Consider the following 84,324-nt stretch of genomic DNA (forward strand, 5'->3'; position numbering starts at 1 on the left):
GCGGCCGTACCGTAGGTGCCGGCGTGGTATCTTCCATCATCGCTTAATGTGAAGGATATAGATAAATGGCAAACCAAAAAATCCGTATCCGCCTGAAAGCGTATGATTACAGTCTGATCGACCGTTCTGCCCAGGAAATTGTTGAAACTGCCAAACGCACCGGTGCCGTGGTAAAAGGCCCGATTCCGTTGCCGACCAAAATCGAGCGTTTCAACATTCTGCGGTCGCCTCACGTGAACAAAACTTCACGCGAACAGTTGGAAATCCGTACCCACCTGCGCCTGATGGATATCGTGGACTGGACAGACAAAACAACTGATGCTTTGATGAAACTCGACCTGCCCGCAGGTGTAGATGTGGAAATCAAAGTGCAGTAATTTAGGTTGTAAATCTGAAACAAAACCCCGCAAGGCTTGGCTTTGCGGGGTTTTTTTAACAGTTTTCAGACAACTGGGAAGAGTTCTTTGCAAAGGCCTCAGGCCGTCTGAAATGCTTTATGGTAAAACTACTAAGAACTGGTACAGCGTTTTGGCTGCCAGTCTTGTCGTCTTATATATCGGCACTGTCTGCAGCAGGTCGTCGCTTTCCCGGTACAGTTGGGTAATTGGGTGCAGTCTGGGTTTTCATACGGGTGGGGATGCATTTTATTCCGACAGCCGTTTGTTTTTTGAGGTGTATTTTTTCAGTGCAGCGGCTCACATCTTATTCAGACGGCCTTTTGTAATACGCCTATCCTCCTGCTTTACGCTGCCTGCCGTAATCCGCTGCAGCGGTAAACAGGGCGTCGGTTGAGGAGTTGAGTGCAGTTTCGGCGGAGTCCTGCACCACGCCGATGATAAAGCCCACCGCAACCACCTGCATGGCCACGTCGTTGGAAATACCGAACAGGCTGCATGCCAGCGGGATCAGCAGCAGTGAGCCGCCTGCTACACCTGATGCGCCTGCCGCACTCACCGTGGCCACCAGGCTAAGCAGCAGTGCAGTGGCGAAGTCGATCTGAATGCCTTTCGTGTAAGCGGCAGCCATAGACAGCACTGTGATGGTTATCGCCGCACCGGCCATGTTCATGGTAGCTCCCAGCGGAATCGAAATCGAATAAGTGTCCTCATGCAGGCCGAGTTTTTTAGCCAGCGCCATGTTCACGGGAATATTGGCTGCGGAAGAGCGGGTGAAAAAGGCGGTAACACCGCTTTCGCGCAGGCAGGTAAGTACCAGCGGGTAGGGATTTTGACGGATTTGCGTCCACACGATAAGCGGGTTGACCACCAGTGCGACAAACAGCATGCAGCCGAGCAGCACCGCCAACAGGCGGGTATAGCCGAGAAGTGCGTCAAACCCTGTTTCGGCAATGGTTGACGACACCAAGCCGAAAATGCCCAAAGGTGCGAAGCGGATCACCCATTTCACCACTTTCGACACCGCTTCGGCGAAATCAGCAACCATGGTGCGGGTGTTTTCCGATGCATTGCGCAGTGCAAAACCGAGTATAACCGCCCAAGCCAAAATGCCGATGTAGTTGGCATCGGCAATCGCCCCCACGGGGTTGGATACCAGATTCATTAACAGGGTTTTCATCACTTCCACAATACCTGAAGGAGGTGTGGTGCCTACATCGCCCGCGGTAACCAGTGCGATTTCGGTGGGGAACAAAAAACCGGCAACCACAGCACAAAACGCAGCTGAAAATGTGCCTACGGCATAAAGCAGGATAATCGGCCTGATATGTGCTTCACGGCCTTGCCGGTGCTGAGCGATGGCCGCTGTTACCAGTACGAACACCAGCACCGGTGCCACCGCTTTGAGCGCGCCCACAAACAAACTGCCCAACAGGCCGGCGGCCTGACCTGTCGAAGGCGACAGCCATGCCAGCACCATGCCCAAAACCAGCCCTACCACAATCTGCTTTACCAAGCTGATGCGGTTGACGGCATCTATCACGGGATTTCCGCTTGCCATGATTCGTCCTTTTATAAACGTTAAAAAAGGCTAATATTCTAAAATAAAACCCCTTCTCAAGCTATGCTTGCTAAAATACGGCACAAAAATCTATAAATATATTTATTTTGAAATAAAATTTCTAAATTTTGAAATTTTATCCGTTAAAACGGATGATTTTAAAACTGAAGCCGAATAAAACGGCAAGCTGCCCTTTTCTGCCTGCTGAAAACAGTCAATACGGTAATCAATTCAATTTTCAGGGTTATCCGGCAGCCACCCCTGCCGACAACAGCCGAAACAATGCTAAAATTGCCGCCAGATTGCCGTCTGTTTTCCAAACTGTGCAAACCCTATGAAAAAACACACCGCCTCCCTGCTGTTTTCCACCCTGTCGCTCGCCTGTATGCAGGCGTTTGCGGCCGAACCTGCGCCCGAAGATTATGTGCGGATTAAAAAAACCGAGAAAAAAACCGCCGGAGCAGACGACGAAAAGCTGCCGGTAAAATATCCGGTGGAAATCCGCACCGACGATAAAGAAGTGAAAGCCATGATCGAAGAATACCTGCCGCTGATTACCCAGCAGCAGGAAGAGGAGCTCGACGGCGAGCAGATGGGCTTTCTGGCTGAAGAAGCGCCCGGCGATGTGCAGACCATGCTTAAAACCAAAGGTTACTTCAAGAGCAAGGTAACAGTATCGCCGTCGGGTTATGGTTATGTGGTTGATGTCGCACCCGGACCGCGAACCAGAATCAACAATGTGGGCGTAGCCATCGTGGGCGATGTGATGCAAGATCCCGATTTGGCGCAGTATTACAAAAGCGCCATGGAAAATTGGTCGCTGCCTGTAGGCGGTTATTTCGATCAAAGCCGGTGGAGTAGCAGCAAAACCTCGGTGCTTTCTGCTGTTACGCGCAAAAAATACCCGCTGGCCAAGCTCTCGCAAACCCAGGCTACCATCAACCCCGACACCCACACCGCCGATTTGAACGTACTGGTAGAAAGCAACCGGCCCGTTTATTTCGGCGACATCCATATCAGCGGCACCAAACGCTATCCCGAAAGCGTAGTGCGCGGCATGGCGCAGTTTCAGCCCGGCTCCCCCTACGATTTGGACCAACTTCTCGACTACCAACAGGCGCTGGAGCAGGACAACCATTATTCGGGGGCATCGGTTCAGGCAGATTTCGACAATATGCAGGGCGACCGTGTGCCGGTGAGGGTGTCGGTTGAAGAAATGAAGCGGCACAAATTCGAGGCGGGCGTGCGTTATGACTCGGAATACGGTGTGGGCGGCCGTTTGGGCTACGATTACTACAATCTGTTCAACCGCGGCTACATCGGCTCGCTGGTGGCGGATGCCGACAGATACGAAACCACATTGGCCGCCGGTATCAGCCAGCCGCGAAAAAACAACGGCCATTATTTCACCAGCAATGTGGCCTACACCCGCTCCACTACCCAAAACCTCGAAAAACACGCCGTGAGCAGCGGCATCTGGCGTGTGCGCGACCGCAACAACATCGAGTCGCGCATCGGCTTGGAATTCCTCACCGAAAGCCGCCGCGTACCGGATACCGATTACGATTTGGGGCGCAGCCACGCCACCATGCTTACCGCCTCGTGGAAAAGGCAGGAAATCGAAACTGTTTTGCGTCCTGAAAACGGCTATTATCTCGACGGCAAAGTCGGCGCCACCTTGGGCTCGCTGCTTTCTTCCACCGCCATGGCACGTGCGCGGGCTGCCGCAGGTTATTATTTCACGCCCGAAAACAAGAAAATCGGCACGTTTATCGCACGCGGCCAAGTCGGTTACGTGTATGCCCGAGAAGACCAAGAAGTGCCTTCTTCGCTGCAGTTCCGCACCGGCGGGGCCACCTCGATACGCGGTTACGAACTTGACAGCATCGGCTTGGCCGGCCCCAATAATTCAGTGCTGCCCGAGCGCGCGCTGGCGGTAGCGAGCTTTGAATACCAATACCCGGTAAGCAAGAGCTTTTCCGCCGCCGTGTTCCACGATATGGGTGATGCCGCACTCAACTTCAAACAAATGTCGCTGAAACACGGCACAGGCGTAGGCGTACGCTGGTTCAGCCCTGTGGCGCCGTTTTCGTTCGACGTCGCCTACGGGCACCACGATAAAAAACTGCGCTGGCACATCAGCTTGGGCACCCGCTTCTAAAATGCACACCTTCACGCTTCAGGCCGTCTGAAAACATAATCCAAATCATGGAACACTAGGTTTTCAGACGGCCTTGCAACCGAAAAATGAAAACAGGTCATACGATATGAATTCACAACCCGACGCAACCGTCATCCCGCCCGATGCCGCGCCTGCACCGGACAGGGGGCCGTCTGAAAACAAGCCTGAAAAAAGCCTGTGGCGGCGGATGCTTTGGGCGTTTTTTCTGATTTTTCTGCTGCTGGTTGCCGCGGTTACAGGTGCAGCGGCATGGCTGGCCGGCACAGAATCGGGACTGCGTTACGGCCTGTATAAAATCCCCTCGTGGTTCGGTGTGAACATCAGCTCGAAAACCCTGCAAGGCACGTTGTGGAAAGGCTTTCACGGCGACGGCTGGCGCGTGGAAACCGAAGGTGCAGATGTGGATATCACCCGTTTGTCTTTCAGCTGGAACCCGCGCGAACTCGCACAAACCAAACTGCACATCAAACACCTGATTGCGGGCGACATTCAAATCGTTACCAAACCCGTGCCGCCGTCTGAAAAAAAACCGGCATCCGGCCTGCCCGAAAGCGTGAGCCTGCCTGTTGAAGCGGCGCTCGACAAACTCGAAACCGGAAAAATCAGCGTAGGCTCGCGCGCCGACCGCCAAACCGTTTACCTCAACCGTTTGAGCGCATCGTATGTTTACAACCACCAACTGCACAGCCTGAAACTGGCCGACCTGCAAACCCCGTGGAACACCGCATCGGGCAGCGCCACCCTCGGCGTGAAAAGCCCGTTTGCCCTCAACGCCGCCATTTACGGCCAAGGCGAACTCGACGGACGGGCCATCGACGCCCAAACCCGCCTGTGGGGCAGCCTGCGCGATATGGAAACCGACATCCGCATCGACGGCGACAATGTGCGCCTGCATGCCGAATCAGTGCTGCACCCGTTTGCCGCCAAACTCAACGACAAAATCAAACTGGTGCAGGTAAAAGGCTTCAATATCAACCCGCAGGCGTTTTTATCCACCCTCCCGGAGTCCCTGCTCGAATTCGACGCCACCGTGGTGCCCTCGTTTGAGAAAGGCCTCGCACTCGAAGGTTCCGTCGACTTGGCCAACCGTGCGCCCAAACCGGCCGATGCGGACGGCATACCCGTGCGCGAACTGGTAGGCAACTTCACCGTCAACGACAACGGCCTGATTAAAATCCAAGACACGTCCGCGAAGCTGATGCAGAAAGGCACCGTAAACCTCGCCGGCAACATCGACACCGCCAAACAGCAGCTTGCGCTGGCCGCCGCCCTGCGCAACATCAGCGCCGCCGATGCCGTACAGCAACAACTCGAGGGCAGCCTCAACGGCACCATCACCCTGAGCGGAGCCTTCAGCAATCTTGAAACCGGCTGGGATTTAAACACCGGCAACGCCCTTTCAGACGGCCTGATCCGAATGAACACAGATGCGGAAAACGGCCAGCAGACCATCTTGTTCAAACATGCCCGCATACGCCCCGTCAACGGCGGCGAAGTCAGCGCCGAAGGTTCGCTGGAGCTGTTTAAAAACCAGGCCCTGAAGCTGGCCGTTACCGGAAAAAACTTCAACCCCGCCAAACTCAACAAACAGTTTCCCGAAGGCAACGTGAACGGCACCGCCAACCTCAACGGCGAAATCACCAACCAAAAATACGGCGGCAAAATGCAGTTCGGCCCCAGCACCCTCTCCGGTGTGGCCTTGCGCGGCAGTGCCGACGTTTTATATGAGAAAGATCACCTTGCCCGTGCAACCGCCGACATTTTATTAGGCAGCAACAGCATCAAAACCAACGGCAGCTTCGGCAAAAAAGGCGACCGTTTGAACATCGACATCAACGCTCCCGACCTCGGCCGTTTCGGTTTCGGCATGGCGGGGCTGCTGACAGCCAAAGGCTATATTGCAGGCGATATTAAAAAACTCGAAGCCGATTTGGCCGGACAGGCCCGCAACCTGCGTGTGGCGGGGGCTGCACAGGCAGATTCGCTGGATTTCAAACTCAAAGGCTCGCCCGATTACAACCTGCCCGTAAAAATCGAGCTGAAAGGCAGCCGCATCCGTGTGGGCGGCAGCCAGCCCACCGTGATTGATGCAGTCAATTTGTTTGCCGACGGTACCGGACGCCGCCACCGTATACACGGAGGCAGCAGCCTTTCGTTCGACGGCAAGCCCTACAAACTCGAAATCGACGCCAACGGCGGGTTGGACGACAAACAGCAATGGAAAGGCACGCTCAGCGTGTTCGACATCAGCGGCGCCTTCAACCTCAAACTGCAAAACCGCATCAACCTTGAAGCAGGTGCGGAACGTGTAGCCATGACCGCCGCCCGCTGGAGCGCGATGGGCGGCAGCCTCAACCTTGAAAACTTCGTGTGGGACAAGAAAAACGGCATCACTACCAAAGGCCGTGCCGATAACCTCGAAATCGCACAACTGCACAATTTCTATACTCCGCCCGTGCAGCATAATCTGGTTCTGTCGGGCGACTGGGATTTGTCGTACAGCCAAAATGCCCGCGGCTACCTCAACATCCGCCGCCAAAGCGGCGACGTGGAACTGCCTTACCGGAAACAGATGCTCGGCCTGAGCGCGCTTTCGCTCAACACCCGCTTTCAAAACGGCCGTATCGACAGCACGCTCGACGGCGTAACCGGCTACGGCAAGCTCGACGGCAACCTGGTTGTCAGCCAGCAGTTCGGCAACGATATCAAACTCGCCCCCATCAGCGGCAAAATCAGCATCAGCGCGCCCAATCTCGAAACCTTCCGCAATTTCCTGCCCGTGGGCCAGAGCCTGCGCGGCAACCTGCTCGGCACAGCCACCATCGGCGGCCGCGTCGGCCAGCCGCAGTTTAACGGCACGCTCAACGGCAACGACCTTTATTACCGCAACCAAGAATTGGGCCTGATACTCGACAACGGCATTTTGCGTTCGCGCATACAGGGCCAGTCGTGGATTATCGACAATCTGCGCTTCCACCGCGGCGGCACCGTCGAACTCAAAGGTATAGTGGGGCTGAACAATGCCGAGCCAAACGTTAATGTGGATTTGGTGTTCAACAAATATAACGCACTCGACAAACCCAACCGCCGCCTCACCCTCAGCGGCAACGCCAAAATGCTCTACACCGAAACCGGCGGCGTTACCCTGAACGGTACGCTCAAGGCCGACTCCGGACACTTCGGCTTCCAAAAGTCGGCTATGCCGGTATTGGACGAAGACGTGGTCGTATTGGGCGAGCCCGAAAAACAGCCTGTTGCCTCCACCCCCGTCAACATGGATTTAACGCTTGATTTGAACAACAGCCTGCGTTTTAGCGGAGAAGGGTTAAACGTTACCTTGGGCGGCAGGCTCAGGCTGACTGCCAAGCCCGGCGAGACCGTGCAGGGTGTGGGCACGGTGAATGTGGTTAAAGGCCGCTACAAAGCCTACGGCCAGGATTTGGACATCACCAAAGGCCACATCTCGTTTGTCGGCCCCCTTTCCGATCCCAACCTCAATATCCGCGCCGAGCGCCGCCTCTCGCCCGTGGGCGCGGGGGTGGAAGTTTTGGGCAGCCTCAACAATCCGCGCATTTCGCTGGTGGCCGACGAAGCCATGAGCGAAAAAGACAAACTATCATGGTTGATTCTTAACCGTGCCAGCAGCGGCAGCGACGGCGACGAAGCCGCCCTTTCCGCCGCCGCCGGCGCGCTTCTGGCAGGCCGTGTCAACGACAAACTGGGCTTGGTCGACGATTTCGGCTTCACCAGCAAACGCAGCCGCAATGCCCAAACGGGCGAGCTGAATCCTGCCGAACAGGTGCTCACCGTGGGCAAACAGCTCACCAACGATCTGTATATGGGCTACGAATACGGCGTGGGCAGCGCCGAGCAGTCGGTCAAACTTGTTTACCAGCTCTCCCGCGCCGTGCAGGCTGTGGCCCGCGTCGGCAACGTATCGTGGGGCGGCGAGGTGAAATACAGCATACGTTTCGATTAAACAGCAGCCCGTTAAACCACAGGCCGTCTGAAAATGTTTCAGACGGCCTGATTCTTTAATAAACACCGAATACCGAGGCGGTTATATTTCCTGCACTGTTTCCGCTATCCTCTCGGCCATTCTGCGGCTGGCGCCGCGGTGTTTGCCCACAAATGCTTCGGCGCAGGCGGCGTAGCGGCCGCGCGTTTCTGCGTCGGCCAGCCATTGCGCCGTGGTGTATTGCCATTCTTGCGCACTGAACACCTGCTTGGCCGCGCCCGCTTCCACCGCACCACGGGCGGCGGCGGCAAAATTGTAGGTGGAAGGGCCGAACAGGGTCGGCACGCCGCAGGCCACGGGCTCGATCAGGTTCTGGCAGCCGGAGTCGACCAGGCTGCCGCCTACAAACGCCACATCGGCGGCCAGATAATAAGCCATCATTTCGCCCATGCTGTCGCCTATCCATACTTGGGTGTCGGCGGCAACTGCTTCATTATCGCTGCGTTTTTGGGCTTTAAATCCCAAGCGCACCGCCGTATCGTAGGCCGTCTGAAAACGTTCGGGGTGGCGCGGCACGATAACCAGCAGGGCGCTGCCGTGATAGGCGCGCCACGCCTGCAACAGCAGTTCGGCCTCGTCCGTGCCTTTGTGCTCGCGCGTGCTGGCGCACACCACCACCGGGCGGCTGCCGGTGCGGCTGCGGAAAAGCGATGCTAGTTCGTGCATATCGCCGGTGGGGGTGATATCGTATTTGGTGTTGCCGCAAACGTGCACGTTAGACGCGCCGATCAAATGCAGCCGTTCGGCATCGGCGGCGGTTTGCGCGTAGCAGCCGCGCAGGGTCTGCATGGCCGGTTCGACCAAACGGCGCACTTTCAAATAGCCGTTTTGCGATTTTTCCGACAGCCTTGCGTTGGCGAGGAACAGCGGCACGTTTTCTTCGGCGCAGCCGTGCATCAGGTTGGGCCAGATTTCGGTTTCCATCAGTATGCCGAAGAGGGGGCGGTGTTCCTGCAAAAACCGGCGCACCCATTCGGGTTTGTCGTAGGGCAGGTAGCGGCATTGCGCGTCGGGGTAAAGCGCTTCGGCGGCGGCGCGGCCGGTGGGGGTCATTTGGGTGAGCAGCAGCGGCGCATCGGGAAAATAGCCGCGCAGTTCGCGAATCAGCGGTTCGGCGGCGCGGGTTTCGCCCACCGATACGGCGTGAACCCAAACCGGCTGCTGCACGGGGTTTTGCTGCGTGCTGCCGAAACGTTCGCCCCAATATTCAAGGTAGGCTGGGGCGCGGGCTCCGCGCTTTTGCAGGTAGCGGCGGATGAAAAACGGTGCGATGTGCCAAAGCTGTGTGTAAAACCAACGTGTTGTGTCCATGAGTATTCCGCATAAAAACGTGGGTTTAATTGTAGCGGATTTGCAAGGGGCGGATAAGGGTGGCAGAAGCAGGGGGTCGGAGGGCCTGCCTACGGTATCCTCATGCCGTCTGAAAATGTTTTCAGACGGCCTTTTACTCGGTTTTACTTTTTGCCGTGAGGCTGGTGTGTTTGATAAAAATTTGTTTATTTTCAAAAAATTATATCGTTAAAATTAAAAATGCCCACCAGTGGCGGTGCTTGAATCCGGCAACGAAAAATACTATTCTGAAATTCGGGTTTTAGGGAGTGTAGTCAGAATGCTTGTGAAGCGGTTTTTTGAGGGAAAATCCGCAAATGCAAGGCAAAAAGCGCAGCAAGATTTGGACATCTTGCGAGCATTTTAGCTTCGCAAGTCCGCTACGCTACCTAACGCCGCAGATGCGGATTTTAACCAAAAATACCGCCGCAACGCTTTTTGACTGCACTCCCTAAGCCCGCTTTCAAAAAAACAGGAGAAATATCATGGCAAAAAATCTGAATGTGTTTGATCAAGAATATGGCCTGCTGATTAACGGCGAATGGACCAAAGGCAGCAAAGGCGAAACTATCGTTTCATACAACCCCGCCAACGGCGAGGCTTTGGCCAAGTTTGTAGATGCCTCAAACGAAGACGTTGACGCGGCCGTGGCTGCCGCACAGGAAGCTTTCAAAACCTGGCGCAAAACCACTGCCGCCGAGCGTGCCGCCATCCTCAACAAAATCGCCGACGTTATCGACGAAAACGCCGAACTGTTCGCCCTGCAGGAAACGCTGGATAACGGCAAACCCATACGCGAAACACGCGCCGCCGATATTCCGCTGGCTTCCGACCACTTCCGCTATTTCGCAAGTGTAATCCGCGGCGAAGAAGGCACCTGCAACCAGCTCGACGAAGAAGATTTGTCTATCGTATTGCGCGAGCCTATCGGCGTGGTCGGCCAGATTATCCCGTGGAACTTTCCCTTCCTGATGGCCGCCTGGAAAATCGCCCCCGCACTGGCGGCAGGCTGCACCATCGTTATCCACCCTTCTTCAAGCACTTCGCTGAGCCTGCTCTCGTTTGCCCAAAAAGTAAACCACCTGCTGCCCAAAGGCGTGCTGAACATCATTACCGGCAAAGGCTCGAAATCGGGCGAATATATGCTGCACCATAAAGGTTTCAACAAGCTGGCCTTCACCGGCTCCACCGAAGTCGGCCGCCATATCGGCATCGCCGCCGCCGAAATGCTGATTCCCGCCACGCTCGAATTGGGCGGCAAATCGGCCAATATTTTCTTTGACGATATGCCGTTCGACAAAGCCCTCGAAGGCGCGCAAAAAGGCATTTTGTTCAATCAGGGGCAAGTGTGCTGTGCCGGTTCGCGCATTTTCGTGCAGGAAGGCATCTACGATAAATTCGTTGCCGCCCTTGCCGAAGAATTTAAAAAAGTGAAAGTCGGCCTGCCGTGGGAAGACGACACCCAAATGGGCGCGCAGGTTAACGCCAACCAAGTGGAAACCATTCTGAAATATGTGAAAATCGGCGAACAGGAAGGCTGCCGTATCATCACCGGCGGCAAGAAAGTGGAAGGCGGTTTGGCCAAAGGCGAGTTTGTCGAGCCCACGCTGATTGCCGCCGACAGCAACAGTGCGCGCGTGTCGCAAGAAGAAATCTTCGGCCCCGTAGCCACCGTGATCAAATTCAAAACCGAGGAGGAAGTGGTAAAAATGGCCAATGAATCCGAATACGGCTTGGGCGGCGCGGTATGGAGCAAAGACATCAACCGCTGCCTGCGCGTATCGCGCGCGCTGGAAACCGGCCGCGTTTGGGTGAACTGCTACAACCGCCTGCCCGCAGGCGCACCGTTCGGCGGCTATAAAACCTCCGGCATCGGCCGCGAAACCCACAAAATGATGCTGGCAGCCTATACCCAGGTGAAAAACATCTATATCAGCACCCGCGAGGAACGTGAAGGCCTGTATTAAGCGGGGCACATTAAAGATTATGCCGTCTGAAAACGTTTTCAGACGGCATAATCTTTTTTTTCTTAAATCGGGCGGCTATATGTCCGCATCCGCCGCAGAAGGCTGCGTTCGGATTCAGGTGCTTTTTTCTTTTGTTTCTTCACCGCCGTGCCGTAATTCTTCATATACCGCCTGCTGTGCCAAAACCGAGCCTTCGGGTGCCTGGGAGGTTTCACCGTGCTCCCACGGGGCATTGTCGGGCACTTCTTCGATATGGATGGTTTTGAGCGAATAGTCGGGCTGGTAATACAAATCGTATTTTGCGGCTTTGATAATCGAGAGCATCATCATACTCATGATTACCAGCAGCGGCGCGCCGGCGAAGATAGAGGCCGTCTGAAGCGTGTCGAGCCCGCCGATAAACATCAGCGATGCGGGCAGGATACACAGGGTAAACGCCCAAAACAGCCTGTTCCAACGGTGCGGTTCGCCGTCTACCTCGTGCTGTACCACCGAGGCGAGAATATAGGAAATGCTGTCGAATGTGGTGGCTGTGAAAATAACGGCCAGCACCACAAAAACCCCCACGGCTATTTTTGCCATGGGCAGGGTGTTCAACACGGCGAAAATGGCGGCGGTGGCGCTTTGGTCTTTCAATACCGCAACCACATCAAGCGTTCCGCTTAACTGCAGATACATGCCGTAGTTGCCGAGAATAATGAAAAACACCGCACAACCCAGCGAGCCGTAAAACATTGACCCTATGGTCATCTGGCGGATGGTGCGCCCTTTGGAAATTTTGGCGATAAACAGGCCGATGGTGGGGGCGAATACCAGCCACCATGCCCAATAGAATATTGTCCAGTCTTTCGGGAAACCCGTGTTTTTAAAACCTTGCTGTTCGAAACTCCCGAAAGATTCGGTCCAAGTCATCATGGTGAGTATCTGGGTGAGCGAGCGCCCCAGGCTTTCCAGTCCCACATTAAGGATAAACACAGTGGGGCCTGCTGCCAGCACGAAAACCAGAAACGCGATAGCAAGGTAAAAATTGATGTTGGAAAGCATCTGGATGCCGCCGCGCAGGCCTTGATAGGCGCTATAGGCGAAAATCAGGGTGGTTACCAGCAAAACGCAAAGCTGCGTTGCGATGCTGTTTGAAATACCGAAAAGCTCAAACAAACCTTCGGCAATCATCGGTGAGGCCAAGCCCAGTGTGGTGGCGCCGCCACCTATCATGCCGAATATGAAAAACACGTCTATCAGCCGCCCCCAGTTGCTCTTGGTGAAATTTTCACCCAAAAGCGGCATCAGGCTCTGGCTTACCTTTAACACGGGCGAATTGCGCACATGGGCGAAATAAGCGATGGATACGGCGGGTACAAGGTAAATCGCCCAAGCAACAGGCCCCCAGTGAAACAGGCCGTACGTGCTTGCCCAGCGCACGGCGTCGGGCGATCCGGGTGTCAGGCCGAACGGCGGACCCTGCCAGTAATACACCCATTCGACAACACCCCAGTAAAGGATGCTGGCACCGATGCCGCCGCAAAACATCATCGCCGCCCATGATCCTGTTTTAAATTCAATTTCATCTTCCGGTTTGCCCAGTTTGATGTTGCCGATGTCGGAAAAAGAAATGTAAACGACAAAAATAAACGCCAAAACGCCGAAGGCCAGATAGCCCACGCCGAGTTTGTCGGTTACAAACGATTTGGTAAGCGCCACCCACTCGGCACCCTGCTGCGGAAATGCCACCAACGGTGCAGTAATGGCAAACAGGATTACCAATACGCCGAAAAACGTGAATTTGTCGATGCGGGTATCGGGCGTGCTGCCTTCCCCGTGCGGCTGAAAGTTTTTATCGGCGTCAAACATGCCTAAATGGCGGTAGGAAAGACGGTTCGGTGCGGGTTTGTAACGGAACTTGATACGCTTTGAATTATGATCGGACGGGTTGGGGTTGTGATTTTGAACAGACAATGTTGGCTCCTTGGTTTTGGTTATTTCGTGAGTGCAATGTCGGTTTCCTGCGCAAACTTCCCAAACATGAAAAAACCTGTTACGGCAACATGCTGCTTCATTTGCGTGCGGTGCCTTAAATCGTGCGGCGGCCGTTACGGGGAAGCGGTAAATATTGTTTTTTAATGTAACAAACAGCCTGCAAAAGAAGCAGTTGTATTATAGCATACATATATATCACTGATTATTAACAATAAAATATTAAACTGCTGCTTTTGGGTTTCATTGCGGGCTTGGGCTGTCTGAAACGGCGGGAAATCCTTGGTGCAGAAAACGCTTCCCGCATGAGGCACTGATAAAAACCATGTGAAGCATAAGGGCTTTCCCGCTTGCAGCAGCGCCCGATAATTAATAGTATCAACGGTTCGCCGTGTATGCCCGCGCATACCCGCCCCCATCAATCCCGATAAGGAGAACATAATGACCTATACCCTGCCCGAACTCGGTTATGCCTACGATGCATTGGAACCCCATTTCGACGAAATGACCATGAACATCCACCACAGCAAACACCATCAAGCATATGTGAACAACGCCAACGCCGCGTTGGAATCGCTGCCCGAATTCGCCGCACTCAGCCCCGAAGAGCTGGTGGCGCGGCTGAACGAGCTGCCCGCCGACAAGCAAACCGTATTGCGCAACAACGCCGGCGGCCACGTCAACCACACTTTCTTCTGGAAAAACCTGAAGAAAGGCACCGAATTGAAAGGCGCGCTGAAAGAAGCCATCGAACGCGATTTCGGTTCGGTTGATGCCTTTAAGGCCGAGTTCGAAAAGGCCGCAGCCGGCCGTTTCGGTTCAGGTTGGGCGTGGCTGGTGCTCGACGGCGGCAAATTGAAAGTGGTTTCTACCCCCAACCAAGACACCCCGCTGATGGGTGAAGCCGTTGCCGGCTGCAAAGGCTACCCGATTATCGGTTTGGACGTATGGGAACACGCCTATTATCTGAAGTTCCAAAACCGCCGCCCCGACTACATCAAAGAGTTCTGGAACGTGGTAAACTGGGACGAAGCCGCCAAACGTTTCGAATCCCAATAATCTGCCGTACGAACGATAAAGGCCGTCTGAAACTTTTTCAGACGGCCTTTAAACCAAAGGCAATCCTGCCGTGCAGCTGCACAAGAAAGTTCCTATTTACACAAATTTAGTTTATGATTTGAAAACTACGCAGCACTACAATGTGCGGTAAACCCAGAAGAAAAACCACTAAAAGGAACAACGAGATGTTAGAAGCCTATCGCAAAGCCGCCGCAGAGCGCGAAGCTCTGGGCATCCCCGCCCTCCCGCTTACTGCACAGCAAACCGCCGGTCTGGTGGAGCTGCTGAAAAACCCGCCTGCAGGCGAAGGAGAGTTTCTGGTAAACCTGCTCGCCAACCGCGTGCCGCCCGGCGTGGACGACGCATCCAAAGTGAAAGCCTCGTTCCTGGCCGCCGTTGCCGAAGGCAGCGCACAAAGCCCGCTGATATCGCCCGAATACGCCACCGAGCTTCTGGGCACCATGCTCGGCGGTTACAACATCCACCCGCTGATTGAGCTTCTCGACAACGACAAACTGGCGCCGATTGCCGCCGAAGGGTTGAAACACACCCTGCTGATGTTCGATTCTTTCCACGACGTGAAGGAAAAAGCCGACAAAGGCAACCCGCACGCCAAAGCCGTGCTGCAGTCGTGGGCCGACGCCGAATGGTTTACCTCGCGCGAAAAAGTGCCCGAAAAAATCACCGTAACCGTATTCAAAGTCGACGGCGAAACCAACACCGACGACCTCTCCCCCGCGCCCGATGCCTGGAGCCGCCCCGATATTCCGCTGCACGCGCTGGCCATGCTGAAAAACCCGCGCGACGGCATCAGCCCCGACAAACCCGGCGAAGTCGGCCCCATCAAACTGTTGGAAGAATTAAAAGCCAAAGGCCACCCCGTTGCCTATGTGGGCGACGTGGTCGGCACCGGTTCTTCGCGCAAATCCGCCACCAACTCGGTAATCTGGCATACCGGCTTGGATATTCCCTTCGTGCCGAACAAACGTTACGGCGGCGTGTGCCTGGGCGGCAAAATCGCGCCGATTTTCTTCAATACCCAAGAAGATTCGGGCGCACTGCCGATTGAAGTGGATGTTTCCGCGCTGAAAATGGGCGACGTGGTCGATATTCTGCCCTATGAAGGCAAAATCGTGAAAAACGGCGAAACCGTTGCCGAATTTCAGCTGAAATCGCAAGTATTGCTCGACGAAGTACAGGCCGGCGGCCGTATCAACCTGATTATCGGCCGCGGCTTAACCGCCAAAGCCCGCGAAGCGCTGGGCTTGCCCGCCTCCACCGAATTCCGCCTGCCCCAAGCGCCTGCCGAAAGCAAGGCCGGTTTCTCGCTGGCGCAGAAAATGGTCGGCCGTGCCTGCGGCCTGCCCGAAGGGCAGGGCGTGCGCCCCGGCACTTACTGCGAACCGCGTATGACCACCGTCGGCTCGCAGGACACCACCGGCCCGATGACCCGCGACGAGTTGAAAGACCTCGCCTGCTTGGGCTTCTCTGCCGACTTGGTGATGCAGTCGTTCTGCCACACCGCCGCCTATCCGAAACCGGTAGACGTAAAAACCCACAAAGAGCTGCCTGAATTTATTTCGACACGCGGCGGCGTGGCGCTGCGTCCGGGCGACGGTGTGATCCACTCGTGGCTCAACCGCCTGCTGCTGCCCGACACCGTCGGCACCGGCGGCGACTCGCATACCCGTTTCCCGCTGGGTATCTCCTTCCCCGCAGGCTCGGGCTTGGTGGCCTTTGCCGCCGCCACCGGCGTGATGCCGCTCGATATGCCCGAATCCGTTCTGGTGCGTTTCAGCGGCAAGCTGCAACCGGGGGTTACCCTGCGCGACCTGGTGAACGCCATTCCGCTGTATGCCATCAAACAAGGCCTGCTGACCGTGGCCAAGGCCGGCAAGAAAAACATTTTCTCGGGCCGTATTTTGGAAATCGAAGGCCTGCCCGATCTGAAAGTGGAACAGGCGTTCGAATTGAGCGACGCGTCTGCCGAACGTTCTGCCGCAGGCTGCACCGTGAAGCTGAACAAAGAGCCGGTAATCGAATACATGAAGTCTAATATCGTGCTGATGAAAAACATGATTGCCGACGGCTATAAAGACCCGCGCACGCTGGAGCGCCGCATCAAAGCCATGGAAGCCTGGCTGGCCGATCCGCAGCTTTTGGAAGCCGATAAAGGTGCCGAATACGCCGCCGTTATCGAAATCAACATGGACGACATCAAAGAGCCGATCGTGGCCTGCCCGAACGACCCCGACGATGTGAAATTCATGTCCGAAGTGTCCGGCACGCCGATCGACGAAGTGTTCATCGGTTCGTGCATGACCAACATCGGCCACTTCCGCGCCGCTTCCAAACTGCTGGAAGGCAAGAGCGACATCCCCGTGCGCCTATGGATGGCGCCGCCCACCAAAATGGACGCGCAAGAGCTGACCAACGAAGGCCACTACGGCGTGCTCGGCCGTGCCGGCGCGCGCATGGAAATGCCCGGCTGCTCGCTGTGTATGGGCAACCAGGCACAAGTGCGCGAAGGGGCAACCGTGATGTCCACTTCCACCCGCAACTTCCCCAACCGTTTGGGCAAAAACACCAACGTGTTCTTGGGTTCTGCGGAATTGGCGGCTATCTGCTCCAAATTGGGCAAAATCCCCACCGTTGAAGAGTATCAGGCCAATATCGGCATCATCAACGAGCAGGGCGATCAGATCTACCGCTACATGAACTTCAACGAAATCGACAGTTACAACGAAGTTGCCGGAAAGGTGAATGTGTAACGGGTGAAACCTTTCAGACGGCCCCGGTAAGGTATTAAGGCCGTCTGAAAAATAAAAACGGAACAGTTAATGCTGTTCCGTTTTTTGTTGGCGCTTTTGCAGAAATCTTATTCCGTATCCGGTAATGCGGCCGAGCCCATGCGGCGCAGGATGATGTTGGTTTTATTGCGCAGGCTTCTGTCGCGCGGGTTTTCGGCGTAATAAAGCGGGCGGGGCACGCGGGCGGCGAGCTGGGCGGCCTGCTGCCTGGTCAGGCTCGCGACCGGTTTTTGATAGAAGTGCTGCGAGGCTGCTTCTGCACCATAAATACCGTAGCCCCATTCGATTACGTTGAGATAAAGCTCGAAGATGCGGTCTTTGCCGGTGGTGGCTTCTATCATGGCGGTAATGGCGGCTTCTTCGGCCTTGCGCCAATAGCTGCGGCTTTCGTTTAAAAACAGGTTTTTTGCCAACTGCTGGCTGATGGTTGATCCGCCTCCGCGGATTCTGCCGCTTTTTTCGTTGCGCTTCATAGCGTGGCGGATGCCGCCCCAGTCGAAACCGCCGTGGGCGGTAAAATTGGCGTCTTCCGATGCAATCAGGGCTTTTTTAAGGTTGGTAGAGATTTGGCCGTAGGGCACCCAGCGGTAATCCAGTCCGACTTTTTTGCCTTTGGCGCTAAAATCGCTCATGCGCATACTCATAAACGCGGTTTTGTGCGGTGCGACGGCGCGGTAGGTGATGATGTTGCCGTACACATAGGCATTAAACAGGATAAACGCCGCAAAAGGCAGTGCGAGCAGCCATTTAATCATTTCAGACGGCCTCTTTCATATAACGGATAACGGGTTTGATATCGGGTGTAAAGCCGCGCCAAAGCCGGTAGGAAAACGCCGCCTGCCCCACCAGCATTCCCAAGCCGTCGGCGGTTTTTTTGGCACCGCTTTGGCGGGCATAATCCAAAAACGCCTGTGCCGCCGTGCCGTACACCATATCGTATGCCAGCTCGCAGATGCCGAACACTTCGGGCGCAACCGCCGGTATTTCGCCACCCAAACTGCCCGAGGTGCCGTTGATGATAATGTCGAAACGGTCGGCGGGCAGGCCGTTTAGCGGTGCCGAACGAACGCCGAAACGCTCCGCCAGCTCCCGCGCTTTGGTTTCGGTGCGGTTGGCGATGGTGATTTCGGCAGGCTGTTGTTGCAGCAGCACGGGCACCACGCCGCGGACCGCGCCGCCCGCACCCAAAATCAGAATGCGCCGGTTTTGCAGGGTGGTTTCCTGCATTTCGGTGATGTCGCTCACCAGCCCGACCCCGTCGGTGTTGTCGCCGAGGAAGCGGCCGCCGCCCAACGGGATAATGGTGTTGACCGCGCCGGCGGCTTCGGCACGCTCGGAATGTTCGCCCACCCAATCATAGGCTTCGGTTTTAAACGGCACGGTAACGTTTGCGCCCAACCCGCCTTCGGCAAAAAAACGTTCGGCGGCTTCGGCAAACCCGCCCAGTTCCGCTAAGATGCGGTCGTATTCAATCCTCACCTTCTCCTGCAAGGCAAATTGCCGGTGGATTTGCGGTGATTTGCTATGGGCTATCGGATTGCCGAAAACGGCATAACGGGGAGGGTGGGCAGACATAGTACGGGCTCCGTGAAAATCAGCGCATTATATCAGGGTGGCTTGATTATGAATCAAAACCGCTTGTTCCCTGCCGCGGTTTTAATGCTGCTGCCAGTCGGATTGTTGACAATTTCTCTGGCGAAAATTATATTTCGGCCAAACAGCAGCCGTTATGCCCCCGGTGTTTTGTGTGAAGAAAGCAAAAAATTATTTTTATCTCAAACCCTTTTCCGGCAGCCTGTGGCAAAATGCCCGTTTTCGGCGCGAAGCAGCAACGCCTGTCCCATTTGCCCTTATTTTTTAAGCTCAGGAGTAGATTATGTCAGTAAAAAACGCAGTCAAGCTGATTGAAGAAAGCGGTGCCCGCTTTGTCGATTTACGCTTTACCGACACCAACGGCAAACAGCAGCACGTTTCCGTACCCGCCCGCATCGTGCTGGAAGACCCCGAAGAATGGTTTGAAAACGGCCAGGCGTTCGACGGCTCGTCTATCGGCGGCTGGAAAGGCGTTCAGGCTTCCGATATGCAGTTGCGCCCCGATGCGGCTACCGCCTATCTCGATCCTTTTTACGATGACGCCACCGTGGTGCTGACCTGCGACGTGGTCGATCCCGCCAACGGCCAAGGCTACGACCGCGATCCGCGATCTATTGCCAAACGTGCCGAAGCTTATCTGAGGTCTTCGGGCATCGGCGACACCGCCTATTTCGGCCCCGAGCCCGAATTTTTTGTGTTCGACGGTGTGGAATATGAAAACCAAATGCACAAAACCCGCTTTGAAATCACTTCCGAAACCGGCGCGTGGTCGGGCGGCAAACATTACGACGGCCAAAACACCGGCCACCGCCCCGCGCTGAAAGGCAACTATCTGAGCCTGGCCCCTGTAGATGCAGGCCAGGATTTGCGCTCGGCCATGGTCAATATTCTGGAAGAAATCGGTATTCCCGTCGAAGTGCACCACGGTGAAGTAGGAACTGGCTGCCAGATGGAAATCGGCACCCGCTTCGATACGCTGGTGCGCCGTGCCGACCAAACCCAAGACATGAAATACGTAATCTGGAACGTGGCGCACAACTTCGGCAAAACAGCCACCTTTATGCCCAAACCGTTGATGGGAGACAACGGCAGCGGCATGCACGTTCACCAATCCATCTGGAAAGACGGCCAAAACCTGTTTGCGGGCGACGGCTACGCAGGCCTCTCCGATACCGCGCTCTACTACATCGGCGGCATCATCAGACACGCCAAAGCCCTGAACGCGATTACCAACCCTTCAACCAACTCCTATAAACGGCTGGTGCCGCATTTTGAAGCACCGGTCAAACTGGCCTATTCCGCCCAAAACCGCTCGGCTTCCATTCGCATTCCGGCGGTAGCCGGCAGCAAAGCCCGCCGTATCGAAGCACGCTTTCCCGATCCGAGCGCCAACCCCTATCTGGCCTTTGCCGCCCTTCTGATGGCCGGTTTGGACGGTATCCAAAATAAAATCCACCCGGGCGATCCTGCCAGCAAAAACCTCTACGACCTGCCGCCGGAAGAAGACGCGCAAATTCCCACCGTGTGCGCTTCACTGGAAGAGGCGTTGCAAGCATTGAAAGCCGACCATGAGTTTCTGACGCGCGGCGGCGTGTTCAGCAAAGACTGGATAGAGAGCTATATTTCTTTCAAAGAAGAAGACGTGCGCCGTATCCGCATGGCGCCGCACCCGTTGGAATTCGAAATGTATTATTCCCTGTAACCGCAGCAACGGCAGAATACCCCGTACAAAAATGCGGGGTATTTTTTTGCAGGGGGTATGTTGTGGCGAAAGTTGAATGGATTGCCAGGGCCGTCTGAAATGCTCGAACCGTCTTCCAAGCGGTTACGGAATACGGCCGGCAATGCTTAACATTGCCATATCATTAAAAAGAAAACCGGAAGAGGATATGAAAATATATTGAATGCCCGCGTGTCCATCATTTTATCCGTTTTCCTATAATACAGGCATACCATATATTCATATTTACAAAATAACTTTATGATTAAATAAGCATAATATAAATATATCATTAATTTTTAACAACAAATTTTTGCAAAAAAAAAACAAAATAAAACGAAACAAAATCATGTATATAACACTCTTATAGGCAAGATTTTCATTTTCAGGTTTATTCTTGATGGAATCTTGTTTCTTGTTTTTAATCTATATTTAAGGAGTTTTATATGACTGCTTTAGCAATGAATGATTTGGGTATGCAGGAACTGACCATGGCCGAACTGGATTTGGTTGCCGGAGGCTGGGATTGGGGTAAAGTAAACTGGGGACGGGCTGCTGCAATAGGCGGCGCTGGTGCTGCTGGAGGTGGTATCGCAGGTTCTGCTGGTGGTCCCATTGGTGCAGGCCTAGGAGCCGCTGGCGGTTTTGTGGCCGGCTTTGGCGGAGCAGTAATTGCTGATGCTTGGTAAAAGCTCGCTGTAATTATTTAGAATTTGGTAGTTTGGCAAAGCCAAACTACCAATAAAATTTCAATTTTATCAAAATGGGATACAACGATGAACACCAAAAGATTTTTACTGATTTCAGGAGGTATATTTTTTCTATTTATGCTCGTTACTTCTTATTTATTTGTGTATAACGAATTTTTAACCTCTCTTAAATTCTCTATCATTTCCACATTGGTTTTTGTTCCGGTAAATTTTCTCTTGAATAAGTTGTTTAATAAAAAGGCTTTCACTAAATAAAGATCATGTGTAGACTGATTGTACTTGCCACAAAATACTGCATGCCACAAAAATATTTTTAAGTTAAAGGTGGAATAGCAATGGTATATTTTGGAACCGGTATGGATAAAAAAGAAAGTGTACTCAGCCCTATTGATAAAATTATGTTTTTGATAACATTTATTGTATTGTTTCTTCTATTTTATTTCGGATCGGGATACGGCTTTTTAAATTCATTTTTTATCAGTGCGGGCTTCACGCTGATATGTTCCATAATTCGGATAATCGGGCTTAAATTAGCTAAAAAAATTAATAAAAATATCAAATAGATTTTTAATATACGGTAATTACAGGAGACCGTTTGCGCATTTTGGATTTGGTATGGAGATAAAGAAGGATAAAAGAAGCATACTCAGCCCTGTTGAAGCGATAATGTTTTCAATATTGTTGATTGCAATTTTTCTTTATTCCTGCTTTATATCAAGACATGGTTTCTTAAATTCGGTATTTTTCAGTTTGTGTTTCACTCTCATACCGCTTATATGCCGGATAACCGTGCTTAAATTAGCTAAGAAAAATTCTGAAAAATAATAAGCTGTTTTTTTTACGGTTTCTATAAACATTATCTATTGTCGGTGGCAGTCAAATGAATGAGAGGGAAACAGGCATTATGAATATAAAATTACTTATAACAGTTTTGATTATATTGTTTTTTATGCAGTTGCAGTAAATTCTTTATATTATGGGCATAGTTTGAAGAGATCACTCCTGTTGAGCCTGACTACTGCAATTTTAACTTTTACGATGATTATGATAGGAAGTGGACTGAAATAACCTGCTGCTAAAATTAAGCTGTTCCAACCAAAAAAGAAAGAAATATCATGCTGCATAAAATCTTAACCGTCTGCATGTATTTTTTCACCGTCTACTGCATTTTTATCTTTTTTGCATGGGTTTATGAAATCCTTACCGTAGGTTTCGCATGGAGGGAGGCTGCCGTTTATGCAAGGTCTTTCTTGATTTTTTCGGCACTTGCCGTTTTTTCTTACCGAGCGGTTTATCCTTATAAATAATTTTTATTGTAACGGTATTGAAAATATATAGGCGGTAAATCATGATGAAAACTTTCATAATATCCTGCTTCTATTTTTTCTTTATGTTTTTCTATTTTCATTTTGTTGTTTTCCGAAAAAAACAAACTGTGGAAAAACCGCTGGCCGCTGCTTTTACGGCCACCGTTGTTTTCGCCGCCGGTTTTTATCTGCTGAACCGTTTGTTTCCTTGATTTCCCGTATGGCGGGGCGTTTCCTGCAGGGGGCCGTCTGAAAGTTTTCAGACGGCCTCGGGCTGTTTGCGGTTTGCGCTTTCCTTTACAATGCCGGGGTTTTCCGCATTTTCCTGCAACTGTTTATGACCCTGCCCAAACCTGCTGCCACCCTGCTGCTCGCGCTGCTGCCGATCGGCTTTCCTGCCGTGATGGTGGCTGCGCCCCTGTTTGCGCTGGCATTTTATGAAAACGAAGGCATGGTATGGCAGATGCTGCAAGACGGATATATCCGGTGGCGCATCGGCTGGACCACGCTTCAGGCGGCGGTTACCTGCGTGTTGGCGCTGCTGGCGGGCGTGCCGGCGGCTTGGGTGTTGGCGCGGCTGGCGTTTCCCGGGCGGCGTTGGATTCTGCGCCTGTTGATGCTGCCGTTTGTGATGCCCACGCTGGTGGCCGGTATGGGCGTGTTGGCGCTGTTCGGCCCGCACGGCATGTTGTGGGCCGGCTGGGAAGACACGCCCTACCTGCTGCTTTACGGCAATGTATTTTTCAACCTGCCCGTGCTGGTGCGCGCGGCGTATCAGGGGTTTCTGCAGGTGCCTGCGGCGCGGCTGCACACGGCGCAGACGTTGGGTGCAAACGCATGGCAGCGTTTTTGGCATGTCGAACGCCCCGTGTTGCAGCCGTGGCTGGCGGGCGGCGTGTGTTTGGTGTTTTTATATTGTTTTTCGGGTTTCGGGCTGGCGCTGCTGCTCGGCGGCAGCCGTTATGCCACGGTGGAAGTGGAAATCTACCAGCTGATTGCGTATGAACTCGATATGGCGCAGGCTTCGGTGCTGGTGTGGCTGGTGCTGGCGGTTACCGCGCTGGCGGGCGTGCTGTATGCATGGTTCGGCCGCCGCACCGCTTCAAGCCGCACCATCCGCCCGCTGCCGCCCGGGCCGCCGCGCACGTTTGCCGCCAAAGCCCTGCTGGCGGGTTCGCTGCTGCTTTTGGCCGCCTGTTGCGCCCTGCCGCTGCTGGCCGTGTTATGGCAGGCGGCGCAGGCAGGGGATTCCTGGCGGGTGTGGCGGCAGGCCGACACACTGCATGCGCTGTGGAATACCCTGCGTTTCACTTTTGGAGCCATGCTGCCGGCGTTGCTGCTGGGTGTGCTGCATGCGGCTTTGGCGCGCCGCGCCGCGTGGGTGCGCGCGCTGACGTTTCTGCCGTTTATGGTGTCGCCCGTGTGTGTGGCGTTCGGCCTGCTGCTGCTTTATCCCGAATGGACGGCATCGCTGCCGCTTTTGGTGGCCGTTTACGCGCTGTTGGCTTATCCTTTTATTGCCAAAGACCTGCTCGCCGCCCGGGATGCGCTGCCCGCCAATTATGCCGCAGCCGCCCGCAGCTTGGGTGCCACGCCGTTTCAGACGGCCTTAACCGTTACCGTTCCGCTGTTGCTGCCTGCGTTGAGGCGCGGGCTGACTTTGGCTGCCGCCACCTGCGTGGGCGAATTTGCCGCCACACTGTTTTTGTCGCGCCCCGAATGGCAGACGCTCACCACCCTGATTTACCGCTATCTCGGCACGGCGGGCGCAGAAAACCACGATCGTGCGATGGTGCTCACGGCGGTGCTGATGCTGCTGGCTTTACTGGTGTTTTTATTGCTGGACGCCGCTGATAAAGATAAGAAGAACAGGCCGTCTGAAAACCATACGCGGTAAGTTAACCTGAAAGGCAGAGGCCGTCTGAAAACTGTTCCAGACGGCCTCGGATTGTTTCCGGCGCTGTTTCACGCAGCCGGCAGGGCGTTATTGAATCCGCGCCCTTTCGCCGCGCACGGCGGCGGCAACGTCCATGCCGAAAAGGGCGTTGATGTCGGTTTCGTCGAACACATATTCGGCATTGCAGAAATCGCAGTCGATTTTCACACTGCCTTGTTCTTCAAGCACCGAGCCGACTTCTTCACCGCCCAGCATCAGCAGCATATCGCTGACCTTGCCGCGCGAGCAGGTGCAGGCGAATTCGATGGGTTCGGCATCAAACACGCGCGGAGGGGTTTCGTGGAACAGCCGGTAGAGCAGGTGGTGTGCGTCAAGCTGCACCAGTTCTTCCGCGTTCACGGTTTGCGCAAGCGTGGCAACGTGTTCCCACGCCTCGGGGGCGGGAGCCGGTTCGGGCAGACGCTGCACCAGCAGGCCGCCGCACGCTTCGTCGGAAGCGGCCAGCGTAATGTGAGTGTCGAGCTGCTCCGAACGTTTCATATAGTTCACCAGCATTTGCGCGATGCTTTCGCCCTCAAGCGGCACCACGCCCTGCCACGGTTCGCCGTCTTGCGGTTGCAGGGTAATCGCAAAAATGCCGTTGTCGCCCAGCAGGCTGCGCAGGTTTTCACTGTCGCCGATAGCGGCCTGCGTGTCCCAGCGGGCGGTGGCGCGGCAGGTGCCGGCGGAAGTGGCTTCCGCCACCAGCATTTTCAAACGGCCTTGCCCCTGCACCTGCACAATCAGCGTGCCCTCGGTTTTCAGGTTGCTCGAAAGCAGCGCACCGGCGGCGAGCAGCTCGCCCAATGCGCGGCGGATAGCTGCGGGGTAGTGTTTCTGGCCGGCGATGTGGCGCCACACCTCTTCCAGGCGCACGTGCTGACCGCGCACGGGCATATCGTCGAAAATAAAACGGGTGCGGCAATCGGTGGAAACGGGGCCGGAAGTAGTCATTTCAAGGTGTTCCTGCATGGTTTTTCAGACGGCCTCAATATGGTTACAGGCCGTCTGAAATCAAGGGGCGGCGTTTTAAAATGCTTTTTAGCTCTAGGGTCTGTCGACATTTAACCGGCGAAGCGGTTTTTTGAGGCAAAATCCGCATCTGCGCTGCCTCGTATCAAAAGTTAACTGGCTTCACTATTATGCTAAAATAGCGGCCTTTAAAAATAACCGCCCGCAATCAAACGGTTGCGGAAATTGAAAGGAAAATTATGGCAGGCCACAGCAAATGGGCGAATATCCAACACCGTAAAAGCCGTCAGGACGCCAAACGCGGCAAAATCTTCACACGCTTGATCAAAGAAATCACCGTTGCCGCCAGAATGGGCGGCGGCGATCCCGCATCCAACCCGCGCCTGCGCCTGGCGGTGGACAAAGCCACCGGCAACAATATGCCCAAAGACAACATCCAGCGCGCCATCGACAAAGGCACCGGCAATCTGGAAGGCGTGGAATACGTAGAACTGCGCTATGAAGGCTACGGCATCGGCGGCGCCGCGCTGATGGTGGACTGCCTCACCGACAACAAAACCCGCACCGTGGCCGATGTGCGCCACGCCTTCAACAAAAACGGCGGCAACCTCGGCACCGACGGCTGCGTGGCGTTCAACTTCGTGCATCAGGGCTACCTGCTGTTCGCGCCGGGCGTGAGCGAAGACGCGCTGATGGAAGCCGCGCTCGAAGCCGGCGCGGAAGACGTGGTTGCCAACGACGACGGCTCCATCGAAGTGATTACCGCCCCCAACGACTGGGCGGGCGTGAAAGCCGCGCTCGAAGCCGCAGGCTTTCAGTCGGAAGACGGCGACGTAACCATGCGCGCGCAAAACGAAACCGAATTGAGCGGCGAAGATGCCGAAAAAATGCAGAAACTCATCGACGCGCTAGAAGATTTGGACGACGTGCAAAACGTTTACACATCAGCCGTGCTGAATTTCGAATAAGCAGTCCAACGGTAAAAGCTTAAAGGCCGTCTGAAAACATTTTCAGGCGGCCTGAAGTATTTTTAAACCGGCTTCAAAAGCCTCGGGCTGTTAAGGGCGGTATTTACCGGTTAGACCCCGCCACCATATCGATCAGAAACAGGCGGCAGTCGAGATTGCCGTTAAACAGCGGGATTTTGCGTTTGGGCGAGAGACGCATCAGCTTGGGCATTTCGCGGTCGGCGGTGAACATGCCGGCGCGCCAGCCCGCGTAGTGCTGTTTGAGCCATGTGCCCAGCTGCGGGTAAAGCGCGTGCAGCGCCTGCACTTCGGCCAGCCGCACGCCGTAGGGCGGGTTGGAAACCATGATGCCGTGCTCGCCGTTGGGGCGGGCGGACTGCGCATCCTGCACGCGCCAATCAATCAGGTTGCCGACACCGGCGGCTTCGGCATTGGCTTCGGCGGTGCGTATCATGAAACGGTTGTTGTCGCTGCCCGCTATCGGGGCGGGCGTTTGCGGCAGAATCTGCCGTTCGGCTTCGCTGCGCAGATTTTGCCACAGGGCCGCATCGAAGTTTTTGAGTTTTTCAAAGCCGAAACGGCGCATCAGGCCGGGGGCGCGGCGGGCGGCTATCCGGGCGGCTTCGATGGCGAGGGTGCCGCTGCCGCAAAACGGGTCTTGAAACGGCTGCGTGCCGTCGTAGCCCGCCAGCAGCAGCAGGCCGGCGGCGAGGTTTTCGCGCAGCGGGGCTTCGCCCGTGTCTTGGCGGTAGCCGCGTTTGAACAGGGCTTCGCCGCTGGTGTCGAGAAAAATCTGCACGGTTTGTCCGCCGATAAAGGCGTGTACGCGCACGTCGGGGTTGGTTTTGCCCACGCTGGGGCGTGCGCCGAGCGCGTCGCGGAAGGCGTCGCACAGGGCGTCTTTGATTTTCAGGGCGGTGAAATCGAGGCTTTTTACCCGCGCGCGTTTGCCTTCCACTTTCACTTTGAAGGTTTGTTCCAGCCCGAACCATCCGGCCCAGCGGATATTGCGGGCGAGGGCGTAGATGTCGGCTTCGCTGCGGTAGCTGCCTTTGGTCAGTTGCAGCAGCACGCGGCCGGCGGTGCGCGAATGCAGATTGATGCGGTAAACCTGTTCCAGCGTGCCTTTGCAGGCCACACCGCCGTCGGTGGGTTCGGTGTCGGCGCAGCCGAGTGCGGAGAGTTCCTGCTGCAAAACGCTTTCGAGGCCGCGCGGGCAGGTGGCGAAGAGGGAGTAGCGGGTCATGGGGGCTTTCGGGGTGGTGGGATTCAGGCTGAGACCTTTGCAAAACCCCCATCTGCGGCGCATTTCTGCGTTGTGTGCTGGCCCGCTCGCTTGCCTAACTTCATGTTATGTCTGCGCTCGCTGCGCTGCTACGCCTTGAACTGCATCCGCATCTGGGGGTTTTGCAAAGGTCTCAGGCCGTCTGAATCGTTAAACATCAGATAATGCGGTTGATTATAACTGTGCAGAGGGCTTTGCGGCAGAATATTTCAGACGGCCTGCCCGGCTGATTTTATAATATGCTTTTTCCATTTCAAGGGTTGTCATGAACGCCACCGAAATCATCCACATCATCGGCACCGCCGCTTTCGCCCTTTCCGGCTATCTGGTCGGCGTGCGCAAGCGGCTGGATATGCTGGGCGTGATGATTGCGGCCATGCTCACCGCCATCGGCGGCGGCATGATGCGCGATGCCATTGTCGGCCGCATACCGCTGGTGTTCACCCAAAACACCGCATGGGTGGTTATCGGCATCACGTTGCTGCTTGCTTGGGGGTTCAAGCTGCAAAACACCCGCAAACGCGAGCTGGCGGCGGTGTTTTTGTGGGCCGACTCGTTGGGTTTGGCGGCGTTCACCATCACCGGCGCGCAGGCAGGCTTGGCGCTGGACGTGAATATTTTCGGCGTGGTGATGCTCGGCTTTATCACGGCGGTGGGCGGCGGCATTGTGCGCGATATGCTGGTGAACGATATTCCCATGATTTTGCGCAAGGATTTTTACGGCACCGTGTCGGTGATTATCGGCCTTGCGCTCTACGGGTTGGACAAACTGGGCTGGGTAAACCCGTTCACATTGAACCTGCTGCTGTTCGGCGGTTATGTGCTCAGGCTGTGGGCGTACCGCGTGGCCTGGAGGCTGCCGAAATTTTGATTAAGGCCGTCTGAAACGGTGGCTTTCAGACGGCCTTATCTTTTATACTTCGCCATCCGTTTGCCAACCATATACTGTTTATACTGTTTCAGACGGCCTGAACAGCCTGCAAAGGTTTCAAGCCGTCTGAAAACCTTATCTAACCGAAAGATTGCCATGTCAGACATCTTAAACAAAATCCTCGCCACCAAAGCCGGGGAAGTGGCCGCCGCCAAAGCCGCGCTGCCGTTAAACGAACTCAAACCGCAGGCTTTGGCTGCCGAGCCTGCGCGCGGATTTACGGAAGCCGTCCGCGCCAAACACGCCGCCGGCCTGCCGGCCCTGATTGCCGAAGTGAAAAAGGCCAGCCCGTCCAAAGGCTTGATCCGCCCCGATTTTCACCCTGCCGACATCGCACAGGCATATGAGCGCGCCGGAGCGGCCTGTTTGTCGGTGCTCACCGACGAGCAGTATTTCCAAGGTTCGCCCGAATACCTCAAGCAAGCCAAAGCCGCCGTAAACCTGCCCGTGCTGCGCAAAGACTTTATCATCGACGACTATCAGGTTTATCAGGCCCGCGCCTGGGGTGCCGATGCCGTGCTGCTGATTGCCGCCGCACTCGAAGCGCATGAGCTGGAACAGTTCGAGCACACCGCGCACGAATTGGGCATGGCGGTGCTGCTGGAGCTGCACGACCCCGCCGAGCTGGAAAAGTGCCGCAACCTCACCACACCGCTGTGGGGCGTGAACAACCGCAACCTGCGCACGTTTGACGTATCGTTGCAGCAAACGCTCGACCTGCTGCCCGCGCTTGCAGGCAAAACCGTGGTTGCCGAAAGCGGCATCCGCAGCAAAGAAGACATAACCTTTATGCAAAACCACGGCGTACACACCTTCTTAATCGGCGAAACCTTTATGCGCGCCGGCGATATCGAAGCGGCGGTGAAAGCGTTGTTTTAAACGGCAGGCCGTCTGAAAGCCTTTTTAACGTCCGTATTATCCGAGCCTGTTCCGGGTGTTTGCCTGTTTTTACCAAAAAACCGCTTTTAATTTAAAGCGGCGCCCACCATTTAGAGGCCGTTAAAACAACCGCATAACACAAGGAAAACACCATGAATGTTCCCGTTTCTTACGCCGCTTCCTATCCGCACACCTGCAACAAAGCCCTTTATGTGGCGATGGCGCTGCTGTTCGGAACGTTTGGCGTACACAAGTTCTGCGCCGGCCGCGTGTGGATGGGGATACTGTATTTTCTGCTCAGCTGGACATTTATCCCTACCGTTATCGGCATTATCGAAGGCATTTTCGCCGCCTTCAAACCCACCGACTCGCTGGGTGCCATCGTGGTGTAAAACAAACCGTGGCGAACCGGAATATGTGAAAGGCCGTCTGAAAAGATTCAGACGGCCTTTCACATCGGCTTTACGTTTATACGATAAAACCGCCGTTCCGTATAATGATGTGCACAAACACCGGATGTGCGGTTATAGTGCCGTATTGCGCTTCACCGGTTTTTTTGAAATATAAACCAGTTTCAACATGCAGGATATGAAAGTGCCGTTCTGCGTGCTGCCTATCCGGAAGGGTTATCCCTGCCCGATACATTCGGATTCTGCTGCCGGAAGGCGGGATTTCGACAGAAAAGGAAAATTTCATGAAAAAAATCACCACAGCTTTAGCTGCCGCCGGCCTGATCGCGGCCTTATCGGGCTGCCAGGCCCTCACTTCCGTGCTTCTCGCCGGTAAAACCGATCCGGCTTCTGCCGCCGTCGCCGACCCCGTGCAGGAAGTGGGTGCGGTAACCGAAGTGTCCGGCGACGGCCAGAAAATCACCGCCGCCGTGGTGAAATACGCGGCCGACATCAGCAACAGCTCGCTGCAGGCCGACGATTTCGCCGTGGCAGACCGCAAAGTTACCAGGGTGTATGCCAACGATGCCCCCGTTACCTCGGGGCAGCCCAAAAACGGCCGCTATGTGGTGGTGGAGCTTTCCAAAAACGATGAAGACGCCGTAGCCTTCGGTGTGGAAGGGCGCGACATCATCCGCCGCAAACCCGAACTGAAAGTTACCCAAACCGGCGACATTTCCGACACCGGGGGCAATACCATCGTTCCCACCGGCAACGAATGGCGGAGCAAAACGGCCGTCAATTTAGTGGTGGACGATTTCAAACAAGCCTCGTTTGCCGACCCGCAAACCGGCGTAACCGTTAACTACAACCTGTTTGTGCCGAAAAACTACAACCCGAAGAAAGCCTACCCGCTGGTGCTGTTTATGCACGATGCGGGCATAAGCGGCAGCGATGTGAAAGCAACCCTGCAACAAGGTTTGGGCGCAGTGGTTTGGGCTTCGCCCGAATCGCAGGCCAAAAACGAAGCATTCGTGCTGGCACCGCAGTTCAACCGTAAAGCCGTGAACGGGAAATACGAAGCTGCCGACGGTGCGGATGCCGTTATCAACCTCATCAAGCACCTGCAAACCCAATACAATATCGACCCCGCGCGCCGTTATGCCACCGGCCAGTCGGACGGCGCTATGGCGGAATTGGCGATGAACATCAAATACCCTGATTTCTTTGCCGCTTCCTACATCGTGGCCGCGCAGTGGGATGCCGCCAAAGCAGCGCCGCTTGCGAAAAGCAAAATGTGGATTGTGGTTGCCGAAGGCGATGAAAAAGCCTATGCGGGCATGAACGCCGTTACCGCAGCCCTCGAAAAGCGCGGTGCCAAAGTGGCGCGTAAAACGTGGAGCGGCCTCTCCGCGCCGGCCGAGTTTGATGCCGAAGTGCGGGCCATGCGCAGCCAAAACGCCGGCATCAACTACACCGTTTTGCAGAAAGGCACGGTGGTGCCCTCCGGCAAAACCGACAATAGCAGCGCCAACCACACCAACACCTGGCGCATCGCCTACACCATCGAAGGCATTCGCGACTGGCTGTTCGAGCAGCGCAGGCCCTGACCGGAGCGGTTCAAATATTTTGCAGGCCGTCTGAAAACATTTCTTTCAGACGGCCTGCGTATTTTTCAAGCCCTGAAAATGCCTGAATACCGTTATGGCCCCAAGTTTGAACCGGGTGTCTTTATTTTAGGGTTTGGAATGCAGAAACCGAAGCGGCGCAGCGGGCAGCTGCAAGTGTCTGGCGGAGTTTGTTTGAAATTGAACGGTTTGGAAACGAAAGGTGTTAAAGAAAATCTATGCAGTTAATAGCAAAAAACCGTTAGGTTTACAAAATAATACGTTAACCGTTAATAAGTGTTATTCAAATTGCAATAGTGTAAAACTTGTTGTTTGGTTTATTTGTTATGATGATAATTTCGTTCGTTTAAATTTAAATATAAGTTTGAATATCATCACACAGTAATAAAACAGGATTCCGATATGGCTGAAAACAACGACAAAACCCATAAAACCGACAATATGCCGTCTGAAAACCACACAGAGCCGCAGGGCGGTTCTTCCGACACTCCGCACAACGAAGCGGATCACGCCCAAACCGACAATGCCTTCAAGCAGGAACCGGTATTGTTTTTGGAAAACCTGGACGACGCCGCCCAAACAGAACCCGGACAAACGGCAGAAGACGATGCGGAAGCGCAAGGCGCCGTAACCGAAAACGGCGCTGAAGAACTTGGTGGGAAAAAAGCAAAAAAGAAGGCCAAAAAAGAAGCCAAGCGCAAAGAAAAAGAAGCGGCAGGGTTAACGCCCATCGCCGAATCGGTGGTTCAGATCGGCACCGCCAAAGGCGTGGAAACCATGTTCCGCAACGCCTTCCGCACCGAGATGGAGCTGCTGGCACTGGCCGCCACCAAAGCCAACATCATGATTTCGCTCAACGGCTTCATCGTGTCGGCGCTGATGATTTCGGGCGCGTTTATTTTTTCGAGCTCGCCCGATTTCCTGGTGCCCGCCGGTATCTTCATGACCACCGCCGCCGCCTCCATCGTGTTCGCCCTGCTGTCGGCTTCGCCCGAGCGCATGGGCAGGATCCGCTCTGCCATCGAATGGTTCAAAGACGTATTCAAACGCAAAGCTTCGCTGAAAGATTTCAAAGCCAGGGTGCTGAGCCCCGAGGCGCGTTTTATCGACAAAACGCCCAACATTCTGATTTATGAAGACCGCGTTAAGGTTTCGCGCGAACGCTACTGGGAAATGATGCAGGACATCATGGCCGACCGCGAACAGGTATACAAAAAAATGAGCGAAGAGCTCTATTGGCTGGGTTTGCTGGCCAACAAGCAGTTCAAATACCTGAATATGTCGTATGCCGCGTTCCGCTGGGGGCTGATAGCCTCGGTGGTGGCCTTTATCGCCGTTAAAACCCTGCCCGCCGTCGTGCCTGCGATGCAGGCTGAAAAGAATGCCGCCGAGTTGCGCAAAGTGGGCATTCATTCGTTTAAGGGGCTGTATGAGCCTTCCGCCGTACAGCAGCTGCCCGACGGCCGCCTGCTGGTGGTTGAAGACGAACACAAACGCGCCGCCAGCATCGTTTCGTTCAAGCCCGACGGCACGCTCGAAGAAAACGAAGCGGCCGATACCCGCATCGTGCGCGGGTTCAAACGCAAACTCAGCGATTTGGAAGGCCTCACCCTCGATAAAGAAGGCTATGTTTACGCCATCACCTCGCATTCGCGCAACCGCGAAGGCGTGCGCCGCCCCGACCGCGAGCACTTTTTGCGCTTTAAAATCCGCGGTAACGACGTGGTGGAGCTCAGCTCGTTCGACGGTTTGGTGGATGTTCTGGAAAATTCCGAGCAGGTTGAACAGCTTATCCGCAACAAAACCGGCACCATGCTTGATCTGAAAACCCTGAATATCGAAGGCTTGGCCTACGATCCGGTTGAAGACCGCATATTGCTGGGCTTCCGCGATCCCGAGTTCAACAACCGACCCATGGTGCTGTATATCGACAACTACAAAGAAATGTTTACCGAGGGTGCACAACCCAATTTCTCAGATATAGCGTTTTTGGATCTCAAAGGCGGCGGCATCCGTTCGATTAACTATGATCCCGTGCTGAAATCGTTTGTCATCACCAACGAAGTGAAAGACGAAAACCGCAAGAAGTTTCCGCAGTTCTGGGTGTGGAGCGGCAAGCCCAACGAAGAGCCCAAACCGGTTGATTTGCCCAACTTCAAACTCATGAGCAACGTGGAAGCCGTGGATTCGGTGAAAATCAACGGCCAAAACCGCCTGATCTTCATGAGCGACGACGGCGATGCAACCAAAGGCATAGGCGGTAAATATATGATTGTCGAATACGACAAATTCTAACCGTTATCCGTTAGGAAACAACATAACGGTTTCCGGCAAACACCTGAGGCCGTCTGAAAACTTGTTTCAGACGGCCTCAGGTGTTTTGCAAAGTTTCGGGCTTGTCCCGGGTATGACGAATATAAATAAATTCAGGACTACAACGGCTTTTTTGAAAAGGTCTCGGCTTGGTGTCGAGGCCGTGATTTTTCAACGGCCGCCGCTCCGGCTTTGTGCCAGCTTGTCTGCTTCGGCCAGCCGCGCCGCCGTGCCCACGTCCAGCCACAAGCCGGCGTGTTTTTCGCCGGATACCAGGCCGGCAGACATGGCTTCGCGCAGCAGCGGGGCGAGTTTGGCGGCTTGGCGCGGCGGTGTGTTGCGGAACAAATCGGGGTGGTAAACCCCCATGCCGCTGAACGTGAGCGCTTCTCCGGCCGCATCTGCCGATGCCACCGCACCGTTTTCCTGCAAAATAAAATCGCCTTTCGGATTGTGTTCGGGATTGGGCACAAGCCACAAATGCGCCAGTTTCTTTTGCTGCCGCAAGGTTCCGGCTGCTGCAAAGGCCGTCTGAAAATCAATATCGGTTAACACATCGCCGTTTACAACCAAAAACGGTTCGCCGCCCAGCAGCGGCAGCGCGGTGGCGATGCCGCCGGCGGTTTCCAAGCCGGTTTCGCCTTCGGGCGAATAGCGGATATTCACGCCGTAGGCGCCGCCCGTGCCCAAAGCCGCTTCGATTTGCGCGCCCAGCCAGGCATGGTTGATCACGATTTCGACTATGCCGGCGTTACGCAGGCGGCGCAAATGCCAGCCGATTAACGGTTCGCCCGCTACTTTCAACAAGGGCTTCGGGCAGGTGTCGGTGAGCGGGCGCATACGTTCGCCGCGCCCGGCCGCTAAAATCATGGCTTTCATAAGGTTTTACAGTTATTTTTTGAAGAAAAGCGGATTTTATAACAAAAGGAAGGGGGCTTTGGCAAAACCCCAGCCGTTTTCTGAAAAACACGGAGCGGGAATAACGGACTTGAAGTATTTCAGACGGCCAATTGTCAACAGACCCTAAGATATTTTTCAAAGCTTTATTTTTGTGATGCTTTTTGAATTTTGCAAAGGCAGCGGCCGATGGAAAGGGCAGGTTATTTTACTTGGAAACGCCCGCGTTTGATTTGCAGGCCGCCTTGCTGCAACTGTGCGGCCAGGCCGTGGTTGCGCAGGGCGTGGGTGAGGGCGACGGCGAGGCCGTCGGCGGCGTCGGCCTGCGGCGTGCCCGACAGGGCCAGCATCTGCACCACCATATGCTGCACCTGCTCTTTAGCGGCCTTGCCTTTGCCGACCACGGCCTGTTTGACTTGCAGGGCGGTGTATTCGAACGTGGGCAGGTTGTGCATCACCAGCGCCGCCAGCGCCGCGCCGCGCGCTTGGCCGAGCATCAGCGTAGAGGCGGGGTTGACGTTCACAAACACCTGCTCCACCGCCGCCTGCTGCGGGCGGTAGGCGGCGATGATTTCGTCGATATGCTTCACAATCACGGCGATGCGTTCGGCCAGCGGCGCGTTGGGCGGGGTTTTAATGCAGCCCGATGCCACATAGAAATGCTCGCGCCCGCGCACGTCGATAACGCCGAAGCCGGTAACGCGGCTGCCGGGGTCGATGCCGAGGATGCGGGTGGGGCGGGTGTTCATGTTTTCAGACGGCCTGTGGAAAGATGCGGATTATACAGGGATAAACGGCAGGCCGTCTGAAAAGGCTTTTTCAGACGGCCTGCGTTTTTTTTGAAACAGGCGCGGCGCCTAACTCGAACAGCTCACGCAAATGCCGCCGGCCCATTGGGGCGGCCGTTCGGCGAAGTCGGCAAATTCCCGCCGCGCTTCAAACGGGTTCTGCATGCAGCGGTGCAGGCGTTCGATTTCGCGGAAGTCGCCGTTTCTGGCTTGTTCGATGGCCTGTTCGAGCAGGTAGTTTCTCAATATATACAGCGGGTTGACGGCGTTCATGCGTTCGGCGCGCGCTTCGGGGCTGCTGTTTTCGGCGCGCAACCTGCCTCGGTAGCGTCCTATCCAGTGGATAAAGGCATCGGCGGGGCCTTGGAACAAATCCAGCAGGGCAGGCGGCAGCGGCTCATCGTGTGCGTTGCCGACGCATGATAAATGCCTGAAAAACAGGGTGAAATCTACTTTACGGCTTTGCAGGGCGGCAAACATGTCGCCGATGAGTTCGGCGTCGGTTTTTTCTGCGGTTTGCAGGCCGATTTTGGCGCGCATTTTGGCGGTATAGGCCGTCTGAAACGCTTCGGGAAAGCGTTCCAGCTCTTCGGTTAATGCACCCTCCGACACCAGCGGCAGCAGGCACGAGGCGAAGCGGCCCAGGTTCCAATGCGCAACATAGGGCTGTTCGTTGTAGGCGTAGCGCCCGCCGGAATCGGAATGGTTGCAGACGTGGCGGCGGTCGTAATGGTCGAGAAAGCCGAACGGGCCGTAATCTATGGTTAAGCCGAGTGCCGACATATTGTCGGTGTTCATCACGCCGTGGCAGAAGCCCACGCTCTGCCAGGCGGCTATCAGTTCGGCGGTGCGCTGCGAAACGGTTTGGAAAAATGCCAGATAAGGGTTGTCGGCTTCGCGGCATTCGGGGAAGTGGTGTTCGATTAAAAAGTCGGCCAACACGGGCAGGTTGTGGTGCCGGCCGGTGTGGTAGAGGTATTCGAAGTGGCCGAAACGAATAAAGCTCGGGGCAATACGCGTAACTACAGCGGCGGTTTCGGCTTCTTCGCGGTAAACCGCATCGTTGCTGCCGGTGAGCGCCAGTGCGCGCGTGGTGGCGATGCCTAGGCCGTGCATGGCTTCGGAGCAGAGGTATTCGCGTATGCTGGAGCGCAGCACCGCGCGGCCGTCGGCAAAGCGCGAATAAGGCGTTTTGCCCGCGCCTTTGAGCTGCCATTCCCAGCGCTGCCCGCCGCCGGTGCTGTCGCCCAGTAAAAGCGCGCGCCCGTCGCCGAGCTGGCGCACATACACGCCGAACTGGTGGCCGCTGTACACGGTGGCCACGGGCGCGGGGTCGTAGGCGGGGGCGCTGCCGGCGAGATAGAGCAGGTTGCCGGGGTTGTCGAAGATTTCAGACGGCCTCAAGCCCATTTCTGCCGCCAGCGCGTGGTTTTGCGCCACCCAATAAGGTTGGGCCAGCGGTTCGGGGCGGACGCGGCTGTAAAAGGTTCCGGGCAGCCGGGTAACGGCGGGCGCGGTTAGGGGGAGTGTGTGCGGCATGGTTTTTCCTTTTTATCGTTTGAGGCCGTCTGAAAAATATCGTGCGGCGTTTGTGCAGGCCCGGCGCTGCATTTCAGACGGCCTATCCTATATACAGCCTCTGCATCATTTCCGCAACCCTGCCGCCTGCGGGCCGAATTCCTATTGAAAACAAAGGCTCCGTCTTGCCCGATGTGCTATAATCCGCCGCTGTCTTACCCACATTACGGCAGAAAAATATTATGAAAAAACTGTTTACCCTTTCGATTTTATTGTTTTCTTCCCTAACCTGGGCGCAGCGCACCGTGCCGGCCGATATGGACGTGGCCGTGTTGAAGCAGGTGGCCTACCCGCAAATCGTGCTGAGCGACGGCGGCCTTTCTTGGTTGAAAATCCTCACGTTGGGCTGGCTCGACGGCAAGGCCGCCGCATTTGACACCGCCCCCGATTTGCGCATCAAAGACGAACGCAACCGTTTCATCGTGCGCGGCAAACTCACCGGCCACACCGGCAAAGCCGTGGCCGTACGCCGCAACGAAGCAGGCGGTATCAGCGAAATCTGGGTGCTCACCGATGCCGAAAAGCGGGCCTTCGAGCAGCGTGCCGCCCGCCAATAAACCATTTATCCGTTTGATATGAAAAAAGTATTTATCCGCACCTTCGGCTGTCAGATGAACGAATACGACAGCGAAAAAATGCTTTCCGTGCTCGCGGAAGGCGACGATTTGGTGCAAGTGAGTGAGGCCGAAGAGGCCGACATTATTCTGTTCAACACCTGCTCCGTGCGCGAAAAAGCGCAGGAAAAAGTGTTTTCGGATTTGGGCCGCGTCAAGCCCCTGAAAGCCAAAAACCCCAACCTGATTATCGGCGTGGGTGGCTGCGTGGCCTCGCAGGAAGGCGAGGCCATCGTGAAACGCGCGCCCTATGTGGACGTTGTGTTCGGCCCGCAAACCCTGCACCGCCTGCCGAAAATGATTATGGACAAAGAAACCACCGGCCTCTCGCAGGTGGATATTTCCTTCCCCGAAATCGAAAAATTCGACCACCTGCCGCCCGCGCGCGTCGAAGGCGGCTCAGCGTTCGTGTCGATTATGGAAGGCTGCTCGAAATATTGCAGCTTCTGCGTCGTGCCCTACACCCGGGGCGAAGAGTTCTCGCGCCCCTTAAACGACGTGCTCACTGAAATTGCCGGCCTGGCACAGCAGGGCGTGAAAGAAATCAATCTGTTGGGGCAAAACGTGAACGCCTACCGCGGTGCGATGGACGACGGCGAAATCTGCGACTTCGCCACCTTGCTGCGTATCGTGCACGAAATCCCCGGCATCGAGCGTATGCGCTTCACCACCAGCCACCCGCGCGAATTTTCTGATGCGATTATCGAGTGCTACCGCGATTTGCCCAAGCTGGTTTCGCACCTGCACCTGCCGATACAGAGCGGTTCCGACCGCGTGCTCTCGGCAATGAAACGCGGCTACACCGCGCTGGAATACAAATCCATCATCCGCAAACTGCGCGCCATCCGCCCCGATTTGTGTTTGAGTTCCGATTTTATCGTCGGTTTTCCCGGCGAAACCGAACGCGAGTTCGAGCAAACCTTGAAGCTCGTGAAAGACATCGCCTTCGATTTGAGCTTCGTATTCATTTACAGCCCGCGCCCCGGCACACCCGCCGCCAACCTGCCCGACGACACGCCGCACGAAGAAAAAGTGCGCCGTTTGGAAGCCTTGAACGAAGTAATCGAGGCCGAAACCGCCCGCATCAACCAAACTATGATCGGCACAGTGCAGCGCTGCCTAGTGGAAGGCATCTCCAAAAAAGACCCCGACCAGCTGCAGGCGCGTACCGCCAACAACCGCGTGGTGAATTTCACCGGCTCCGCCGACCTGATCAACCAAATGGTCGAGCTGGAAATCACGGAAGCCTACACGTTCTCGCTGCGCGGCGAATTGGTTTAAAAACCGGTTTAAAACGCTTGAAAGGCAACAGGCCGTCTGAATAAAGGTTTTCAGACGGCCTGTTGTCATTATAAAAAATATTCAGGGCCGGAGCCTTTGCAAATCATGTCTTGTTTGCGGCCGCCGGTTCGGTTTCGGCGGTTTCGGATGCCGGAACCTCCGCATTTTCTCCGCCGGTTTCTGTTTGGCCTGCTTCAGACGGCGCGGCAGAATCGTCGGCCAGCGGCGGCGGGGTAATCACGGGAGTGTCGCTCACGGGGGTTTGTTCGTCTAAATCGATATCCGGCTGCGAGGCGGCGACGGCATTTGCGGTAACGGCAGACGGAGGCTCGGAGGTTCCTTCTGCCGCAGCAGCGGTGCCGGCGGCCAGATAAGCCACGGTAACCGAGGCATTGCCGCGTTTGGTGAGCTGCTCCTGCAGGGTTTCTTTGCCCATCAGGGTGTGCGCGCCGCTGCTCAGGTGCCGGATAACTTTCTGATAGCTGCGGTTCAACTCGTCGACGGCGGCGGCGGTTTCTATGAAATGTTCGTCCACTTTGCGGCGGTATTGACCGAATTCCTGCATCAGCGTTTCGCGCTCTTTTTTATGCTGGCTGGCTTTCGGGCGCATCAGCAGCCACATCAGCAGCAGGCCGGCGGCAAAGCCGGTAACGGCGGCTAAAGCGAGTTGTGCTTCCCAGGGTAGCGTATTCATTTTGTTCTCCTTGTGTTCGGCGGCATAATCGGAAAACTGCCGACCGTATCTTACCAATGAAACGGGGGCGGGAACAATGGCGGGCACACAAACACAGGCCGAGACCTTTGCAAAATTCCTTTCAGCATCTCAAAACCTCTGCGTCATACCCGGGCTTGACCCGAGCATCTTTTTGTTTCAAAAGAATAATAGATACCCGGGTCAAGCCCGGGTATGACGAAACATAAATAAATTCAGGATTAAAACGTATTTTGCAAAGGTCTCAGGCCGTCTGAAAACAAATGTTTTTCAGACGGCCATGTGTTGCATGGCATGAACAGTGTTACAAACCTGCGGCGGCTTTCAGCACGGCGGCTTTGTCGGTGCGCTCCCAGGTGAATTCCGGCTCTTCGCGGCCGAAGTGGCCGTAGGCGGCGGATTTGCTGTAAATCGGGCGCAGCAGGTCGAGCATTTGGATAATGCCTTTGGGGCGCAGGTCGAAGTGTTCGCGCACGAGCCTGATCAGTTCGGCTTCGTTCAATTCGCCGGTGCCGAAGGTGTCTATGGCGATGGAGGTCGGCTCGGCGATGCCGATTGCGTAGGAAACCTGAATCTGGCATTGGCGTGCCAAGCCTGCTGCCACGATGTTTTTGGCAACATAACGGCAGGCATAGGCGGCGGAACGGTCGACTTTGGTGGGGTCTTTTCCGGAAAACGCACCGCCGCCGTGCGGGGCCGCACCGCCGTAGGTATCGACGATGATTTTACGGCCGGTCAGGCCGCAGTCGCCCTGCGGGCCGCCGATAACGAAGTTGCCGGTGGGGTTGATCAGGTATTTGGTTTCTTCGGTGAGCATTTCTTTGGGCAGCACGGGGAAGAGGATGTGTTCTTTCACGGCGGCAATCAAATCTTCGCGGCTGATGTCGGGATCGTGCTGGGTGGAGAGTACCACGGTGTCGATGCGTTTCACTTTGCCGGTTTCGCTGTCGTAAACGCAGGTGAGCTGGGCTTTGGCATCGGGGCGCAGCCACGGCAGGATGCCGCTTTTGCGCACTTCGCTCTGGCGCTGCATCAGGCGGTGGCTGTAGTAGATGGCAAACGGCATCAGCACGGGGGTTTCGTCGCAGGCGTAGCCGAACATCAGGCCCTGGTCGCCCGCGCCCTGGTTCAAATCTACGCCTTCGCCTTCGTTTACGCCTTGGGCGATGTCGGGCGACTGTTCTCCGTAGTTTAAAACCAGTTTGCAGGAATCGGCCGAAAAGCCCCATTCGGGGTTGTTGTAGCCGATGCGGGTGATGGTTTCGCGGGCAATCTGTTCGTAATCGACTTCGGCGGTGGTGGTGATTTCGCCGGCCAGCACGCACAAATCGGTGGCAACCAGGGTTTCGGCGGCCACGCGGCCTTTGGGGTCTTGCGCCAGAACGGCGTCTAAAACGGCGTCGGAAATCTGGTCGGCAACTTTATCGGGGTGGCCTTCGGACACGGATTCCGAAGTAAACACATATTCGCTCATGGTGGTTCTTTCGTAAAAGAAGCAAACCGGCGGCTTGCCGGTCTGCATGGCAGCTAAACGGTGCAAATTATAGCAGAGGCGGCGGACCGCTCCGGCCATACCTGCATGAATAATTCATCAGGCCGTATGAAAAGGGTTAATGGCTTTTGTGGCTGGTGCCGTAGAGCACTTTGTCGGTGTAGGCCATCGCCAGCGCCGAGGCCAGAAAGCCCAAGTGCAGCAAGAGCTGCCACATCATGGTTTTTTCGGGCAGGTTGCCGGCGTTCACAAAAGTTTGCAGCAGATGGATGGAAGAAATGCTGATAATCGACATCGACAGCTTCACTTTCAACACCGAGGCGTTTACATGGCTGAGCCATTCGGGTTCGTCTGGATGGCCCTCGGTGTGCAGTTTCGATACGAAAATTTCATAACCGCCCACAATCACCATCACCAAGAGGTTGGCAATCATCACCACGTCGATCAGGTTGAGAACCGCCAGCATGATGGTGTTGGCATCCATTTGGTTAAGGTTTGCAATCAGGTGCCACAGCGATTTGAGGAATTTGTAGGCATAAACCGCCTGCACTACAATCAGGCCGAGGTAAATCGGCAGTTGCAGCCAGCGGCTGGCGAAAATCATTTGGGCAATCCAAGAGGGCGGTTGGCTGTGCGGGGAAGGGGTCTGGTGGTGTTCCATGGTATTTCAAACGGAAAGTTGGCAAAAGTGCAGAAATTACCCTGTTTCGGTGCCGAGTTCAATATTTTCATCACAGGTGCGGCATGGCGGGCAGGCGCGGTTTTCCATTACAATGCTGCTTTTACCAACATTTACCGCCACCGCCATGCAAACTCTGGTTTTTCTGCTGTTCCGCCTGTTTGCCGCACTGCCGCTGCGCACGCTGCACGCCATAGGAAATGTGTCGGGCAGTTTGGGCTTTTATTTCGCCCGCAAAGACCGCGAAAGGATACGCAGCAATTTGCAGATTGCCGGCCTGAATGCAGACGATGCTGCCGTTAAAGCCGTGTTGCGGGAAACGGTCAAAGGCGGGCTGGAGCTGCCGGTGGCTTTTTTCAGACGGCCTGAGCAGGTGGCGGGGCTGTTCAGGGCCGCACACGGCTGGGAGCATATCCGGCAGGCGGTGGAAAACGGCGAGGGCCTGCTGCTTATCACGCCGCACATCGGCAGCTACGATATTGCGGGGCGCTACATCAGCGAGCAGTTGCCGTTTCCGCTCACCGCCATGTATAAGCCGCCGAAAATCAAAGCGTTCGACCAAGTGATGCAGGCCGGCCGCGTGCGCGGCAAAGGGCGCACCGCCCCCGCCAATATCCAAGGCGTAAAGCAGATTATCAAAGCCCTGCGCGCGGGCGAGGCCGCCATCGTTTTGCCCGATCATGTGCCCGATCCGCACGAAGGCGGCGAAGGTGTATGGGCCGGTTTTTTCGGCAAACCCGCCTACACCATGACGCTGGCGGGCAAGCTCGCCCAAGTGAAAGGCGTGAGGGCGTTGTTTTTTGTGGGCGAGCGCCTGCCCGAAGGGCAGGGCTTCGTGCTGCATATCGAGCCGTTGCAGGGCGGACTCAACGGCGATAAGGCTCACGATGCGCAAGTGATCAACAGCAATGTGGAATATTGGATCAAACGTTTTCCGCACCAATATCTGTTTGCCTACAACCGCTACAAACATCCGGCAGGGGCGCCTGAGCCGACCCCTGAAAGCTGAACAAACATTGTGTTTTAATGACAAACAAACCGCACCAGAGGCCGTCTGAAACCATGCCGAACCGTTTCAGACGGCCTTTTCCAACAGCGCGAAGCCTTCTGTTTTATTGCGCGGGCGGGCGCCTTCCCACAACAGGTTCCAGCCGTCGGGTATGGTGCTGCCTTTGGGCTGCTGCACCAGACGGTAGGTGCACGAAGCATCGTTCACGCGCAGCTTCAGCGTGCCGTATTGCTGCCACACGATGCGCGCGGTGGCGGCATCGGCATCCACGCTCACGCAGCTTGCACCTGCGGCCAGGGTGGTTTTCAGATTGGCAGGCAGCGACGCTTCCATTTGCCGTACCACTGGCGCATGGCTTTTGGCGGCATCAAGCCACGGCAGAAACAGTGTCATCATCAGCGCCCACACCAGCGTTACCCCTGCCGCCCAGTTGGTAACGGCCTGCCGGCCGCGGATATGCTTGCGCGTAATCGCCCATAACCATACAGGGGTGAACGATACGGCCACCAGCATGGGCATAATGTCGATATCGGGCGTGTAATACGGGCTGAAATAATGGGAACGCTCAGCCAGTTTCTCGGGCCAGCCGTAGTTCATGGCGAAAAAGCCCAGCCATAAAAACACCGCAAACAGACCGAAAGCCATAATGCCGAACCAGTTGATAAACGCCGCCGCTCCGCGCCGCAGGCCGTCGAGCTGTGCCGCACCGAGCAGCGCCAGCGGCGGCAGCAGCCAAACCAGATGGTCTTGGTAGCGGTGCGGGCTGAGCGTGAGCAGCACGGCGGCGGCGGCCAGCCAAGCCAGCGCAAGCACGCCCCAGCGTTGGCGGGAAAGCCGCATACGGGCGGCAGCCCATATTGCCAGCGGCCAGGCGGGAAAAGCAAACCACAACAGGTTTTTCAAATAATAAGGCAGCGAAAAGGCCGTCTGAAAACTCTGTGTGCCGCCGAACGCGCCGAACGCATGATAATGCAGCCAGATTTCAAAGGCCGCTGCATCGGTTTTAAACAGCGCAAACGGATACACCAGCATCACCGGCAGGGCAAATGCAAACGCTCCCACCAAAGCGAGGTAGTAGCGTTTGAACTGCCATTGCTGATGCATCGGCAGCACCAGTGCCGTCAGCATTAGCACGGCAGGCAGCAGCAGCCCGGCCGACACCGACAGCAGCACCCAGCCGCCGCCAAGCATCAGTGCGGCCGTAATTACGCGCGTCTGCGCCAGCGAAAAGCCATACAGGCACATGCCCAGCGCGGCAAAAACTACCGACTGCCCGCTGAGGAAATGCGCCATCGTAACCAGCCCCGTGCAGCCGATTAAAATCAGCGCCACGCTGCGCCCCTGATGGCGGCCCAAAAAGTGGAAACCTGCTCCGCCGCAGCACAGCAGGCCGACGGCGGTAAACAGCACGCTGGCAAAGCGGGCGGCAGAATAAGCATCGGCCGCCCACGGCGAGAGCAGCCGCCCGAACAGTGCCGCCGTCCACACATACACGGGAGATATGTTGAAATAAGGCCGGTCGAGCACGGTAGGCAGCCATGCGGAAGCACCGTTTGAAAACGCCTCTACGGCAGTGAAAACCGCAGGTTCGGCCGGGTTCCACAAGTCGCGCGAAAAAATACCCGGCCACAGCCAGGCAAATGCCAGCAACAGCAGCAGCCAAGGTTTTTCGCGGATGGGGGAGGGCGGGCGGGATCCGGGCGGGGTGTAGGTCAGCATGGGGCGGAAAATGAAAAGTCAAACGGGTTTAAGTGTAACAAATAAAGATGCAGTATAGGGAGCCGTTATGAAGATGGCGGCTTTGGCAAAGGTTGCAGTCTGCTTAGGCCGTCTGAAATACCCGTTGTTCCGCCCAAGCCCGCTAAACCGTTTTGGAATATTGTGCCGTGGTTTCTTTATGGCGCAAATGGTAATCGAACACCATGGCGATGTTGCGGATTAAAAACCGCCCTTTCGGTGTAACCTGCAGGCCGTGCGGCTTGAGTACCAGCAGGCCGAGGCCGGCCAGTTGCTGCAAATCCGCCAGCTCGGTTTGGAAATAGTGTGCGAACGAGATGCCGAACACGCTTTCATATACCCGGAAATCCAATGCGAAACGGCACATCAGATCTTGAATGATGTTGCGCCGCAGCAGGTCGTCCCGATTGAGGCGGTAGCCGCGCATTACGGGCAGGCGGCCGGCGTCGATGGCGGCGTAGTAAGCATCGATATCGCGCTCGTTCTGCACATAGACATTGGCGATTTTGCCGATAGACGATACGCCCAAGGCAATCAGATCGCAGTCGGCATAAGTGGAATAGCCTTGGAAATTGCGTTGCAGCCAGCCTTCTTTCAAGGCCAGCGAGAGTTCGTCTTCAGGTTTGGCGAAATGATCCATACCGATAAACACATAACCGCGGGCGGTGAGCGTTTGCACGGCGTATTGCAGAATATCAAGTTTTTCTTCACTACCGGGAACGGCAGCGGTGTCGATGCGGCGCTGCGGTTTGAAAATATGCGGCAGATGGGCGTAGTGGTAAAGCGCCAGTCGGTCGGGGTCGAGCGAAAGCACGGTGTCGAGGGTGGGTTTGATGCTCTCGAGCGATTGGTGCGGCAGGCCGTAAATCAGATCCACACTCACCGATTTGAATCCCGCTTCGCGTGCAGCCTCAACCACTTCGCGCGTTTCTTCAACGGTTTGTACGCGGTTGACCGCTTCCTGCACTTTCGGGTCGAAGTCTTGAATGCCCACGCTCATGCGGTTAAAACCCAGCCTGCCCAAATGCAGCACGGTTTCGCGGCTGACTTTGCGCGGATCGATTTCTATCGAGTATTCCCCGCCGGGAACCAAATCGAAATAGCGCCGTATCATTGCAAAAACGCGCTCAAGCTGCCCGTTGCTCAAAAACGTGGGTGTGCCGCCGCCGAAATGCAGCTGCGCCAACTGATGGCGGCCGTCCAGATGCGGGGCGAGCAGCGCCATTTCTTTTTCGAGATATTCGATGTAGGCATCGGCGCGGGCTTTGTCTTTCGTGATGATTTTATTGCAGCCGCAGTAATAGCAGATGGTATTGCAGAAAGGAATATGGATATAAAGCGACAAGGGCTTGTTTAAAGCCCCCGCATGGCGCATATCGAGCGATTCGATATAGTCGGTTTCGCCAAAGCCGCCGTGAAAGCGGTCGGCGGTAGGATAAGAAGTGTAGCGGGGGCCGCTGGAGGGCAGCGAAGCAATCAGCCCGCGGTCGAATTCAGGCTCAGTGTTGTTGTGTATCTTTATGATTTTCATTAAATAATTTTCTTGATTCGGAATGGATAGGCAAACCAAAGGTAGTTTGATAGAATACCTGCACTATCATAAACAAGCCTTGACTGGAGTCAATAGTCCTTAAGTCGCGGCTTAACTATATAAAAGTTGCTCAGAAGAAAAGGTGCCTGCCATGCCTGCACACACTGCCCAACATCAGATGAAAACGCTGTGTTCGACGTGTTCCTTACGCGAACTGTGCCTTCCCGTGGGGCTGATGCCGACCGAATTTGCCCAATTGGATGCCGTCATCCGCCAAAGCCGCCGTTTGAAAAAAGGCGAATACCTCTTTCGTGCGGGCGAGCCGTTTACCTCGCTGTTTGCCATCCGCACGGGTTTTTTTAAAACCACCATCGCCAGCCAGGACGGGCGCGACCAAGTAACCGGTTTTTTCATGTCGGGCGAACTGATCGGTATGGACGGCATCTGCACACATGCCCACAGTTGCGATGCCGTCGCCTTGGAAGACAGCGAAGTGTGCGAGCTGCCGTTTTCGCACATGGAAGAGTTGGGACAGAATATTCCCAGCTTGCAAAACCATTTTTTCCGCCTGATGAGCCGCGAAATCGTGCGCGACCAAGGCGTGATGCTGCTGCTGGGCAATATGCGCGCCGAAGAGCGGTTGGCGGCTTTTCTGCTCAACCTGTCCAACCGCCTGTATGCCCGCGGTTTTGCCGCCAATGATTTTATTTTACGGATGTCGCGCGAGGAAATCGGCAGCTATTTGGGGCTGAAACTGGAAACCGTCAGCCGAACCTTGTCGAAATTTCATCACGAAGGGCTGATTTTGGTTGAACACAAGCATATTAAAATCTTAGCACCGCAGACTTTGAAGAAAATGGTTTCCGGCTGCGAGCACGCCGTATAACTATTTGAAAATCAAGCAGGCCGTCTGAAAAAATATTTTTCAGACGGCCTTAAACATTCTCTGTTCGGTTTAGATGGAAAAATCTTCTTCAATCGGTTCGTATAACATTTTGTCAATCTGCGTGCGGGTGAGTTTGGGCGCAAACAGAGTAATAAAATCATAAGTATAGCCGCGCAGATAAGTGTCCGGCCGCAGCGCGATGTAAGTGTGGGAAGGCTCGAACAAATGCGAGGCGTCGATCAAGTGAAGATCGCCGTCGGTTTTGGCATCGTAAGCCATTTTTGCCATCAGGCCCACGCCTAAGCCCAGCCGTACATAAGTTTTCAACACATCAGTGTCGGCCGACGACAACGCCACAGTAGGCAAGGCTAGGCGGGCTTTCTGAAATGCACGGGCAATATTGTTGCTGTGATTAAGGGCGAATTCATAAGTTACCAGTGGAAAAGCTGCCAAATCTTCAATCGCCAACGGATGGCGGCAGTCTAAAAGAGGATGATCATCCGGTACGATTACCGCATGTGCCCATGTTTCACAAGGCAGTCTGCGAAGCCCTCCGTTTTCCTCCGGCGTTTCGGTTGCAATGGCGAAATCCGCTTCTCCGTTTGCCACCATTTGGGCCAGCGCATCAGGGCTGCCCTGTTTGATACTCAACTGCACTTTAGGGTAACGCCGAACAAATTCCGCCACAATGGCCGGCAGCGCATAACGCGCCTGCGTGTGGGTAGTGGCAATAGTCAGAAAGCCGCTGTCGTGCTCGGTAAACTCGCTGCCGATATTCTTAATATTCTGCACATCGCGCAAAATCCGTTCGGCCAACTCCAGAACCGCCTTGCCCGGTTGCGAAACCGAGACCACGCGTTTGCCGCTGCGGATAAATATCTGTACCCCCAACTCTTCTTCCAACAATCTGATTTGTTTGGAAATACCCGGTTGTGAAGTAAACAGGGCTTCGGCGGCTTCAGATACGTTCAGATTATGGCGGTAAACTTCGAGCGCGTAACGTAATTGCTGTAATTTCATCTTAAAAATTAAAAAAGCCAAACGGAGGGGATTTGTGGATTCTTTACGGCAGATACCCGGCAATGTAGCACACTTTGACAGAATCTGCCTGATTGTCTCAGTGTTGTAGTTAAGATTTTGTTTTTCAATAAACAGTCTGTTGTTGATATTGATAAGTCATGGCTGCTGTATGGTGCCGGTTGTTGTTTCTGTGCAACGGGTTTTGTCTGCAAGTGCCGTTTTGTTCGTTAATACATGACACAGGGTTGATTTTTCGGCATGATTCAGAAACAGGAAGCGGGTCTTTGCCGTTGTGTACGGAGCAGTTGTGTATTGACAGTTTGCCCTCCGTTTCTTTATAGTGCAGGCTGATATATCCGATTTGCCGCCGTTTACGACAGTGGCCTGTATATTGGTGATTTGCAGCGGTTACGCTCTGCGCCCGTTGTATAACAATCTTTGATGAGGGAATAAAATGACCAAACAGCTGAAATTAAGCGCCTTGTTTGTTGCCTTGGCCGCTTCAGGTACCGCAATGGCCGCCAGCGAGGCGCATACCAAACACGGTTATACCGTTGACCGCGAACAAACCGTAGTACGTAACAACTACGGCGAGTGCTGGAAAAATACCTATTTCGATAAAGAAACCCAAGGCCGTATTGAGTGTGGCGATGCTACTCCCGTAGCTACCGCCCCCCAATATGCCGATGAAACCGTTTCTCTGTCTGCCAACACTCTGTTCGGTTTCGATAAAGACAACCTGCGTCCCGAAGCTACCGAAACCCTGAATGCTTTGGCACAACGTTTGAGCAACACCAATGTTGAAGCTGTTCGCGTTGAAGGGCATACCGACTTTATGGGTTCCGAGCAATACAACCAAGCCCTGTCTGAGCGTCGTGCCAACGCCGTTGCCAACTACTTGGTGGGTCAAGGCGTTGCTTCCAACAAGATTTCTGCCGTTGGTTTGGGCGAATCTCAAGCCCGCATGACTGCTTCTTGCGAAGCCGAAGTTGCCAACTTGGGCAAAAAAGTTTCTAAAGCTAAGAAACGCGCTGCTCTGATTGCTTGTATCGAACCCGACCGTCGTGTAGATGTTAAGATCCGCACTTTGGTAACCAAACAGGTTGCTCCGGGTCAGGTTGAGGGTGAGCGTCCCGCTACCGAAGAAGGTTGGGTTCCCAGCCCCGCTTCTAAATACCACGGTTATACCCGCCCATAATCAACTTATATTAAGGTTGAAGAACACAAAACCCCGCTTTGGCGGGGTTTTGTGTTGAAAGGATGTAGTCAGCTATCGGAAAATAAAGTTATATAGTGGTTTAAATTTAAAACAGTACAGCGTTGCCTTGCTTTAGTTCAAAGAGAACAGTTTTGTAAACTGCTGAAGCGGTAACAGAATCGGTTCCGTACTATCTGTACTGTCTGCGGCTTCGTATCCTTGTCTTTTTTTAAATTTAAGCCGCTATACCATTTCATGGTCAACGGCTTTGAATTTCCGTTTATGCGGGAAGGGCAATCCCTTTAAAGCTTCTGAGTTTTGTAAAAGTTTCGTCCCGACAAAATATCCTATGAAAGAGTTTGATTTTATTCGTCGCTATTTACAACGGGTGCAAGCTGATGAAGACGTATTGCTGGGAATAGGCGACGATGCGGCTATCATTTGCCCGCGTGCAGGGTATGATTTATGTTTAAGTAGCGATATGCTACTTAAAAACAAACATTTTTTTGAGAGTGTCGCCCCTGCTGATTTGGCGTATAAAGTATTGGCGGTGAATATTTCGGATATGGCGGCAATGGGTGCTGCTCCGCGCTGGGCGTTGTTGAGTGCCGGGCTGCCGCAATTACGGGAAAGCTGGTTGGCCGAATTTTGCGACAGTTTGTTTGCGTTGGCACGGCGTTTCGGCGTAACGCTGATTGGCGGCGACACCACCAAGGGCGATTTGGTATTTAATGTTACAATTGTCGGCGAGCTGCCGCAGGGTAGGGCGTTGCGGCGGGATGCCGCGCAAATAGGCGATGATGTGTGGGTATCGGGGCGGTTGGGTTTGGCTGCCGCCGCATTGCACCATCATTGGCAAACGTTTACTTTGCCCGACGCGGTTTTTGATTTATGCGAACAGGTGCGGCTGAGGCCGGATCCGAGAGTGGCTTTGGGTCAGGCTTTGCTGCCGTTTGCTCGGGCGGCGCAAGATATTTCAGACGGCCTGGCGCAGGATTTGGGGCATATTTTGCAAGCCTCGGGTGTGGGTGCAGAGATTTTTGCCGAAGAAGTGCCCACCTTGCCGCAGTTGCGCGATAACTTGGATAAAACGGCTTTATACGGCTGCGTGCTGGCGGGAGGGGACGATTATGAGCTGGTGTTTACCGCGCCCCAATCGTGCCGCGCTGCCGTGCTTGAAGCAGGCAGGGCAAGCGCTACACTGGTAACGCGTATCGGCAGAATAACGGAAGGCTGCGGCCGTCTGAATATTTCAGACGCTGCCGGCAGGCCGGTTGTGTTGGCTTCTTTAGGATTCGATCATTTTGAGTGATTTCAAACCTACTTTTTCATGGCTGAAATCGCGGCCGTTGTGTTTGCTCGGTTTCGGTTTCGGCAGCGGGTTGGCTTCGGTGGCTCCGGGCACGTTCGGCACGCTGCCTGCGCTGCCGATAGCGTTTGTTTTGTATTTAATCGGCATCACGGGCTGGTGGCTGGCGGCGTTGTGCGTTATCCTTTTTGTGTGGGGTATACGGATTTGCAGCCATACCGAGCGCGAACTCGGTATTCAGGATTACGGCGGCATTGTGTGGGACGAAATCGTTGCCATGCTGCTGGTGCTTGCATTCGTGCCGTTTCATTGGGCGTGGTGGCTGGCTGCGTTTGCCGTGTTCCGCCTGTTTGATGCACTCAAGCCTTGGCCGATAAAGTGGCTGGATAAGCGTGTACGCGGCGGTTTGGGCATTATGCTCGACGATGCGGTGGCCGCCGGTTTTACTTTGCTGGTGCTGCATATTGCCGCATGGGTGTGGTAACACAAAAATATAGGCCGTCTGAACATAACCATACGGAAAGTTGTATTATGAACGAAATCGAAATCATCGTAGAGCCGAGTTTTTCGGCGGAACAAAGCAATATCGCTAAAGATAAATATGTGTTCAGCTACGATATTACCATCCGCAACAACAGCGATGAGGTGATTACCCTGCGCAACCGCCATTGGCGGATTACCGATGCGCATGGTGAAGTGGAAAAAGTGTCGGGTGTGGGCGTGGTAGGCGAGCAGCCCGTGCTGTACCCCGGTGAAGATTATTATTACAGCAGCGGTGCGCATCTCAACACCCCGTGGGGCTGCATGGAAGGCAGTTATGAGTTTGAAGACAGCTACGGCGAACGGTTTTCGGTGCCGATTCCCAAGTTTGATTTAAGGGCGGATGTGGTGGTGCATTAACCGTTTGCCTGCCCGATACCGTTTGTTTGCATTTGAGGCCGTCTGAATATTTTTCAGACGGCCTCAGTGTAAACGGGGTTTTGAAGCGGGTTAACCCCTGCTTGCAATTCTTTACGCCTTGTGCTGAAATGCCGAGCATCAAAACTAAAGTGTCAATAATCAGGAGTTAACATGGAAGCCTTGCATAGTTTTTTTGATACTGTAGGCGGATGGGTTTGGGGGCCGGTGATGCTGGTGCTGCTTGTCGGCACCGGCGTGCTGCTCACCGTGCTGCTTAAGGGTTTGCAGTTCAGCATGTTGGGTTATGCGCTCAAACAGGCTTTTATGCCGCACCACAAAAAAAGCGACGGCAGCGACCACGACGGTGATATTTCGCACTTCGGCGCATTGATGACCGCGCTTTCGGCCACCATCGGCACGGGCAATATCGCCGGTGTAGCCACTGCCGTGGTGGCGGGCGGCCCCGGGGCGGTGTTTTGGATGTGGGTTACCGCCATTTTCGGCATGGCCACCAAATACGGTGAGGGTGTGTTGGCGGTAAAATACCGTGTGGTCAACAAAAAAGGCGAAATGTCGGGCGGCCCGATGTATTACATCGAACGCGGCTTGGGCAGCAAATGGAAATGGCTGGCCTATGCTTTTGCCCTGTTCGGCACGGTGGCCTCGTTCGGTATCGGCAGCTCGGTGCAGTCGAATTCTGTGGCACAGGCCGTGTATTCCAGCTTCAATATCGATACTGTTTACACCGGTGTGGCATTGACTGTGCTGACTGCTATCGTGGTGTTGGGCGGCATCCGCAGCATTGCCAAGGCTTCTTCACTGATTGTGCCGGCCATGGCCGTATTTTATGTGGCGGGCGGATTGGTGATTATTTTTGCCAATATCGATTTGGTGGTGCCTGTTGTGAAACTGATTCTCTCAGATGCCTTTACCGGCCAAGCCGTTGCAGGGGGCGCAATCGGCAGCGTTATCCGTTACGGGGTGGCACGCGGCGTATTTTCCAACGAAGCAGGCATGGGTTCTGCACCGATTGCGGCGGCTGCTGCCAAAACCGACCACCCGGTGCGTCAGGCCTTGGTGTCGATGACAGGCACCTTTCTCGACACCATCGTCGTATGTTCGATTACCGGCATCGTGCTGGTGATGGGGCTGATCGGTGCAGGCGGTGAATTCGTGAAGCCCGAAATCACCGGAGCGGCGCTCACCACTTCCACTTTCGACCGCCTGTTGCCCGGTCCCGGAGGCTGGGTGGTAACCATAGGTCTGATATTTTTTGCCTACTCGACTATTTTGGGTTGGTGCTACTACGGTGAAAAATGCGCGGCCTATGTGTTTGGCGACGGTTTTACCAATGTCTACCGCGTGGTTTACGTTGCCGCCGTGATGCTCGGCACGGTAGTCAGCTTGGACTTGGTCTGGTTGGCGGCAGATACCTTCAACGGCTTGATGGCCATCCCCAACTTGATTGCATTGGTTTTGCTCTCCGGTGTGATTGTGAAAGAAACTCAAGATTTCAAAGCCAGGCGCAAGAGCGGCGAGCTGCCTTAAACTGCAGAATGTTTTTCAGACGGCCCGGATATTGGTTCGGGCCGTTTTTATGAGGCCGTTTGAAAGTGAACATAACCGTACAACGTATTTATGATTACCGGGCAGATACGGCGGATATGAAAACAGCGGTACTGATTGACCGCCTCTACCCGCGCGGCATATCCAAAGAAAAAATGGCCGATGTGCAGTGGCTGAAAATTTTGGCACCCAGCGCACAACTTCGCCGCTGGTATCATGAAAACCCCGAACAACGGTTCGATGCATTTGCCGCCCGTTATCAGGAAGAGTTGCAGGGCGGTGCACAGCAACAGGCGGTAGGCCGTCTGAAAGCGTGGGCGCAAGAAGGCGGCGTAGTGCTCTTAACGGCGGTGAAAAATCCCGAACGTTCGCATGTTTCGGTGTTGCTGGAAGTTTTGGGCGTGCCGTTTGCACGGTATGAAGGGTTGTAGTGTGCCGGCATACTATAACTTGCCTGAATAATGGCAGAAGCGATAAAATAAAATCGTTTGCCAGAGCGTTCCTTCATGCAGACGGACTTCTGAAAAACGAATAACTTCAATATGATAGATAAGCTCCGATGTATATGTTTCAGACGGCCTCTGCGTCCGGGACGGAATATCCGGCGGCATCGGGGCGGAACCGGATACGGGTATAGATGAACACTCCGCAAAACACTGTCGGCTCGTCCGACAAGCATAAATTGTCGCGTCGTAAGCGTAATCTGACGTTGGTTACGCTGTTTTTTATTGTGGTGGCGCTGGCGACCGCCATGGTTTATTTTTTGGTTTGGCAGCACGAAGAAAAAACCGACGATGCTTATGTGGCCGGCCATTTGGTGCAGATTACGCCGCAGGTGGCGGGCACCGTGCGCAAAGTTTTGGTGGACGACACCGATATTGTGAAAAGGGGCGATGTGCTGGTGTCGCTTGACGACAGCGATTTCCAACTTGCTTACGACCGTGCTCAAAACGAGCTGATTCAGGCCATACGCCAAAACAAACAGCAAACGGCCGTTTCGTCGCAGGCCAAAGCGCAGGTGTTGATGCGCAAGGCGGATTTGGCCAAGGCGCAGGCTGATTTGCGCCGCCGCGAAAGTTTGGCGGATACCGATGCGGTTTCGGGGGAAGAATTGAGCCACGCGCGTGCCGCCGTAGTGCAGGCACAGGCCGCTTTGAAGGCAGTGGAGGCGGAAGAAACGTCGGCACAGGCCGCATTGGGCAAGAATGTTCCCTTACGCCGGCAGCCCGCCGTTCAGACAGCCGTCAGCCGAATTAAAGATGCTTGGCTGAATTTGCAGCGCACGCAAATCCGCGCGCCGATGGCCGGGCAGGTGGCCAAGCGCAATGTGCAGGTGGGCCAGCGCATCGCGCCCGGCGCGCAGATGATGGCGGTGGTGCCGATGCACAATCTGTGGGTGGACGCGAATTTTAAAGAAGTGCAGCTGCGCAAAATGCGCATCGGCCAGCCGGTGGAAATGACCGCCGATTTATACGGCAGCCGCGTGGTTTACCGCGGCAAGGTAATGGGTTTGTCGGCAGGCACCGGCAGCGCGTTTTCATTGCTGCCGCCGCAAAACGCTACCGGCAATTGGATCAAAGTGGTACAGCGCGTGCCGGTGCGCATCAGTTTAGACCCACAGCAGGTGCGCGCATATCCTTTGCGCGTGGGTTTGTCGATGTCGGTTAAAGTGGATACGTCCGACACCGGCGGCAAAACCATGGCCGAAGCGGGCGACAGAAGCGCGGTGGTGGCCGAAACCGATATCGTGGATTGGGCGGCGGCCGATGCTTTGATCGAACAGATTTTTGAGAAATACGCCAAATAACGGGCGCAACGAACAGGCCGTCTGAAACCCTTTTTTCAGACGGCCTCAATATCTTCAAGGCCGGTGCTTTTATATATAAAAAAATCGGCCGAAACTTAATAAAAAGCCGGTTTTTCATAATGCCCGCCCATGCGGCTTGAGGCCGTCTGAAAAACATAACCGCCGCTTAGGGAGTGTAGTCAGAAGGCTTGCGAAGCGGATTTTAACCAAAAATACCGCCGCAACGTTTTCTGACTACACTCCCTAGGCAGCGGGCGGATCGAAACTTATGAACCAAGCAAAAACCTACCCGCCTTTAAAAGGAACCGGCCTGGTGCTGGTTACGCTGGCGTTGAGCCTCGCCGTGTTTATGGAAGTGCTGGACACCACCATCGCCAACGTAGTGGTGCCGGTGATTGCCGGCGATTTGGGCGCGGCCGCAACACAGGGCACTTGGGTGATTACCGCGTTTGCCGTGGCTAATGCCGTTTCGGTGCCGTTAACCGGATTCGTGGCGCGCCGTTTCGGCGAAGTGAAAGTGTTTTTGGGCGCGGTTATCGGCTTTGTGATTACCTCGTGGCTGTGCGGCCTCGCGCCGAACTTGCAGATGCTGGTGCTGTTCAGGGTGTTGCAGGGTTTGGTGGCGGGGCCGCTGATTCCGTTGTCGCAAAGCCTGCTGATAGCCTCATATCCGCCCGAAAAGCGCACGCAGGCGCTGGCGTTGTGGGCGATGACGGTAGTGGTGGCGCCGGTTTTGGGGCCGATTTTGGGCGGTTGGATTTCCGATAACTGGCATTGGGGGTGGATTTTCTTCATCAATATCCCTGTCGGCACCGCCGCAGCCTGGATAACGTGGAAACAGCTCGGCCACCGCGAAACCGAAATCAAGAAAACGCCGATAGACTATACCGGCCTGGTGCTGATGGTGTTGGGCGTGGGCGCTTTGCAGATGATGCTCGACCGCGGCAAAGAGCTGGATTGGTTTGCCTCGGGCGAAATCATTGCATTGGCCGTGGTGGCGGTAGTGTGCCTGACCTATTTTGTAGTGTGGGAGCTGGGCGAAGAACATCCCGTAGTGGATTTGTCGCTGTTTAAAGACCGCAACTTCACCGTGGGCGTAATCGCCACATCGCTGGGTTTTATGGTGTATATGGGTTCGCTGGTGCTGCTGCCGCTGGTGTTGCAGTCGAATTTGGGTTATACGGCAACTTGGGCGGGTTTGGTGGCCGCACCGGTGGGCATCCTGCCGGTTATTCTGTCGCCGGTTATCGGCAAATTCGGCGGACGGCTCGATATGCGTTGGCTGGTAACCGCCAGTTTTTTAATTTTCTCCTTCACTTTTTATTGGCGTACCAATTTTTATGCCGGTATGGACATGGCCAACGTGGTTTGGCCGCAGTTTTGGCAGGGTTTGGGTGTGGCGATGTTCTTTCTGCCACTCACTACCATCACCTTGTCGCGTATGCAGGGCGCACAGATCGCCGCCGCCGGCAGCCTGTCGAATTTTCTGCGTGTATTTATGGGCGGAGTGGGCGTGTCGGTGGTAACAACCATGTGGGAGCGCCGGGAGGCATTGCACCATGCCCGGCTTGCCGAAGCGGTTACGCCTTATTCGGCAGCAACCCGACAGGCCGTACAAAATATGGAGCAGGCAGGTATCCGGCTGGAAGAGGGCTTGGCCAATATTGCCCAAAACATTACCCGGCAAGGCTTTATTATCGGGTCGAACGAAATTTTCTGGGCAGGCAGCCTGTTGTTTATCGCGATGATTGCAGTTATCTGGTTTGCCAAACCGCCTTTCGGTTCTTCGGGCGGGGGCGGGCATTAATGTGATAGCGGATTAAGGCGTAAGGGACAAAATGGGCGCTAAGCAATTGTTTGTTATAGATAACAGCTTTGTTATTTGAGCGGTAAAAAAGGGTTGGAAACCAACCAAATGCCCATTAAGCCGAAACTTCCGATTTCCGCCGGCCCGATCTGAACCATACATGGGCGGGCTGGCCCCGGCCGGTGTCCCATTGGCTGTGCTGCAAAAAATGGACGGCTGCCCCGATGGGCATGACAAGGGTTTTAAGCTACATCGGGTATATTCGTCATTTAATAACAGAATCACTCACCGACGATAACCCATGCTGTTGTTGAAGCAATTGCCCAAGCGCCTGCTAACGGCACGCCAATAGGCAGCAAGACAATATCGCGCAAGGTGCGCCCAATGCCGTATTTTTTCTGCGTTTTAATAGTAACGGTTGCAGGTATAGGTTTTGCCAAACGATATTTTTGCAAGATTTCATCGCGGTTACTCAAACGCACGGGTCGGCCACGATTGTTGATTTGCACAAGATACAATTTATCGAAATCAAGAACCCGTCCGCTAAACTCGGCTAACTCTTTCGCAGTTCCCTCGGCTGCTTTTTTGATGTTTTCGTCGTCCGAATTGAATTTAACCAAAGACGAAATGTCGTGTTTTGCTAACACGGCTGCTTGTTTGGGCGTGAGTAGAAGCTCTATCTTGAAATCGATATCTACGTCTTTTTTCTCTCCCTCCGATATCTGAAAAGGATTTAATCTAATCCGTATGAGATTATTTCTAATGTTTTTTTGATTGAGGAAGCGAAATGTGGACTGGCATTTTTCATCGCAATGAATTTGGTAATCATACAATTCGCCCACGGCATAAATGCTTTTTTCGCTTGGCTGTGCCAATAAAGCATGTATGGCTTCTTTCTCCTTGCGTGTTTTGCTAACTGTATTATGTGCGCAAGCGGTCAAAAGTAATATAGGGATGAGCAATAATAGGTTTTTCATAAACTTCCTTTTGGGCTCCATGACCCCATGACAGCTATCGCAATGTTAAGGCTTATTTATAGGCGTCTGTTGGACGCCATCAGGATTGAATGAGGCATTCTTCAATGCCTCCATGAGTGCGTCTGGTGAGATCTTTTTGTCTTAGGATAAAAGAGAGGAGGAAATTAATTTCCAAGTGTTTGATTTATTTGGTGGGTCCGGTGGGTTTCGAACCCACGACCAAGGGATTATGAGTCCCCTGCTCTAACCCCTGAGCTACGGACCCGAGTTATGCAAAGATCGCTATTGTAAACATATTCCGCCGTCGGCACAAGGCCGCTTGAAAGTGCGGTGGGCAAATAAGGGCGGAAAGTTTTGCTATAATCGCCATCATTTTCAGCCCGCATCCGGCAGGCCGTTTGAACGCTTGGCGATTTTTCAGACGGCCTCGAAAGAACTTCAATGAAATATAACGACTTACGCGACTTCATTCAAAAGCTCGAACAAGAAAACAAACTCAAACGCATCGGTATACCGGTTTCGCCGCATTTGGAAATGACCGAAATCGCCGACCGCGTGTTGCGCGCCGAAGGGCCGGCCTTGTTGTTTGAAAACGCTGTACGCGCCGACGGCAGCCGTTATAGTTTTCCGGTGCTGGCCAATTTGTTCGGCACACCAGAACGGGTGGCGATGGGCATGGGGGCGGAGAGTGTGGCCAAATTGCGCGAAATCGGCCAAACGCTGGCTTATCTGAAAGAACCCGAACCGCCCAAAGGCTTGAAAGATGCGTTTGCCAAACTGCCTTTGCTGAAAGACATTTGGAGCATGGCGCCGAACGTGGTGAAAAAAGCGCCGTGCCAAGAGATTGTCTGGGAAGGTGATGAGGTCGATTTAAACAGACTGCCGATTCAGCATTGCTGGCCTGAAGATGTCGCTCCTTTGGTAACTTGGGGTTTGACCGTTACGCGCGGTCCGCATAAAAAACGCCAAAACCTCGGCATTTACCGCCAGCAGTTAATCGGCAAAAACAAGCTGATTATGCGTTGGCTGGCGCATCGCGGCGGTGCGTTGGATTTTCAGGCGCATAAAAAAGCGTATCCGGGCATGCCGTATCCCGTTGCCGTAGTGTTGGGGTGCGATCCGGCCACTATTTTGGGGGCGGTTACGCCGGTGCCGGATACTTTGAGCGAATATCAGTTTGCCGGTTTGCTGCGCGGTTCGCGTACCGAATTGGTGAAATGTATCGGCAGCGACTTGCAGGTGCCAGCGCGTGCCGAAATTGTGCTGGAAGGGGTGATTTATCCCGACGAAACCGCGTTGGAAGGCCCTTACGGCGACCATACCGGTTATTACAACGAGCAGGATTATTTCCCCGTGTTTACGGTGGAGCGCATCACCATGCGCGAAAACCCGATTTACCACAGTACCTACACTGGCAAACCGCCCGACGAACCGGCCGTGCTCGGCGTGGCTTTAAACGAGGTGTTTGTGCCGCTGTTGCAGAAGCAGTTTCCCGAAATCGTTGATTTTTACCTGCCGCCCGAAGGCTGTTCCTACCGCATGGCGGTGGTGAGCATCAAGAAACAGTATGCCGGACACGCCAAGCGCGTGATGATGGGTTGCTGGAGCTTTCTGCGCCAGTTTATGTACACCAAATTCATCGTGGTGGTGGACGACGATGTAAACTGCCGCGACTGGAAAGAAGTGATTTGGGCGGTTACCACCCGCATGGATCCGGTGCGCGATACGGTGTTAATCGAAAACACGCCGATTGATTATCTCGACTTCGCCAGCCCCGTTTCCGGCCTCGGCGGTAAAATGGGTTTGGATGCTACCAACAAGTGGCCGGGCGAAACCGACCGCGAATGGGGCAGGGTGATTGAGCGCGATGCAGCCACGGTGGCCAAGGTTGACGCCATGTGGCGCGATTTGGGTTTGTGATATCGAAAATTGTCTTTTGGACGGTTTGACGATAGTGTTGGAGCTTTTGCCAAACTAGGAGCAAGCGTGCCACATTTTGGCTTTGGCTGGTGTTGTTGTCAGCCTTTTACTTGATATGTTGATATTTCGGTGATTCGGTTTATTTTGATGCAAAGGCATAGTCCCGCAAGAAGCAGCTTCCAAGTTTGCCTGCTTCAGGTCGAAAATTCATCTTATTTGGAATAAGGCCGTCTGAAAACGGATATCCGTTTTCAGACGGCCTTAGCTTAGCAATCAAGAAGACCATAAAAAAAGGAAACCGAAGTTCCCTTTTTAAATGCAAATATCAGGTACTTAAACCAAAGCAGCTTTGGCTTTTTCCACCAACTGTGAAAAGGCGGGTTTGTCGAACACAGCCAAGTCGGCCAAAACTTTGCGATCGATTTCAATGGCGGCGCGTTTGAGGCCGTTCATGAATTTGCTGTAAGACAGGCCGTTTTCGCGGGCACCTGCGTTGATACGCACAATCCACAATTGGCGGAACTGGCGTTTGCGCTGGCGGCGGTCGCGGTAGGCGTATTGGCCGGCTTTCATTACCGCCTGTTTGGCTACACGGTAGACGTTTTTACGGCGACCGCGGTAGCCTTTGGCTAACGCTAATACTTTTTTATGGCGGGCACGTGCGGTTACACCGCGTTTTACGCGTGGCATATTTCAAACTCCTTTAAGCGTAGGGCAACATTTTGGCAACAGAAGCCAAATCGCGTTCGTTTACCATGGCAGTACCGCGAAGCTGGCGTTTGTTTTTGGTGGTTTTTTTGGTCAGAATGTGGCGTTTGAACGCATGTGCGCGTTTTACACCGCCGTTGCCCAAGACTTTAAAGCGTTTTTTCGCGCCGGACTTGGTTTTCATTTTAGGCATGGGAAAACTCCATAAAGTTTTATCGGATAAGGCATCAGGGGGCGGAAATACGCACTTGAAACCCAAACACCACGGTTTTAACCGCTGTTTTTTTTGTTTCCAGACAGGCCGTCTGAAAAACACCGCTTCCGGTTGCGGCTGAAACCGGAAACAGAAAATTATAACTTTATTTCTTTTTCGGAGCAATCATCATCACCATCTGGCGGCCTTCCATTTTCGGAAACTGCTCGACAGTGCCAATCTCGGCCAATTCTTCTTTCACTCGCTCCAAAAGTTGTGCGCCCAACTGCTGGTGGGCCATTTCCCGCCCGCGGAAACGCAGGGTAACTTTCACTTTGTCGCCGTCGGAAAGGAAACGGTTGATATTGCGCATCTTGATGTTGTAATCGCCTTCGTCGGTGCCGGGGCGGAATTTGATTTCTTTAATCTGCACCTGTTTCTGGTTTTTTTTGGCTTCGTCGCGCTTTTTGGCCTGCTGGTATTTGTATTTGCCGTAGTCCATCAGCTTGCATACAGGCGGTTTTGCGGTGGGGGAAATTTCCACCAAATCAACATCCTGTTCTTCAGCTGCAGCCAGAGCTTCTTTGAGTGATACCACACCGAGCTGTTCGCCGGCCCCACTGAGTAGGCGCACTTCTTTGGCGGTAATTTCGCCGTTGATCCGTGCTTCGCGTTCTTGTGCGATGATGATGTCTCCTGTGTCGGGTTGTTTTACCGGCAGGTTCCGCTTCTGCCGACCTGCGCATAAAAATTTGTTTATTGTAAACGATTACCGCATCATTTGTGAAGTTTTACAGTTCTTGCCGTTTGAATTTTTCACAATTCTTCCAGTTTCTGCAATGCGCGGTACACGGCCCCGCTACATACTGCAAAATGCTTTTCGGAACAGCGGATTTTCTGCCGATCCGTATTTTGCGACAAATGCCGAAGCCACCCAAGCAGCAACGAAAATCGGTTATCGAAAAATCAGCCGAATGTTCATAGACAAATATATGAAGCCACTAACAAAGGCGGCGCATGGAAAGCGGCTTTGACAGTAGCAGTCCCCGGTAAAAAGCAGACCCGTCTTGGGACATTTATCAGTACGTATAGGAGATTAAATAATGAGTGATGTTACCGAATGGGAAGACAGGAAAAAAAGTATCAGCGAGGTGATTCAAGAGATGGAAGCATTTGAAGATAAAGAGTTAGTTGTTGTGGTTACGGGTGATGAAGGCAAAACTTTTAAAACAGTCAAACTGATTAGCAAAGGTTTTGAGGACGATAAAGTGTATTGTGCCCTTTATATCTAGGGTCTGTTGACACAACGCAACGGCGGTGTTTTTGGTCAAAAATCCCCGTCTGCGGCGTTAAAAATGCTCGCAAGGTGTTCAACCTTGCTGCGCTTTTTGTCTTGCATACGCGGTTTTTGCCTCAAAAAACCGCTTCGCCGGTCAATTGTCAACAGACCCTAGAATTTAGTGCCCGATTGCCTTGAATATTTGGCAATATTCGTTTCCCATTCCCACCGTCAGCACCAATGCCGCCGCACCGTGGGTTAAAAGCAGTCCGTATTGTGTTTTCATCTGCCTCTTATGGATTTTTGCATGTATCTATTTTACACTTCCGCTTCAAAGTAGCGGACGATGTTGGGATAAGTTTTACCCGTACGGTTTAATCCCCATTGTGGCGGATCGGTTTCTGTGCTTAAAATTACCGCCCCGTTTTGCTATAGCAGGCTGTCTGCCGCAAACAGCACCGCATCGGCGGCAATCTGTCCGAGTGGTTGAACGTGCTGTTGTCTGTGGGGTAAAATTTAGGATCTGCCGAGTCAGCCCTTACGGTTTCCAATCAACGGAGGACTATCATGACCGAAAACCCCCTTACCTTTTATACCCACCCCATGTCGCGCGCACGCGTTACACGCTGGATGCTGGAAGAAACCGGCCTGCCTTATGAAACGGTGCTGTTGGATTACGGCACCACGATGAAGGCGCGGGAATACCGCGCCATTAATCCCATGGGTAAAGTGCCCGCAATCAAACACGGCGGTACGGTGGTTACCGAGCAGGCCGCCATCTGTCTGTATCTGGCGGATTTGGTTCCCGGGAAAAAACTTGCCCCGCCCGTCGGCAGCCCGGAACGCGGCACTTATTACCGCTGGATAAGCTTTATGTCTCCGCTGGAGCAGTTGATGACCGCCAAAGCCGGCGGTAGCGCGTTGCCAAAACCCGAAACGGCGGGTTTCGGAACCGAACAAGACCTGCTCGACACACTGGAATCCGCCCTCAAAGACTGCGAATATCTGGCAGGCGGCACCTTTACCGCAGCCGACCTACTGGTGGCAGCCTATGTGGGCTGGTATTTGGAATTCAAACTGCTGGAACCGCGCCCTGCGTTTGAAGCCTTTGCCAAACGCCATCAGCAACGCCCGGCGGCACAGCGCGCCTGTGCCATCGACGACGCTTTACTGGCGCAGCGGCCTGAATGAAAGTTTTTTGCAAAATTAAGCCGAAAAACGACCGCTTGCAGGCGGGCAGAAAACCAAGGGCCGTCTGAAAACTTATCTTTCAGACGGCATTGCTGTTGGAAGACTAAATTATGGAGAAACATCAAAGTTGGGGAGCGGACAGCAAAACCATCGAGCAGCTTATTCGGGAATTGAAAACTTTTGAAGACCAACAGCTTGTCGTTATGGTATCCGGTGATGGTGGGGATACGTTAAAGCCGGTTAAATTGCTCGGGAAAGAGTTTAAAGACGGGCGTGCCTATTGCACCCTTTTTATCGAAGAATAAAATTCTCAAAATATCGCATCAAAGGAAGGTTGTCTGAAAGTAACGGATTTTCAGACGGCCTCAAGGGTCGTTTTGGGCAGCCTGAAAACCTTACTGTGTTTTCAGGCTGATTTGATTTAATTCCGGCACTCGTCCAGCGAGGAAACGACCTGATAGGATACGCCGTCGAAGTTTTCAAAACATTTTCGGGCGCAGGCAATTTTCTGCCGTTCGCTTTCCCTTAATTTATCGAAATCCACGCCCTCCTGTATGCCTTTGCCCGTATTTTTGGTTTCGGCGACAAAATACACTTTCCCGCGGTTTTCCATCACCAGCGCCCAATCTGGGTTGTAATTGCCGATTGGGGTGGGGATTTTGAACCAGCCCGGCAGTTTGAAATACAGGCGCACGTCTTCGTGGTTTTCGCAATCGTGGGCGAAGCGGTTTTCCGTGTCGGAATCGAGCGGGATATAGTCGGCAAAAATGGTTTTCTGCCGTTTTGCGCTGTCTGCTTGGTTTACGGCAAAGGTATATCCGTTCATAAAAAATTCCGCACCGTTGTTTTCCAGCTCCTGCCAACGCGCCAGCGTTTGCGCGTATTCCTCTTTTTCAGGCAGCCTGAAATATTCGATGCCGTCTATCATCAGCGCATTCAAAGCCAGCAGGATTTTTTCCGCCGCCAAATCGATAAAGCGCTGCGGGTTGTTGCCGATTTCGCCGATGCGCCCTGATTCCCGCAACACCTCAAACAGCGTGGCGCGGGTCAGGCGGGTTTTCTTTTCCAACTCGTGCAGAATATCGGGCAAATCCCATTCGATTTCGGTTTGCTGCGTGCGGCTGTTGTTTTGCTCGCCCCAGATACCGTCGGTTTGCGTTTGATGAATGGCCGCTTTCTGCACCACAATCTGCGGTTTTTGCACCTGCGGCATTTCCGCCACCAGCTTGGCGGCCGTCTGAATCAGCGCATGGCGGTCAAACTGCACCCGATAACGTGTTTGCTGCTGCAATTTCTGCCAGATTTCTAAAAACACGGGGTCGAGCGTGAAGCCTTTGCGGAAGGTCTGCCGCTTGCGGTCGGCGGCTTTTTTCGCGCCGCCGTTGCCGAACCTGATGCCGCATTCGTCTTCGTATTCTTTTTGCAGGTTGGCGGCGAAACTTTCATAACTTTCGTTCGGAATCACCGTGAGAATGTTCACCCCTTCGTCGCGCACACGTCCGCCCTCTTGGTTTACCGCCAACCGCAGACCGCGCCCGATTTCCTGCCGCTTTTTAATCGGCGAGCGGGTTTCGTTAAGCGTGCAGATTTGGAATACATTGGGATTGTCCCAGCCCTCTTTCAGCGCGGAATGGGAAAAGATAAAGCGCAGCGGCGAATCGAAAGACAATAATTTTTCCTTGTCTTTCATAATCAGGTTATAAGTATCTTCATCGGCTTTGCTGCTGCCATTGGTGTCTTTATCACCGTTTTTATCCTGTGAAAAATAGCCGTCGTGCACGCCGTCCGCGCTTTCGCCCGTTTCTTTGCGGTAAATCTCTTCAAACCAGCGCGCGAATTTGCCGCCGTTGCGGTAATTCGCTACTTTGTCGATAAAAAACAGCGACAATACCTTAATCCCGCGCGCTTTCAGACGGCCTTCTTTTTTCAAATGCTCTTTTACCGTGGCGGCGATTTGTTGTTTCATCACCTCGTCGCGCAGTGCGTCCTGGTTTTCGCCCAAGGTCAGCACCGTGCCGTTGGAAAGTGCTAATGTGCCCGCTTCCGCGTCCAAACCGTTGACGATAAAACCGTGGCGGTAGCTTTCATTACCGTTTGATTTGTCGAACAAGTCATCTCCCGCAGCCACAGAAACCGTTTTCTTTTTGGTTTCCTTTTTATCCTGAACATGAATTTCCACTTTGGCCGTGAGCTTTTTCTTACCCTCGGAAAAACCCTGCAATACCGCATACGCGCCGTTGACATCGTTTTGCGCCAAAACGGGCATCACCTCAATCTGTTTCACCAGTTTTTTGTTATACGCCTCAATCGGGTTTAAGCTGTAAATTTTGTGATACGGGTTTTTATGCGTGGCCGAATAGCGCAGGGTAAACAAAGGGTTCAGCGCATCAATTGCCTGCTTGGCCAGCTCCGTTTCCATATTTTGCGGCTCGTCGATAATCACAATCGGGTTCGTGCCGCTGATGAACTTAATCGGCGCTTCGCCGCTTTCGTTCACGCGGTTAATCACATTGTCGTCTTTCTTAAACGCATCAATGTTCATAATCAGGATTTCAATATGGTTGTTGGCGGCGAAATTGCGCAAAGCATTCAAACGCCCGCTGCCATACACCGCCGAATGGAACACGGGCTTGTCGAAGGCCGTCTGAAAATGCGGCGTCATCGCGCGTATGCTCTGCATCACACCCTCGCGAATGGCCACGCTCGGCACCACCATCACGAATTTTTTCCAGCCGTAGCGTTTGTTCAGCTCAAACACCGTGCGCAGATACACATAAGTCTTGCCCGTGCCCGTTTCCATTTCAACGGAAAAATTCAGGCCGTGTTCGCCGATTTGCGTTTCAGGCTGCCTGAAAGCCTTCTGCACCGCATTCAGGTTTCTGCCGATTTCGCCGTGCGCCAAATGCAGGCGGTTGGCCACAACGGGCGACGCGCCTGCCGCATTCAGTTCAAACATACTGTCATGGTTCGGCTCGCCCTCAAACAGGCGCACAACCGCCTCCACCGCTTCCTGCTGGTAATCGAGTGTTTCAAATTTCAACTGCATGGTTTATCCCGTAGGGTGCAACTTGTTGCACCATTTCTGTTTTCATGTAGGGTGCAACTGGTTGCACCACGCCTAATTTGTCCCTTTTGGTGCATCAAGATGCACCCTACGCTTTTCTGTGCATCAAGATGCATCCTACTCGGGGTATAAATCGCGGATTTCCTGCGCGATGCCGCTGCCCCAGTCCTGACAATACAAACCGCTTTCCACATCACGGTGAAACGACGAAAACGGCCAATCCGCCACATTTTCCACATAGCCGTGTTTGACAGGATTGAAATACACATAATCCATATGCCGCGCCAAATCTCCCTCATCACGGATAGCGTGTTCCCAAAACCGCCGCTGCCAAATGCCCAAGTCGCCGCGTTTTTGTTTGCTGGCATTCTGCCGTCGGCAGCTTTCAGGCAGTCTTTTGCTGAACAGCGTTTTGAACAAACGGATACGAATGGGATAATCCGCATCCTGTTCAGGCAGCCGCATCAGCCAATGCAGATGATCGGGCAAAACACAGATTGCCAAAGTTTCAAAAGGATAACGCCTTTTGGTTTCGGCAAAGGCCTCCCGCAAAATGCCGATATGATCGGTTAACAGGGATTGCTTGCGATCTTCCAGCACCAAAGTGAAAAAATAAGTGCCGCCCGGGCGGAAATAACGGCGGTAGTCAGACATTGCACTTTTATTAAAACAGTTATCCGGTTGAATATTTTATGTCATTCGCAATCAACTATAAACCGTAGGGTGCAACTCGTTGCACTTTTTCAAATTCGTTTTCAGTAGGGTGCAACTTGTTGCACCAATTTCAAATTCTACAAGACTTTTGGTGCATCAAGATGCACCCTACAGCGTTTCAAACGCCACCCCCGCATCTTGGCATTGCAAGGCCGCATTGGTTTTCAGCGCATCATCGCCGCCGAATACCTTATCCAGCGCGAACACTTTTTGCGGCTGCTGTGCCAGCACATCGCGCAGCAATTCATCGCTGACCGTTTCCAGCAGCAGCGCCGTTTTGCGGCTCCCTGCCGCGTTGTCGAGCCACACCACGCCGTCTGAAAAAATCATCGGGTCGGTGAGTTGGAAACCCAAACGCAAGGCCAGTTCGTAGGCCATGTTTTCCACCGTGGCATGCGCTTCGACCACATCGCGGAAGATTTCCAGTTGCGCCTCAAGGCCGTCTGAACTGCGGTTGACGGGGCTTCGCCATTGCTTGAAATTGCTTTCCGCGAGTTTGAAGACTTTGAACCCCGTATCAGGTAGGGTGCAACTTGTTGCACCATCTTTGAAACCCGTGTCAAGTAGGGTGCAACTTGTTGCACCACCGTTGTTTCCGTTGCCGTTTTGCGGTGCATCAAGATGCACCCTACGGATTTGCGCACCCGCGCGGCGGATGCGCTCTTTGGCGATTTCGGCGATGGTGGCAAAACCCGCTTTGCGCGCTTCGGATTTTTCTTCCGTTTCTTCGGGCAGCTGCACGCAGATATAGCGGCGCTTGCCGCCGTCTTCGGCGTTAAGCTGCATCACGGCGTGGGCGGTTGTGCCGCTGCCTGAAAAGAAGTCGAGGATTAAATCGTTATTACCTGTTGAACAACTTACAATTTTTTGTAACAGAGCAACCGATTTGGGACTATCAAACATTTTATCTTCAAATAATTTAACCTGTTCTTTTGTTGCTGCCTGATTTAAATAAGAATTGTCTATAAATAAACTATCAAGCATAGCATCTGAATTTTTAATTTCATTTTTATATCGTTTTAAAATAAAACCACGCTCTCTATCAGAATGCTGTTCTTTGAATTTTATCTTTCCACTTTTAACCCATAACTCAAAATTTTCTTTTGAGAAAAACCATGCTCTGCCTTTTGGTGGTACATCTTCCCTTCCTGTAAATGGATTAACAATTGGATAACGGTCTCCATCGCGAGGTGCTGTTGGATTATCAGAAATCCATTCTCCATTCGGGTCGTTATCTGGATTTTGATATTGTGAAAAATCCTTTTCTTCTCCTTTTAAGTAAGAAAGCTCTTTATTTTTGGCATAGCAAATTAAATACTCATGTTGAATATTGATACCTGTTTTTTCAACATTAGTAACACTTTTCGTTTTTCTAATAAATTCTGCTAAAAAATTCTCCGCCCCAAACACCTCATCACACAGCAATTTCAACTGCGCCTGTTCATTATCATCAATCGAGATAAAAATCACGCCGTCTTCGCGCAACAGGGTTTTCGCCAAATGCAGGCGCGGCAGCATCATATTGAGCCAGTTGCTGTGGTAGTGGCCGTTGTCGCGGCTGTTTTTGCGCAACGCGCCCTGGAACACGCCGTCGCGTTTCAGGTAGCCCAAGTCGTCTTTGTCGCCCACTCGTTTGGCGTATTCTTCGCGGGTTTCGGAAAATTTGTCGGGATAGATAAAGGAATCGCTGCCCGTGTTGTAGGGCGGGTCGATATAGATCATTTTCACGCTGCCTGCATAGGCTTTTTGCAGGATTTTCAGCGCTTCCATGTTTTCGGCTTCGATAAACACGTTTTGCGTGGCATCAAAATCCACGCTGTCGCTTTTGCAGGGAATTAAAGTGTTGAAAGTGGGCGATTGCAGGGCGCGGTAGGCGGCGGATTTGCCTGCCCAGTTGAGTTGATAGCGTTCGTTGCTGTCGCAAAGGTTGTCTGCGCCGAGAATGAGTTTGAGCTTTTCCCAGTCGATTTGGTTTTCGCAGAAGGCTTCGGGGAAAAATTGTTTGAGTTTTAAAAGGTTGTTTTGTTGGAAATTATTTTCTAATTCGTGTATAATTTCGGTTCGGTTCGGTTCGGTTCGCCATTGTTTTAGCCTTTCTGTTTGCCCTGATAGTATTGAGGCCGTCTGAAATATTTTCAGACGGCCTGTTGCTGAACATATTAATCGGCAGCCTGCAATTCTTTACGCAGGTGTGCAATAAAGTCTTCCAGCTTTATGCTGCCCAAGTCTTCGGCTTTGCGGCGCACGGCCACTTGGCCGTTTTCTTTTTCGTTTTCGCCCACTACGATTTGGTAGGGGTAGCGGTATTGGCTGTTGTCGCGGATTTTGTAGCCGATTTTTTCGTTGCGCAGATCAAGTTCGGCGCGGAAACCGGCGGCTTTGAGTTTTTCTACCACTTCGCGGCAATAGCCGGCCTGTTTTTCGGTGATGTTCATCACCACCATTTGCACGGGGGCGAGCCACAGGGGGAAGGAACCGGCGTGTTCTTCAATCAGGATGCCGATAAAGCGTTCCAGCGAGCCCAAGATGGCGCGGTGGAGCATCACGGGGCGGGCGCGGCCGTTGTCTTCGGTAACGTATTCGGCACCGAGGCGTTCGGGCAGCACGAAGTCGAGCTGAATAGTGCCGCACTGCCACGAGCGGCCGATGGCGTCTTTGATATGGTATTCGACTTTGGGGCCGTAGAAGGCACCTTCGCCGGGCAGTTCTTCCCATTCCACGCCGCAGGCGGTGAGCGCGTCGCGCAGGCCCTGCTCGGCTTTGTCCCAGATTTCGTCGCTGCCCGCGCGTTGTTCGGGACGCAGGGAAAGTTTGACCGACACGTTTTCAAAGCCAAACTGCTTGTAGACTTTCATCACCAGTTCGTTGAAGGCTTTGGCTTCTTGGGTAATCTGCTCTTCGGTGCAGAAGATGTGGGCATCGTCCTGCACGAAACCGCGCACGCGCATCAGGCCGTGCAGCGCGCCGGAGGGTTCGTTGCGGTGGCAGGAGCCGAATTCGGCCAAACGCATGGGCAGGTCGCGGTAGGAGCGCAGGGTGTGGTTGAAAATCTGAACGTGGCCGGGGCAGTTCATCGGTTTGACGGCGTAGGTGCGTTTTTCCGATTCGGTAACGAACATGTTTTCCTGATAGTTTTCCCAGTGGCCGGATTTTTCCCAGAAGGCTTTGTCCATCATCAGGGGGGTTTTGATTTCCTGATAGCCTGCGGCTTCGAGTTCGCGGCGCATGTGTTGTTCGATTACCTGCCATAAGGTCCAGCCGCGCGGGTGCCAAAACACCATGCCGGGGGCTTCGTCTTGCAGGTGGAACAGATCGAGCTGTTTGCCCAGTTTGCGGTGGTCGCGCTTTTCTGCCTCTTCCATGCGAGTGATGTAGGCTTTCAAATCTTCTTTGCTCGCCCATGCGGTGCCGTAGATGCGTTGCAGCATTTCGTTGTTGCTGTCGCCGCGCCAGTAGGCGCCGGCCAGTTTGGTGAGTTTGAAGTTTTTGAGGAAGCGGGTGTTGGGCACGTGCGGGCCGCGGCACATATCCACATATTCCTGATGGTGGTAGAGGCCCATGGCTTCGACTTCGGGCATGTCGTCAATCAGGCGCAGTTTGTATTCTTCGCCGCGCTCGGCGAAGGTTTTGATGGTTTCGGCGCGCGGGGTCATCACCTTAATCACGTCGTAATCTTGCGCAATCAGTTCTTTCATGCGCGCCTCGATGGCCGCCATGTCTTCGGGCGTGAACGGTTTTTCGGTGGCGATGTCGTAATAAAAGCCGTCTTCTATCACGGGGCCGATCACCATTTTGGCGTCGGGGTAAAGCTGTTTGACCGCATGGCCGACCAAGTGGGCGCACGAGTGGCGGATGATTTCGACACCTTCCGGGTCTTTAGGGGTGATGATTTGCACGGCGGCATCTTCGGTAATAGGATCAGATGCATCGCGCAATTCACCGTTTACCTTACCCGCTACGGTTGCTTTGGCCAAGCCCGAACCGATATCGGCAGCAATTTGGGCAACGGTAACCGGGGCTTCGTATTGGCGGACGGAACCATCGGGCAGGGTAATATTAATCATCAAACACTCCGGAAAAAAAACAGGCTTTTTCAAACAGCCCCTAGAAATCAAATATGAAAACAAAGAAACAACAAAAGCACACCGGTGCGGCTTTTGTTGTTTGCGGAATATGGTAGGCACGATCGGATTCGAACCAACGACCCCCACCATGTCAAGGTGGTGCTCTAACCAACTGAGCTACGTGCCTGAAAAATTAGGAGTTAAATTATATGGGGCTTTGCATGTTTTTACAAGTTTGTAACCGCATGCAGAGACCTTTGCAAGTCTCCGTCTGCAGCGCATTTCTGCGTTGTGCGTTTATACCCTTTTAGGGTACAGCCCGCTCGCTTAGCCTTGTATTTGATATATCTGCACCCGCTGCGCTGCTACGCCTTGAACTGCATCCACATCCGTGAAGGGGCAAAGGTCTCAGAATTTCGAACGTACTTGAAAATGTTGCGGTAAATGCCGCTGGGGTCGATTTGCTTCCATGAGCTCCAAACCAAAAAAACCGATTCCTAATTAATCATGGGCATTTAGATAAGAAAAAACCCACTTAAAAAAAGCGGGTTTTTTTGTAATGTGGTTGCGGGGGCAGGATTCGAACCTACGACCTTCGGGTTATGAGCCCGACGAGCTACCATGCTGCTCCACCCCGCGTCAGAATTTAGGCGGTAATTATATGAATCAATATAGAATCATGTCAACTGCTTTTTGGTTTTTTTTATTTGTAAGAAATTCTAGAGGTTGTCGGCATCCAATGCAACAGCGGTATTTTGGCAGAAGCCCCCCGTTTGCGGCATTAGATCGCGTAGCGGACTTGCGAGGCTAAAATGTCGGCAGCCTCTTTTTTTTGTGCTATGTAATGCTTCCGTTGTATTAAGTTTACAAAACTATGAATTTTATTACATTTGTCATGAAATTGAAATTTCTTTCTTTATGGCGTTTTATTTTGCTTTTTTTTGATTGTCTTTTTATTTGTTTCATTATTTTTATTTTTTGTGGAAAAAGATTTTATTTGTTTGGTTGTTTTGACGTGATACTTATTTTGGGTTAAATGGAGGCTCTTTGTTTTTTAATGATTAATATTGATATAAGCCATTGTTCAGGATACGATATATATTTACGGATCCAGTTTTGGAAGACCTGTTATGGCAGATTGATAACCGAGCTGGCAGCAGGATGTCCGTTATTGTTTGAAATTAAACATTTTAGTGATTAACCAACAGAATGACAGAATATGCTGAGTGCCATTATTGTTGAAGATGAAGTGTTGGCGGCGGAGCGTTTGCGGGTTCTGCTGGAAGAGTGCAATATTGTTTTGCTGAAGGTTTTCCATCATGCCCAGCCTGCTTTGGATTGGCTGAGTATTCATGAAGTGGATATTGTGTTTGCAGATATAGGCCTGCCCGAGATTACCGGTTTGGATTTTGTCGAGCGCATTAAGCGGGCAGCGAAGAAACAGCCTGAAATTATTTTTACGACGGCATACGAAGAACATGCTTTGCGCGCTTTCGAGCTTGCAGCTGCAGACTACCTGCTCAAACCGATTAAAGTTTCGCGTCTGCAGGCGGCGTTGGAGCGTTTGAGTGAGAAGCACCGTGAAAAGGCCGATGATTTTACGCACTTCAAAGTGTTCAACCGCAACCGCATGGTTGAGATCCCGTGGCAGCAGGCGCGTTATTTGATGGCAGAACATAAAACGGTGTTTTTATTTGCCGGAGACGGGCAGAGTTATGAGCTGCCGAAAACGCTGGTTTATTGGGAAGAATTGCTGGGGGAAAAGGTTATCCGTATCCACCGTAATGCTTTGATATTCCGTCATACGTTGGATTGTCTGATCCGCTTGGATAACGGAGAGGAAGACGATAATAATGCCTCTTGGGGAGCCTGTATTTTGGATGTGGAGAAACCTTTGGCCGTGAGCCGTCGGCAATTGGCCACTATCCGTAAGATTTTGCGCGAAGGGTGAGGCCGGGGTTTTTTGATACGTTGTCTGTTTTGTACCGGAGAATTTTTATCGGTTAACGGTGTATTTCGGCCGTATGAAAGGATTGAACCGCCCCAATCTCGGAGAAGCTGAGAATTTTTATCAAACAGCCTGAAAAAGCCGAGCCCGTATACGACAGGGCCCGGCTTTTTTAAGTTTAAACTGATGTGCCCATGGTTGTGATAATGTTCCAACAAGAACGACACATAAAGCGTCGCCCTGCGTATTGCCCTGGTTGGGAAGGGGTTGCGCCCCTTTCTGATAAACCCAAATTCTACCGCTTCCAACCGCAAAGGAATTTTTGATGAAAATATATAGTGGCTTAAATTTAACGCAGTACCGCGTTGCGGCGCCTTGCTTAAAGAGAACGGTTTTGTAAACCGCTGAAGCGGCAGGCAACAGAACCGGTTCCGTACTATCTGTACTGTCTGCGGATTGGCCGACTTGTCCTCTTTTAAATTTAAGCCACTATACACATCTGCCACAACCATCTGCTCCATCACCGGTAACACACCTGCCGCATAAAAAACTTCGTCTGCAAACCGGTTGGGGCGTGTGCCCGATTTTTTTTAGGGGCGGCTCACTCTTTTCAGACGGCCTTGTTGCCTTGCAGGCATCAGTTGCCCAACAGGCTTTCGTCCAACGTCAAATCTTCGCTTTTGTTCACACCTGCCCCGCGTTCGATTATGTTGCGGGCGATGTCTTGCGCCTCGGCCAGCGAGTGCATTTGATAGGTGCCGCACTGGTATTCGTTCAGCTCGGGGATTTCGTTTTGGCTTTTTACATTTAACACATCCTGCATCGAAGCGAGCCAGGCGCCGGCCACACGCTCTTCGTCGGGAGTCCCGATCAGGCTCATATAAAAGCCGGTGCGGCAGCCCATCGGCGAAATATCGATAATTTCCACATCGGAGCTGTTCAGGTGGTCGCGCATAAAGCCCGCAAACAGATGCTCCAGCGTGTGTATGCCTTTTTCGGGCAGAATTTCCTGATTCGGCACGCAAAAGCGCAAATCGTAAACGGTGATGTCGTCGCCTTTGGGCGTGCGCATGGTTTTGGCCACCCGCACCGCAGGCGCGTGCATGCGGGTGTGGTCTACTTTGAAGCTGTCGAGCAGCGGCATAATCGTTTCCTTTTCAGATTCCGGCAAAACCGCATCATAGCATTTTTGCTGCGCCTGCGTGCAGTCCGGCTTCCCTTGTAGTTCGGCCGACGAGCCTGTTTTAACATTTAAAATAAAAATCCATATCTTATCTTATATTTACACAGATAAAGATATTTGCAATCATGAAAAATTCTGTTATTATCTGTTTCCAGATTAGAGATAATCATTATTATTTCTTGCTGAAGTTGGAGCCGGTACGGAAAACAGCGGGAAATTCCCAATAATCATCAGTTCCCGACGGAGAGAGTTATGAAAAAGTTCAAACAACTGCCTTTAACCACAGCGGTTTTGGGTGCAATGCTGGCAGTGCCCGCTTTTGCGGAAACCGCCCGACCCCGGGAAGTAGCAGAGCTGGATACCGTCGTGGTCAGCGGCCGCCAAGGCTTGAAGGTGAAAACCAATGTGATCAACCAGCAGAAAAAAGACGAAAGCGTCGAAACCGATTTGCGCGGCCTGTTTAAAGACGAGCCCGCCATCAGCATCGGCGGCGGTAACGGCACGTCGCAATACATGTATATCCGGGGTATGGGGCAGAACTCGGTAGACGTAAAGGTGGATAACGGCTATTCCGACAGCCAGATCCACTACCACCAAGGCCGTCATATGCTGGATCCGGCACTGGTTAAGATTGTTTCCGTGCAGAAAGGTGCGGGCAGCGCATCGGCCGGCATCGGTCAGACCAACGGTGCGGTGGTTGCCAAAACCCTTGATGCCGCCGATTTGCTGAAAAACAGCAGCAACCCCAATTTCGGTGCACGCGTCAATGCGGGTTACAACAGCAATAACGGCCACAACTATGGCGCAGCAGTATTCGGTCAGTCCGGCGTGTTTGATTATCTGATTGCAGGTACGCGTACTAAAGAAAGCGAATACAAAGGCGGCAAGGGATATGTCAATGCTTGGAACGGTTCCGATCGCGTGCCTTACAGCGCGTTGGACAAAACCGGCTATTTGGCCAAAATCGGTGCCACTTTGGGCAACCACCGTTTTGTTTTGAGCCACCGCAATGAGCAGCATAAAGGCGAGCGCCTAGTGCGTGAGGAATTTGGTATGTGGCAGGACTATATTAGGCCTAACGGCAGTCTTGCAACCCAAGCTCCGGCCATGCGTAAAATGACCGTCAATCACACCAATTTTGAATATATCGGTAAAGATTTGGGCTTTGCTGAGAAAGTGGAAGCCAATGTTTACCGCTTGGAGCAGGGACGTTGGTCGGCCGACGATTCGGGCAACGGTTATGCGGGCGGCAGCCGCAATACGGCACCGACTAAAAACAAACTCGATACCATTGGTGCCAATGTGAATTTCGATTCGCGCTTCAATGATAAGTTCTGGCTGAAATACGGTGTCAACTACCGAAATCAGGAAGCCAAGCCGAATCAGATTTTCCGTGCGGGCATGAAAAATCAAGAGAAACAAGATGTTGGTGTTTACGGTGAGGCTATTGTTGATGTTGTTGATGACGTAACCTTGACCGCGGGCTTGCGTTACGATTATTTCAATTTCAAATCAATGGACAGTAAAAAAGTCAGCGATGGCGCGCTGAATCCGAGTTTGGGCGTTATTTGGCAGGCTACGCCTGATTTGAGTTTCAGTGCCAGCCACAATTACGCCACACGCAGCCCGCGTATGTATGATGTGCTGATGGCGACAGGAAACAATATTGTTTCCATTGCCGACGGTACCAAGGCAGAAAAGGCCCGCAACACCGAAATCGGTTTCAACTACAATAACGGAACATTCGGCTTTGACGGAGGGTATTTCTGGCAAAACATCAAAGACGCATTGGGTGATACCGTTGCACGCGATAACCACCTGTGCCTGACGGGTGGCGTTTCCAGCAGCTGTTTCCGCGAAATCATCAATGCGGGCAGGGTGAAAAACAAAGGCTACGAACTGGGCGCGTCTTACCGCTATGAGGGGCTTACCGCCCGTTTGGGTGTGTCGCATGCCAAGCCGCGCTTCTACGGCGAGCGCCTGAGTGCCAACCCCGAATACGCCGCCGCCATCGGCCGCACTTGGACGGCTTCGCTGGCCTACCGTTTCAACAAGCCGAATCTGGAGCTGGGCGTGCACCACCGCCAAGTGGAAAAAGTTAAGCCTGAAGATAATTTCTTCCTGAGCAACAACACGGTTAACGCGGCCTCCGAAGGCAAGGCTTCTTACGGGGTAACAGACATTACCGCCAACTGGAAACCGCTGGGTAAAGACAAAATGAATGTGAATTTTGCGGTGAACAATATTGCCAACAAAAATTATATTCCCCATGCCCAGCGCAGCAGCCTGCCGGGGGCTGGACGTGAATATCGTGTTGCGCTGAATTACACCTTCTGATTTCCGCCCCACCGGAAAACAGACAATGTCGTCTGAACATTATCTTTCAGACGGCATTGCAGCGGTGAAAAGGGCCGTTCCCGAATATTCCGCCATCGGTATGGCGGATGGCGTTGCAGGCTGCCCGACAACAATATTCAGACGGCCTATAACCGATATTCGATTTTCACAACATCAGGAGCATCAAAAATGAATTTCCGCCTAACCTTATCCGCCCTTGCCTGCATCGCCGCACTGGCCGCCTGCGGGCAGCAGGAAACCGGTTCCGCCGCCAATTCCGCTTCGGATGCGCCGCAGGCATCCGCACAGCAGGCCGGTGGCGAAACCGTTGCCGTGGCCACCGCGCGCGGCGAGGCCGCCGTGCCGCTCAAGCCGGAGCGCATTGCCGTTTACGATTTGGGCATGATCGACACTTTGAGCAAACTGGGCGTGCCCGTCGGCGCATCGATTAACGAATCGCGTCTGGACTATTTGAAAGACGCGCTGAAAGACGCGAAAAAAGCCGGCACGCTGTTCGAGCCGGATTATGAGGCGCTCAACGAATACAAGCCCCAGCTCATCATTATCGGCTCGCGCGCGGCTAAAGCATTCGATCAGCTGAACAAACTGGCGCCCACCATCGAGATGACCGCCGATACCCAAAACTTGAAAGAAAGTTCGAAAGCGCGCATCGATGCGCTTGCTGCCATTTTCGGCAAACAGGAAGAGGCCGGCAAACTGAAAGCAGAAATTGATGCGGCGTTTGAAGCCGCCAAACAGGCGGCAGAAGGCAAGGGCAAAGGGCTGGTGATTTTGGTGAACGGCGGCAAAATGTCGGCCTACGGCCCGTCTTCACGTTTGGGCGGCTGGCTGCACCGCGACATCGGCGTGCCGCCCGTAGATGAAAACATTAAAGAAGGCAGCCACGGCCAGCCCGTTTCGTTTGAATACATCAAACAGAAAAACCCCGACTGGCTGTTTGTGCTCGACCGCTCCGCAGCCATCGGCGAAGAGGGGCAGGCCGCCAAAGATGTGTTGAACAACCCGCTGGTGGCTGAAACTACGGCCTGGAAAAAAGGGCAGGTGGTGTATCTGGTGCCCGAAACCTATCTGGCCGCAGGCGGGGCGCAAGAGCTGGTCAATGCCGCCGACCAAGTGAAAGAGGCGTTTGCGGCGGCGAAATAGGCAGCCGCAAATCAGGCTGTTGCAACCGGTAAACAGGCCGTCTGAAAGTTTTTCAGACGGCCTTTGTCTTGGGTGTTTAAAGGTTTTTTTGGTAGGCATCATGGCCATTTACAGCTTCAAGCCGTCTGAAAACGGGGCACCGGTACGGCAAACCGCCCACGCCCGCTGAGCTGCATCAAAAACCTTGGTTTTTGCCCGTGCCATAATGCCGGTTCGGATTAAATACGAGGAGAAAAAATGCAGAATGAGCATCAAAAAAGCGGCAATGCCGCCGGCAGGGCGGCGCAGCGTTATTTCACCGTTTGGCGCTGGCATTTTTATGCGGGCGTGTTTGTTTCCCCCTTTTTAATACTGCTGGCCGCAACCGGCCTGATGATGATGCTGACGGCCAACATATACGGCAAAGAAGGCGACAGGCTCGGGGTGGCGGTGCGCGAAACGGTGCAGCCGCTGTCGCGGCAGGCACAGGCGGCGCTGGATGCGGTGGATAAAGATCACGGAGCGGTTGTGCAGTATATCGCCCCCCGTGCCGCCGATAAGGTGGCCGTGTTCCGCGTGAACGACGGCAGCGGCAAGGCAACCATGGTGGCGGTCGACCCCTATACGGCCGAAGCGGCCGCAATCTATCCGCGCGAAAAAAGCCTTTACCACCTGATGGACGAAATCCACTCGGACATGCTGATCGGCACAGTGGGCGACTATCTTCTGGAAACCGCCGCCGCGCTTACGGTGCTCTTGGTGGTCAGCGGCTGGTGGCTTTGGTATCAAAAGCAGCAGGGGCTGGCGAAAATGCTGGTTTCGCCGTTCGGCAGCCGCCGCTCGTGGTGGCGCAGCCTGCACGGCACGGCCGGAACCTGGATCAGCCTGATGCTGCTGCTGTTCTGCCTTTCGGGCATGGCTTGGGCGGGCATCTGGGGCGGCAGGGCAGTGCAGGCGTGGAGTCAGTTTCCGGCAGGCAAATGGGGCGTGGAACCCAACCCCGTATCCGCCGTGCCCGTGCACGGCGATTTGAACGGCGGCAAAACCAAAGAAATCCCGTGGGTGCTGGAGCTGACCCCGCTGCCGCAGTCGGGTGCCGTTTCAGGTGAAGGCGGCATCGCCCCCGATACGCCGGTAACGCTGGACACGGTAGACCGCTTCGCCCGCGAAAACGGGTTTGAAGGGCGCTACCACCTGTATTTCCCCAAAGGAGAAACGGGCGTGTGGACGCTGAACCGGGATTCGATGAGCTACGACAGCCCCAGCCCCACCGCCGACCGTACCGTGCACATCGACCGCTACAGCGGCAGGGTGCTGGCCGACATCCGTTTCAGCGACTACAACGCCTTCGGAAAATTCATGGCCGCCTCCATCGCGTTCCATATGGGCACTATGGGCTGGTGGAGCGTGGTGCTGAACGTGCTTTTCTGCCTGTCGGTTATCGGCATGTGCGTCAGCGGCTGGATTATGTGGTGGCGGCGCAGGCCGTCGGGTGCCGCAGACCTGGTGCCTCCCGCAGCGGCATATTCCGCCCGCCCGCCCAAGGGATTGGCCGCCGTTTTGCTGCTGCTTGCGGCTCTGTTTCCCACTGCGGCAGCGGCAATTATTGCCGTCTGGCTGCTCGACAGGCTGCTGCTGAGGCATGCCCCCGCCTTGGCTAAATACCTGAAATAACCGGCGCGCACCGCAACCGCGCGGGTGAAAAAACGGTTTTACCCCAAAAAGCCATGCCGTCTGAAAGGTTTCAGACGGCTTTTGTTGTTTAATCAGAAATCAAATTTTCGTCAAACCAAACATCCTCATATCCGTTTTCGCCGATTAAAAACCGATACCCAGGCGGCAGGGCGAGGAATTTATAGATTTCCAAGCGCCATTCATTGATATGGGACACATGAAGAGGGGAGAAAAAATCTTTATCTTCTGAAAATTCATCCCCTGCCCAAATATACCATCCGGTTGTGTCCCCTTCGGGTTTGTACCTCAACCCATGGATAGGATAAAGATTTTTTTCTTTAACATTATGGGCAATACCCACTTTTAAATGATCGTGGCTTGGATAAAAATCCGCATGATATTTATGACAAATTTCCAATTGTTGATTTCTCATAAAATTCAGTATGGTTGAATGATGCCGTCTGAAAGGTTTCATACGGCATTTGTCAGTCATCATACGGCTCCGTTGAATAGGCTTCTTTCCCGCCTACGATAATGGTAACGATTTTTTCCAATGCCACCCAGACTTGTGCGCCGATACCGTCAAACTCGTAAACATAGGTGGGATAATTTTCATCTGCAAGATAAATCTCATCCACCTCGCCAACATAATCGCACTGAAAAATCTGTTGAAATTCCGATAACGTCAGTCCTATTAGATTCAAGCCCAAAAAATATAATTCTTTATAACAAAAAATTGAAATAATTTCGTTATTTTTTATACCCAGTAATAAGTTTTCATCAGGAGATTCATAATATTCTGTTCCGAATTCATCGGGAGATTCGTATGAAAAATCTTTCAAAAGTTTCTTGTATAAACCTATGTCGGTATCAAATTTAAAATCTCCAACAGAAACAAAAGGGGAAAATTCGGGATAATTATCTACCACGGCGACCATGCTCTTCTCCTTTTGCTTTTCTGTCTGCATTTTTGTTGATATTCCTTATTTTTTGTTTTATCTTTTGCCTTTCATTTTTTGACATATTAGAAGTAATTTGACTTTCTAAATTGGCCACCTGTCTTTCCGCGGCAGTTTTCGCCCGTCCACCGTCCCCGTGTTTTTCGTTCTTGGAGCTGCCCGTCCTGCTTCCTGATTTGTCAGACCTTGATTTTACCCCGCGTTCGACGGCGTATCTGCCCACCGTCCCCGCCACCCCTGCAACTTCTGCCGCATTGGGGTTGCGCTGCGCCCAGCGGTTGTAGGCGGCTTCGGCACGGCTGTAGGCGTTGTCGTAGCTTGCAGCGGCGCTGCCGAGGCCTTCCACCGCCTTGAGCTGTACTGCGGGCGGCAGGGCGCGGAGAGCTTCCAGACCCGCTACGGCTCGGACGGTGGCGATGCCGTTGTAGCCCTTTGAGCCCCGTACGGACTGTTATACAGTTTACATTTTATGAATACCGCTTTCAGGAATCGAAACGTTTTCGTAAACCGTAATAGACGTAATTTCTTGCGTTTGCGGGTCGGACAATATTTCCAGATACGGAAGGTCGGGGCTGCGTTGTCGGTTAAACCAGCGGTAAGTGTGCAAATGGGGCAGTCTGCTGCCGCTGCCGCGTAAAAATTCCGGCAGGCCGCCTGCGCGGAAGCTACCGCCGAATCCTCCGTGTTCCTGACGGTAGGGGATGCTTGCCTCAATACTGAAATGGCGGGTGCGGCGCCGTCCATACCCGCCGCCACTGCTGAAACCCTCACCGTACGACAGCGCCAAACTGTTTTGTGTTTCCAAAAATTGACGGTTTTTCAGCAAATACTGTTCAAGAACAGGCGCGGTTTCTTCGTTAAGAATCGGTAATCCGTTGCCGTCTTTAGGCAGATCCGGCAAAGGATTGGGAGTATATACGCCCCACACGGCAGCCAATTCCTGCACCGGACGGTCAAACAGGCAGGACGTATCGAGATTTTCATAAATCTGCCTGACCAAACTGTCTATTCCTTCTACGCGGTGCAGGTTGCGGCAGTCGGACGGGCGTTGCATTTCCATACCGTCGGTATCGGATAACGGAGGATTGTCCGTTTTTTGCACGACGGCTTCCCGAACGGCTGCAACGGCAGTTTTTTCTGCGGACGGTAAAGGTTTCTCGCGGGAACAGGCGGTAAACAGCAAAACGGCCAGCAAGGCCACATATTGATTCATCAGTATTCCTTTTCAGACGGCCTTGTAAAACCAATCAAGTATCAACGGCAGAGCGGCGGGATTGTGCCAAGTAATCGATTTCTTCCCTGTCGAACAATGCTTCGAGCTCTTCCGCAGAATGATCTTTAAGAAAATCCTTTTCTTCATTGGTTATCGGCAGCAGCCACATAAAACGCACATTATCCATGTATTCCAGTTTCTTTCCATAAGGATAAGGAAGGGAAATCAGGAAGTTTTCCAAATTTGAATTTTCCAGCCACGGCCTGCCTATCTCAACAACGTTGCCCAAATTCAAATGAGCACCCCCATAGTTGAAGCAGACCGAAGCCAGCATGGCCAGCGCCTCCACATGTTCAGGCGTTTCATAGGGGCTGATAATGAAAAATTCCTGATTTATCATTTTCCCCATTCCCGAGCTTACATAAACCCAAGGAAAATTTTCATGTTCGGGCGGCTCCACACAGAATATCCGGAAATCAGGCATTTCTTCCAAGATCCTGCCTGAATTCCAAGTCATGGCCTTAATTTTCCTGTCAGGCCAAAAACTTTCCAAATGAAGCCGGACGGATTTATTGTAGTCCATGCTTTTTCGCCTGCTCTCTTGAATATCTAGACATTTCCGCTCCTTCTTTATGTTGACAAGTCAAATATTGTGTACCGTCAATTTCTTTCAACAGATGCCGTCTGAAAATTTCAGACGGCATCTGTTGAAGCTATGAGTTGGAAACTTTCTGCCATTCCGAAGGTTGGACATTGAATTCAAACTCTGCTTGCTCAAATGCAGATTCTAAGGTTTCATGATACGTATCCGATTGTTCATTTAAATCCGCATCCAAATGAATCAGATAAAATCCAGAATCTCCATCATACTGAACAATACTTAAGAATTTGGGGGAAGGTAATATTCCATACTCATTGCTATGCACCACCTTGTTTAATCCATAACCATATTTTTCATTTAGGATTATTTTAAACAATTCCCTCATAACATTCTCCTAAACTATTTTTTCTTATCAGGTGTAATGGTTACGGCGGTATTTTCAATCACCCTACCTCCTGGTTTGTCGTAAGCTTCAAAATGTCCATGATGCCGAGAAGATTTTGTTTCATGATTACCATACCTGACCTGCCTCATGCCATCTCTTGATACATAACTGAGGGAAAGTTATGGGGTAGTTATGTAGATGCCGTCTGAAAATTTCAGACGGCATTTATTTTACAGAGAAACAGATTCAACAATATCATTTTCTACCCAAAAAATAGCATCTAATTCTTTAGATTCGTAAAAATATCCTTCGTTATCCGTGATAAAATCATAAACTTTAAAAATATCTTTTATTTCAAAAATATTTTTTCCAATCAAAGCATGGTTTTCATAGAATAAATTCTGCTGCAATTCCATACCAAGAAATATATCAGTATTTTGCGAATCAAAAGTTAATAAAACACCTTCTGAATCAGACTTCCACATTTCATCTTCAATCAGGTTGCTGGCAAAAAAAGGAACTGCATCAATCTGCTTCAACAACTCCTTTTTTTTATTATATGGCTGATTGTAAACAAGGTCGTTTATTCCAATATGTGGCTGCCAAATCCATTTCATTATCTGTTTCCTTTATGACGTCTACCGTGGGTTTCACCCGTTTGATTCATTTTATCCCGCCAATGTTTCACCTGCCTTTCATAAGTTTTCAACTCTTTTTTAGATAAACCGCGCTGTTTGGCATCAGATAAATTGCTCTCTGCACGCGCTAAATTCCGTTCGGCAGATTGTCTGGCACTAAGATTTTGATGCTTGTCGTTTCTTCCTCCGCCATGGCGATTCTGAATTGTACTTCCAGAACTTTTTCCTGCCATTCCACGCTCAACCGCATATCTGCCCACCGTTGCAGCCACCCCCACAGCCTCTGCCGCATTGGGGTTGCGCTGCGCCCAGTTGTTGTAGGCGGCTTCGGCACGGCTGTAGGCGTTGTCGTAGCTTGATGCAGCGCTGCCGAGGCCTTCCACCGCCTTGAGCTGTGCGGCAGGCGGCAGGGCGCGGATGGCTTCCAGCCCGGCCACTGCTTTGAGGGTGGAGAGGCCGTCTGCCGCATCGCCCGCGCCTATGGCTTCCCAGCCCGCTGCGGCTACGCCCGCAGCACCCGAGAGGGCGGCATTGACGGCACGGGCGGTTTGGCCGCGCCAGTCCAGCGCTTCGTTGGGGGCGGTGGCGGTTTCCCAAGCGTTCTTCAGGCTGCTGCCCGCCATGTCGCGGGCGTTGGTGAGGCGGTCGGCAAAGCGTTCGGCGGTGCTGCGGTAGTCGTTGACGTTGACGTTTACTTTGGCGGCGGCACCGTTGATGGTGTAGCGGTATTCGTCGCGCGCGCCGGTGGGGGCGGGGTAGCCGCCACCCTGCGGGCCGTCATAGCCGTCAGCGGGGTGGTGTTCGTGCCCCGTCCAGCGCAGGCTGTAGGTGGTGAGGTCTATGCCGACGTTGCCCTTCGAGTCGCCGGCGGAGCGGCTGCCGTGGTTGTCGAAGGGGGCGTGCACTTCGTGGCCGTGGCCGCTGAAACGCACGGTGTAGCCGATGTCGCCTTTGATGACGGCGTGTTCCATTTGCAGGTTGCCGATGCGCTGGCTGCTGACGGTGTTGACGGTTATGCTGCCGGTACGGTCGGTTACGCTGCCGCGGCTGCCGAAGAGGTGGTATTGGCCGCCGGGCTCGAAGTTTTTGCGGTCGGTGTTTTGGCGGATGAAGGGGTCGCTTCCCAAATCTGCCGCCGCGGCGGGCTGCACAAGGGCAGCCGCCGCCACGGCAAAGGCGGCAAGGAAGGCCGCCGGTTTGCGCAGCAGTTTTTTCATGGTTTATTCCCCCGCTTTGTGCCGGCGCACGACGGCGTCGCTGACATCACGCGCGGCGCTGCCGTCGTTTTGCCAGTCGGGGCGGTTGGCGGCGGCTTTGCCGCCGTAGGGGGTGATGTCGGCAAAATCCACCATCAGGCCGTCTGCGGCTTTGAGGGTTTTGGCGGTTTTGAACGGCC

69 protein-coding genes, 3 tRNA genes and 2 pseudogenes are annotated in these 84,324 nt (G+C 53.5%); 38 read left to right on the forward strand and 36 right to left on the reverse strand.

From position 1 onward, the window contains the following. The first annotated feature begins 65 nt into the window (after window positions 1–65). Window positions 66–377: a 30S ribosomal protein S10 gene (rpsJ, locus tag Q3970_RS05220; RefSeq protein ID WP_002642322.1), complete on the forward strand. Its 312-nt coding sequence runs from the start codon at window positions 66–68 to the stop codon at window positions 375–377. 352 nt (window positions 378–729) lie between these two features. On the opposite strand, the gene sstT is transcribed toward rpsJ, so the two are convergent. Next, window positions 730–1,956: a serine/threonine transporter SstT gene (gene sstT / locus Q3970_RS05225; protein WP_303099546.1), complete on the reverse strand. Its 1,227-nt coding sequence runs from the start codon at window positions 1,954–1,956 to the stop codon at window positions 730–732. 334 nt (window positions 1,957–2,290) lie between these two features. Between sstT and Q3970_RS05230 the strand changes: the two genes are divergently transcribed. Both Q3970_RS05230 and Q3970_RS05235 read left to right on the forward strand, forming a co-directional pair. Beyond that, window positions 2,291–4,117 carry an autotransporter assembly complex family protein gene (locus tag Q3970_RS05230; RefSeq protein WP_303099547.1) on the forward strand — a complete coding sequence of 609 codons (1,827 nt, stop codon included), beginning with the start codon at window positions 2,291–2,293 and terminating at the stop codon, window positions 4,115–4,117. Between the two features lie 208 nt (window positions 4,118–4,325). Further along, entirely contained in the window at window positions 4,326–8,117 is a 3,792-nt protein-coding gene (locus tag Q3970_RS05235) for a translocation/assembly module TamB domain-containing protein (RefSeq protein WP_303099610.1), read from the forward strand. A gap of 81 nt (window positions 8,118–8,198) precedes the next feature. On the opposite strand, the gene waaA is transcribed toward Q3970_RS05235, so the two are convergent. Continuing rightward, complete coding sequence (gene waaA / locus Q3970_RS05240) at window positions 8,199–9,467, reverse strand: lipid IV(A) 3-deoxy-D-manno-octulosonic acid transferase (RefSeq protein ID WP_303099548.1); 1,269 nt, start codon at window positions 9,465–9,467, stop codon at window positions 8,199–8,201. A gap of 503 nt (window positions 9,468–9,970) precedes the next feature. Between waaA and Q3970_RS05245 the strand changes: the two genes are divergently transcribed. After that, on the forward strand, window positions 9,971–11,452 hold the full coding sequence (locus Q3970_RS05245) for an aldehyde dehydrogenase family protein (RefSeq protein ID WP_303099549.1): 1,482 nt from the start codon (window positions 9,971–9,973) through the stop codon (window positions 11,450–11,452). A 114-nt stretch (window positions 11,453–11,566) separates the two neighbouring features. On the opposite strand, the gene Q3970_RS05250 is transcribed toward Q3970_RS05245, so the two are convergent. Next, window positions 11,567–13,408 carry a BCCT family transporter gene (locus Q3970_RS05250; RefSeq protein WP_303099550.1) on the reverse strand — a complete coding sequence of 614 codons (1,842 nt, stop codon included), beginning with the start codon at window positions 13,406–13,408 and terminating at the stop codon, window positions 11,567–11,569. A gap of 459 nt (window positions 13,409–13,867) precedes the next feature. On the opposite strand from Q3970_RS05250, the gene sodA reads away from it, so the two are divergent. Further along, on the forward strand, window positions 13,868–14,485 hold the full coding sequence (gene sodA, locus Q3970_RS05255) for a superoxide dismutase [Mn] (RefSeq protein WP_303099551.1): 618 nt from the start codon (window positions 13,868–13,870) through the stop codon (window positions 14,483–14,485). Between the two features lie 185 nt (window positions 14,486–14,670). Beyond that, entirely contained in the window at window positions 14,671–17,256 is a 2,586-nt protein-coding gene (gene acnB, locus Q3970_RS05260; RefSeq protein WP_303099552.1) for a bifunctional aconitate hydratase 2/2-methylisocitrate dehydratase, read from the forward strand. Window positions 17,257–17,363: 107 nt separating this feature from the next. Here the strand turns inward: acnB and mtgA are convergent, their stop codons facing one another. Together mtgA and aroE are read right to left on the reverse strand one after the other, a co-directional pair. After that, a complete protein-coding gene (gene mtgA / locus Q3970_RS05265) occupies window positions 17,364–18,050 on the reverse strand; it encodes a monofunctional biosynthetic peptidoglycan transglycosylase (protein WP_303099553.1) in 687 nt (228 codons plus the stop codon). Window position 18,051: 1 nt separating this feature from the next. Further along, entirely contained in the window at window positions 18,052–18,870 is an 819-nt protein-coding gene (aroE, locus tag Q3970_RS05270; RefSeq protein ID WP_303099554.1) for a shikimate dehydrogenase, read from the reverse strand. Window positions 18,871–18,918: 48 nt separating this feature from the next. On the opposite strand from aroE, the gene Q3970_RS05275 reads away from it, so the two are divergent. From Q3970_RS05275 to Q3970_RS05290, 4 genes are all read left to right on the forward strand, one after another. Then, window positions 18,919–19,203 (forward strand): hypothetical protein, encoded by a 285-nt coding sequence (locus Q3970_RS05275; RefSeq protein ID WP_303099555.1) that lies wholly within the window; start codon window positions 18,919–18,921, stop codon window positions 19,201–19,203. Further along, window positions 19,172–20,590: a type I glutamate--ammonia ligase gene (glnA, locus tag Q3970_RS05280; RefSeq protein ID WP_303099556.1), complete on the forward strand. Its 1,419-nt coding sequence runs from the start codon at window positions 19,172–19,174 to the stop codon at window positions 20,588–20,590. The genes Q3970_RS05275 and glnA overlap by 32 nt, the downstream gene beginning before the upstream one ends. Before the next feature lie 464 nt (window positions 20,591–21,054). Next, window positions 21,055–21,297, forward strand: coding sequence for a hypothetical protein (locus tag Q3970_RS05285; RefSeq protein ID WP_303099557.1), 243 nt, complete (start codon window positions 21,055–21,057; stop codon window positions 21,295–21,297). A 1,665-nt stretch (window positions 21,298–22,962) separates the two neighbouring features. Continuing rightward, entirely contained in the window at window positions 22,963–24,522 is a 1,560-nt protein-coding gene (locus Q3970_RS05290) for an iron ABC transporter permease (RefSeq protein ID WP_303099558.1), read from the forward strand. A gap of 87 nt (window positions 24,523–24,609) precedes the next feature. Here the strand turns inward: Q3970_RS05290 and hslO are convergent, their stop codons facing one another. Next, complete coding sequence (gene hslO / locus Q3970_RS05295) at window positions 24,610–25,515, reverse strand: Hsp33 family molecular chaperone HslO (RefSeq protein ID WP_303099559.1); 906 nt, start codon at window positions 25,513–25,515, stop codon at window positions 24,610–24,612. A gap of 257 nt (window positions 25,516–25,772) precedes the next feature. Here hslO and Q3970_RS05300 point away from each other — a divergent pair, with 257 nt between their 5' ends. After that, window positions 25,773–26,501, forward strand: a complete 729-nt coding sequence (locus Q3970_RS05300; protein WP_303099560.1) for a YebC/PmpR family DNA-binding transcriptional regulator — start codon at window positions 25,773–25,775, stop codon at window positions 26,499–26,501. Between the two features lie 103 nt (window positions 26,502–26,604). Here the strand turns inward: Q3970_RS05300 and Q3970_RS05305 are convergent, their stop codons facing one another. Further along, complete coding sequence (locus Q3970_RS05305; protein WP_303099561.1) at window positions 26,605–27,747, reverse strand: class I SAM-dependent RNA methyltransferase; 1,143 nt, start codon at window positions 27,745–27,747, stop codon at window positions 26,605–26,607. 37 nt (window positions 27,748–27,784) lie between these two features. Between Q3970_RS05305 and Q3970_RS05310 the strand changes: the two are divergent. From Q3970_RS05310 to Q3970_RS05335, 6 genes and pseudogenes are all read left to right on the forward strand, one after another. Next, a pseudogene (locus tag Q3970_RS05310) lies at window positions 27,785–27,932 on the forward strand (lipoprotein signal peptidase). A gap of 119 nt (window positions 27,933–28,051) precedes the next feature. Beyond that, the gene (locus Q3970_RS05315; protein ID WP_303099562.1) at window positions 28,052–28,657 is read left to right on the forward strand and encodes a trimeric intracellular cation channel family protein; all 606 of its coding nucleotides are present in this window, start codon (window positions 28,052–28,054) and stop codon (window positions 28,655–28,657) included. Window positions 28,658–28,813: 156 nt separating this feature from the next. After that, complete coding sequence (gene trpC, locus Q3970_RS05320) at window positions 28,814–29,596, forward strand: indole-3-glycerol phosphate synthase TrpC (protein WP_303099563.1); 783 nt, start codon at window positions 28,814–28,816, stop codon at window positions 29,594–29,596. Window positions 29,597–29,748: 152 nt separating this feature from the next. Beyond that, complete coding sequence (locus Q3970_RS05325) at window positions 29,749–29,988, forward strand: TM2 domain-containing protein (RefSeq protein ID WP_085367034.1); 240 nt, start codon at window positions 29,749–29,751, stop codon at window positions 29,986–29,988. A gap of 302 nt (window positions 29,989–30,290) precedes the next feature. After that, complete coding sequence (locus tag Q3970_RS05330; protein WP_303099564.1) at window positions 30,291–31,595, forward strand: PHB depolymerase family esterase; 1,305 nt, start codon at window positions 30,291–30,293, stop codon at window positions 31,593–31,595. A 420-nt stretch (window positions 31,596–32,015) separates the two neighbouring features. After that, entirely contained in the window at window positions 32,016–33,908 is a 1,893-nt protein-coding gene (locus Q3970_RS05335) for a Pycsar system effector family protein (RefSeq protein ID WP_303099565.1), read from the forward strand. A 189-nt stretch (window positions 33,909–34,097) separates the two neighbouring features. Here Q3970_RS05335 and murU read toward each other — a convergent pair whose 3' ends face one another. From murU to Q3970_RS05350, 3 genes are all read right to left on the reverse strand, one after another. After that, a complete protein-coding gene (murU, locus tag Q3970_RS05340) occupies window positions 34,098–34,805 on the reverse strand; it encodes an N-acetylmuramate alpha-1-phosphate uridylyltransferase MurU (protein ID WP_303099566.1) in 708 nt (235 codons plus the stop codon). A 221-nt stretch (window positions 34,806–35,026) separates the two neighbouring features. Then, on the reverse strand, window positions 35,027–35,572 hold the full coding sequence (gene ruvC, locus Q3970_RS05345; RefSeq protein WP_303099567.1) for a crossover junction endodeoxyribonuclease RuvC: 546 nt from the start codon (window positions 35,570–35,572) through the stop codon (window positions 35,027–35,029). A gap of 108 nt (window positions 35,573–35,680) precedes the next feature. Then, the gene (locus tag Q3970_RS05350) at window positions 35,681–37,150 is read right to left on the reverse strand and encodes a YdiU family protein (protein ID WP_303099568.1); all 1,470 of its coding nucleotides are present in this window, start codon (window positions 37,148–37,150) and stop codon (window positions 35,681–35,683) included. A 221-nt stretch (window positions 37,151–37,371) separates the two neighbouring features. On the opposite strand from Q3970_RS05350, the gene Q3970_RS05355 reads away from it, so the two are divergent. Beyond that, window positions 37,372–37,746 (forward strand): hypothetical protein, encoded by a 375-nt coding sequence (locus tag Q3970_RS05355; RefSeq protein WP_303099569.1) that lies wholly within the window; start codon window positions 37,372–37,374, stop codon window positions 37,744–37,746. Window positions 37,747–37,764: 18 nt separating this feature from the next. Continuing rightward, window positions 37,765–39,084: a tRNA (N6-isopentenyl adenosine(37)-C2)-methylthiotransferase MiaB gene (gene miaB / locus Q3970_RS05360; RefSeq protein ID WP_303099570.1), complete on the forward strand. Its 1,320-nt coding sequence runs from the start codon at window positions 37,765–37,767 to the stop codon at window positions 39,082–39,084. A gap of 103 nt (window positions 39,085–39,187) precedes the next feature. Here the strand turns inward: miaB and Q3970_RS05365 are convergent, their stop codons facing one another. From Q3970_RS05365 to Q3970_RS05375, 3 genes are all read right to left on the reverse strand, one after another. Next, window positions 39,188–39,778, reverse strand: a complete 591-nt coding sequence (locus tag Q3970_RS05365; protein ID WP_303099571.1) for a YhcB family protein — start codon at window positions 39,776–39,778, stop codon at window positions 39,188–39,190. 322 nt (window positions 39,779–40,100) lie between these two features. Then, entirely contained in the window at window positions 40,101–41,270 is a 1,170-nt protein-coding gene (metK, locus tag Q3970_RS05370) for a methionine adenosyltransferase (protein ID WP_303099572.1), read from the reverse strand. A gap of 136 nt (window positions 41,271–41,406) precedes the next feature. Beyond that, the gene (locus tag Q3970_RS05375) at window positions 41,407–41,949 is read right to left on the reverse strand and encodes a TIGR00645 family protein (RefSeq protein ID WP_303099573.1); all 543 of its coding nucleotides are present in this window, start codon (window positions 41,947–41,949) and stop codon (window positions 41,407–41,409) included. A gap of 145 nt (window positions 41,950–42,094) precedes the next feature. Between Q3970_RS05375 and Q3970_RS05380 the strand changes: the two genes are divergently transcribed. Then, the gene (locus Q3970_RS05380) at window positions 42,095–42,976 is read left to right on the forward strand and encodes a lysophospholipid acyltransferase family protein (protein WP_303099574.1); all 882 of its coding nucleotides are present in this window, start codon (window positions 42,095–42,097) and stop codon (window positions 42,974–42,976) included. Between the two features lie 66 nt (window positions 42,977–43,042). On the opposite strand, the gene Q3970_RS05385 is transcribed toward Q3970_RS05380, so the two are convergent. Both Q3970_RS05385 and hemN read right to left on the reverse strand, forming a co-directional pair. Then, entirely contained in the window at window positions 43,043–44,695 is a 1,653-nt protein-coding gene (locus Q3970_RS05385) for a glycosyltransferase family 39 protein (RefSeq protein WP_303099575.1), read from the reverse strand. Window positions 44,696–44,837: 142 nt separating this feature from the next. Further along, window positions 44,838–46,244, reverse strand: coding sequence for an oxygen-independent coproporphyrinogen III oxidase (gene hemN / locus Q3970_RS05390; RefSeq protein WP_303099576.1), 1,407 nt, complete (start codon window positions 46,242–46,244; stop codon window positions 44,838–44,840). Window positions 46,245–46,395: 151 nt separating this feature from the next. On the opposite strand from hemN, the gene fnr reads away from it, so the two are divergent. Continuing rightward, entirely contained in the window at window positions 46,396–47,130 is a 735-nt protein-coding gene (fnr, locus tag Q3970_RS05395) for a fumarate/nitrate reduction transcriptional regulator Fnr (RefSeq protein WP_303099577.1), read from the forward strand. A 69-nt stretch (window positions 47,131–47,199) separates the two neighbouring features. Here the strand turns inward: fnr and Q3970_RS05400 are convergent, their stop codons facing one another. Next, a complete protein-coding gene (locus Q3970_RS05400; protein WP_303099578.1) occupies window positions 47,200–48,150 on the reverse strand; it encodes a CysB family HTH-type transcriptional regulator in 951 nt (316 codons plus the stop codon). A gap of 454 nt (window positions 48,151–48,604) precedes the next feature. On the opposite strand from Q3970_RS05400, the gene Q3970_RS05405 reads away from it, so the two are divergent. The 8 genes from Q3970_RS05405 (at window position 48,605) to Q3970_RS05440 (ending at window position 56,737) form a co-directional block, all read left to right on the forward strand. Further along, window positions 48,605–49,348, forward strand: coding sequence for an OmpA family protein (locus Q3970_RS05405; protein WP_303099579.1), 744 nt, complete (start codon window positions 48,605–48,607; stop codon window positions 49,346–49,348). 349 nt (window positions 49,349–49,697) lie between these two features. Then, window positions 49,698–50,660 (forward strand): thiamine-phosphate kinase, encoded by a 963-nt coding sequence (gene thiL, locus Q3970_RS05410; RefSeq protein WP_303099580.1) that lies wholly within the window; start codon window positions 49,698–49,700, stop codon window positions 50,658–50,660. Beyond that, window positions 50,653–51,141, forward strand: a complete 489-nt coding sequence (locus Q3970_RS05415) for a phosphatidylglycerophosphatase A (RefSeq protein WP_303099581.1) — start codon at window positions 50,653–50,655, stop codon at window positions 51,139–51,141. The genes thiL and Q3970_RS05415 overlap by 8 nt, the downstream gene beginning before the upstream one ends. 47 nt (window positions 51,142–51,188) lie before the next feature. Further along, window positions 51,189–51,557 carry a Co2+/Mg2+ efflux protein ApaG gene (gene apaG, locus Q3970_RS05420; protein WP_085366455.1) on the forward strand — a complete coding sequence of 123 codons (369 nt, stop codon included), beginning with the start codon at window positions 51,189–51,191 and terminating at the stop codon, window positions 51,555–51,557. 171 nt (window positions 51,558–51,728) lie between these two features. Beyond that, window positions 51,729–53,105, forward strand: a complete 1,377-nt coding sequence (locus Q3970_RS05425) for a sodium:alanine symporter family protein (RefSeq protein WP_303099582.1) — start codon at window positions 51,729–51,731, stop codon at window positions 53,103–53,105. 71 nt (window positions 53,106–53,176) lie between these two features. Beyond that, window positions 53,177–53,554: a DUF488 domain-containing protein gene (locus tag Q3970_RS05430; protein WP_368494370.1), complete on the forward strand. Its 378-nt coding sequence runs from the start codon at window positions 53,177–53,179 to the stop codon at window positions 53,552–53,554. A 206-nt stretch (window positions 53,555–53,760) separates the two neighbouring features. Further along, entirely contained in the window at window positions 53,761–54,930 is a 1,170-nt protein-coding gene (locus Q3970_RS05435; RefSeq protein WP_303099584.1) for an efflux RND transporter periplasmic adaptor subunit, read from the forward strand. A 268-nt stretch (window positions 54,931–55,198) separates the two neighbouring features. Beyond that, window positions 55,199–56,737, forward strand: coding sequence for a DHA2 family efflux MFS transporter permease subunit (locus Q3970_RS05440; protein WP_303099585.1), 1,539 nt, complete (start codon window positions 55,199–55,201; stop codon window positions 56,735–56,737). A 281-nt stretch (window positions 56,738–57,018) separates the two neighbouring features. Here the strand turns inward: Q3970_RS05440 and Q3970_RS05445 are convergent, their stop codons facing one another. Then, window positions 57,019–57,714, reverse strand: a complete 696-nt coding sequence (locus tag Q3970_RS05445; RefSeq protein ID WP_303099586.1) for a hypothetical protein — start codon at window positions 57,712–57,714, stop codon at window positions 57,019–57,021. A gap of 189 nt (window positions 57,715–57,903) precedes the next feature. Further along, window positions 57,904–57,979, reverse strand: a tRNA-Ile gene (locus Q3970_RS05450). Between the two features lie 176 nt (window positions 57,980–58,155). Between Q3970_RS05450 and ubiD the strand changes: the two genes are divergently transcribed. Further along, the gene (gene ubiD, locus Q3970_RS05455; RefSeq protein ID WP_303099587.1) at window positions 58,156–59,634 is read left to right on the forward strand and encodes a 4-hydroxy-3-polyprenylbenzoate decarboxylase; all 1,479 of its coding nucleotides are present in this window, start codon (window positions 58,156–58,158) and stop codon (window positions 59,632–59,634) included. Window positions 59,635–59,967: 333 nt separating this feature from the next. On the opposite strand, the gene rplT is transcribed toward ubiD, so the two are convergent. The 3 genes from rplT to infC form a co-directional block, all read right to left on the reverse strand. Then, entirely contained in the window at window positions 59,968–60,324 is a 357-nt protein-coding gene (rplT, locus tag Q3970_RS05460; protein WP_303099588.1) for a 50S ribosomal protein L20, read from the reverse strand. Between the two features lie 13 nt (window positions 60,325–60,337). Beyond that, entirely contained in the window at window positions 60,338–60,535 is a 198-nt protein-coding gene (gene rpmI / locus Q3970_RS05465; RefSeq protein ID WP_303099589.1) for a 50S ribosomal protein L35, read from the reverse strand. A gap of 166 nt (window positions 60,536–60,701) precedes the next feature. After that, on the reverse strand, window positions 60,702–61,223 hold the full coding sequence (gene infC, locus Q3970_RS05470) for a translation initiation factor IF-3 (protein ID WP_368494371.1): 522 nt from the start codon (window positions 61,221–61,223) through the stop codon (window positions 60,702–60,704). Between infC and Q3970_RS05475 the strand changes: the two genes are divergently transcribed. From Q3970_RS05475 to Q3970_RS05490, 4 genes are all read left to right on the forward strand, one after another. Beyond that, a complete protein-coding gene (locus Q3970_RS05475) occupies window positions 61,174–61,569 on the forward strand; it encodes a hypothetical protein (RefSeq protein WP_303099591.1) in 396 nt (131 codons plus the stop codon). The two genes, infC and Q3970_RS05475, sit on opposite strands and share 50 nt — an antisense overlap. 69 nt (window positions 61,570–61,638) lie before the next feature. Next, window positions 61,639–61,827: a hypothetical protein gene (locus tag Q3970_RS05480; protein WP_303099592.1), complete on the forward strand. Its 189-nt coding sequence runs from the start codon at window positions 61,639–61,641 to the stop codon at window positions 61,825–61,827. Window positions 61,828–62,381: 554 nt separating this feature from the next. Beyond that, window positions 62,382–63,005 (forward strand): glutathione S-transferase family protein, encoded by a 624-nt coding sequence (locus tag Q3970_RS05485; RefSeq protein WP_303099593.1) that lies wholly within the window; start codon window positions 62,382–62,384, stop codon window positions 63,003–63,005. 110 nt (window positions 63,006–63,115) lie between these two features. Next, window positions 63,116–63,310 (forward strand): hypothetical protein, encoded by a 195-nt coding sequence (locus tag Q3970_RS05490; protein WP_303099594.1) that lies wholly within the window; start codon window positions 63,116–63,118, stop codon window positions 63,308–63,310. Window positions 63,311–63,426: 116 nt separating this feature from the next. Here Q3970_RS05490 and Q3970_RS05495 read toward each other — a convergent pair whose 3' ends face one another. The 6 genes from Q3970_RS05495 to Q3970_RS05520 form a co-directional block, all read right to left on the reverse strand. Next, window positions 63,427–66,051 carry a DEAD/DEAH box helicase family protein gene (locus tag Q3970_RS05495; protein WP_303099595.1) on the reverse strand — a complete coding sequence of 875 codons (2,625 nt, stop codon included), beginning with the start codon at window positions 66,049–66,051 and terminating at the stop codon, window positions 63,427–63,429. Between the two features lie 135 nt (window positions 66,052–66,186). Continuing rightward, window positions 66,187–66,723 (reverse strand): transposase, encoded by a 537-nt coding sequence (locus tag Q3970_RS05500; protein ID WP_303099596.1) that lies wholly within the window; start codon window positions 66,721–66,723, stop codon window positions 66,187–66,189. Between the two features lie 168 nt (window positions 66,724–66,891). Beyond that, window positions 66,892–68,553, reverse strand: coding sequence for a site-specific DNA-methyltransferase (locus Q3970_RS05505; RefSeq protein WP_303099597.1), 1,662 nt, complete (start codon window positions 68,551–68,553; stop codon window positions 66,892–66,894). Between the two features lie 389 nt (window positions 68,554–68,942). After that, window positions 68,943–70,847 (reverse strand): threonine--tRNA ligase, encoded by a 1,905-nt coding sequence (gene thrS / locus Q3970_RS05510; RefSeq protein ID WP_303099598.1) that lies wholly within the window; start codon window positions 70,845–70,847, stop codon window positions 68,943–68,945. 110 nt (window positions 70,848–70,957) lie between these two features. Next, window positions 70,958–71,034 (reverse strand) — tRNA-Val (locus tag Q3970_RS05515). 375 nt (window positions 71,035–71,409) lie between these two features. Continuing rightward, window positions 71,410–71,486 (reverse strand) — tRNA-Met (locus Q3970_RS05520). Between the two features lie 580 nt (window positions 71,487–72,066). Here Q3970_RS05520 and Q3970_RS05525 point away from each other — a divergent pair. Then, on the forward strand, window positions 72,067–72,798 hold the full coding sequence (locus tag Q3970_RS05525) for a LytTR family DNA-binding domain-containing protein (protein WP_303099599.1): 732 nt from the start codon (window positions 72,067–72,069) through the stop codon (window positions 72,796–72,798). 634 nt (window positions 72,799–73,432) lie between these two features. On the opposite strand, the gene luxS is transcribed toward Q3970_RS05525, so the two are convergent. Next, window positions 73,433–73,939 (reverse strand): S-ribosylhomocysteine lyase, encoded by a 507-nt coding sequence (gene luxS, locus Q3970_RS05530; RefSeq protein ID WP_303099600.1) that lies wholly within the window; start codon window positions 73,937–73,939, stop codon window positions 73,433–73,435. 291 nt (window positions 73,940–74,230) lie between these two features. Between luxS and Q3970_RS05535 the strand changes: the two genes are divergently transcribed. From Q3970_RS05535 to Q3970_RS05545, 3 genes are all read left to right on the forward strand, one after another. Continuing rightward, window positions 74,231–76,315 carry a TonB-dependent receptor gene (locus Q3970_RS05535; RefSeq protein WP_303099601.1) on the forward strand — a complete coding sequence of 695 codons (2,085 nt, stop codon included), beginning with the start codon at window positions 74,231–74,233 and terminating at the stop codon, window positions 76,313–76,315. A 189-nt stretch (window positions 76,316–76,504) separates the two neighbouring features. Continuing rightward, window positions 76,505–77,479 carry a siderophore ABC transporter substrate-binding protein gene (locus Q3970_RS05540; protein WP_303099602.1) on the forward strand — a complete coding sequence of 325 codons (975 nt, stop codon included), beginning with the start codon at window positions 76,505–76,507 and terminating at the stop codon, window positions 77,477–77,479. 237 nt (window positions 77,480–77,716) lie between these two features. Continuing rightward, a complete protein-coding gene (locus tag Q3970_RS05545) occupies window positions 77,717–79,132 on the forward strand; it encodes a PepSY domain-containing protein (RefSeq protein ID WP_303099603.1) in 1,416 nt (471 codons plus the stop codon). Between the two features lie 88 nt (window positions 79,133–79,220). On the opposite strand, the gene Q3970_RS05550 is transcribed toward Q3970_RS05545, so the two are convergent. The 8 genes and pseudogenes from Q3970_RS05550 to Q3970_RS05585 all read right to left on the reverse strand — a co-directional run bounded on the left by Q3970_RS05550 (window position 79,221) and on the right by Q3970_RS05585 (window position 84,145). Then, window positions 79,221–79,565 carry a hypothetical protein gene (locus tag Q3970_RS05550; RefSeq protein WP_303099611.1) on the reverse strand — a complete coding sequence of 115 codons (345 nt, stop codon included), beginning with the start codon at window positions 79,563–79,565 and terminating at the stop codon, window positions 79,221–79,223. Window positions 79,566–79,617: 52 nt separating this feature from the next. Then, window positions 79,618–80,070, reverse strand: a complete 453-nt coding sequence (locus Q3970_RS05555; RefSeq protein ID WP_303099604.1) for a hypothetical protein — start codon at window positions 80,068–80,070, stop codon at window positions 79,618–79,620. Continuing rightward, a pseudogene (locus tag Q3970_RS05560) lies at window positions 80,051–80,257 on the reverse strand (pretoxin); the annotation flags it as partial. The gene Q3970_RS05555 and the pseudogene Q3970_RS05560, both read right to left, overlap by 20 nt. Window positions 80,258–80,551: 294 nt before the next feature. Further along, window positions 80,552–81,304, reverse strand: a complete 753-nt coding sequence (locus tag Q3970_RS05565) for a hypothetical protein (RefSeq protein WP_303099605.1) — start codon at window positions 81,302–81,304, stop codon at window positions 80,552–80,554. 34 nt (window positions 81,305–81,338) lie between these two features. Then, window positions 81,339–81,887, reverse strand: a complete 549-nt coding sequence (locus Q3970_RS05570; protein WP_303099606.1) for a suppressor of fused domain protein — start codon at window positions 81,885–81,887, stop codon at window positions 81,339–81,341. Between the two features lie 130 nt (window positions 81,888–82,017). Then, window positions 82,018–82,290, reverse strand: a complete 273-nt coding sequence (locus tag Q3970_RS05575) for a hypothetical protein (RefSeq protein WP_303099607.1) — start codon at window positions 82,288–82,290, stop codon at window positions 82,018–82,020. Window positions 82,291–82,520: 230 nt separating this feature from the next. Continuing rightward, entirely contained in the window at window positions 82,521–82,907 is a 387-nt protein-coding gene (locus Q3970_RS05580; RefSeq protein ID WP_303099608.1) for a hypothetical protein, read from the reverse strand. After that, window positions 82,907–84,145, reverse strand: a complete 1,239-nt coding sequence (locus tag Q3970_RS05585) for a MafB family polymorphic toxin (protein WP_303099609.1) — start codon at window positions 84,143–84,145, stop codon at window positions 82,907–82,909. The genes Q3970_RS05580 and Q3970_RS05585 overlap by 1 nt, the downstream gene beginning before the upstream one ends. Between the last annotated feature and the right edge of the window lie 179 nt (window positions 84,146–84,324).

Source organism: Neisseria sp. (assembly GCF_030530745.1).
In the GTDB taxonomy this organism is placed as follows: Bacteria; Pseudomonadota; Gammaproteobacteria; order Burkholderiales; family Neisseriaceae; genus Neisseria.

Excerpts from the sequence above, each read along its gene's own strand:
- ubiD (WP_303099587.1), top strand. The coding sequence starts at position 58,156 with ATGAAATATAACGACTTACGCGACTTCATTCAAAAGCTCGAACAAGAA.
- Q3970_RS05365 (WP_303099571.1), bottom strand. The coding sequence starts at position 39,778 with ATGAATACGCTACCCTGGGAAGCACAACTCGCTTTAGCCGCCGTTACC.
- metK (WP_303099572.1), bottom strand. The coding sequence starts at position 41,270 with ATGAGCGAATATGTGTTTACTTCGGAATCCGTGTCCGAAGGCCACCCC.
- Q3970_RS05545 (WP_303099603.1), top strand. The coding sequence starts at position 77,717 with ATGCAGAATGAGCATCAAAAAAGCGGCAATGCCGCCGGCAGGGCGGCG.
- Q3970_RS05335 (WP_303099565.1), top strand. The coding sequence starts at position 32,016 with ATGGCTGAAAACAACGACAAAACCCATAAAACCGACAATATGCCGTCT.
- Q3970_RS05380 (WP_303099574.1), top strand. The coding sequence starts at position 42,095 with ATGCAAACTCTGGTTTTTCTGCTGTTCCGCCTGTTTGCCGCACTGCCG.
- aroE (WP_303099554.1), bottom strand. The coding sequence starts at position 18,870 with ATGTCTGCCCACCCTCCCCGTTATGCCGTTTTCGGCAATCCGATAGCC.
- Q3970_RS05290 (WP_303099558.1), top strand. The coding sequence starts at position 22,963 with ATGACCCTGCCCAAACCTGCTGCCACCCTGCTGCTCGCGCTGCTGCCG.
- Q3970_RS05330 (WP_303099564.1), top strand. The coding sequence starts at position 30,291 with ATGAAAAAAATCACCACAGCTTTAGCTGCCGCCGGCCTGATCGCGGCC.
- Q3970_RS05550 (WP_303099611.1), bottom strand. The coding sequence starts at position 79,565 with ATGAGAAATCAACAATTGGAAATTTGTCATAAATATCATGCGGATTTT.
- Q3970_RS05245 (WP_303099549.1), top strand. The coding sequence starts at position 9,971 with ATGGCAAAAAATCTGAATGTGTTTGATCAAGAATATGGCCTGCTGATT.
- Q3970_RS05490 (WP_303099594.1), top strand. The coding sequence starts at position 63,116 with ATGGAGAAACATCAAAGTTGGGGAGCGGACAGCAAAACCATCGAGCAG.
- luxS (WP_303099600.1), bottom strand. The coding sequence starts at position 73,939 with ATGCCGCTGCTCGACAGCTTCAAAGTAGACCACACCCGCATGCACGCG.
- apaG (WP_085366455.1), top strand. The coding sequence starts at position 51,189 with ATGAACGAAATCGAAATCATCGTAGAGCCGAGTTTTTCGGCGGAACAA.
- thiL (WP_303099580.1), top strand. The coding sequence starts at position 49,698 with ATGAAAGAGTTTGATTTTATTCGTCGCTATTTACAACGGGTGCAAGCT.
- fnr (WP_303099577.1), top strand. The coding sequence starts at position 46,396 with ATGCCTGCACACACTGCCCAACATCAGATGAAAACGCTGTGTTCGACG.
- Q3970_RS05235 (WP_303099610.1), top strand. The coding sequence starts at position 4,326 with ATGCTTTGGGCGTTTTTTCTGATTTTTCTGCTGCTGGTTGCCGCGGTT.
- Q3970_RS05555 (WP_303099604.1), bottom strand. The coding sequence starts at position 80,070 with ATGGTCGCCGTGGTAGATAATTATCCCGAATTTTCCCCTTTTGTTTCT.
- Q3970_RS05440 (WP_303099585.1), top strand. The coding sequence starts at position 55,199 with ATGAACCAAGCAAAAACCTACCCGCCTTTAAAAGGAACCGGCCTGGTG.
- ruvC (WP_303099567.1), bottom strand. The coding sequence starts at position 35,572 with ATGAACACCCGCCCCACCCGCATCCTCGGCATCGACCCCGGCAGCCGC.
- Q3970_RS05230 (WP_303099547.1), top strand. The coding sequence starts at position 2,291 with ATGAAAAAACACACCGCCTCCCTGCTGTTTTCCACCCTGTCGCTCGCC.
- Q3970_RS05575 (WP_303099607.1), bottom strand. The coding sequence starts at position 82,290 with ATGAGGGAATTGTTTAAAATAATCCTAAATGAAAAATATGGTTATGGA.
- Q3970_RS05385 (WP_303099575.1), bottom strand. The coding sequence starts at position 44,695 with ATGCTGACCTACACCCCGCCCGGATCCCGCCCGCCCTCCCCCATCCGC.
- Q3970_RS05505 (WP_303099597.1), bottom strand. The coding sequence starts at position 68,553 with ATGGAAGCGCTGAAAATCCTGCAAAAAGCCTATGCAGGCAGCGTGAAA.
- rpsJ (WP_002642322.1), top strand. The coding sequence starts at position 66 with ATGGCAAACCAAAAAATCCGTATCCGCCTGAAAGCGTATGATTACAGT.
- glnA (WP_303099556.1), top strand. The coding sequence starts at position 19,172 with ATGTCAGTAAAAAACGCAGTCAAGCTGATTGAAGAAAGCGGTGCCCGC.
- thrS (WP_303099598.1), bottom strand. The coding sequence starts at position 70,847 with ATGATTAATATTACCCTGCCCGATGGTTCCGTCCGCCAATACGAAGCC.
- Q3970_RS05535 (WP_303099601.1), top strand. The coding sequence starts at position 74,231 with ATGAAAAAGTTCAAACAACTGCCTTTAACCACAGCGGTTTTGGGTGCA.
- Q3970_RS05485 (WP_303099593.1), top strand. The coding sequence starts at position 62,382 with ATGACCGAAAACCCCCTTACCTTTTATACCCACCCCATGTCGCGCGCA.
- Q3970_RS05495 (WP_303099595.1), bottom strand. The coding sequence starts at position 66,051 with ATGCAGTTGAAATTTGAAACACTCGATTACCAGCAGGAAGCGGTGGAG.
- murU (WP_303099566.1), bottom strand. The coding sequence starts at position 34,805 with ATGAAAGCCATGATTTTAGCGGCCGGGCGCGGCGAACGTATGCGCCCG.
- acnB (WP_303099552.1), top strand. The coding sequence starts at position 14,671 with ATGTTAGAAGCCTATCGCAAAGCCGCCGCAGAGCGCGAAGCTCTGGGC.
- Q3970_RS05525 (WP_303099599.1), top strand. The coding sequence starts at position 72,067 with ATGCTGAGTGCCATTATTGTTGAAGATGAAGTGTTGGCGGCGGAGCGT.
- Q3970_RS05585 (WP_303099609.1), bottom strand. The coding sequence starts at position 84,145 with ATGAAAAAACTGCTGCGCAAACCGGCGGCCTTCCTTGCCGCCTTTGCC.
- Q3970_RS05570 (WP_303099606.1), bottom strand. The coding sequence starts at position 81,887 with ATGGACTACAATAAATCCGTCCGGCTTCATTTGGAAAGTTTTTGGCCT.
- sstT (WP_303099546.1), bottom strand. The coding sequence starts at position 1,956 with ATGGCAAGCGGAAATCCCGTGATAGATGCCGTCAACCGCATCAGCTTG.
- Q3970_RS05480 (WP_303099592.1), top strand. The coding sequence starts at position 61,639 with ATGAGTGATGTTACCGAATGGGAAGACAGGAAAAAAAGTATCAGCGAG.
- rplT (WP_303099588.1), bottom strand. The coding sequence starts at position 60,324 with ATGCCACGCGTAAAACGCGGTGTAACCGCACGTGCCCGCCATAAAAAA.
- Q3970_RS05350 (WP_303099568.1), bottom strand. The coding sequence starts at position 37,150 with ATGCCGCACACACTCCCCCTAACCGCGCCCGCCGTTACCCGGCTGCCC.
- Q3970_RS05325 (WP_085367034.1), top strand. The coding sequence starts at position 29,749 with ATGAATGTTCCCGTTTCTTACGCCGCTTCCTATCCGCACACCTGCAAC.
- Q3970_RS05275 (WP_303099555.1), top strand. The coding sequence starts at position 18,919 with ATGAATCAAAACCGCTTGTTCCCTGCCGCGGTTTTAATGCTGCTGCCA.
- Q3970_RS05400 (WP_303099578.1), bottom strand. The coding sequence starts at position 48,150 with ATGAAATTACAGCAATTACGTTACGCGCTCGAAGTTTACCGCCATAAT.
- Q3970_RS05305 (WP_303099561.1), bottom strand. The coding sequence starts at position 27,747 with ATGACCCGCTACTCCCTCTTCGCCACCTGCCCGCGCGGCCTCGAAAGC.
- Q3970_RS05500 (WP_303099596.1), bottom strand. The coding sequence starts at position 66,723 with ATGTCTGACTACCGCCGTTATTTCCGCCCGGGCGGCACTTATTTTTTC.
- Q3970_RS05315 (WP_303099562.1), top strand. The coding sequence starts at position 28,052 with ATGAACGCCACCGAAATCATCCACATCATCGGCACCGCCGCTTTCGCC.
- sodA (WP_303099551.1), top strand. The coding sequence starts at position 13,868 with ATGACCTATACCCTGCCCGAACTCGGTTATGCCTACGATGCATTGGAA.
- Q3970_RS05405 (WP_303099579.1), top strand. The coding sequence starts at position 48,605 with ATGACCAAACAGCTGAAATTAAGCGCCTTGTTTGTTGCCTTGGCCGCT.
- Q3970_RS05355 (WP_303099569.1), top strand. The coding sequence starts at position 37,372 with ATGAAAAAACTGTTTACCCTTTCGATTTTATTGTTTTCTTCCCTAACC.
- mtgA (WP_303099553.1), bottom strand. The coding sequence starts at position 18,050 with ATGATTAAATGGCTGCTCGCACTGCCTTTTGCGGCGTTTATCCTGTTT.
- Q3970_RS05375 (WP_303099573.1), bottom strand. The coding sequence starts at position 41,949 with ATGGAACACCACCAGACCCCTTCCCCGCACAGCCAACCGCCCTCTTGG.
- waaA (WP_303099548.1), bottom strand. The coding sequence starts at position 9,467 with ATGGACACAACACGTTGGTTTTACACACAGCTTTGGCACATCGCACCG.
- Q3970_RS05445 (WP_303099586.1), bottom strand. The coding sequence starts at position 57,714 with ATGAAAAACCTATTATTGCTCATCCCTATATTACTTTTGACCGCTTGC.
- Q3970_RS05300 (WP_303099560.1), top strand. The coding sequence starts at position 25,773 with ATGGCAGGCCACAGCAAATGGGCGAATATCCAACACCGTAAAAGCCGT.
- Q3970_RS05540 (WP_303099602.1), top strand. The coding sequence starts at position 76,505 with ATGAATTTCCGCCTAACCTTATCCGCCCTTGCCTGCATCGCCGCACTG.
- Q3970_RS05435 (WP_303099584.1), top strand. The coding sequence starts at position 53,761 with ATGAACACTCCGCAAAACACTGTCGGCTCGTCCGACAAGCATAAATTG.
- trpC (WP_303099563.1), top strand. The coding sequence starts at position 28,814 with ATGTCAGACATCTTAAACAAAATCCTCGCCACCAAAGCCGGGGAAGTG.
- Q3970_RS05580 (WP_303099608.1), bottom strand. The coding sequence starts at position 82,907 with ATGAAATGGATTTGGCAGCCACATATTGGAATAAACGACCTTGTTTAC.
- Q3970_RS05565 (WP_303099605.1), bottom strand. The coding sequence starts at position 81,304 with ATGAATCAATATGTGGCCTTGCTGGCCGTTTTGCTGTTTACCGCCTGT.
- hslO (WP_303099559.1), bottom strand. The coding sequence starts at position 25,515 with ATGACTACTTCCGGCCCCGTTTCCACCGATTGCCGCACCCGTTTTATT.
- miaB (WP_303099570.1), top strand. The coding sequence starts at position 37,765 with ATGAAAAAAGTATTTATCCGCACCTTCGGCTGTCAGATGAACGAATAC.
- Q3970_RS05285 (WP_303099557.1), top strand. The coding sequence starts at position 21,055 with ATGACTGCTTTAGCAATGAATGATTTGGGTATGCAGGAACTGACCATG.
- Q3970_RS05425 (WP_303099582.1), top strand. The coding sequence starts at position 51,729 with ATGGAAGCCTTGCATAGTTTTTTTGATACTGTAGGCGGATGGGTTTGG.
- hemN (WP_303099576.1), bottom strand. The coding sequence starts at position 46,244 with ATGAAAATCATAAAGATACACAACAACACTGAGCCTGAATTCGACCGC.
- rpmI (WP_303099589.1), bottom strand. The coding sequence starts at position 60,535 with ATGCCTAAAATGAAAACCAAGTCCGGCGCGAAAAAACGCTTTAAAGTC.